The organism is Cytobacillus sp. MT66, from assembly GCF_058792595.1.
Genome location: NZ_JBXAFB010000006.1, coordinates 145,624 through 260,966, shown reverse-complemented (window position 1 = coordinate 260,966; position 115,343 = coordinate 145,624). Strand labels below are relative to the sequence as shown.

General features: G+C 41.3%; 108 protein-coding genes, 1 tRNA gene, 1 other RNA gene and 1 riboswitch (1 of these 111 running past the window's edge). Of the genes, 18 read left to right on the top strand and 92 right to left on the bottom strand.

The annotated features are described in order from the left end of the window. From AC1Q59_RS13260 to AC1Q59_RS13180, 17 genes are all read right to left on the bottom strand, one after another. Positions 1-810, bottom strand: partial view of an HD-GYP domain-containing protein gene (locus AC1Q59_RS13260; protein WP_492366312.1) — the 5' portion only. The gene continues 276 nt to the left of window position 1, outside the view; only the first 810 of its 1,086 coding nucleotides appear in the window; it begins with the start codon at positions 808-810; its stop codon lies off the left edge, out of view. Between the two features lie 237 nt (positions 811-1,047). Further along, positions 1,048-1,350 (bottom strand): YunC family protein, encoded by a 303-nt coding sequence (locus AC1Q59_RS13255; RefSeq protein WP_492366311.1) that lies wholly within the window; start codon positions 1,348-1,350, stop codon positions 1,048-1,050. Positions 1,351-1,559: 209 nt separating this feature from the next. Further along, on the bottom strand, positions 1,560-2,957 hold the full coding sequence (gene sufB, locus AC1Q59_RS13250) for a Fe-S cluster assembly protein SufB (protein WP_492366310.1): 1,398 nt from the start codon (positions 2,955-2,957) through the stop codon (positions 1,560-1,562). An 87-nt stretch (positions 2,958-3,044) separates the two neighbouring features. Further along, the gene (gene sufU / locus AC1Q59_RS13245) at positions 3,045-3,473 is read right to left on the bottom strand and encodes a Fe-S cluster assembly sulfur transfer protein SufU (RefSeq protein ID WP_492366309.1); all 429 of its coding nucleotides are present in this window, start codon (positions 3,471-3,473) and stop codon (positions 3,045-3,047) included. Next, positions 3,463-4,692, bottom strand: a complete 1,230-nt coding sequence (locus AC1Q59_RS13240; protein ID WP_492366308.1) for a cysteine desulfurase — start codon at positions 4,690-4,692, stop codon at positions 3,463-3,465. The genes sufU and AC1Q59_RS13240 overlap by 11 nt, the downstream gene beginning before the upstream one ends. Continuing rightward, entirely contained in the window at positions 4,692-6,002 is a 1,311-nt protein-coding gene (sufD, locus tag AC1Q59_RS13235) for a Fe-S cluster assembly protein SufD (RefSeq protein WP_492366307.1), read from the bottom strand. Before sufD ends, AC1Q59_RS13240 begins: the two co-directional genes overlap by 1 nt. A 17-nt stretch (positions 6,003-6,019) precedes the next feature. Continuing rightward, positions 6,020-6,805, bottom strand: a complete 786-nt coding sequence (sufC, locus tag AC1Q59_RS13230; protein WP_492366306.1) for a Fe-S cluster assembly ATPase SufC — start codon at positions 6,803-6,805, stop codon at positions 6,020-6,022. 338 nt (positions 6,806-7,143) lie between these two features. Next, positions 7,144-7,350, bottom strand: a complete 207-nt coding sequence (locus tag AC1Q59_RS13225; protein ID WP_492366305.1) for a YuzK family famiily protein — start codon at positions 7,348-7,350, stop codon at positions 7,144-7,146. A gap of 236 nt (positions 7,351-7,586) precedes the next feature. Then, a complete protein-coding gene (locus tag AC1Q59_RS13220; RefSeq protein ID WP_492366304.1) occupies positions 7,587-8,903 on the bottom strand; it encodes an O-acetylhomoserine aminocarboxypropyltransferase/cysteine synthase family protein in 1,317 nt (438 codons plus the stop codon). A 140-nt stretch (positions 8,904-9,043) separates the two neighbouring features. Further along, positions 9,044-9,146, bottom strand: a riboswitch (SAM riboswitch). An 86-nt stretch (positions 9,147-9,232) separates the two neighbouring features. Next, on the bottom strand, positions 9,233-9,574 hold the full coding sequence (locus AC1Q59_RS13215; RefSeq protein ID WP_492366303.1) for an SCP2 sterol-binding domain-containing protein: 342 nt from the start codon (positions 9,572-9,574) through the stop codon (positions 9,233-9,235). 268 nt (positions 9,575-9,842) lie between these two features. Beyond that, positions 9,843-10,151, bottom strand: coding sequence for a thioredoxin family protein (locus AC1Q59_RS13210; RefSeq protein ID WP_492366302.1), 309 nt, complete (start codon positions 10,149-10,151; stop codon positions 9,843-9,845). Between the two features lie 6 nt (positions 10,152-10,157). Beyond that, positions 10,158-10,514 carry a toprim domain-containing protein gene (locus AC1Q59_RS13205; protein WP_492366301.1) on the bottom strand — a complete coding sequence of 119 codons (357 nt, stop codon included), beginning with the start codon at positions 10,512-10,514 and terminating at the stop codon, positions 10,158-10,160. Between the two features lie 256 nt (positions 10,515-10,770). Next, entirely contained in the window at positions 10,771-11,154 is a 384-nt protein-coding gene (gcvH, locus tag AC1Q59_RS13200) for a glycine cleavage system protein GcvH (RefSeq protein WP_492366300.1), read from the bottom strand. 97 nt (positions 11,155-11,251) lie between these two features. Next, positions 11,252-11,608 carry an arsenate reductase family protein gene (locus AC1Q59_RS13195; protein WP_492366299.1) on the bottom strand — a complete coding sequence of 119 codons (357 nt, stop codon included), beginning with the start codon at positions 11,606-11,608 and terminating at the stop codon, positions 11,252-11,254. A gap of 180 nt (positions 11,609-11,788) precedes the next feature. Further along, the gene (locus AC1Q59_RS13190) at positions 11,789-13,573 is read right to left on the bottom strand and encodes an acyl-CoA dehydrogenase FadE (RefSeq protein WP_492366298.1); all 1,785 of its coding nucleotides are present in this window, start codon (positions 13,571-13,573) and stop codon (positions 11,789-11,791) included. Between the two features lie 29 nt (positions 13,574-13,602). Then, positions 13,603-14,778 carry an acetyl-CoA C-acetyltransferase gene (locus AC1Q59_RS13185; protein ID WP_492366297.1) on the bottom strand — a complete coding sequence of 392 codons (1,176 nt, stop codon included), beginning with the start codon at positions 14,776-14,778 and terminating at the stop codon, positions 13,603-13,605. Between the two features lie 212 nt (positions 14,779-14,990). Then, on the bottom strand, positions 14,991-17,372 hold the full coding sequence (locus AC1Q59_RS13180) for a 3-hydroxyacyl-CoA dehydrogenase/enoyl-CoA hydratase family protein (RefSeq protein WP_492366421.1): 2,382 nt from the start codon (positions 17,370-17,372) through the stop codon (positions 14,991-14,993). Between the two features lie 241 nt (positions 17,373-17,613). Between AC1Q59_RS13180 and AC1Q59_RS13175 the strand changes: the two genes are divergently transcribed. Then, on the top strand, positions 17,614-17,748 hold the full coding sequence (locus tag AC1Q59_RS13175; protein WP_492366296.1) for a YuzL family protein: 135 nt from the start codon (positions 17,614-17,616) through the stop codon (positions 17,746-17,748). Between the two features lie 313 nt (positions 17,749-18,061). Here AC1Q59_RS13175 and AC1Q59_RS13170 read toward each other — a convergent pair whose 3' ends face one another. The 5 genes from AC1Q59_RS13170 to AC1Q59_RS13150 are packed head-to-tail and all read right to left on the bottom strand — an operon-like array spanning position 18,062 to position 21,993. Then, on the bottom strand, positions 18,062-18,316 hold the full coding sequence (locus AC1Q59_RS13170; RefSeq protein WP_492366295.1) for a DUF2573 family protein: 255 nt from the start codon (positions 18,314-18,316) through the stop codon (positions 18,062-18,064). Between the two features lie 20 nt (positions 18,317-18,336). After that, positions 18,337-19,095, bottom strand: coding sequence for an IucA/IucC family C-terminal-domain containing protein (locus AC1Q59_RS13165; RefSeq protein WP_492366294.1), 759 nt, complete (start codon positions 19,093-19,095; stop codon positions 18,337-18,339). Beyond that, positions 19,088-19,915, bottom strand: a complete 828-nt coding sequence (locus tag AC1Q59_RS13160; protein WP_492366293.1) for an ABC transporter ATP-binding protein — start codon at positions 19,913-19,915, stop codon at positions 19,088-19,090. The genes AC1Q59_RS13165 and AC1Q59_RS13160 overlap by 8 nt, the downstream gene beginning before the upstream one ends. 21 nt (positions 19,916-19,936) lie before the next feature. Continuing rightward, positions 19,937-20,992: a FecCD family ABC transporter permease gene (locus AC1Q59_RS13155; protein WP_492366292.1), complete on the bottom strand. Its 1,056-nt coding sequence runs from the start codon at positions 20,990-20,992 to the stop codon at positions 19,937-19,939. Beyond that, entirely contained in the window at positions 20,992-21,993 is a 1,002-nt protein-coding gene (locus tag AC1Q59_RS13150; RefSeq protein WP_492366420.1) for a FecCD family ABC transporter permease, read from the bottom strand. Before AC1Q59_RS13150 ends, AC1Q59_RS13155 begins: the two co-directional genes overlap by 1 nt. A 174-nt stretch (positions 21,994-22,167) precedes the next feature. Here AC1Q59_RS13150 and AC1Q59_RS13145 point away from each other — a divergent pair, with 174 nt between their 5' ends. From AC1Q59_RS13145 to AC1Q59_RS13130, 4 genes are all read left to right on the top strand, one after another. Continuing rightward, positions 22,168-23,130 carry an ABC transporter substrate-binding protein gene (locus tag AC1Q59_RS13145; protein WP_492366291.1) on the top strand — a complete coding sequence of 321 codons (963 nt, stop codon included), beginning with the start codon at positions 22,168-22,170 and terminating at the stop codon, positions 23,128-23,130. A gap of 141 nt (positions 23,131-23,271) precedes the next feature. Beyond that, positions 23,272-24,765 (top strand): spore germination protein, encoded by a 1,494-nt coding sequence (locus AC1Q59_RS13140; protein WP_492366290.1) that lies wholly within the window; start codon positions 23,272-23,274, stop codon positions 24,763-24,765. Between the two features lie 14 nt (positions 24,766-24,779). Then, positions 24,780-25,868 (top strand): GerAB/ArcD/ProY family transporter, encoded by a 1,089-nt coding sequence (locus AC1Q59_RS13135; RefSeq protein WP_492366289.1) that lies wholly within the window; start codon positions 24,780-24,782, stop codon positions 25,866-25,868. Beyond that, positions 25,865-26,938 carry a Ger(x)C family spore germination protein gene (locus tag AC1Q59_RS13130; protein ID WP_492366288.1) on the top strand — a complete coding sequence of 358 codons (1,074 nt, stop codon included), beginning with the start codon at positions 25,865-25,867 and terminating at the stop codon, positions 26,936-26,938. The genes AC1Q59_RS13135 and AC1Q59_RS13130 overlap by 4 nt, the downstream gene beginning before the upstream one ends. Positions 26,939-26,971: 33 nt before the next feature. On the opposite strand, the gene AC1Q59_RS13125 is transcribed toward AC1Q59_RS13130, so the two are convergent. The 3 genes from AC1Q59_RS13125 to AC1Q59_RS13115 form a co-directional block, all read right to left on the bottom strand. Beyond that, complete coding sequence (locus AC1Q59_RS13125) at positions 26,972-28,147, bottom strand: FtsW/RodA/SpoVE family cell cycle protein (RefSeq protein ID WP_492366287.1); 1,176 nt, start codon at positions 28,145-28,147, stop codon at positions 26,972-26,974. 126 nt (positions 28,148-28,273) lie between these two features. Further along, on the bottom strand, positions 28,274-29,041 hold the full coding sequence (locus AC1Q59_RS13120; RefSeq protein WP_492366286.1) for a DUF4931 domain-containing protein: 768 nt from the start codon (positions 29,039-29,041) through the stop codon (positions 28,274-28,276). A 176-nt stretch (positions 29,042-29,217) separates the two neighbouring features. Further along, positions 29,218-29,964: a FixH family protein gene (locus AC1Q59_RS13115; protein WP_492366285.1), complete on the bottom strand. Its 747-nt coding sequence runs from the start codon at positions 29,962-29,964 to the stop codon at positions 29,218-29,220. A 532-nt stretch (positions 29,965-30,496) separates the two neighbouring features. Here AC1Q59_RS13115 and AC1Q59_RS13110 point away from each other — a divergent pair. Both AC1Q59_RS13110 and liaG read left to right on the top strand, forming a co-directional pair. After that, positions 30,497-30,622 (top strand): hypothetical protein, encoded by a 126-nt coding sequence (locus AC1Q59_RS13110; RefSeq protein WP_492366284.1) that lies wholly within the window; start codon positions 30,497-30,499, stop codon positions 30,620-30,622. A gap of 169 nt (positions 30,623-30,791) precedes the next feature. Beyond that, positions 30,792-31,649 (top strand): LiaG family protein, encoded by an 858-nt coding sequence (gene liaG, locus AC1Q59_RS13105; protein WP_492366283.1) that lies wholly within the window; start codon positions 30,792-30,794, stop codon positions 31,647-31,649. Between the two features lie 302 nt (positions 31,650-31,951). Here the strand turns inward: liaG and AC1Q59_RS13100 are convergent, their stop codons facing one another. The 12 genes from AC1Q59_RS13100 to AC1Q59_RS13045 form a co-directional block, all read right to left on the bottom strand. Further along, positions 31,952-35,080, bottom strand: coding sequence for an MMPL family transporter (locus AC1Q59_RS13100; protein WP_492366282.1), 3,129 nt, complete (start codon positions 35,078-35,080; stop codon positions 31,952-31,954). Positions 35,081-35,083: 3 nt separating this feature from the next. Next, positions 35,084-35,539: a MarR family winged helix-turn-helix transcriptional regulator gene (locus AC1Q59_RS13095; RefSeq protein WP_492366281.1), complete on the bottom strand. Its 456-nt coding sequence runs from the start codon at positions 35,537-35,539 to the stop codon at positions 35,084-35,086. A 195-nt stretch (positions 35,540-35,734) separates the two neighbouring features. Then, complete coding sequence (locus tag AC1Q59_RS13090; protein WP_492366280.1) at positions 35,735-35,896, bottom strand: hypothetical protein; 162 nt, start codon at positions 35,894-35,896, stop codon at positions 35,735-35,737. Positions 35,897-36,032: 136 nt separating this feature from the next. Next, positions 36,033-36,875 (bottom strand): PP2C family protein-serine/threonine phosphatase, encoded by an 843-nt coding sequence (locus tag AC1Q59_RS13085; RefSeq protein WP_492366279.1) that lies wholly within the window; start codon positions 36,873-36,875, stop codon positions 36,033-36,035. After that, positions 36,875-37,192 carry an STAS domain-containing protein gene (locus tag AC1Q59_RS13080; RefSeq protein WP_492366278.1) on the bottom strand — a complete coding sequence of 106 codons (318 nt, stop codon included), beginning with the start codon at positions 37,190-37,192 and terminating at the stop codon, positions 36,875-36,877. The genes AC1Q59_RS13085 and AC1Q59_RS13080 overlap by 1 nt, the downstream gene beginning before the upstream one ends. Before the next feature lie 9 nt (positions 37,193-37,201). Continuing rightward, complete coding sequence (locus AC1Q59_RS13075) at positions 37,202-38,824, bottom strand: methyl-accepting chemotaxis protein (protein WP_492366277.1); 1,623 nt, start codon at positions 38,822-38,824, stop codon at positions 37,202-37,204. Between the two features lie 51 nt (positions 38,825-38,875). Next, a complete protein-coding gene (locus AC1Q59_RS13070; protein ID WP_492366276.1) occupies positions 38,876-39,928 on the bottom strand; it encodes an ATP-binding protein in 1,053 nt (350 codons plus the stop codon). A 134-nt stretch (positions 39,929-40,062) separates the two neighbouring features. Further along, the gene (locus AC1Q59_RS13065) at positions 40,063-40,770 is read right to left on the bottom strand and encodes a LytR/AlgR family response regulator transcription factor (protein ID WP_492366275.1); all 708 of its coding nucleotides are present in this window, start codon (positions 40,768-40,770) and stop codon (positions 40,063-40,065) included. A gap of 40 nt (positions 40,771-40,810) precedes the next feature. Then, positions 40,811-41,140, bottom strand: a complete 330-nt coding sequence (locus AC1Q59_RS13060) for an STAS domain-containing protein (protein WP_492366274.1) — start codon at positions 41,138-41,140, stop codon at positions 40,811-40,813. 32 nt (positions 41,141-41,172) lie between these two features. Beyond that, complete coding sequence (locus AC1Q59_RS13055) at positions 41,173-43,257, bottom strand: flagellar assembly protein A (RefSeq protein ID WP_492366273.1); 2,085 nt, start codon at positions 43,255-43,257, stop codon at positions 41,173-41,175. A 34-nt stretch (positions 43,258-43,291) separates the two neighbouring features. Further along, the gene (locus AC1Q59_RS13050; RefSeq protein ID WP_492366272.1) at positions 43,292-44,065 is read right to left on the bottom strand and encodes an EAL domain-containing protein; all 774 of its coding nucleotides are present in this window, start codon (positions 44,063-44,065) and stop codon (positions 43,292-43,294) included. Positions 44,066-44,380: 315 nt separating this feature from the next. Beyond that, positions 44,381-46,759, bottom strand: a complete 2,379-nt coding sequence (locus tag AC1Q59_RS13045; protein WP_492366271.1) for an ATP-binding protein — start codon at positions 46,757-46,759, stop codon at positions 44,381-44,383. 257 nt (positions 46,760-47,016) lie between these two features. Here AC1Q59_RS13045 and AC1Q59_RS13040 point away from each other — a divergent pair, with 257 nt between their 5' ends. Next, the gene (locus AC1Q59_RS13040; protein WP_492366270.1) at positions 47,017-47,193 is read left to right on the top strand and encodes a Spo0E family sporulation regulatory protein-aspartic acid phosphatase; all 177 of its coding nucleotides are present in this window, start codon (positions 47,017-47,019) and stop codon (positions 47,191-47,193) included. A 5-nt stretch (positions 47,194-47,198) separates the two neighbouring features. Here AC1Q59_RS13040 and AC1Q59_RS13035 read toward each other — a convergent pair whose 3' ends face one another. Together AC1Q59_RS13035 and AC1Q59_RS13030 are read right to left on the bottom strand one after the other, a co-directional pair. Next, positions 47,199-47,942, bottom strand: coding sequence for a LytR/AlgR family response regulator transcription factor (locus AC1Q59_RS13035; RefSeq protein ID WP_492366269.1), 744 nt, complete (start codon positions 47,940-47,942; stop codon positions 47,199-47,201). Between the two features lie 70 nt (positions 47,943-48,012). After that, positions 48,013-49,614, bottom strand: a complete 1,602-nt coding sequence (locus tag AC1Q59_RS13030) for a PAS domain-containing sensor histidine kinase (protein ID WP_492366268.1) — start codon at positions 49,612-49,614, stop codon at positions 48,013-48,015. Between the two features lie 277 nt (positions 49,615-49,891). On the opposite strand from AC1Q59_RS13030, the gene AC1Q59_RS13025 reads away from it, so the two are divergent. After that, a complete protein-coding gene (locus tag AC1Q59_RS13025; protein ID WP_492366267.1) occupies positions 49,892-50,836 on the top strand; it encodes a diguanylate cyclase domain-containing protein in 945 nt (314 codons plus the stop codon). A 28-nt stretch (positions 50,837-50,864) separates the two neighbouring features. Here the strand turns inward: AC1Q59_RS13025 and AC1Q59_RS13020 are convergent, their stop codons facing one another. The 4 genes from AC1Q59_RS13020 to AC1Q59_RS13005 all read right to left on the bottom strand — a co-directional run bounded on the left by AC1Q59_RS13020 (position 50,865) and on the right by AC1Q59_RS13005 (position 56,369). Beyond that, entirely contained in the window at positions 50,865-52,721 is a 1,857-nt protein-coding gene (locus AC1Q59_RS13020; protein WP_492366266.1) for an ABC transporter ATP-binding protein, read from the bottom strand. Beyond that, positions 52,718-54,442: an ABC transporter ATP-binding protein gene (locus tag AC1Q59_RS13015; protein ID WP_492366265.1), complete on the bottom strand. Its 1,725-nt coding sequence runs from the start codon at positions 54,440-54,442 to the stop codon at positions 52,718-52,720. The genes AC1Q59_RS13020 and AC1Q59_RS13015 overlap by 4 nt, the downstream gene beginning before the upstream one ends. Next, on the bottom strand, positions 54,408-54,911 hold the full coding sequence (locus AC1Q59_RS13010; protein ID WP_492366264.1) for a MarR family winged helix-turn-helix transcriptional regulator: 504 nt from the start codon (positions 54,909-54,911) through the stop codon (positions 54,408-54,410). The genes AC1Q59_RS13015 and AC1Q59_RS13010 overlap by 35 nt, the downstream gene beginning before the upstream one ends. A gap of 216 nt (positions 54,912-55,127) precedes the next feature. Beyond that, complete coding sequence (locus AC1Q59_RS13005) at positions 55,128-56,369, bottom strand: MFS transporter (RefSeq protein ID WP_492366263.1); 1,242 nt, start codon at positions 56,367-56,369, stop codon at positions 55,128-55,130. Positions 56,370-56,779: 410 nt separating this feature from the next. On the opposite strand from AC1Q59_RS13005, the gene AC1Q59_RS13000 reads away from it, so the two are divergent. From AC1Q59_RS13000 to AC1Q59_RS12985, 4 genes are all read left to right on the top strand, one after another. Further along, on the top strand, positions 56,780-57,697 hold the full coding sequence (locus AC1Q59_RS13000; protein WP_492366262.1) for a nuclease-related domain-containing protein: 918 nt from the start codon (positions 56,780-56,782) through the stop codon (positions 57,695-57,697). An 879-nt stretch (positions 57,698-58,576) separates the two neighbouring features. Beyond that, the gene (locus AC1Q59_RS12995) at positions 58,577-58,999 is read left to right on the top strand and encodes an SRPBCC family protein (protein WP_492366261.1); all 423 of its coding nucleotides are present in this window, start codon (positions 58,577-58,579) and stop codon (positions 58,997-58,999) included. Continuing rightward, positions 58,999-59,355, top strand: a complete 357-nt coding sequence (locus AC1Q59_RS12990; RefSeq protein WP_492366260.1) for an ArsR/SmtB family transcription factor — start codon at positions 58,999-59,001, stop codon at positions 59,353-59,355. The genes AC1Q59_RS12995 and AC1Q59_RS12990 overlap by 1 nt, the downstream gene beginning before the upstream one ends. 217 nt (positions 59,356-59,572) lie before the next feature. Further along, complete coding sequence (locus AC1Q59_RS12985) at positions 59,573-60,415, top strand: metallophosphoesterase family protein (protein ID WP_492366259.1); 843 nt, start codon at positions 59,573-59,575, stop codon at positions 60,413-60,415. 32 nt (positions 60,416-60,447) lie between these two features. On the opposite strand, the gene AC1Q59_RS12980 is transcribed toward AC1Q59_RS12985, so the two are convergent. The 13 genes from AC1Q59_RS12980 to AC1Q59_RS12920 form a co-directional block, all read right to left on the bottom strand. Beyond that, a complete protein-coding gene (locus AC1Q59_RS12980; RefSeq protein ID WP_492366258.1) occupies positions 60,448-63,138 on the bottom strand; it encodes a YfhO family protein in 2,691 nt (896 codons plus the stop codon). Further along, a complete protein-coding gene (locus tag AC1Q59_RS12975) occupies positions 63,135-63,512 on the bottom strand; it encodes a GtrA family protein (RefSeq protein WP_492366257.1) in 378 nt (125 codons plus the stop codon). Before AC1Q59_RS12975 ends, AC1Q59_RS12980 begins: the two co-directional genes overlap by 4 nt. Further along, positions 63,499-64,467: a glycosyltransferase family 2 protein gene (locus AC1Q59_RS12970; protein WP_492366256.1), complete on the bottom strand. Its 969-nt coding sequence runs from the start codon at positions 64,465-64,467 to the stop codon at positions 63,499-63,501. Before AC1Q59_RS12970 ends, AC1Q59_RS12975 begins: the two co-directional genes overlap by 14 nt. 90 nt (positions 64,468-64,557) lie before the next feature. Beyond that, complete coding sequence (locus AC1Q59_RS12965) at positions 64,558-65,382, bottom strand: carbohydrate ABC transporter permease (protein WP_492366255.1); 825 nt, start codon at positions 65,380-65,382, stop codon at positions 64,558-64,560. 14 nt (positions 65,383-65,396) lie between these two features. After that, positions 65,397-66,266 (bottom strand): carbohydrate ABC transporter permease, encoded by an 870-nt coding sequence (locus AC1Q59_RS12960; RefSeq protein WP_492366254.1) that lies wholly within the window; start codon positions 66,264-66,266, stop codon positions 65,397-65,399. A 1-nt stretch (position 66,267) separates the two neighbouring features. Continuing rightward, positions 66,268-67,347 carry an ABC transporter ATP-binding protein gene (locus AC1Q59_RS12955; protein ID WP_492366253.1) on the bottom strand — a complete coding sequence of 360 codons (1,080 nt, stop codon included), beginning with the start codon at positions 67,345-67,347 and terminating at the stop codon, positions 66,268-66,270. 27 nt (positions 67,348-67,374) lie between these two features. Further along, entirely contained in the window at positions 67,375-68,223 is an 849-nt protein-coding gene (locus AC1Q59_RS12950; RefSeq protein WP_492366252.1) for an HAD family hydrolase, read from the bottom strand. 267 nt (positions 68,224-68,490) lie between these two features. Continuing rightward, the gene (locus AC1Q59_RS12945) at positions 68,491-69,795 is read right to left on the bottom strand and encodes an ABC transporter substrate-binding protein (protein WP_492366251.1); all 1,305 of its coding nucleotides are present in this window, start codon (positions 69,793-69,795) and stop codon (positions 68,491-68,493) included. 264 nt (positions 69,796-70,059) lie between these two features. After that, positions 70,060-70,683: a glycerol-3-phosphate responsive antiterminator gene (locus tag AC1Q59_RS12940; RefSeq protein ID WP_492366250.1), complete on the bottom strand. Its 624-nt coding sequence runs from the start codon at positions 70,681-70,683 to the stop codon at positions 70,060-70,062. A 178-nt stretch (positions 70,684-70,861) separates the two neighbouring features. Next, entirely contained in the window at positions 70,862-71,626 is a 765-nt protein-coding gene (locus AC1Q59_RS12935; RefSeq protein WP_492366419.1) for a MerR family transcriptional regulator, read from the bottom strand. 416 nt (positions 71,627-72,042) lie between these two features. Next, positions 72,043-72,702, bottom strand: a complete 660-nt coding sequence (locus tag AC1Q59_RS12930; protein ID WP_492366249.1) for a TetR/AcrR family transcriptional regulator — start codon at positions 72,700-72,702, stop codon at positions 72,043-72,045. A gap of 7 nt (positions 72,703-72,709) precedes the next feature. Further along, positions 72,710-73,507: a DUF2705 family protein gene (locus tag AC1Q59_RS12925; protein ID WP_492366248.1), complete on the bottom strand. Its 798-nt coding sequence runs from the start codon at positions 73,505-73,507 to the stop codon at positions 72,710-72,712. A gap of 13 nt (positions 73,508-73,520) precedes the next feature. After that, positions 73,521-74,393 carry an ABC transporter ATP-binding protein gene (locus tag AC1Q59_RS12920; protein ID WP_492366247.1) on the bottom strand — a complete coding sequence of 291 codons (873 nt, stop codon included), beginning with the start codon at positions 74,391-74,393 and terminating at the stop codon, positions 73,521-73,523. Positions 74,394-74,651: 258 nt separating this feature from the next. Between AC1Q59_RS12920 and AC1Q59_RS12915 the strand changes: the two genes are divergently transcribed. From AC1Q59_RS12915 to AC1Q59_RS12905, 3 genes are all read left to right on the top strand, one after another. Beyond that, positions 74,652-76,346 carry a methyl-accepting chemotaxis protein gene (locus AC1Q59_RS12915; protein ID WP_492366246.1) on the top strand — a complete coding sequence of 565 codons (1,695 nt, stop codon included), beginning with the start codon at positions 74,652-74,654 and terminating at the stop codon, positions 76,344-76,346. A 262-nt stretch (positions 76,347-76,608) separates the two neighbouring features. Next, the gene (locus tag AC1Q59_RS12910; RefSeq protein WP_492366245.1) at positions 76,609-78,324 is read left to right on the top strand and encodes a putative bifunctional diguanylate cyclase/phosphodiesterase; all 1,716 of its coding nucleotides are present in this window, start codon (positions 76,609-76,611) and stop codon (positions 78,322-78,324) included. 96 nt (positions 78,325-78,420) lie between these two features. Beyond that, positions 78,421-79,095 (top strand): GGDEF domain-containing protein, encoded by a 675-nt coding sequence (locus AC1Q59_RS12905; RefSeq protein ID WP_492366244.1) that lies wholly within the window; start codon positions 78,421-78,423, stop codon positions 79,093-79,095. Between the two features lie 79 nt (positions 79,096-79,174). Here AC1Q59_RS12905 and AC1Q59_RS12900 read toward each other — a convergent pair whose 3' ends face one another. Further along, positions 79,175-80,224, bottom strand: coding sequence for a YeiH family protein (locus tag AC1Q59_RS12900; RefSeq protein ID WP_492366243.1), 1,050 nt, complete (start codon positions 80,222-80,224; stop codon positions 79,175-79,177). 112 nt (positions 80,225-80,336) lie between these two features. On the opposite strand from AC1Q59_RS12900, the gene AC1Q59_RS12895 reads away from it, so the two are divergent. Continuing rightward, positions 80,337-81,218, top strand: a complete 882-nt coding sequence (locus tag AC1Q59_RS12895) for a LysR family transcriptional regulator (protein WP_492366242.1) — start codon at positions 80,337-80,339, stop codon at positions 81,216-81,218. Between the two features lie 29 nt (positions 81,219-81,247). On the opposite strand, the gene AC1Q59_RS12890 is transcribed toward AC1Q59_RS12895, so the two are convergent. From AC1Q59_RS12890 to AC1Q59_RS12815, 16 genes are all read right to left on the bottom strand, one after another. Next, positions 81,248-81,556 carry a hypothetical protein gene (locus AC1Q59_RS12890; RefSeq protein WP_492366241.1) on the bottom strand — a complete coding sequence of 103 codons (309 nt, stop codon included), beginning with the start codon at positions 81,554-81,556 and terminating at the stop codon, positions 81,248-81,250. A gap of 100 nt (positions 81,557-81,656) precedes the next feature. Continuing rightward, positions 81,657-82,658: a cation diffusion facilitator family transporter gene (locus tag AC1Q59_RS12885; RefSeq protein WP_492366240.1), complete on the bottom strand. Its 1,002-nt coding sequence runs from the start codon at positions 82,656-82,658 to the stop codon at positions 81,657-81,659. A 474-nt stretch (positions 82,659-83,132) separates the two neighbouring features. Continuing rightward, positions 83,133-83,469, bottom strand: a transfer-messenger RNA (tmRNA) gene (gene ssrA, locus AC1Q59_RS12880). Between the two features lie 182 nt (positions 83,470-83,651). Continuing rightward, positions 83,652-84,119 (bottom strand): SsrA-binding protein SmpB, encoded by a 468-nt coding sequence (smpB, locus tag AC1Q59_RS12875; RefSeq protein ID WP_492366239.1) that lies wholly within the window; start codon positions 84,117-84,119, stop codon positions 83,652-83,654. 177 nt (positions 84,120-84,296) lie between these two features. Next, positions 84,297-86,633 carry a ribonuclease R gene (gene rnr / locus AC1Q59_RS12870; protein WP_492366238.1) on the bottom strand — a complete coding sequence of 779 codons (2,337 nt, stop codon included), beginning with the start codon at positions 86,631-86,633 and terminating at the stop codon, positions 84,297-84,299. A 30-nt stretch (positions 86,634-86,663) separates the two neighbouring features. Continuing rightward, positions 86,664-87,410, bottom strand: coding sequence for an alpha/beta hydrolase (locus AC1Q59_RS12865; protein ID WP_492366237.1), 747 nt, complete (start codon positions 87,408-87,410; stop codon positions 86,664-86,666). 207 nt (positions 87,411-87,617) lie between these two features. Next, entirely contained in the window at positions 87,618-87,851 is a 234-nt protein-coding gene (secG, locus tag AC1Q59_RS12860) for a preprotein translocase subunit SecG (RefSeq protein ID WP_492366236.1), read from the bottom strand. Positions 87,852-88,024: 173 nt separating this feature from the next. Further along, positions 88,025-89,320 carry a phosphopyruvate hydratase gene (gene eno, locus AC1Q59_RS12855; protein WP_492366235.1) on the bottom strand — a complete coding sequence of 432 codons (1,296 nt, stop codon included), beginning with the start codon at positions 89,318-89,320 and terminating at the stop codon, positions 88,025-88,027. Between the two features lie 41 nt (positions 89,321-89,361). Then, positions 89,362-90,894 carry a 2,3-bisphosphoglycerate-independent phosphoglycerate mutase gene (gpmI, locus tag AC1Q59_RS12850; RefSeq protein WP_492366234.1) on the bottom strand — a complete coding sequence of 511 codons (1,533 nt, stop codon included), beginning with the start codon at positions 90,892-90,894 and terminating at the stop codon, positions 89,362-89,364. After that, positions 90,887-91,636: a triose-phosphate isomerase gene (tpiA, locus tag AC1Q59_RS12845; protein WP_492366233.1), complete on the bottom strand. Its 750-nt coding sequence runs from the start codon at positions 91,634-91,636 to the stop codon at positions 90,887-90,889. Before tpiA ends, gpmI begins: the two co-directional genes overlap by 8 nt. A 28-nt stretch (positions 91,637-91,664) precedes the next feature. Then, entirely contained in the window at positions 91,665-92,849 is a 1,185-nt protein-coding gene (locus AC1Q59_RS12840) for a phosphoglycerate kinase (protein ID WP_492366232.1), read from the bottom strand. 313 nt (positions 92,850-93,162) lie between these two features. Continuing rightward, positions 93,163-94,170 carry a type I glyceraldehyde-3-phosphate dehydrogenase gene (gene gap / locus AC1Q59_RS12835; RefSeq protein ID WP_492366231.1) on the bottom strand — a complete coding sequence of 336 codons (1,008 nt, stop codon included), beginning with the start codon at positions 94,168-94,170 and terminating at the stop codon, positions 93,163-93,165. Positions 94,171-94,221: 51 nt separating this feature from the next. Further along, a complete protein-coding gene (locus AC1Q59_RS12830; RefSeq protein WP_492366230.1) occupies positions 94,222-95,244 on the bottom strand; it encodes a sugar-binding transcriptional regulator in 1,023 nt (340 codons plus the stop codon). A gap of 126 nt (positions 95,245-95,370) precedes the next feature. Then, positions 95,371-95,628 (bottom strand): glutaredoxin family protein, encoded by a 258-nt coding sequence (locus tag AC1Q59_RS12825; RefSeq protein WP_492366229.1) that lies wholly within the window; start codon positions 95,626-95,628, stop codon positions 95,371-95,373. A 12-nt stretch (positions 95,629-95,640) separates the two neighbouring features. Further along, a complete protein-coding gene (rpoN, locus tag AC1Q59_RS12820) occupies positions 95,641-96,972 on the bottom strand; it encodes an RNA polymerase factor sigma-54 (RefSeq protein ID WP_492366228.1) in 1,332 nt (443 codons plus the stop codon). Positions 96,973-97,301: 329 nt separating this feature from the next. Beyond that, positions 97,302-97,373: transfer RNA gene (locus AC1Q59_RS12815), tRNA-Arg, on the bottom strand. Positions 97,374-97,634: 261 nt separating this feature from the next. Here AC1Q59_RS12815 and clpP point away from each other — a divergent pair. Further along, complete coding sequence (gene clpP, locus AC1Q59_RS12810; protein ID WP_492366227.1) at positions 97,635-98,237, top strand: ATP-dependent Clp endopeptidase proteolytic subunit ClpP; 603 nt, start codon at positions 97,635-97,637, stop codon at positions 98,235-98,237. Between the two features lie 95 nt (positions 98,238-98,332). Here the strand turns inward: clpP and AC1Q59_RS12805 are convergent, their stop codons facing one another. The 19 genes from AC1Q59_RS12805 to lgt all read right to left on the bottom strand — a co-directional run bounded on the left by AC1Q59_RS12805 (position 98,333) and on the right by lgt (position 115,044). After that, positions 98,333-98,587 carry an HPr family phosphocarrier protein gene (locus AC1Q59_RS12805; protein WP_492366226.1) on the bottom strand — a complete coding sequence of 85 codons (255 nt, stop codon included), beginning with the start codon at positions 98,585-98,587 and terminating at the stop codon, positions 98,333-98,335. A gap of 26 nt (positions 98,588-98,613) precedes the next feature. After that, on the bottom strand, positions 98,614-99,555 hold the full coding sequence (gene whiA, locus AC1Q59_RS12800; protein ID WP_492366225.1) for a DNA-binding protein WhiA: 942 nt from the start codon (positions 99,553-99,555) through the stop codon (positions 98,614-98,616). A 45-nt stretch (positions 99,556-99,600) separates the two neighbouring features. Beyond that, positions 99,601-100,566 (bottom strand): gluconeogenesis factor YvcK family protein, encoded by a 966-nt coding sequence (locus AC1Q59_RS12795; RefSeq protein ID WP_492366224.1) that lies wholly within the window; start codon positions 100,564-100,566, stop codon positions 99,601-99,603. Next, on the bottom strand, positions 100,563-101,456 hold the full coding sequence (rapZ, locus tag AC1Q59_RS12790; protein ID WP_492366223.1) for an RNase adapter RapZ: 894 nt from the start codon (positions 101,454-101,456) through the stop codon (positions 100,563-100,565). Before rapZ ends, AC1Q59_RS12795 begins: the two co-directional genes overlap by 4 nt. Before the next feature lie 67 nt (positions 101,457-101,523). Then, on the bottom strand, positions 101,524-101,982 hold the full coding sequence (locus AC1Q59_RS12785; protein ID WP_492366222.1) for an 8-oxo-dGTP diphosphatase: 459 nt from the start codon (positions 101,980-101,982) through the stop codon (positions 101,524-101,526). 395 nt (positions 101,983-102,377) lie between these two features. Beyond that, positions 102,378-103,328 carry a thioredoxin-disulfide reductase gene (gene trxB, locus AC1Q59_RS12780; protein ID WP_492366221.1) on the bottom strand — a complete coding sequence of 317 codons (951 nt, stop codon included), beginning with the start codon at positions 103,326-103,328 and terminating at the stop codon, positions 102,378-102,380. A 148-nt stretch (positions 103,329-103,476) separates the two neighbouring features. Next, complete coding sequence (locus AC1Q59_RS12775; protein ID WP_492366220.1) at positions 103,477-104,973, bottom strand: tetratricopeptide repeat protein; 1,497 nt, start codon at positions 104,971-104,973, stop codon at positions 103,477-103,479. Positions 104,974-105,085: 112 nt separating this feature from the next. Beyond that, entirely contained in the window at positions 105,086-105,727 is a 642-nt protein-coding gene (gene hisIE / locus AC1Q59_RS12770; protein ID WP_492366219.1) for a bifunctional phosphoribosyl-AMP cyclohydrolase/phosphoribosyl-ATP diphosphatase HisIE, read from the bottom strand. Beyond that, positions 105,724-106,482 carry an imidazole glycerol phosphate synthase subunit HisF gene (gene hisF / locus AC1Q59_RS12765; protein WP_492366218.1) on the bottom strand — a complete coding sequence of 253 codons (759 nt, stop codon included), beginning with the start codon at positions 106,480-106,482 and terminating at the stop codon, positions 105,724-105,726. Before hisF ends, hisIE begins: the two co-directional genes overlap by 4 nt. A 3-nt stretch (positions 106,483-106,485) precedes the next feature. Beyond that, positions 106,486-107,214 carry a 1-(5-phosphoribosyl)-5-[(5-phosphoribosylamino)methylideneamino]imidazole-4-carboxamide isomerase gene (gene hisA / locus AC1Q59_RS12760; protein ID WP_492366217.1) on the bottom strand — a complete coding sequence of 243 codons (729 nt, stop codon included), beginning with the start codon at positions 107,212-107,214 and terminating at the stop codon, positions 106,486-106,488. Then, on the bottom strand, positions 107,214-107,849 hold the full coding sequence (gene hisH / locus AC1Q59_RS12755) for an imidazole glycerol phosphate synthase subunit HisH (RefSeq protein ID WP_492366216.1): 636 nt from the start codon (positions 107,847-107,849) through the stop codon (positions 107,214-107,216). Before hisH ends, hisA begins: the two co-directional genes overlap by 1 nt. Further along, entirely contained in the window at positions 107,850-108,437 is a 588-nt protein-coding gene (hisB, locus tag AC1Q59_RS12750) for an imidazoleglycerol-phosphate dehydratase HisB (protein WP_492366215.1), read from the bottom strand. It abuts the gene before it with no gap. A gap of 16 nt (positions 108,438-108,453) precedes the next feature. Then, the gene (hisD, locus tag AC1Q59_RS12745) at positions 108,454-109,728 is read right to left on the bottom strand and encodes a histidinol dehydrogenase (RefSeq protein WP_492366214.1); all 1,275 of its coding nucleotides are present in this window, start codon (positions 109,726-109,728) and stop codon (positions 108,454-108,456) included. A gap of 14 nt (positions 109,729-109,742) precedes the next feature. Then, positions 109,743-110,390 (bottom strand): ATP phosphoribosyltransferase, encoded by a 648-nt coding sequence (hisG, locus tag AC1Q59_RS12740; RefSeq protein WP_492366213.1) that lies wholly within the window; start codon positions 110,388-110,390, stop codon positions 109,743-109,745. After that, positions 110,387-111,571, bottom strand: coding sequence for an ATP phosphoribosyltransferase regulatory subunit (locus tag AC1Q59_RS12735; RefSeq protein ID WP_492366212.1), 1,185 nt, complete (start codon positions 111,569-111,571; stop codon positions 110,387-110,389). The genes hisG and AC1Q59_RS12735 overlap by 4 nt, the downstream gene beginning before the upstream one ends. Positions 111,572-111,982: 411 nt before the next feature. Next, positions 111,983-112,519 (bottom strand): acyltransferase, encoded by a 537-nt coding sequence (locus AC1Q59_RS12730; protein ID WP_492366211.1) that lies wholly within the window; start codon positions 112,517-112,519, stop codon positions 111,983-111,985. Next, the gene (gene ppaX / locus AC1Q59_RS12725) at positions 112,506-113,168 is read right to left on the bottom strand and encodes a pyrophosphatase PpaX (protein ID WP_492366210.1); all 663 of its coding nucleotides are present in this window, start codon (positions 113,166-113,168) and stop codon (positions 112,506-112,508) included. The genes AC1Q59_RS12730 and ppaX overlap by 14 nt, the downstream gene beginning before the upstream one ends. Then, positions 113,152-114,105 (bottom strand): nucleoside recognition domain-containing protein, encoded by a 954-nt coding sequence (locus tag AC1Q59_RS12720; RefSeq protein ID WP_492366209.1) that lies wholly within the window; start codon positions 114,103-114,105, stop codon positions 113,152-113,154. The genes ppaX and AC1Q59_RS12720 overlap by 17 nt, the downstream gene beginning before the upstream one ends. Before the next feature lie 120 nt (positions 114,106-114,225). Then, positions 114,226-115,044: a prolipoprotein diacylglyceryl transferase gene (gene lgt / locus AC1Q59_RS12715; protein WP_492366208.1), complete on the bottom strand. Its 819-nt coding sequence runs from the start codon at positions 115,042-115,044 to the stop codon at positions 114,226-114,228. Between the last annotated feature and the right edge of the window lie 299 nt (positions 115,045-115,343).

Genomic DNA, 115,343 nt, shown 5'->3' with positions numbered 1-115,343 from the left:
AGGAAGCATGGCCCTGCGGTACACACGGTTGGAGGTGACAGCATCAAATACATCTGCCACTGCTAATATTTTCCCGAAATAATGAATTTCATCCCCGACAATCCCTCTTGGATAGCCTGAACCATTAAGCCTTTCATGATGCTGAAAAGCACAATGGGCAACAAGCAGCGGAATGGTTGGAACTTTTCTTAATAACTGAAATCCTTCTTCGGCATGTGTTTTAATCGCTTCATATTCCTCTTGTGTTAATTTTCCCGGCTTTAACAGCACTTCCTTTGGCACCTTAATCTTGCCAATATCATGAAAAATCGCCCCAAGACCAAGTGTCTCAAGGTCTCTTTGCGGCAAATTTAGCTTTATTCCAATCGCCAAAGCATACAGCGTTACATTTAAAGAGTGTGAGAAAATATAATTATCGTATATAAAAGCATCAGAGAGTAATGTTAATAGTTCCTTTTGATCCTTTATTTCTGTCATTAAACAACGGATAAGCTCCGAGAACTTTTTCGATGCTTTCTCCACAACCAGTGAACCGTGCAGAGAAGTATCTTTCTGAATTTCCTTAAATGTGGAATTGATCGTTTGAATGGTTTCTTTCCTTAAAGAATCGGAGATGGTGCCATTGTATTGAATATCTTCGTTTTCTCGATCCTTTATAAATATGTAACTGATTCCTAATGTATTAAGTCTATGGATGATAGCCTTTTTTAATTCCACACCCTCATTTAACAAAACTTGTCCATTTTCATTATAAATTGCTTTGGCAAGAATCGTTCCTGATTCTACAGAGGAAGTTGTAACTAATCTCATGAGTACACCTATTTCATTAAGGAGTTTTTGCGTTATTTAAGCCTATGAAAAAATACATATTTTTCTTCTTTTTGCGACATTTTTCCTATTATTTCTACATTAACCTTTTTTAAGCAATAATTTCAACCCTACTTTTGTCCTTATTTTTTAAATGCCCTAAATTTCCACTTTAGGCGCTTTGTGCGCAGCTTAAGGCTGGCTCATGTCAAGAAAATAGACAGCCATGTTCAGGCTGTCTTAAACCATCTTTAGGAGCGCGTCCCTTCCAATCATACCTTTATGAATACCGATTGCCTCAGCTTCGTAGGTGACGGATTCTAGCGGCGCGTCAATGAGCTGTTCAATGGTTTTTACACCTACTGCCCGGCCAGCAATTACTTTCCGGTCCTTCAGCTTTTCATTGAGCAAGCCTACATCAAGGGCACCACACATAATATAACCCTTATCATTCGTTACGACTAATAGGTTAGTTTTTGGAAGCACTACCGAAACAGTTAGAAATGTATGACCTTGTATGTCAATAGGTTTTAATTCAATCAAAGATATAACACTCCTTTCCTTCCCACTACACCCTATGCAGAATTTAGGAAAAGCGTGTGTGCTGACGTAATGCCTTTTAATGGAATAATTCTGCTGAATTTATCCGCGTTGATTTCCTATTCATTCAACTAAGCAGTTAGCTCCATAGTAAATAGCATAGAAAAAAAAACTCCGCTCTCTTTTTGGGAGAACGGAGTTTTTCGCATATATTAACCGATTGAACCTTCCATTTCAAACTTAATTAGGCGGTTCATTTCAACGGCGTATTCCATTGGAAGTTCTTTTGTAAATGGCTCAATAAAGCCCATTACGATCATTTCTGTTGCTTCTTGCTCAGAAATTCCGCGGCTCATTAAGTAGAATAATTGTTCTTCAGAAACCTTGGAAACCTTTGCTTCATGCTCTAATGAGATGTTATCGTTCAGGATCTCATTGTAAGGAATCGTATCTGAAGTAGACTGATTATCCATGATTAATGTGTCACATTCAATATTGGAACGGGCACCATCCGCTTTGCGTCCAAAATGAACGATTCCGCGATAGGTTACCTTTCCTCCATGTTTGGAGATTGATTTGGATACGATTGAAGAAGTTGTGTTTGGTGCAAGGTGAAGCATTTTTGCCCCCGCATCCTGATGCTGGCCTTTACCTGCAATAGCAATGGAAAGTGTCAGACCGCGTGCGCCTTCTCCTTTTAAAATAACAGCTGGATATTTCATCGTTAGCTTAGAGCCAATATTTCCGTCAATCCATTCCATTGTAGCGCGCTCTTCACAAACAGCACGTTTGGTTACGAGGTTGTAAACGTTGTTCGCCCAGTTTTGGATGGTCGTATAACGGCAATAAGCATCCTTTTTAATAATAATCTCAACAACCGCACTGTGAAGTGAATTGGTTGTATATACTGGAGCAGTACAACCTTCAACGTAATGGACAGATGCATCCTCATCAACAATGATTAGTGTACGCTCAAATTGTCCCATATTTTCAGAGTTAATACGGAAGTATGCTTGCAGCGGCGTATCAACTTTAATCCCTTTAGGAACATAAATAAATGAACCGCCGGACCAAACAGCAGAGTTCAGCGCAGCAAATTTATTATCCGTAGGCGGGATAACAGTTGCCCAGTGCTCACGGAAGATATCTTCATTCTCGCGTAAAGCAGAATCTGTATCCTTAAAGATGATCCCTTGAGCCTCAAGGTCTTGCTGCATGTTGTGGTATACAACCTCTGATTCATATTGAGCAGAAACCCCAGCTAAGTACTTCTGTTCTGCTTCAGGAATTCCAAGCTTGTCGAATGTCTGTTTAATTTCCTCTGGAACTTCATCCCAAGAACGTTCTGTTTTTTCAGATGGTTTTACATAGTACGTAATCTCATCAAAATTCAATGATGCTAAATCTCCGCCCCACTGCGGCATTGGCCTGCTGTAGAAATGTTCAAGTGACTTCAAACGGAAATCAAGCATCCATTGAGGTTCACCCTTCATTTTTGAAATCTCTTCAACAATTTCTTTTGTCAATCCGCGTTTTGATCGGAAAATGGAAACGTCTTTGTCGGCAAAACCATATTTGTAATCGCCGATTTCAGGCATTTTTTTTGCCATCGTCGTATTCCTCCATTCAATGGGCAATCGGTGTCAAGCGATACCGATTACCAGTTTTTTTATATCCGTGCCTAAAAAGGGTATCAACTATTTTTCATCAAAGCCTTTTTCCATCGCTTTCCACGCTAGTGTGGCGCATTTAATTCTTGCAGGAAATTTAGAAACACCTTGAAGCGCCTCGATATCACCAAGATCTAAATCTTCATCATATTCTTTTCCCTGCATCATTAGAGAGAAAGTCTCAGAAAGCTTTAAGGCCTCATCAATCGTTTTTCCTTTTATCGCTTGAGTCATCATTGAAGCCGAAGACATTGAGATAGAACAGCCTTCTCCTTCAAATCTCGCGTCGATAACTTTCCCGTCTTCAATTTTCAACATTAACTGAATTCGGTCCCCGCATGTCGGGTTATTCATATTAATGGTTAAGCTATCATCCTCTAAAACCCCTCTGTTCCGGGGTTTTTTATAATGATCCATAATAACTTGTCTGTAAAGTGAATCTAAATTAGAAGACATCGCTGAAATACTCCTTTGTTTTGACAAGCCCTTTGACAAGTTTGTCAATATCTTCTTCTGTATTGTACAGATAGAAGCTTGCTCGAGCGGTCGCCGATTGCTTAAGCCATTTCATTAAGACCTGTGCACAATGGTGGCCCGCACGTACGGCAATTCCTTCAGCATCCAATACAGTCGCTACGTCATGAGGATGGACATCACTAAGATTAAAAGTAACCAAACCAGTCCGTTTAGAAGGATCCATTGGACCAAATATCGTGATGCCCTCAATTTCAGACATTTTATCTAAAGCATAAGCAGCTAGCTTATGTTCATGCTCTTGAATGTTTTCCAGCCCAATTTCTTCTAGGAAATCTATGGCTGCTGCTAATCCAATTGCTCCAGCAATGATTGGGGTTCCCCCCTCAAACTTCCAAGGGAGCTCCTTCCATGTTGAATCATACAGTTCAACAAAATCAATCATTTCTCCGCCAAATTCAATTGGTTCCATGTTTTCAAGAAGCTCTCTCTTGCCATACAGCACACCAATTCCTGTAGGCCCGCACATCTTATGGCCAGAAAAAGCGAAGAAATCACAATCCAGATCCTGAACATCAATTTTTAAATGAGGAGCACTTTGCGCACCATCAACGACCATCACTGCTCCGTTTTCATGAGCAATTTTGGCGATTTCTTTGATCGGATTTATTACTCCAAGTACATTGGATGCCTGTGCAACAGCAACAATCTTTGTATTGCTTGTAACTGTTTGACGCACATCGTCAAGAGAAATGGTTCCGTCCTCCTGAAGCGGCAAATACTTTAAGGTTGCCCCCTTGGCTTTGCAAGCCTGCTGCCACGGAATCAAGTTGCTATGATGCTCCATATAGGAGATGACAATTTCATCTCCTTCTTTAATATTCGCCCTTGCATAGCTTGATGCCACTAAATTTAGGGATGCAGTTGTTCCTCTAGTAAAAATAACTTCTTCTGTAGATTTTGCATTGATAAATTTTCGTACCTTTTCCCTTGCACCTTCAAAGCCATCCGTCGCCCTCGTGCCCAATGTGTGAACACCGCGATGGACGTTGGAATTGTACTCACGGTAATATTTTTCAATAGCTTCAATAACCTTTACAGGTTTTTGAGACGTTGCAGCACTATCAAGGTATACAAGTGGATGCCCATTGACTTCCTGATGTAAGATTGGAAATTGCCCGCGAATATCCTGGATATTCATTATCTTACTTTCCTTTCAATGACCTTGACTAATTGCTTCTTAACTCCTTCTATATGAAGAGCATTAACAACAGGTGTAAGGAAGCCATGAATAATTAACCGTTCTGCTTCCACTTTTGGAATACCGCGGCTCATTAAATAATACAGCTGAACAGGATCTACACGGCCAACAGATGCAGCGTGTCCTGCAATAACATCATCTTCGTCGATTAAAAGAATTGGGTTCGCATCACCGCGTGCCTTTTCATTAAGCATAAGAACACGTGATTCTTGTCCGGCATTAGACTTAGATGCCCCATGCTCAATTTTGCCAATTCCATTGAATATAGAAGTTGCCGAATCCTTCATGACGGCATGCGTTAGAATATGGCCCTCAGAATTTTTCCCAAAGTGAACAATGCTAGTTGTAAAGTTTTGCTTTTGTTCTCCTTTGCCGATTACGACAGTTTTAGCATCCCCAGAGGAACCGTCGCCTACTAAGTTTGTTACGTTTTCATAAATGGTATCACTGTCATTCATTAATCCCAGTGCCCACTCAATGCGAGCATCTCTTTCCGCTTTGCCGCGGCGGTTAACATAGCCAGTCAATCCTTTGGCAAGGGTATCAACAGCACCGAATCGAACCTTAGCATTTGCTTTGGCAACGACCTCTGCCACAATATTGAAGATTCCTTCTGCCTCATCCATCGTTGAAAAATAGTTCTCAACATAAGTGACAGAGCTATTATCTTCCGCAACAACAATCACATGGTTGAATAGGGCAGATTCTGGATTATCATGAATAAAGACCGCCTGAATAGGCTCAGCGATTTCAACGTTTTTTGGAACATAAAGGAATGTTCCCCCATTAACAAAAGCAGCATGCAGAGCAGTTAAACGATGCTCATCCGCTTTAACAGCTTCTGTCATGAAATACTTTTGAAGGAGATCGCCATGCTCGCGAGCTGCCGTATAGATATCAGTGAAGATTACACCTTTATCCTGAAGCTCTTTGCCTAAAGTTAAATAAGCTGGTCTGTTGTTTCGCTGAATATATAAATTCTGTTCGGCATTTTCTGTCTTAACCAACTCCTGAACTTCCTCTGGAAGCTCAGCAAGAGAAGTATAATCCTGACTGCCGACAATATGATTTTTAAATTGTGTTAAATTCCAATTCTGGATTTTTGTTTTATCTGGTTTTGGCATTGGCAAGTTTTCTGAATTGGCAAGTGCGTTCAAACGAAATTCAGTCAGCCATGCCGGTTCGCCCATTTCTTTTGAAAAGGAGTTCACATATTCCTTATCAAACGGTAATCTTGTTTCTGTTGACATATTGATCCTCCTAACAATTACGCTTCTTGGCCAACTGTTTCGTCTTCAATGCCTAATTCTTTCTTAATCCAATCATAACCTTCAGCTTCTAAGCGCTGTGCAAGCTCTGGACCGCCTGATTTCACGACGCGTCCTTGCATCATTACGTGCACCTGATCAGGAGTGATGTAGTTAAGAAGGCGCTGATAGTGAGTGATAATTAAGCACCCGAAATCTTCTCCGCGCATTTCATTAATGCCTTTAGAAACAACCTTTAACGCATCAATGTCTAGACCAGAGTCAATTTCATCAAGAATAGCAATCTTAGGTTCAATCATCATTAACTGAAGAATTTCATTGCGTTTTTTCTCTCCGCCTGAAAAACCTTCATTCAAATAGCGCTGTGCCATGTCTGGATCCATTTCAAGGAATTCCATTTTGCTGTCCATTTGGCGGATAAATTTCATTAATGAAATTTCGTCGCCTTCTTCACGGCGGCTATTGATGGCTGAACGAAGGAAGTCAGCATTTGTCACACCGGCAATTTCACTTGGATATTGCATAGCTAAGAAAAGGCCAGCTTGTGCACGTTCATCAACTTCCATTTCTAGAACGTTTTTGCCGTCTAATGTAATACTTCCTTGTGTAACCTCATATTTTGGATGGCCCATAATAGCAGAAGAAAGTGTAGATTTACCCGTTCCGTTTGGACCCATGATTGCGTGGATTTCTCCACCCTTTATTTCAAGGTTTACACCCTTTAAGATTTCCTTACCTTCAATCTCAACATGAAGATCTTTGATTGATAATGTTGATCCTGCCATAAATTATACCTCCATAATGAAAGAAGATTTATTCATGCGGAAATGAACCGCAACCCTCTATTCTCATTTTATTCTCATTACAATCTTATAACAAATGAAAACTGTTAGCAACTCTTTCGAAGGATTCCCCGGTTAATTTGAAAAATCCTTACTTTTGCATATGTATCATAGAAAGACCGCTAAAAAAACAACCGATATTTATTTTATCCCTCTGGATAATTTTCATGTATAATCAGATAGTTAAATGAGAATACACTATAAAATTATACTCCTTTAAAATAGAAAAAGGGAACAGTTTGTTTAGAAAACTGTTCCCTTTTCTTTCTTCTTAAAAAACTTTAAGAATGAATCTTTCTTTCTATATCTGCTACGATCCGCTGGCTTTTTACATAATCTGCTTCGCGTCTTTTTTCAACTTTCATTCTGATTTCATGTTTTCTGCAATAAAGCTCATATCCAACCCTGTGTGCTCCATGCATTGCTTTTTCCATGTCACTTGTGTAATTTAAATGCAGCTGGTTAATAAAAACCAATCCTTTCATCATTGCGATTTAATTTCACGTTTTACATTCTAGCACGTGAATTCTATCTTCACAATGACGAAATTAACTGATTTTAATGGCAAATTAGTGAACATTTATCTTTAAAACGCTTTCATCCCCGCCGTTCTTATCATTTTACCGATATCCTCTAAATCCCTGTTTTGTACACAAAATTCGCCAAATTCTTTGCTGCCGCTAAAAAAGGAGTGCCCTATACAGAGCACTCCTTAATCATTATATTAAGCTTGAGTTTTTAGGGATGAAATACCTGTGGCAGCTTCAATAGCCTGCTCCAGATCATCAATAAGATCCTCAACGTTCTCAATTCCGATTGATAGACGCACAAGATCTTCTGGAACACCCGCAGCTTTAAGACCTTCTTCGTCTAGTTGCTGATGAGTTGTGCTTGCTGGGTGGATAACAAGGCTCTTCGCATCGCCTACGTTAGCCACATGTGCCCATAGCTCCAGTCCGTTGATAAATTTAGCACCAGCTTCTCTGCCGCCTTCAATGCCAAAAACTACAACCGAACCAGCACCTTTTGGCAAATACTTATCAGCCAATGCCTTATCAGGGTGGTTTTCACTTCCTGGGTACAATACCCAATTAACTGCTGGATGTGCATCTAGATATTCTACCACTTTCTTAGTATTAGCAATATGCTCCTTCATTCTTACGTGAAGAGTTTCTAAACCAAGGGTAAATTGGAACGCACTCTGCGGGCTTAATGATGGCCCCATATCTCTTAGAAGCTGTACTCGTGCTTTAATGATATACGCTACAGCTCCAAGAGCTTCGCTGTAAACAAGGTCATGGTAACTTGAATCAGGCTCTGTGAATCCAGGGAATTTTGGTGAATTCCAGTCAAATTTTCCGCCGTCTACAATGATCCCGCCCATAGTAGTACCGTTTCCTAAAAGCCATTTTGTTGCAGAATGCACAACAATATCTGCACCGTGTTCGATTGGTCGGCAAAGGTATGGAGTGGCAAATGTGTTGTCAACGATTAGCGGTATACCATTTTCATGGGCAATCTCCGCCACCTTTTCAATATCTAAGATTCGTAAACTTGGGTTGCCGATTGTTTCAGCAAATATAGCTTTTGTTTTATCAGTTATTGCTTCGCGGAAGTTTTCTGGGCTTTCAGGGTCAACGAGCTTAACGTTAATGCCATACTTTGGCAATGTTACAGCAAATAGATTGTAGGTTCCGCCATATAGGTTCGATGCTGCTACGATCTCATCACCAGCTTGAGCAATGTTTAAAATAGCAAGGGTGATAGCTGACATTCCACTGGCCGTAGCCAATGCGCCAACACCGCCTTCAAGAAGAGCAACTCTTTCTTCAAATACTGTAGTGGTCGGGTTATGAATACGTGTATATATGTACCCAGGTTCTGCTAGTGCAAATAGGTTTGCTGCATGCTCTGTATTTTTAAATTGATAGGCATTATTTTGATAAATAGGAACTGCTCTTGCTCCTGTAACCGGATCAGGCTGAAGTCCTCCGTGTACACCCAGTGTTTCAAATCGATAGTTTTTTTGTTTTTCTGACATGACAATCTCCCCTTTTCTTTTATGAAAGTAATTGGCTGAACTTCATTCATGATGCGGATTTCATGGTGCCGTTGTACTATTGCTATAAAAAGAAGAGGCAAAAAACCCTCTTCGCATAAGAAGAGGGTTAGTATGATCTCTTCTTATCTACCAGAGCAAAAATACTCTGCTGGAATTAGCACCGTGTAAAAAACCGGTTGCCGGGCTTCATAGGGCCAGTCCCTCCGCCTCTCTCGATAAGAATATTTAATTTTTATAATAATTGTATTCCTATAGGTTATAGTACCAAAAGAGTAAATATTCAGTCAAGCGAAATATTAAAATATTTCCTAAATATGTTTGCGGGGCTTTGACAGATAAAAAAGTGATTCTAAAAACAGCAGCTTTCGAAAAGTCGATGTTACCGTTACATCGTTCCAACGCATTGCATCTCTTAATTTCTCTTTTCCCGTTAGGATGGCTTGGATGCTATCCCTTGGTCCTGAAATAATAGCATCATAGATTTCATCATTGTTATTGTAATCCATTACAATTTCCCCATTGCGGACACTCAAAGGAATCCGTTCATTCTCTGCCTTAAGACATATAGAAAAAACTAAATCCTTTAACAGCTGATTTAAATGCGTTTTTGATTTTACCTCATCAATAAATGCTGCAGCAGCGTCTCTCATTTTCCCACCTCGATGTTTACATTCAACACAAGGCTTCTCTGTCCTGCCATATTCGTTCGACAAAACCGCAGAATAACCAGACCAAACTCGACACCTAATAGCAATGTTTGCCCATTTCCCAAGAAATATGTCAAAACCTAGTACTGGCTGCCGCACGCACTTTAACACTTTAAACCATCGGGGGTCAGGCCCCCGGCGCGTTAATGCGTTAAACTAACGGGGGTCTGACCCCCAGTGCGTTAATACACTAAAGGGCAGGCACGCTTGCTTATGTGAGAGCTTTTAGTTTTTCTAAGAGGAAGGGAACTGAATGAAAGGCATAAATTTTTTCGCGGATCTGCTTGTTATGAAATATGATGAGGCATGGAACGCTTTCTACTTCCCATTGTTCGGCCAAATCAGGGATATAGTTTAGATCCGTTTTGCCAATAGCAAGGTTTGGCAGCAGCTCTGCTGTGACTGAGAGCATCTTTCCTGCCACCTGACAAGTTCCGCATAATGGGGTGAAAAGATATAAGACCGTATTCTGATTATGGTTTATTTGTTCTTGAAACGTTTCCCGCGTCCATTCCTGCAATGTCAATCATCCTCTATCTAAAAACTGTGTAAATACATCAATATTGGCTCCTATTAAAACTGAAGCCAGATGGTGTTCCGGCGCCGTTGCGACCTCACGATACATCCGGTCAATATAAAGATGCTCCGCCTCCGGAAGTTCCCTTTTAAACTGCTTTCGCAGCTTTTCACCGGCTGCATCAGCATCAACCAATATATATACATCTTTATTGTAAAGCATATCGACTAACTCATCCATTTTTGTAATACCAATCGTACCGTTTGTACAAATGATTTCAACTGGTTCACTGACTATTGCCTGTACTTTTCTTTTATCCGATGTTCCTTCAACAATTATTACTTTTTCTGGTAATTCCTCGTTCATCGTCATCACCTGAGCTAAAGTTGTCGTTTTCTTACCATACCATATTCATGATTCGAGACAAAGGTGTTGAACTCCTGCCAATTTGAATAGCGTGTCCATTATTATACTGCTCATCTGGCAAATTATCCTATATGTCAATTGGCAGTTAAGTTAGGATATTGGGGTCATCTTATTTATATTTACCAAGGGAATAGTCTTCATCTTTCAAACACGAAAAAAGCCCCCTGCAATTGCGGGAGCTCCGTTCATTCGATAATTAGTCTTCTTTAATCATTTCTTCATATTGTTCAAAAGACATTAAGTTCTCCAATTCGCTTGCATCAGATGGCTCAACAAGGATCATCCATGCTTTTTCATATGGAGATTCATTCACGTATTCAGGGCTGTCGCTTAGGTCCTCGTTAACTGCAACTACCTTTCCGCTAACAGGAGCATAAAGCTCAGATACTGTTTTTACAGATTCAACGCTTCCGAAAGGCTCGTCAGCAGTTACTTCATCGCCAACCTCAGGAAGTTCTACGAATACGATATCACCAAGTTCAGACTGTGCGAAATCTGTGATGCCAATTCTAACTTGTTCGCCTTCTGTTTTTACCCACTCATGTTCTTCTGAATAACGCAATTCTTTTGGTGTGTTCATTATAACCCCTCCATTTTTCATTTTTAAATGATGATCGCGATTTTCGATCTCTTTATACATCATGGCAAAAAGAATCATTTAATTCAATTATTCTTATCTAAAGCCATGTTTTTTCATAATCCTCTTCTTTAAAGCCGACTGTTACCTTCTGGCCATCCGTTAAAATTGGGCGTTTGATCAGCATCCCATCCGTTGCCAGTATATCAAGCAGTTCCTCATCCGCAGATGTCTTGACCTTATCCTTTAGACCAAGCTCTCTATATTTCATCCCGCTTGTATTAAAGAACTTTTTTATGTCCAAACCGCTCTTTTTATATAGGTTTTCTAGCTCGCTTCGCGAAGGCGGATTATCAACGATATGTACCTCTTCATAGCCTATTTGGTGTTCCTCGAGCCACTTTTTAGCTTTACGGCATGTGCCGCATTTTGGATACCAATAGAAAGTAAGAGCCATTTCTTCACCACCAAGGTTATCATGTCCAACTTTTTTGAGAAACTTACCTTAGGACAAGTAAATCTTACCATAGAATCAGTAAAAATCATAATACTCTGTATCATTATTCTACAATGTTTTTATTTTTCCTTCTTCAGAAAAAAATTAAGAAGGCTCCCCAAAATAGGGAGCCAATCTATCTTACACTGTGAATTTTTCTGCTTCAATTAACTTTTTAGAAGCCTCACGCTTTTTAGCAATTACGTTAATCGGCGTGTGGCGGGTAAACTTGCGAAGCGCTGAAAGCATCATGCGAAGTGTATCGCCTTTTTCTACAGCAATTAGCGTTTCTTTTGCATCTTGTTCGATTTTATTAAATGCTTCCTGACAGAAAATTTGCGTATAAAGAAGTTTTTGCTGAGCTTTTTCAGCTCCATTCTTCGCCAATGCCTTTTCCGTGCGGAGAACTGCCGATTCCATCGCATAAAGATTAGCAACGATGTCTGCTATATTTACTAAAATCTCTTGTTCACTCTCTAGTTTTGGACCAAATTTTTGTGCGGCCAATCCTGCTGCAAGCAGGGCGATTTTCTTCGCGTTTTTCACTAAGTGTTTTTCTTGTGCTAGTGGCTCATCGCCTGGTTCTTCAGGCATTAACATCATTAATTCTTCCTGTAGCTGCTGGGCTTTCTCCAGTAAAGGAAGCTCCCCCTTCATAGCCTTACGGAGGAATGTTCCAGGCACTAATAGGCGGTTGATTTCGTTTGTCCCTTCAAAAATCCGGTTAATACGTGAATCACGGTAGGCTCTTGCAATTTCATATTCCTCCATAAAACCGTAGCCGCCATGCAATTGCACGCCTTCATCTACTACATAATCCAGAACTTCTGTGTTAAAAAACTTTCCAAGGGAGCACTCAATCGCATACTCTGCAATTGAAGCCGCAATCGCCTTGCCTGTCTTTGCTTCTTCATCAGATAGCTTGCTCATCCGGTCTTCAAACAAACCTACTGTACGATAGATCGCACTTTCAGCAGCATATGTTTTAGACGCCATAGTTGCCAGTTTTTCCTTTGTCAAATTGAAGGAAGAAATTGGTGTTTTAAACTGCTGACGCTGGTTTGTATATGGAATCGTAATTTCCATAGCACGCTTTGTCGCACCTAGAGCACCTACTCCTAATTTGTAGCGGCCAATGTTCAAAATATTAAATGCAATGACATGTCCGCGGCCCGCTTCGCCAAGTAGATTCTCAACAGGCACCTGCGCATCCTGAAAGATTAAGGTACGTGTGGAAGAACTTTTGATTCCCATCTTATCTTCTTCAGCACCAGTTGAAACCCCTGGGAATTCTCTTTCAACAATAAATGCTGAAAATTTGTCACCATCAATTTTTGCATAAACAACGAATACATCAGCAAATCCTGCATTGGTAATCCATTGCTTTTCACCGTTAAGAACGTAGTGAGTTCCCGCTTCGTTTAATTTTGCGGTTGTTTTAGCTCCAAGAGCATCAGATCCTGAACTAGGTTCTGTCAATGCATAGGCAGCAATCTTTTCACCAGTAGCAAGGGCTGGCAGATATTTTGCCTTTTGCGCTTCATTTCCGAATAAGACGATTGGCAGTGAACCAATTCCAACATGCGCTCCATGGGTAATAGAGAAGCCGCCGGCAACCGACATTTCCTCCGCGATCAATGCTGAGCTGACTTTATCCAAGCCTAAGCCGCCGTATTCTTCTGGTACGTCAACACCTAATAATCCTAGCTCGCCAGCTTGCTTTAATAGTTTTATGGAACGGTCGAATTCATGCTTTTCCAGGTATGACACCTGCGGCAGCACTTCATTCTCCACGAATTCCTTTGTTGTTTTAGCAATCATTTTATGTTCATCAGAATAATCTTCTGGTGTAAATACCTGCACATATGTTACATCTTCTATTAAAAAGCTTCCGCCTTTAATGATTTTATCAGTTGTATTTGACATTTTGTTTTTCCTCCATTCTTTGGTTAAAGCTACAGCAGCTCAAATACGCCAGCAGCACCCATTCCTCCGCCAATACACATCGTGACAATACCAAATTGTTCGTTTCTGCGTCTCATTTCATGAATTAAGGATAATGTCAGCTTGGCACCTGTGCATCCCAGCGGGTGGCCTAGGGCAATCGCGCCCCCATTGACATTTACCTTATCTTCATCAAGGCCAAGCTCGCGGATGATTTGGATTGATTGCGATGCAAAGGCTTCATTCAGTTCGATTAACCCGATATCAGAAAGCTCTAATCCTGCAAGCTTAAGCGCCTTTGGAATAGCAACTGTTGGGCCTACTCCCATTATTTCTGGAGGTACACCGCCCACTGCGAAGGATCTGAACTTTGCCATCGGCTTCAGTCCTAGGCTGTCTGCTTTTTCACGGTCCATGACCATGACAGCTGCCGCTCCATCACTTGTCTGCGAAGAGTTTCCTGCAGTGACAGATCCTGTTACTGAGAAAGCCGGACGAAGCTTCGCTAATGTCTCAACCGAAGAATCAGGGCGAACCCCCTCATCCTGGCTAAACTGAATGGTTTTTTCGACTAATTTATTGTCCTTTCCGACAGACCTTAGAGTGACATCAACAGGAACGATTTCATCAGCAAATTTGCCTTCCTGAATGGCTTTTGCTGCACGCTGATGGCTTCTGACTGCAAACGCATCTTGATCTTCGCGGGAAATCCCGTATTTCTTGGCAACTTCCTCAGCTGTGTGGCCCATGCCCATATAATATTCCGGCGCAGTTTCCGCTAGTTTCGCATTCGGACGAACTACATGACCCATCATTGGCACTAGACTCATAGATTCGGCACCGCCAGCAATGATGGTGTCAGATGAGCCAATCATTATTCTTTCAGCACCATAGGCAATGGCCTGAAGTCCCGAAGAGCAGTACCGGTTAATAGTTATCGCCGGAACAGTATAAGGCAGTCCAGCAAGGGCTCCAATATTACGGGCCATGTTCAAGCCCTGTTCAGCTTCTGGCATTGCACAGCCGATGATCAAATCATCAATGTTTCCTTCGTAATTTCCTGCGCGCTTTAATGTTTCTTTAACAACCAGGGCTCCTAAATCATCCGGCCTTACTTGTGCTAACGTTCCTTTTTTCGCTTTGCCGACAGGAGTGCGGGCCCCCGCGACAATCACCGCTTCTCTCATTCTGTTCCCCCACTTTCCTAAAATCTTGACTATATCTTTATCACATTACCGTTTAATTTATCGGGTTCTGTCCCCCAGTGCTTTACCGCTTTAATCTAATGGGGGACTGGCCCCCAGCGCTTTACCGCTTTAACCTGATGGGGGACTGGCCCCCAGCGCTTTACCGCATTAATCTAATGGGGGTCTGGCCCCCGGTGCTTTAGTGCGCTGAATTAGTTGCGCAGCGGCTTTCCTTTTAGCAGCATGTGCTGCATGCGCTGCTGTGTTTTTGGTTCAGCTATCAGGCTGAGGAAGGCTTCTCTTTCTAGGTCGAGCAGGTATTGTTCGTCAACCTCTGTTCCGTACGGGACTTTTCCTCCGGACAGCACATAGGCAAGTTTTTTCGCAATCTTTAGATCATGTTCAGAGATATAGCCCGAATACAGCATTGCCTGTGCACCTAACAGCAAGGTTGCATAGCCGGTTTCCCCAACAACAGGGATCTTTTTGCGCACAGGCGGTCTGTAGCCTTGTTCGTGAAGATGCAGAACCGCTTGCTTGGCATCGTAAATCAAATGATCACTATTCACACTGATACCATCCGCCAGATTTAAGAAATTATGATTGCGTGCCTCGTCAGCAGAGGTTGACACCTTAGCCATTGCAATCAGTTCAAATACTTTATTGGCTACCTTTTGCAGGTCGTATTCAACCCCGTTTGCCATGGAGTTTAGAGTTTTAATATATAGCTCCTTGTTTCCGCCGCCTCCAGGAATCAGGCCGACACCCACCTCAACAAGGCCCATATAGGTTTCGCTTGAAGCTTGAATATGTGCAGCCGGGAGGCTAAGCTCCGTTCCTCCGCCAAGCGTCATCCCAAATGGAGCGACTACAATTGGCTTAGAGCTGTATTTAATTCTCATCGTAGCTTTCTGGAACTGGCGGACAAGCATATCCAGTTCAAAAATATTGTCATCCTGTGCTTCCATCAGCATCATTGCGAGGTTTGCGCCGACGCTGAAGTTTTTCCCCTGGTTTCCAATGACAAGACCTTTGTAATTCTTCTCAACTTCATCAATCGCGAAATTAGCCATTTGCAGAATATCCAGCCCAAGCGCATTGCTCTTTGAATGGAATTCAAGCAGGGCTACGCCATCGCCAAGATCAATAAAGCTTGCTCCGCTGTTCTTTTTAATCACACCATGCTTTGCTTTATATTTTTTAAGATTGATAACCTTTGGATTTTCAACAACTGGCTTGTATTCACCGTTATGGTAAAAATAAAGATCTCCGTTTTCTTCCTTGTAGAAAGATGTGAATCCTTTTTCAAGCATTTCTTTTACCCAGCCAGGAACAGACGCTCCATTTTCCTCCATTTTCTTAAGGGATTTCTCAACGCCGATCGCATCCCATGTTTCAAATGGACCAAGCTCCCATCCAAAGCCCCATTTCATAGCTTTATCAATCGCCGTAACATCATCAGCAATCTCGCTAAGCAATTCAGCGGAATAAATTAAGGTTGGGCTTAATACATTCCATAGTAACTGGCCAGCACGGTCATCTGCATAAACAAGCGCTTTCATTTTGTTCGCAGTGCCTTTTTGCTGTTTGCTCATTTCGGTTGCAGCAGTCTTAAGCTTTTTGCGCGGACCATACTCTAACGTCTCGGGATCAAGCTCAAGAATATCTTTCCCCTGCTTCAGGAAGAATCCCTGCCCGGATTTGCTGCCAAGCCAGCCTTTATTAAGCATTTCTTTCATGAAAGAAGGAACTTCAAATGTTTCTTTTTCTATGCCTTCAACTTGTTCGTAAACGTTGTTTGCTACATGAACAAATGTATCTAACCCTACTACATCAAGCGTCCTGAAGGTGGCACTTTTCGGTCTGCCGATCATTGGCCCTGTTACAGAGTCTACCTCGCCAACACTATACCCGCCTTTTTGCATCTCTTGAACGGTTACAAGAAGGCCGTATGTGCCAATGCGATTTGCGATAAAGTTTGGGGTATCCTTGGCTTCAACAACGCCTTTGCCTAGGACATCTTCTCCGAACGTTTTCATAAATGACAGAACATTTGGATCCGTATCTTTCGTCGGAATCACTTCAAGCAATTTCAAATACCGCGGCGGGTTAAAGAAATGCGTGCCAAGAAAATACTTTTTGAAATCTTCCGAGCGGCCTTCTGCCATAGCCTCAATGGAGATGCCTGAAGTATTTGAGCTTACAATGGTTCCGGGAGTGCGGTATTGGTCAACCTTTTCAAATACCTGTTGTTTAATGGCAAGATTTTCAACAACCACTTCAATGATCCAATCAACGTCCTTTAAACGTTCCATATCATCTTCGAAGTTGCCGGCTTCGATGAGAGCAAGATTCTTTTTAGAGGTTAGCGGTGCCGGTTTTTGTTTTAAAAGTTTTTGCTTGCCAGCTTCACTGATTCGATTGCGCACTGACTTATCTTCAAGGGTTAACCCTTTAGCTTTTTCTGCATCCGTTAATTCGCGAGGAACGATATCTAGCAATAAGGTTGGAATTCCAATGTTCGCTAAGTGAGCGGCAATTCCGGAACCCATTACTCCTGAGCCTAGAACTGCAGCCTTTTTAATTTGTTGGATCAATTTCTTTTCCCCCTTTTACTTCCTTGAATGAATACTCATTCATTTTACGCCCAAAAAAAATGTCTCACCTGAATGAGTCTTATTATTTATAATAATAAAATATTTTTAAAATTTCCGCAACAACTTTTTTTGGGCACTTTTGGCGAATTCTGCTGTAAGAGTTAGCAGGATATTTTAAAACAATAGGGTCAATATTTTAGGAGATAATGGACATTCTATTATTTGGAGGTGAACCACAGTGGCAAAAAGAAAAAAAGACCCTTCTAAAGCAGGAGTCAGCGCAGCAAGTGTTCAAGGTGATGCAGGTCCAACGGTAGAGGCTGATGGCGGCGGCAAAAGAAATAGCCAGAACAACCAATATAAAAAAAGATAAAGGGAGATTTGTTTCTTTTATCACCGGAGAAGTGGCCGTTAGATTCCTATCACGGACACTTCTTCGTTTTTTCATGCAGAGTTCGTCCATGAGAGACCTTCTCATGGACACTTCTTCTCTTTTTCATGCCGAGTTTGTCCATGAGACCCCTCCTCACGAACACTTCTTCTCTTTTTCACAGCCAGCTTGTCCATGAGAACCCTCCTCATGGACACTTCCCAGCCTCCCAATCGTGGATTTGTCCGTGAGCGCATTCATTACACTCACAGCAGCAGTTTTCCCGCTCAATTAAAAAGAACTAACCACGATTCGGTTAATCCTTTTTGTTTGCCGCTTTATTCTCTTCGTTAAGCTTCTTTATTTCAGCAATGATTTGTTTCATTTCTTCCTTCGCATCAGGATATGAGGCGTTCCAGTGCTGGACGAGCGGCGGCATGGATTTGGCGATAAAAGAGTACAGCGCCCAGGCCTGTACCTTCTTTTTCATCTCCTCATCGGTTTTTCCGATCAAAAGTTCTGAGTATTTTTCCAGCAGGCCGTCTATCTGGTCCATAAATTTTTCGCTCATTTTCTTTTCCCTCCTCCTGCTTACCTTCTACAATTATGCGGGCATGAGCTACAATGCTTCTGCCCTTTGGTCAAATAGGCCAAACAGCACGTATTTCGCGGTCTGATACTCTTTTGAGCATTTTGTAAAAAGACGCGTTCATTATAGTATTTTACTAATGGATTGTTATGATAATCTCCAAATAAAGAACCCGGTGCTTCAAAAATTAAATACTGAAAATCCTTGTTTGCACGTGCTTTCACTTCTTCTGATGTACCTTCTTTTATCAAAACAGTTTCATACAGCCAAAAAAGATAAATCGCAATATTTTCCCAAAGAATCAGCTTTGACACCTTGGCTGTCCTCGAAACATGATTGATCAGTGGAGAAAGATGATCCTGAAACAGCGCCGCCAAACACTTCCTTCTCCATTCATCTCGATCAGCACCCGTTTCCTCAGATTGAAAATCTTTAAAATAAAATTTAGGAAGCCATAACCCTTTTTGTTCATCTGATTCAATTGATATATTGCTAAATGAAATATCAAGCTTCCGATTCCAGGCTGACATGGCATAAAGAAAAATGACAGGCACAAAGGCATAGCGTTTGATAAAAATAGATGATGCTACCATGTGGTTGGCTGATTGCAGGTGCCCGCTAAGCTGCTTCAAATACGCCTTTAATTGATCCTCATCTAACAGGGAATTTACTTGCACAGAAAGTGGAGAGTTTGTTTTTTCCGTTGCAAGGCGAAGCTCTTTCAGTTCCTCCAGTTCTGCATCCAATAGCCTGCTAGACATTTTGAGGCACCCTCGTTTGTAAAATACGTCTTCCCTTTCCATACGGAATACACATGGGTGTTCCAAATAGCGGATCAATCGTTACCTCGCATTCCATCCCAAACACATGCTTAACCATCTGACAGTTCACGATATGCTCTGGCTTTCCCTGTGCATATATCTTTTGATCCTTGATTGCCACAACATTATGGGCATATCTGCAGGCAAGATTCAAATCATGCAGCACCATAACGATCGTCCGCTGTTCTGTTTCATTCAGCTCAAACAGCAAATCTAGTATTTCAATCTGATGGGTCATATCTAAATAAGTGGTTGGCTCATCTAAAAGAATAGTGTCCGTATCCTGTGCAAGCACCATCGCAATCCAGGCTCGCTGTCTTTGCCCGCCGGAAAGAGAATCTACTGCACGGTCCTTTAACTCCGTAAGATTGGTAGCTGCCAATGCAGCCATAACCTTCTCTTCATCTTCTTTTGACCACTGTTTAATCCATGTTTGATAGGGATAACGTCCTTGCTTGACAAGCTGTAGGACTGTTAAGCCTTCAGGTGCTGCAGGTGACTGAGGCAGAATCGCCATTTTTCTCGCAATATCTTTTGTCGGGAGCTTGGCAATATCCTCCCCTTCGAGTAAAATAGCCCCCGATTTTGGTTTAAGCAAACGGGCGATTGAACGCAGCAGGGTTGATTTTCCGCAGCCATTTCCGCCAATAAAAACTGTTACTTCACCCTTGGGGATGTGAAGCTCCAGCTCATCTATAATTTTTGTATTCCCATAAGATAAGGTTAAGGAATTGGTTTCAATTGCATGATTTCCAAGCATCTCCCCACTCCTTTCTATTTTCTAAGCATTTCTTGTTTTAAAAAGCAAATAAATAAAATAAGGGGCGCCAATACTGGCTGTAAACACACCAGCCGGGATTTCCAATGGAGCAAATAACGTCCGCCCGATTAAATCAGCAGCCATAACAAGGATGCCGCCGATTAAAGCAGAGGCCGGAAGCAATGCACCGTAAGAGGAACCGACAATCCTTCTCGCCATATGGGGTGCCATAAGGCCAACAAATCCAATTCCCCCGGCAAAAGCAACAGAACCGCCGATTAAAGCCGTGCTGACCATTAGGAGCAAGAACCGGTAACGCTGTACCCGGCTTCCAGCCCCTATGGCAATATCGTCGCCAAGCTCTAGAATATTCATATTTCTTGATAAAATGATAGCCGCAATACAAAAAATCAGGATCCATGGGACAAGAATGGCTACATGCCCCCAATTGGAACCATAAACGGTTCCTGTTATCCAAATATTAGCCTGGCTCGCCTGATAAATCGGGCCGAGAAGCATCATGAGTGTAGTTAATGCCTTCATTAAGCTATAAATCCCAATTCCAATCAGTACAAGACGAATCGGTGAAACACCATTTTTCCATGCTAAAAAATAGACAAGAAAAGCAACAATCGTCGCACCGGCAAAAGCAGCCACCGGCATCCAATGGATGCTTACTGTCAGCGCATTGCTCTCATCGCTGAAAAAGGCTAAAAATCCAACAACAGCTACAGATGCACCGCCTGTTATTCCTAAAATATCCGGAGATGCCAGCGGATTTCGAATAATCCCCTGCAAAATGGCTCCTGCTGCAGCCAGTCCAATCCCAACCATTAAGGAGACAATAATTCTTGGCAGCCGGAATGTCTGAATGACGAGGCGATCAGTATCCGTGCCTCCGCCAAAAAACACCGAAAGCACCTGTAGAGGACTAATTCTGATCTCGCCTGTCCCCGTGCTGAAAACGAAGGTTACAGCAGCTATTCCTAGCAGAATAAGTATAGTAAAAAGTGCCTTTTTATTGATTAAAATAGAAACTTTATCATTAAATAATCGATAGATATGATAGTTCTTCATTATTTATTGAACCCCTTTCTAGCAATGTAAATGAAAAAGGGAGTTCCAATAACGGCCGTCATTACCCCAACAGGGACCTCTTGCGGCATAATTATATACCTTGAAGCAATGTCTGCTAATAATAGCAGCATACCGCCCAAAAGCGCGGAATAGGGAATTACCCAGCGGTGATCAATCCCGACAATTGCTCTTGTAATATGCGGGATCACGATCCCAATAAATGCAATAGGTCCAGCTACGGCAACAGCACCGCCTGATAAAAGAACAATAACAACTCCTGATAATGCCTTGGTTACCCCAGTTTTCAGCCCTAAACCTTTTGCCACATCCTCTCCCATGGACAGGATATTTAATTTATTGGAAATAGCCAGGGCGATCAGCCAGCCAACAAACATATAGGGGATAACAGCAGCAAGTGTTTCGAGCTTTCTTCCGGCAACAGATCCAGCCAGCCAGAAAAGCACTTGTTCAAGTGCTGTTTCATTGATGACTAAAAATCCCTGGGTCATAGAAGCAAACATGGCGCTCATAGCCGCTCCTGCAAGGGTTAGCTTCATTGGAGTCAGCCCGTCTCTGCCGATTGAACCAATAGCGTACACACATACAAAAGCAACAGCCGCTCCTAAGAATGAAACCCATGTAAAAAGCTGAAGATTGCTTAATGAAAAGACAGTGACGGAAATAACAACAGCAAAGCCCGCACCTGCATTTATCCCAAAGATTTCAGGAGCAGCAAGCGGGTTTTTTGTCAGTGTCTGCAGCAAAACGCCCGCTACTGCCAGACTGGCACCGACTGCAGCTGCAATTAATGCCCGCGGCAGCCGAACGGTTGTAATAATCAGATGCTCATTAGAACCATCAAAAGCAGTAAAAGCATCGGCTGCCATTTTCCATGTTGTATTTGTATATCCGTAAACGATACTTGCACACATTAATAGTATTAATAAAATAAAAGCAAATAATAAACCGATAGATCTTTGCTGATTTGTTTTAAACAAAATAGACAAACCCTTCTTAATCTTTGCTGTAATTTCCCTTTTAGTCTACTTGGTGATGAACTTATCTGTCAATGAGTATGAAAATCAATTTCATTTATGATTGACACCGCTATTATTTCTTTATATGATAAATTCATAATTGAAAATGATTATCATTTATGTTGGAGGTTTAATTTTATGAAATCAGTCAAAAACATTCTAATCACTATGATGGCCCTCTTTCTTTTAGCAGCCTGCGGGAACAATAATAGCGATACCAGCACCGAAAAAACAGATGCGGATAAATCAGAATCTGCTGGCTACACTGTCGAGCATGCAATGGGATCAACAACGATAAAAGATACCCCAAAAAGAATTGTTATTTTAACAAATGAAGGAACGGAAGCACTGCTTGCTTTAGGAATAAAACCTGTCGGGGCCGTAAAATCTTGGACAGGCGATCCCTGGTATCCACACATTGCTGAAGATATGAAGGATGCTGAAGTCGTTGGAACTGAAAGTGAAGTAAATATGGAAGCAATCATTGCCTTAAAACCGGATTTAATAATCGGCAATAAAATGCGCCAGGAAAAAGTCTATGATCAGCTGAGCAAAATTGCGCCAACGGTCTTTGCTGAAACACTTCGCGGCAACTGGCAGGAAAATTTTCAGCTTTATGCAAAAGCTGTCAATAAAGAAAAAGAAGGGCAAATGGTGATAGCTGATTATGAACAAAGAATTACAGATATAAGTGAAAAGCTTGGCGACAAGGTCAACCAGGAGATTTCCATCGTCCGCTTTATGGCTGGGGATGTAAGAATCTATCATAAGGATACATTCTCTGGAGTGATTTTAGATCAAATTGGCTTTGCAAGACCAGAAAGTCAGAATGTAGATGACTTTGCTGAAAGAAACGCAACGAAAGAAAGAATCCCAGCTATGGATGGAGATGTGATTTTCTACTTCACCTATGAGACCGGTGATGGGGAAGCAAGTACTCTTGAAAAAGAATGGATTGAAGATCCGCTCTTTAAAAATCTAAGTGCAGTTAAAGCAGGCAAGGTTTATAAGGTTGACGATGTCATCTGGAATACAGCCGGCGGAGTTGTTGCTGCTAATTTAATGCTTGATGATATTGAAAAGTACTTTGAAATTCAATAACCCCCCATATTTAAAAACCCGTAAATTTTGCGGGTTTTTATTTTTTTCCTCCCTGCTAAAAATTTCTTATTTTTTGCTTATCATTCATAAACTTTCCAATTCCGGTAACAATAAACGTAATACTCGGGGTGATGTACATTTATGAAGAACTGGATTAAAAAGACAATAGGCAATAAAGACAGCAGCCAAAAAGACTGGGAGAAGGTGCTTGAAAAATCAAAGGATTTTTCAAGAGTCTATTACAATAACCAGAAAAACAATATGCGCTTTTGTATTACTTCTATCTCTACACTTGTTGATGAAAAAGTGATCCAGGAGGAAGCTCTTCCTAGGTTATTGGAAGATGAATGGAGTACTATCCAAGATATAAAAAAAGTCTTGCCGATTACCGATATGGAAATCAGTACAGACCCAGCTAAAATCGAGAAAAAGCTCCTTAACGGCTATTTCATGCTGACAATTGATCACCATGAAGAAACTTTTGCCTTTGTTTCCGCACAAAAGCAAGTTGGGCGCAGCGTATCACCGCCAGAAATCGAGTTCTCGGTTATCGGTCCAAAGGAAGCTTTTGTAGAATCGCTTAGCCAAAACATCAACTTGATTCGCAAAAGGCTGCCAATCAAGGAGCTGATTGTCGAAGAATTCACTTTAGGCAGTTTATCAAAGACACAGGTAGCAATGATTTATATTGACAATATTACGAATGAAGAAAATATCGAAACTGTTCGTCAGCGGTTAAGTCAGATCGAATTTGATGCCATTACAGACAGTTCCTATATTGTTCAGCTTATTTCCGATAATTCGAATTCACCATTCCCACAGCTATTAGATACAGAAAGGCCGGATCGAATAGCTGGAATTTTGGCTGAAGGAAAATTGGCAATTGTGGTCGATGGATCGCCGCATGTGCTTATTGGCCCGACAACCTTGATCGAATTTTTTAGTTCATTTGAGGATTATTTTCTAAACTATTTCCTTTCATCGTTTTTCCGATTAATTCGATTTTTTGCCGTTCTTTTCTCTTTTTTAATCACACCCATTTATGTTGCCGTACTGACTTATCATTACGAGCTGGTCCCTAGGGACCTAATAGGAACCTTGATTACTTCTAGAAGACCTGTTCCGCTCCCGCCTATTCTTGAAGCCTTATTTTTAGAATTAACCATTGAACTTTTGCGGGAGGCTGGAGCAAGACTTCCTACTAAGGTCGGCCAGACAATCGGTATCGTTGGCGGTATTGTTATTGGAACAGCTTCTGTTGAAGCTGGGCTGACAAGTAATGTACTGCTTATTTTTGTTGCGTTAGCAGCCCTTGCTTCCTTTACGACCCCTGTGTATAAAATGGGCAATACGATTCGCCTGCTGCGTTTTCCATTTTTATTCTTCGCACAATTATGGGGTTTGCTTGGGATTGTCATTTGTTTCTCTATACTATTCACCCATCTTTTGCGGCTTACTTCACTGGGAAGACCATTCTTGGCTCCTATCTATCCACCGAGGGTGAGAGATTTAAAGGATTCCTTTATCCGATTGCCGTTTCGTTTCCAGTCGCAAAGACCAGTTTTTTTGAATACGAAAAACCCAACTCGGTTTAGCAAAGAAAAGGCAAGTAAGAAAAAAGATATTGATGAATAAAAAGGAGGGCAACTATGCAGGAGGTTATACAAGAACGATTTAAGATATCGCCGTTTTTAGTAATCTATATGGTTCTCTCCATGCAAATAGGGATCGGCGTCCTCGGTTTCCAGCGGATTATCGCTGAAGATGCAGGGCATGATGCCTGGATATCCGTATTAGTTGCGGGTGCCTCCTTACATATCATTATGTGGATGATTTATAAAATCAACGAGTCTGTCAATGGGGATATCGTTACAGCTCATGAGTTTATAGCGGGAAAATGGGTTGGCAAAATCCTAAGTTCCATTTTTATTGCCTACTTTTTACTTTTAGCTTTAACCGTTGTCAGGACCTATGTTGAAGTCATTCAGGTCTGGATGTTCACCGATATTAATTTATGGTGGTTTTCCGTTTGCTTCTTTCTCATTTGTATTTATATCATATATGGGGGTTTCAGGACGGTGGTTGGAATCTCCTTTTTCAGCTTTGTTTTTCATATTTATTTGTATCCTATTTTCTTTTTCAATTTGCAATATGCCCAATGGAACCATCTTACGCCTATATTTGAAAACTCTATAAAAGACATCCTATTAGGCTCCTTTCATATGTCCTTAACCTTTATTGGATTTGAAGTCATCCTGTTCTTTTATCCGTTTATTAAGGAACCGCAAAAATCAAAGAAATGGGCCCATTTCGGCTTATTTTTAACGACCATCGGCAATACCATTTTAATGATTATTAGCATTGTTTATTTTTCAAAAGATCAATTGGCTAAATCAATCTGGCCCACTCTGACCATGTGGAAGATTGTCAAATTGCCCTTTGTTGAGCGTTTTGAATATATTGGAATCGGCACCTGGAGTTTAGTAATCCTTCCAAATGTCTGTATCACCATTTGGATTGCCTCAAGACTGCTAAAAAGGATTATAAATATAAAGCAAAAACATGGGGTCATTTACATTGTCATCGCAATGTCCATTGCCATTAACTTTATTGATACACGTGAAAAGGTTAGTCTGTTAAATGATTACACAGGTCTGGCCGGCTTTGGCGTTACTTTCATTTATATACCACTATTATTTATAATCCTGATGATTATGAAGAAGGTGAAGAAAAAGTGAAGAATATTTTTCTTGTTTTTTTGAGCCTTTTTTTATTAGCAGGATGTGTACAGGAACGGATCATTGATGAAATTAATATTGAAGTTGGCTCAGCCTTCGATGCAATAGATGAAGAAAACTTTACTGGGGCTTTCCTTATTCAAGACTATTTGCCGGATAAGTCCATAAAAGATATAGTTTACCAATCAACTGCCAGTCTTCGCAGGGATTTAATGATGAACATTCAGAAGCAGTCATCAAAAGAAATTTTTAATGGCGGCCTATTGATTACTATCTTTGGGAATAAGCTTGCAGATACAGGAATTATTGACTTTGTGGATACGTATCAGCGTGAGCCAAGTATTGGGGCAAGAAACTATTTGGCTACTTCTTCTGGAAGTGCAATAGATATCATTAGGGGGGAATATGGTCCACAAGGCACCTCCAACTATCTTTTCAATCTTATTGAGCACAACATCCAGCGACGGGATGTCCCTAGGACAAATTTGCATATCTTTTTGCGTGACTATTATAAAAAGGGGAAAGATCCTTACCTCCCAGAACTGACGAAAAAAGGAGAAAATGAGCTGGAAATCAGTGGCATTAGCGTCTTTAAGGAAGATAGAGAGGCCTATGTGATTCCGCAAAACAAGATGTTTTTCTTTAAGCTTATGGTTGACAAACATAGCCAGGGCAGCTTTAGAGTTCATATAGGAAAGAACAGGGATGCGGATGTTGAAAGCATTTCCTCCAAATACAAGCTAAAGCTTGTAGGCAAGTCTAAAGAAGGGGCTAATCACGTCAGCATTCATATAAAAATAAGAGGGATGATAAAGGAATTTACAGGAAAAAGACTGGACCAAAAAGAAGTAAACAAGATCGAAAAAAAGCTGCAGAAAATTGTTGAACGAGAATGCTTAAAGCTTTTAAAGACTTTTCAGGAAAAGGGAGTTGATCCTGTAGGCTTTGGCTACTTGCACCGATCAAAAATCCGCGGCTTTAATGTTGATAACTGGGAAAAGGATTATCCAAATTTAACCTTTGATGTGAAATGCAACGTCACTATCGTTGAAACAGGCGTGATTGAATAAGAGCGGGGCCCTTCTAATAGGGGCACCCGCTCTTTAATCATTAGCAGAAAACATGTATTTTTTGAAATGATAACGAATCGAAAAAATTAAGCTGACAGCAAGCATATTGCCCATGAGCGAGCTTCCCCCATAGCTAATAAATGGCAAGGGAATCCCTGTAATAGGCAGCAAGCCAATGGTCATGCCAATATTTTGAAAGACGTGAAAGGTAATCATGCTAATGACTCCTACACAAATATAAGAATAAAAGTTATTCTTCGTTTCCATGCCAACTTTTGTAATATGGTAGATCAGCAGGAAAAATAGGCTGACTAAAATACTTGATCCAATAAAGCCAAATTCCTCGCCAACAATACTGAAAATAAAGTCTGTATGGCTTTCGGGCAGATAGACTTCCCTTGTCCCATAGCCTTTTCCGGCAGTTTCTCCCGAACCGATGGCAAGCAAGGATCTTGTCAGCTGAAACCCAGTCGAGCTCTGGTAGTTGTAAGGATCAATCCAGGAGTAGATCCTTGCAAATTGGTACTCCTTCACCCCTAAGTATTTTTCCAATAATTCAGGATGCCAAAGGACGAAGTAAAAGATAGCGGAAGCAAGAGTAATGCCTGTGCCAAAAATGGGCACGAGAATTTTCCAAGTAACCCCAGAAATAAAAATCATCCCAAGCATAATCGCGATAAAGACCAGCCCAGTACCAAGGTCAGGCTGCTGCATCACAAGCAGTAAGGGAGCCATTGTCACTAAACCGATTTTTCCTAACAGCCAAAGGTCTGTCTGAATCGTCTTTATCATGTTCTTTTGATGATGCTCATCAATGACCCGTGCAAGAACAAGGATGATAAACACCTTCACAAGCTCCGAGGGCTGCAAAGAACCCATTCCAGGCACTCTGTACCATGCCTTGGCACCATTAATGACTGGCGCAATACCGCTCGGGGCGACAATCAGAAAGCCTAAGAGAAAAAGCCCAAAGCCGTAGGCATACCACGATATTTTCTTCAGCTGATCAGAGTCAAGGGTGATCACGCCTATGATGATCCCTGTTCCAACCGTATACCAGACAATTTGTTTTAAAAGGAAATTCTCCTTATACTGTCCAGTTGTCTGTGCACTGTAAATGGAAATACAGCTAATCAAAAATAATAACATTAAAATCAAAACTAAACTAAAATCCACCCTAGGAGGTGTTGTTGTCTTATTATGTGTCATAGCATACTCCTATTAGAAGTTGTCCCAACACTCTATTATATTTTCTTACCCGGCAAAGCACAACCACATGAAACATTTGGCAATGCTTTAAAGCAACGGGGGACAGGCCACCGTTGCGGTAATGCGTTAATGTGAAGAGAAGTATTTTTCTTTTATGTCGTTTTTCATCCATTCTATATTATTTGGAACTTGTGGAATAAAATACCCAATAAATATGGGGGTGGTTACTCCGCGCGGGACAATCTTTGCGTAGATCTCATTTTCATGGTGGTAGAAAAATAAGTTATAGCTGTTCATCTTAAATGGGAAGTTATTTAAAATATAATGGGTTGCTGTCTGAATATAATTAGCAAATGCGGAAATATCCATAATATCGCCAAGCTTCACATTAAATTCATAAAATCCGATTCTTGGCGCTGTTGATATAGAAAAAATGGTGCCATTTTGCTCATGAATCGTTAACCCCTCAAAATCACTCGCTTGAACCTTCTCATGGTAATCAATCTCTTTAAGCCCGACAATCTGCATATGCGGATGGGCAATTGACCCGCCAGAATAAGGTCCATGGTTCTTAAAGAAAATGACCGATTTGTATTCGCCAGATTCAATCATTTTCAGCCATTGGGTTAGACCAAAACGAATTAGTCTGTGCAAATGTTCCTTCGAATACACTGAAAGCTCACTATCACATTCATCTGTCTCAATGAGCACAGTTTGAAAGGTATTATCCAACACCGGAAACTTATTTTTCAAAAAGATAATCGGGCCATCAACCGCGATAATATCTGTCAGCCTCTCACGTGCACAAAAAGGACAAGCCTGCTCCTTATTTCTAATACTATTCGGCTTCTGTCTGCCAATCTCAGTATGAAAAAACAAATGTGTCTTTGACATGTATCATTCACCTGCTTAAGGAAAAACACGGGTTCTCCTATTTCTTTTTTACATAGCCATATTAATACGCTATTAATAAGATTTTCTCAAAAACTGGCACACTTAGGCAATAAAAATGTCTCAGTAATTTGATGCCAAAAGAAAAGCGCATCTGGAAAAGATGCGCTCCCTAATTATTATGGATGTACCTCAAGCTCTTGTTCAGTATGCTCATGCAGTCCTTCATCATTTTTCACATGAACAGTTACGGAATATTTACCGGCTGCCGGGAATTGATATTCGCCTGTGTATTCTCCCTTTGTGCCTTCAGGCATATCGACCCAGGCGAGAGTTTTCCCATCTTGAACAATTTCTAGTTGAACATCAGCCTCGCTTAGCGGCTGCTCTTCCTTTTGCAGTTGAGCCACAAGAGTTGCTGACTGGTTTGCCTGCAAATGTTCAGGCTCCTGTAACTGAATTGTTACATCGCTATGATGATGGCCTTCTTCTTCTGTGCCCTCATCATGAGGCTCGGCGGCAGCATTAGCATCGCCAATCTGAATCTTAACCTTTGGCATGGTATGCATATCCCTTGCTGTTACATGGGATTGAACCTCGTAAATTCCATCTTCGGTAAAGGTATGTTTCGCGGTATAGATCCCTTTTTCCGTATGAGCAGCTTCGGCCATAACACTTGCGTCTTTATTGCCTTCTTTCCAAATTTCGAACTTCACTTCACTTGCATCCTCAACAGCATCTTCGCCCTGGGTAACCGTAACAGCTAGATCAACAGCTTTACCTGCGTCAGCTTTTTCAGGAACATCCAGCTTAGCCTCAATAATTTCCGGCAGAGCATCGCCCTGGCCTGCATTATTATTCGAATCTGATGTTCCGCATCCAGCTAACAAAAGACAAATTCCTATGAAAAACATCCATTTTTTCAAAGCCTTTACCCCATTTCTTCATGACTTACCTATAATATAAATGATATTAATCATAGATGGTGAAACGTCGTTGACAATATCATGAACTTTTCGGCACCTTTTCACCTCACCATTATAAACGAAAGGTGATGCTAGAATACAAATTTTAAGGGAAAATTTATCTGTCATTGATTAAAAAGGAAAAAGGGTGACTATAATAATACTACATAGTGTATTTCCCCCTTTATTCGCTTCCGTTTGGGAGCATTTTTTTTTGCTTTTTTTATAAAAGTCTTTTTAAAGCTTAATGTTGATTTTAACCGTTTAGTTGATCTTCGCTGCAGGCGCGTAGACTCCTGGGGGCTCAGCGTTGAAGCGAGACGTGAGCAGGAGCACGAGCGACGAGGAGGCTCGCAAAACGCCCCCCGGAAAGCGAAGTGCCTCTCGCTGCAATCAACGGCTCAATTTTACAAAACCTTATAAAAAAGCTCTCATGAATAAAAAGATGAAATTGATGGAAAATAGGAAGGATCATATATGAAGGGGTGCAGAAATGACGAAAAAATATAATAAAGGCAGCAGAAACCAGAACTCGCCTGCAGGTAGCCAAGACAGCGTCAGCGGTGATAACAGCAAAGGCAATAAAAGAAATAAAGACCAGAGAACAAATTCTGAATAACCATGCCGGCATTGGAATAATGCCGGTTTTTTTTATGCACTAAAAACCTTCATGTGTCCTGCCCCTCATAAGCCCCAAGTCTTAGAAAATTTTAATGCCTCAGATCAATTCTTTTCCAAAATAAATCAGCTACAATAAATGTAAGATCAATGAGAAAGCAGGGATATTTTTGAAAAGGATTTTAATTATTTTCCTAGTCCTGATAGGATGTTATCTTTTACTGACCTCTAATATAATGAATCTTTTCCTTTTTGGGAAAAACAACTCAGAAATTCAGCTTACGAAAAGGATTGATACCATTGAGGTAGATGTCTCCTCCGCCCAGGTAAATATGATTCCTGAAGACCGCGACAATATTAGAGCAGAGCTCAGCGGCAAAGGGAAGGTTAGCATGGATAAAGATGGTGATACCATCAAAATTGATTACAAACGCGGATTTTTCAACGGGTTGCAATTTTTCAATCAAACCCCGAAATTGAATATTTATATTCCATCTGATTACAGCAAAAGCTTAGAATTAAAGATAGGATCTGGCTACTTAGCTTTTGAAGGACCATCAGACGACGAGCCTATTTCACTTGATAGTTTGTCAATCGATATGAGTTCAGGAAAAGTGGATTTGAAAAATATTAAGGCGAAGGAATTTGAACATGAAGGATCTTCAGGGCTGGCAGACATTGATACGCTGACGGCAGAATCAGCCTCCGTCCGCATGAGCTCTGGAAAAGCAAAAATAAAAGACCTAAAAGGCAAGCTTGATGCCAAGATATCTTCTGGATTACTGGATATCCAGCTCAGCGAACTGACTGACCCAGTTGAACTCCAGGCAAGCTCTGGTCAGATTAAGCTTGATCTGCCAGATGATGCGGATTTTATGTTAAACGGGAAATCGTCAAGCGGATTTATTGAGTGTGACCTGCCGCTGAGGGATAAGATTTCTGAAAAGGGTAAAGTTAAAGGAAAATTTGGCACCGGGAAACACCCAATTGATGTGCAGGTGTCTAGCGGACATGTGAAGATCTATTAAAAGCTAAGGCAAGGGGTTGAACCCCTTGTCTTTTTTGATTTCATTCCATTTCATAACGGACAGTTAGGTCTTTTTATATTAAGGTTTTGTCCATGAGAACTTTTTTCATGGACATTTTTCTCTTTTTTTAGGCTGATGATGTCCATTAGGTGCCCGCTCATGCAATACTTCTCTTTTCTACTAGGATCTTGTCCATGAGAACCTCCCTCATGGACACCACTCTCCATTTCTACTAGAATCTTGTCCATGAGAACCTCTAAAAAAACAAAGCAGCCCCGCAAAGGACTGCTTCATTTTGAATATTAATTTGTACTCCGTTTAAATGGCCACCAATTGGCTTCACCGAAGTTTTTCACCATGACCGGTATGAATAGCGGCAGCATGATGATTGCGTATAGGAATAAGCCAACGATGACAATGGATGCAATCTGCAGCAATGACAGCATTCCAGATGGCATCATAGCTGCAAAGGTACCGCCTAGAATCACAGCTGCCGAGATGATGACCGTCCCCATTTTTTTCATGGACATGAGCATCGCTTCCGGCACGGATAAATCCTTGTATTCATTGAAGCGGTCCATAAGGAAGATACTGTAGTCAACCCCCAGAGCGACAAGGATAACAAAGCCGAAAAACGGAACAGCCCAGCTGATTCCTGTATATCCTAAAAGATTGACATAAATCGCTTCATTAATTGCCATTGAGGTAAAAAAGGTCAAGATCAAAGACCCAATCAAGTAGACTGGCATAATGATAGACCGGAATAAAAAGACAAGAATAATAGAAATTCCGACAAGCATTAAGACCACCGTACGAGAGTAATCTTGATCAGACATTGTGCTTAAATCGGCATTTGTGCTTGTCACACCGCCAACAGCTACCACTGCGTTTTCAAGCTTTGTATCCTTCGTTGCCCGCGTGACAGCCTCTTTAATATCATCCACCTGAGCGATTGCTTCATTTGAGTATGGATTCGCATCCAAAATAACATCAAACGTCATCACTTTGCGGTTTTCAGACATGTAAACATCAAAGACCTGCGCAAACTCTTCATCTTCAAGAACTTCTTCCGGCAAATAGAAACCATCCATAGTTTCAGTGCTTGATAGGCCAGCCAAATAATCCTGGGCGGAGCCAAGGCCATCTGAAACCTGGTTTAACCCGTCTGCACTCTGATTAAGCCCATTTGTCAGCTCACCGATTTGGCCGCCTAAATCGCCAAAGCCGGCAAGGAGCTGCTTTTGACCATCATTTATGCTGCCGAGGCCGTTTGTAAGCTTCGGCACATTGCTGACAATTTGTCCTTGGCCATTAGCCAATTGGTTTAATCCGTCCTGCTGGGCTTCGATTCCGGCAATTAATTGCTCAAGGCCTTTTGCCAGCTCACCTTGACCGGCAACGGCTTTTTCAAATCCAGCATTGGCACCGGACATTCCGCTATTAATCTGTGAAAGACCGGCATTTAATTCTTTTACATTCGCTGACAGACCCTGCAGCTGCTGCTGCAGACCGAGCACGGTCCCCTTCAACGTTTGATATTGCTGATCACCAGCCAAATCTGCATACTTATTTTCTAAATATCCGTACATAGCTCCATTAGCCTGTGCCAAGCCATCAGATAAGCCTGCCAGCCCATCGCCGACTTTTTGATAGTTTTCTGTCAGTGTATTTAAGTTCCCTTGTAAATCTTTATAGCCGCCAAGCAGCTGCTGATAGGATGTAAGCAGTTCCTCTGCCCCGGCTTTTGATTTTTCCAGCCCAGCTTTAATTTGGTCAGACCCGGCAGAGCCTTGGCGAATGCCATTTTCAATTTTCGCCAGGTTGGTTTGAATTTCTTTTAAACCCGACTGAAGTTCATTTGTTCCGGCAACAAGCCCGCCAATTCCATTGGCTGCATCCTTTAACTTTGGTTCAGACTTTGATAATTCGCTGCCGGCTTCCTGAAGCCCCGAGCTGATCTTATCCAGCCCTTCTCTTCCTTCGCCTAAGCCATCTTCAAGAGATTCTGCTTGTTTGGCAATGAAGAAATCCTCGATTGGCTCGCCAGTAGGTCTTGTTACAGAACGAACGGTATCAACTAAATCTACTTTTTCTAATTCCTTGCTGATCTTTTCAGCCAGACCAATGTATTCGGTTGAATCCATTTCCTCATCGTTTTTCAAAACGACTTGTGTCGGCATGGATTCCCCTGGACCAAAGCTATCGGCAATAATATTAAATGCTTTAATCGAATGGACATCCCCGCTAATCTCTTCCAAAGAGTTATAGGATAATTCCCCGTCATAGACTGCGAGAAATGGTACACATATAGCAGCGACAATAATTAAAGCAAGGAATGGGCGTGCCAATGAGAATTTTCCAACGGCGCCCCAAAGCTTGCTTTCCCCATGCTCGGCCTTGCTCTTTGACGGCCAGAACAGCTTTGTTCCTAAAACAGCCATAAAGAATGGAACAATCGTAAATAAAGCAAGGAGGAGAACTGCTACCCCAATCGCCACAGCCGCAGCTGATTGATAAAGAATAAATTGTGAGAACCCGATAGCTGCAAAACCAATCATGACAGCCACACCGCTGAAAAATACCGTTCTTCCGGCATTTCGGTATGTCTCAACAATCGCTTCTGCCACCGTTTCTCTTTGCGCCAGCTCTTCCTTATAGCGGCTGAGCAGCAAGATACAATAGTCTGTTCCGATTCCAAACAGAACAGCAACTAAGAAGATCTGAGTATAGTTTGATAAAGGAAAATCCGCCTTATCTACTAAAAATGCAACGATGGATTGTGAAGCGAGATATGAAAATCCCACAGTAATTAATGGAATTACAGGCGAAATAACAGAACGGAAAACAAGCAGCAAGACAACAAGAATAAAGACAACGGTAATTCCCTCTGTCTTTTTCAGTCCCTCCTGTGAGCTGAGGATTAAATCCTCGCCGATTTGCCACTCACTTGTATAGAAGTGCTCCACTTTAATATCCTCAAGTGCTTTATATAGGGCATCATTTACCTCCTTCGGTTCACGGTCATTCCAGCTTACCGAAATCGATGCCAGCACCGACTTTCCATCCTTTGAAACCAGCTGATCCTTTAAACTTTCTTCATTGAAATGGGTCAAGACTTCTGTAATCCCAAGTTCATCCTTTTGTTCCTCAAGAATGCGGATAGCCCTCTCTGCCTCTTTTATGTCTTCACTTGTCAGCTTTTTATCATTGTGAAAGACAAGGGCAACCTGCGCCTCATCCCCGCCGCCTTCCTCTTTCCGCACATCATCCATAATTTTCCCGGCCAATGTGGAAGAGTATTCGTCGGGTACAGAGATCTGGCCCTTTTCCCGGACAAGATCAGCCATGTTCGGTGCCGATAATAACAGACCTGCGACAATGGCAATCCAGGCAATTAAGACGAACCATTTATTTTTGATAATCACATTCACGGCTTATTCCCCCACTTTATCTTTACTTTCTATTAAAACTTGATTGAGCTTTTCATAGGTTTGAATAAATTGCTGGATTTCCTTTTGATCAAATTGTTTAATAAACGATTCCACCAGCTTTTGAATCCGCTCCTCTGTTTTGGAAAAAAGCTCCTTTCCCTTTTCAGTTAAAGTCAAATAGACCACACGGCGATCTTTTTCGTCACGGGTCCGCTGTATCAGTCCCTTTTCCCAGAGCCGGTTGATAATGGCGGTTATCGCACTTTTTTGCACCTCAAAGGCATCTGCTAATTCTGAGGATGTGCAGGACCCCGCTTTGCTGATATACCTAAGCGTATATTGCTGGTCATTTGTCAGATCGTTGCCAATTTGCTCCTTTATCAGGGCCTCCCCTTTTCTATGGACAGAGAAAGATAAATGGATATATTTATCAATTAAACCTGTAATCGTATAGGACACTTAAAAAACCACCTCACAAAGTTCTATGCTTTAATAGTTCAACGGTTTAACTATTTACGTGTTTAAATATAATGGAAGCATGGCTGAACTGTCAATTCATTTCATCCAAGTTCGGCACAAAAAAAAACAACGGACAATTATTAAAATATGTCCGTTGTTTTTTAATATGTATTTAGTATGGAACTGCTATTTTTATCATGCAATAATTGGCTGTTTGACCCTTGAAACGTGACTGATGCAGCCAAACTCTTTTGCTACCATCCATTTTATCAATTGTATTTCATCAAAAGACAGCTCACGCTTTAGTTCTTTTTGAACATCAAGAATCAATTCAATATACCGATCAGCCAATTTCATCCTCATCCCTCCATTAATATGAGATTCTTCTCCGATTATAATCCCATAATTAATTCAACAAGGACTGCAGCTTTTCCTTTTTTAGGGATAGGAAATTATCAAATTTTTCTAAAAAACCAACCACTTTTATATGGATTCAAATAATCGGGGCATTTAAACTTGTAATATCAGCCTGATCTTTCTTAATTTTTAGCACCACCATTGTGATATCATCTCTCTGCGGCACCCCTTTTGTAAATTTATCAATGGAGGTCATAATATAATGTTCGATTTCTGCTACATTTTTTTCTCTAGTTTGCAGAAGTGTATTTATGAGCCTCTTTATCGAATATAGTTCCCCGGCTTTATTTTGCGCTTCAATAATTCCATCTGTATAAAAAAAGACAATATCCTGTTTTTCTAAATGAATAGTTTCTTCTTTATATTCTTGGTTAGGCAGGCCGCCAATCATAATCCCTCTCACTTTCGGAAGCTCTTCAATCAATGGGTCTTTCCCTTTAATATATAAGGGGAGATTGTGGCCGGCATTCGCATAGGTTAATAACCCTGTTGACGGGTCCCAATCTGCACAAAAAAGAGTAACAAATGACTTCAATGTTCGTAAATCCTCATATAATGCCTGATTCATAGCAGTTAAGGTTTTCCCTGGGCTCTGCGTGCTTTCAGCTGCGCTTCGAAAAGCTCCTCTAGTTAAGATCATCAGCATTGCTGCAGGAATTCCCTTTCCCATTACATCCCCGATTACAATGCGGATTTTCCCGTTAAGAAGCGGATAAAAGTCGTAATAATCTCCGCCTATCAGCCTGGCAGGCATGGTAGAACCGTATACCTCCCCGCCCTCTATTTCTGGTGCCTTGCCATTTAATAAGACAGACTGGATATTCTTGGCCAAGTTTATTTCTCTTTGCAGGGTTTTGTCATGCTGAATATTTCCGGCAGATTCTTGCTCTGAGTCATAGGTGTATTTATTCCTATACATTAAACAGCCTCCTCTTGAAAGGCTTTTAGCAATTCATACAATCCCACCGTTTCAAACACCTGATCAGTCAATTCATTAACACCCTGGAGCTTTATCATGAAATTTTTTTCTCTTGCGAAATAAATCGTTTCGATGATTGAACCAATCCCAGTTGAGTCAATAAAATCAAGTTCTTGAAGATCAAAAATTAAAAGGTCAATATCGCCAATCTTTTCAAACTGTGCGGTTATCATATTCGTTGTCGAGATATCGAGTATTCCCTTTAATGATAGAATTATTTTCCTGCCTTGGATTTCTTTTTTTACAACAAGCTCCATTTTTCTCCCTCATTTTTCGGAGATCTTAAAGATCTTTATTTGGTTCTTTAACTCTTTTGAAACATTGTCTAATTGAGAAATCATATTATTTAACTGGTCGATGGCATCATATGAAGAAAGGCTCATCTCGGTTATTTGCCTAACATGTGATTTTAACAGCCCGTTTAACGCTGAAATTTCCCTGCTTGATTCGATAATGAAATTAGAAAAACTAATAAGTTCATCTTTATTAAATTCCTCTTTATTCTCCATCCCTTTTAAAAGATTTACATAATTATTTTGTATATCACTGACGCGCAAATCAATTTCATAGAACAGTTCTCGTGATTCATGCGTCATGGAAGACGATATTTCGTCCATGGTTTTAAAATAGGATTGAACAGTGTTATTTAATAGAGATGAAACAATCGTGACAGAATCAATCTTTTTCTTTGTTTCAGATATTAATAGACTGATATCATCTGTCATTTTATTTAAATGAAGCGATATTTCTGCCCATTCATTTTCTTTAAATATCTTTATTTTATTCGTTAAATCCCCTGAAGCTATTCGATTAATATGTTTATTGATTGTGCTTAATGGCTTTAAGTATTTTCTTGTCACCAATTGAAGGACAATATAAATAACGATAAAAGCAATTACAAAGGAAGAAATAAACAATACCATTAGCCTGTTCAAGAGTGCTTCTTGCTTGCTTAAGTCGGCAACAACAACCATGACTCTATCATTTGAAATAGGAATATAAAACTTCCTATGCTTCACACCATCTTGGTCAAAATCCAAGCTGGCTGCTTTATCACTCTTTAAGGCCTTTTGATAATATTCCAAATCCTTTTTAAGATGAAACGTATTTTCGCCATATAGGACGGGAAGGTCCTCCTCCGGTTCAATGATTTCCCTGCCGCGGGCTTCTGTCAGCGCATTAACATTAATGACAGCAATCTCTTCCAAATCTTTATTCATGTTAATTCGATTGATCAATAACTGCGGACCAGAATTCTCGAGCATTCCATAGATATACTCATCCTGGACGAAAGGGTTAATCATATACTCAGCTGTTCCATCATAATAATAGGCAAACTTAAAATATTTATCCTCTACCTCAGACTTTGAGATCGGCCCTGACCAAAAATGGTTACGATAATAGCCTTTTCCAACCGTAACTTCTTTCCCCGACATTAACTGATCAAACCCTGTGTACCAATAACCCCAATCCTTTGTACTGAGTCCCGCCTCATCTGGATTTGATGACTTGGCAATAACAATATCATTATTCTTTCTTATTAATAATGAAATGTCATAAAGTCCAAGTTCATTACTGATAGACTTTAGCTCCTCCTGGGTGATTTCTTCAATGTTCTTATCTCTTAGTTTTCTTGCAATTTCGATGGAGGCGATATATAGTTTATCGTCAATTAACCGCTCAATTGTTTGTTTGGAGCTGACACTTGACTCTAAAGCACTTTTCACAATTGTTGCCGTGTGAAGGGCATTTTGGTTCAAATGCTGTTCAATATCCCTGCTTATTATTTTCGGAAAAACAAGGACAATCAGCAGACAAATGACAAGAAAGATCAATCCGATTGAGGTTAATGTTTTTCTAATTACGGTTTTTTTATTACTGTGTTCCACTTCGTCCACCCCAAAATAGGCAAATCTGCTGCCTGCCTAAATTCTTTCGTTCTATAAAGCTATTGCCTTTTCATCTAATTGCAATTCCAAAATCACGGTTGTCCCCTCTTTACTTGTAAACAGAGAAACCTGGTCCATCATTTTCAGCATCAGCCCAAAGCCTTGCCCCATTGATTTTTTCGTGGAATATCCATTAAATAAAGCAGATTTAGGGATAGAATGCAGTTGAATGCCATCTCCATGGTCTTCGACAATAACAGTGAAACGATTTCCCTTAATAAAAACCTTCATCTCTCCTCCCCTTGCATGTTTTAATACATTCGTTACAGCTTCAGATACAGAAAGAAGCAGATTAAACTTTTTCCTCTCCGTTAATGATATTTCAGCCAGAAGACCGCCAACTTCATTCCTGCATATGGCCACGTCTTCTCTTTTATTAATGGCTGTAACTAAAAGAGGAGGTTCCTCAAGATAATCCGCAAGCTCATCCATTTCTAATAGAAAAAGCTTGCCTTGCGTAACAGAATGGATCACTTCCCGATAGATTTTACGAATCTTTGCATCCTGTTCTCTTTCAAATTCAAGCAGATAGCTTACATCAAAAATAATGAGGTAAATTCTCCCGCCAACTTTAATCCAGTGAATGTTAAAGGTTTTTCCCGTAGTTGTTTCCTCAATAAATTCATGCTGGGCGTCATTAGTATCCAGATTTCTCCTAATTAAATGGATCACTTGATCTTTACACGGAATGATCGTTTCCTCGCCCTCCATATTATAGAATTGACCATATTGATAGTAGACAACTTTTCCAGCGCGAAATTCCTTTAGAAGCTCTGAATCATTGACATTCTTTCCATTAACATGTGCACTCTCTGATGTATGACTTTCAACTGCATTCATGGAGCTCGGAGGGGAATCACTATTTAAGCTTATATTTTTCAATTCTATAATCTGTCTATTTCTTTTTCTTATTATTAAAAGCAGAGTCATGATGACGGCTGATTCAATCAAGAAATGCACAAGATTATGAGAAAAATAGATGCCTATAAAAATTATTAAGAATATCATCATTGGTAAAAATAAGCGTTTCGTTATCTGGGACACAGGATTTCTCACCTTTACTATGAAAAATAAAGCTGCAATCTGTTCACTTTTTATCTAAACAGATCTGCAGCTTCGCAAAGATTTTTTAAACAAGCGCTTACCAAGCATAATCAAGTAAATTTGATTGAATACAGCTATGAACTCATTAAAGCATGAACCTCATTAATTTTTAATTTTGAAATATGAGCAACCTTTTCTGACCCTTGAAAAAAAGCTAGATAAGTTTCGCCAAACGATTCAATCCTTACCACCTTTTTTAAATTAACCAGGAAGGAACGATGGGTTTTATGGAAGTAATTCGGCAATCGGTATTCAAGATCCTGAAGTGAGTCGGTCGTTTCAAAACTTTCATTTGCTGTCTGGAGGATTGACTTTCTTCCCTCCTTTTCAATATAGAGCAGATCATCAATCGATAAATACAAGTAGGTATTATTGGATTTGATGTTAAGCTTGTTTGTAACTTGCTTTTGCATTTGCAGAGATTTTTTGGCCTTTTCTAAAGCCATAAATAATCGGGCCCTCTCAATTGGTTTCACAATATAATCAGTGGCCGACATGTTAAAGGCTTCAACAGCAAATTCATCATAACCCGTTATAAATATTACCTGTAATGAAGGCAATACCTCCTTGCAGGTTTTGACCGCTTCTACTCCATTCAGACCTGGCATATTAATATCCACTAAAACGATGTCAGGTCTCTCTTTCATGACAAGTTCAATTAATTCTTTTCCGCTTGATGCTTCCGAAACAATACTATATTCAGGAAGCAGCTGTATAAAGTGTTTTAATATCGTTCTAGAAGGCTGATCATCATCAGCAATAATGATCTTCATGGAATTCATGATTTTGACACCCCTCTCCTCTATACAGCCAACAAGTTTGCTACCCCAATTGCGAAAGCAGCTGTACTCGATCTCCTAAGATTTCCTGCAGCTGAAGCATTTCAAAAACCTCATTCACCAATGGCTGAACATGTTTGATTTGAATTTGAACATCCTCACGGTTCTTTTTTAACGTTTCAACCAAATTTATTAATAGCCCGATTCCAGTGGAATCAACAAATGGGACTCCGCTAAAATTAAACTCAAGATTTTCGAAGGACAAAAGTCTTGGAATCAATTCTTCAATGATTTCCGAAACGTCAATATCCAGGTCACCATTAAGTTGTACTTTAGCGTTTCCTTCTCTATTATCTACCTTGTATGAAAACATACACACAATCTCCTTCTCCCAAAGAAGTGAAGTTAAAAAATGATTCTTCCCTCATTATTCAATTTTGCTATAATTCCTTTCTTTTCGTTATGAAAGGTATACTTAACTTTGCCTATTTGTATGACTGTACCTTCCTTAGCACAATCTATCTGAATCATGCCATTACCTGGAACAATAATTTTGCTTGCTACTCCAGCCGAGGAACCGGATTCTTTTATCCTTGCCCCTAATCTTGCATATATTTCTCCTCCGCGGAAGATGCCATTGACTGTAACTAGCCCGCCTGAATGAATTTTGGAGTTATAGCATCCCTGTCCCTTCACTGTCACATTTCCGCTTGAATATATCGTGCTATTTAGCGCGTATTGAAAATCAACAAAACATGCTCCCTCATTAACTCCTTGATGTTTTTCAATGATATCTGCTATTTCCTTTTGCAGACCTTTTAGCGCATTAACAGTATGATATTCATTAGGGTTACTGGAAAGAAAGCAATGCTTAAGACGCTCTGCGATCGTTAGCCAGTCCCTATCTATTAATTGATGTCCATTTTCACAAAGCTGAATATATTGCTTGATCAATCTAAAAAGGTCCTGATATTTCTTATTTAATAGAAGCCTTATAATTGGAAATAATCCATTCTTGCTTAAATCCGTCGTTTTAAAAGCCGGAAGGTCCATAATTTGCCCAATGGATACATTCATTTTTTGTGTTTTTTCTCGAATGTTATTCAAGAGAATAACCATTTCTGAAGTGAAAATATTTTGATTCCCTGCTGAAATGGAGCTTTTAATCGCATTTCCCTTTATGGCTACCCCAGAGTTTGAAGATATAGAGGCTGAATAGACGTTCTTAAATACAGTAATATGCCCGCCACCCTCTACAACCATTCCTTCCTCCACATTTCCTTGTATATCAATATCCCCCTTAAAGCGGATATTTCCTGACATCATACTGACATCCATAGAATGAACTAGCTTTGGGATAATTGATACTTTTACGAATAAACCATTTTGTTCAATGACTGGACGCCCTGTTTCTGCAGCGACAATTTTTGTATCGTTTTCAATTAATTCAATGCCTTTGCCTGATTGAATAATTAGAGGGAATGTTTGTTTTGGGGGAAGTGGCTCATTGGTTACAGTGGTGCCCGGGATACCAGGTTTTGGCGGATGGACCATAGCAATAACCTGACCCTTCTGGACGATTGGAATGGTCACCTTTTCACGGTAGTCAATCGTTCCATCTGTCCTTTCCCGCGGTCCTTCTATTTTATCGGTATTCACTAGAATTTCAAGTTTGCCATTTTCTCCGGCTTTTGCTTTAACCCCGCTCGCTATTGTAAACATGCCAGCACTTTCCGTGTTCACTGCCTTCATAATCTCACTATGATTAAATCCGTGAACAACCTTTAAATCCTCTAGCCTTTTTAAAATGTCTTTGTACTTAATCTCGTTGCTAACCTCAAGTCTTTCTTCCGTCTCAATATGAACGTTTGAAGCGGGCTCAACATCTTTTATTTTATAGGACCTTTTTATACCAGGTTCAACGAATAAATGAACATGCAGCCTGTCTGCATCCATTTCTACTTTCCACTTTGCCTCTGTGGTCTCTTTTTCCGTTTGCAGAGAAAATTGGTCGTCTTTTGCAGCAACCGCTGTTCCGGTTACATGCTTCCCATTTTTAAATAATCTAACGCCCTTGCCAAAAGAAATCGTCGGGTAATGGGTGTCTGAGGGCTGACAAAATATTTGTCCGTCTTTTACCCAGGCCTTTCCAGCGAGGACATCTTCTAAGTTTACCTCAGCACTCTCATTATTAAGAAGGTTTGTTTCAGTCGCCCTTTTTGTTTGATTATTGGATTTCTCTAAGTGATCAAGCATGGTCTCGATCATGGCCATATCTGGTTCGGGAGGGTGGATCTTACTCTGATTTTGCGGCTTTTTGTTCCTTGTTAATTTGACAACAGCCTGTCTTGCTCCGATTTTCAAGAATCCCTTCGTTTCCTGCCGAATCACTTCAATAGATACTTCATCCCTATCTGTACCTAATAAGCTCAAACCAGTTTCAATTGCTTCTATGATACTTCTTCCTTTAGATAGAATGGTTTGGCCCATAACTGTCAGCCTCCTTATAAGTTTGCAGGGAATTTCACGCTAATAAATGGGTTAATTTCCTTCTTATTTCACCAAATAAATTCTTTTCAGTTACTTTTTGCGGCCTCCCTAATAAATAGCCTTGAACAACTGGAACACTTAAAAACTTCGCCTGTGCTAAGTCAATTTCTTTTTCGATGCCTTCTAATATCAAGCCCATTTTACCCTTTGAGTATTGAACTAACAGAGAGATCATATCCTGCTTTGCTTTTGATCGACAGAGATCTTGTGAAAAGTATCGGTCAAGCTTGATATAATCCGGACTATATTCAATTATCTTTTTCAGCGCTGCCCCACCTTTGCCAATATCATCGAGGGCCACCAGACAGCCATATTCCTTTACCAAATCAATTCTTCTTTTTAATTCGGGATTCTCCCAAATCGATTCCTCTTCTTTGGATTCATTGATCTCAAACACAATTCTTCCTTTAGCTTTCGGATATTTGCGGAATAATTGACTAATAAATCGTTCAAATCGGTGATTAATTAATGTTGAAGGGAAGATATTTAGAAACAGCAGCTCATCTTCCATAAGATGTATCGGAAAGCAGCTTACTGCCTTTTCGACTGATAATGTATCCAATTCAAATAAGGACCCTTCTATCATGGCTACTTCAAAAGCTCTTTCGATATTTTCACTGTAGCACCCATCAGAAAATCTTAGAAGCGCCTCATAACCAAAAATTTTCCATTCCTTTAGATTCCACATTGGCTGAAAGAAATGCTCAATTTTTTGATCTTGAATACGAGTCAGCATATCAGTTCTCAAAATCATCCCCTCATTTCAATTTTCTATTTGTTTACCTTTAATGTAACTTTTTCCCTGTCTTTCGTCTATGATAGTTACCACATGATAGACAGTAAAAGAGACATATGAATATAGCTAAGGGACTGTTTGCAACCTAAAAACGACATTTGACGACATTTTTTTCAATAACTTGAAATTTACTAGTCTAAAAGTACCTCTTCATAATTGACTTCGCCGTTGATTTCTGCTTCTTGCGCTTCGCTCCAATCAACTAGTGTTAAATGAAAATTATCATTTACACAATTAAAAAAAGCTGCCCCAATAGCAGCTCCTGTTCTACATATATTTCGCAATCGTTTTTAAGAAAAGCGGGATATCAATCGGCTTTGTGAGATATTCCTTAAATCCTGTATTTAATGCCTGGCTGATATAATCTGGCATAGCATTTGCGCTCAAGGCAATAACCGGAATTTCAGCTGTCGAGCGGTCCCCTATCAGTCTCTCCAGCACTTCAAAACCCGTCATATCTGGGAGCTGCATATCTAACAGAATTAAATCTGTCTGTTCATTTGCTGCCAATTGAAGTCCCTGGCTTCCAGTTTCTGCAAAAATCAGCTTTGTCTCCGTCCCTGCCAAAATCTCCGCCACTAGCTCTCTATTTGAACAGTGATCTTCTATATACAAAATGACGTTACTCTTCTCAGTTAAAACATGTACGTTATGATTAATAGAACGTTTACCTTCAAGGGCTCTGCCTTGTCCAATTGGGATTGTAAACCAGAAATCACTGCCCACACCGATTTTGCTTGTAACACCTGCTTTTCCTCCCATTAATGCAGTAAGCTGCTGAACAAGTGAGAGGCCAATGCCTGCTCCAATCTCATTAGAATGGCCAATTCGATAAAATGGAGCAAAGATCCGCTCTAGCTCATCTTTTTCAATCCCAATCCCTGTGTCTAGCACATGAACAAGTAAATCACTTTCATCCCATTCACATGTAAGAAGGATGTCGCCGCGATCCTTATTATATTTAATGGCATTATCTAATAGATTCAAGATAACCTGTCTTACTCTGACCTGGTCAATATGCACAAATTTATTTGTACACCCAGAAAGCTGTTTTCTAATCTGGATGCCTTTATTTTTTGCCGCAACTTCCAGCATATCGGCACATTCATTAATAACCTCATATATATCCACAGTTTTGGCGTTAATTTGTAATCTCCCAGTCTCAATTCTTGATAGATCTAAAATTTCATTTATCAGATCCAGTAAGTGTCTGCCTCCTTTGAGGATTTCCTCAACAAATTTTTTCTGCTGCTCCGTAAGCGTCTGATCCAGCTCCAAAATCTGCGAGAAGCCAAGGATGGCGTTAAGAGGAGTTCGGAGCTCATGGCTCATTTTTGAGAGAAACTCTGATTTAGCAAGGTTGGCCTTAACTGCGTCTTCTTTTGCCATGATAAGGCTTCGTTCAATCGATTTCCGTTCAGTAATATCCTCAAACGTCCATAAATGGCCTTTCAGTTCTCCGTCGACTACGAAAGGGAAGTAATTCCTTTCTAATATCCGGTTATCTTTTGTTTCTAATTCCTCCACCACAGGCTTTTTACCTGCAATAATCTCCATTATCCGCCGTTCTTCCTTTTCCATATCCTTATAAACATTTGGACGAAACCCCGCACTGTTTTTCCCTATTACTTCACGGATTGGTTCATTTATTTTGAAAATCTCCATAGCCGTATAGTTGATAGATACAAGGTTGAAATCATTGTCAGTTACGAGAAGGCCAATTGGCAAGCTATCAATAATCGTTCTTCTTAGAGCATAGGATTCTTTTAAATTCATTTCCTGTTCTTTTATCTGAGTAATATCCGACATGGTAAATAAAACCTGAGGAGTTTCATCAGGCTTGATCGGATCTAGGAGCTTGGAGTTGACAGAAAGCCACGTTGTCTTATCCTTACATTTGACCCCAATTACCTTACCAGATACGGTCTTTTCTGTCGTCAAAGTTGTATAAATCGGATAATTTTCAGTAACCAGCGGGGTGCCATCTTCATGAATAAAAGGGATATTATTTTTAAGGATTGTTGCCTCTTTGAACTCTTCTTTCGTTACGCCAAACATTTCATAAACCATATCATTCAAGACGATTTTCCTATCATCAGCCCCATAGACCATGACACCTTCGGACATCACGCTCAAGATGGTTTTATACCACTTTTCATTCGCTTCTAATACCTTCTCAGCTCTTTTTCGCTCTGTAATATCTACGCCAGATCCGATGACTTCAATGACTTTTCCATCTTTAAATATCGGATTTAAAGTCATAAAATAATCAATCCCATTTAAATTGGCATCATAGTTTGTTTCTTCACCATCCCAGGCTTTAATATAGTATTTAAGCTTATTTTCAGCACATTCTTTTGGGAGGAAATCTCTTAAATCCCTTCCAATTATTTTATCTGGAGTAATCCCTAATTTATAAAGAAGCTGACCGTCGCATAAGGTATGGATATACCGGTCTCCTGCTTTAATAAACTTGAGCGTTAGCCCTTGCTGCCAATGAATGGTGTGCAGTAATTCCCTTTGGGCCTTTCTAATTCTTTCTCTATTATCTGCTGCTTCCTTTTCCGCTTTATTTTTATCCGCATATATGAGCGCTATCATAACGCTGACCATCACTATAATGAATCCAATTGCTAAAGATATCATGTCTGCCACACCCTTTTTTAGTTCGAAACAATCATATAAAAATACAATTGGATAAACAAATGTTTTTTTCTCCCAAAAGTTGATTAAGAGAATGTATAACAAATTACACGCATCCTAGGCCTGGTTTTTGACATTTTAGGTACAATTACCCCTATAACTAACAAATTAGTGAAAAAAATGTAAATGATTTGATATAATATAAATATATTACAGAACTTAAGTTGCGTGATTATCGATCTAGAAGAGGACGGGTGCATATGACAAATTTATTAATGCTGATTGATAGCAGCAGGCGTAAAATGATTGAATTAGCTGATAAATATGGATATACATCAAAACTAACCGTTGAATGCAGCCAGCAGCTAGATAGGCTGTTAAACCAATTTATGATGGAAGAGCAGAAAAAAAGATCAGCAATCCGGGCTGATCTCTAATATATCTATTCTTTTAGTTTTGAAATTCTTTCTTTTACCTCACCAATTTTCAGCTTAGAAATACTTGCTTGCTTATCATAATCCTTAAAATAGACGATATAAGATTCGCTTTGCGGCTTTATATGAGAAACCCTTGATAAGTTAATAATAAAAGATCGATGTGCCGGAAAAAAAGATTGATCAAGGCGGGATAAGATCTTTCCTATCGTTTCATTCGTATCATAAATACCTTCTTTGGTATAGACCATGCACTTTTTACCCTCTTTTTCGACAAAGTAAATCTCAGATAGGGGAATGTACCTGATGCTATTCTGATCTTTTATCGGCAATTTTTTAATCTTCTTATCATAGGGTATGATAGTCTGTTTTTCCTTTTCATAAAAAAGAAGATTCTTTGCTTTTTCCAGTGCTTTATACAGTCGGGTTTTTTCAATCGGTTTTACAATATAATCTATCGCTGAAAGCCGGAATGCCTCTACAGCATATTCGCTATAACCAGTGACAAAAATGAACTTTAAGCTAGGACGAAATAATAAACATTCTTTGATTGCCTGTATCCCATTCGTCTTGGGCATATTAATATCTGCAAGAACAAGATCTGGTTTTTTCAGCATGACTTCTTCAATTAACTGTTCCCCATTTTCGCATGTTCCTATGATTTGAAAGTCAGGAATATCACGAGTAAAGTATTCCATGATTTCTAGTGAGTCCTCGTGATCATCTGCTAACAACAATTTAAGGGGTGCCATCGCAAAACTCCTTTCCCTCATTTTTCAAGCTGGATCATGTTGCGTTAAACAGGCTGTCAATGTGCTTTTTTCAGCTTTCCATATTATCAATTACCATTGGCAATGTAAACCAAAAGCTGCTTCCCTGACCAGGAGTGCTTTCCAGACCAACAGTACCATGCATTTGTTCAAGAAATTGCTTAACCAATGTTAGGCCAATCCCAGTTCCCTCGATATTCAGTTCTTTATCAAATATCCGATAAAAGGGATCGAATACCTTTTTTTGTTCTTCCAACGGAATGCCAATACCATTATCGGAAATAATGACTTTTAAATGGCTCTGCACCCTTTCACATGTCAAAACCACTCTGTCATTTTTATGGGTATACTTAACCGCATTTGATAAAAGATTAAGAAGTATCTGTACTAATCTCACCGGATCGGCTTTTACGTACATCCCTGCGTTGGGACCCAATTTGTTGTGAATGGTAATCCCTTTGTCCGCCGCGATCGGACGAATGATTTTTAAACTATCAGTTACAACTGAGCAAATTTGAACATGTTCAAAAATGATGTTATGTGCTCCAGACCCCATTTTGCCAATTTCTAAAAGATCATTTATCAATTTTAATAAATGATGACTAGACTTTAGTATTTTTTCCACCCTGCTTTTTTGTTTAAGGGTTAATGGCTCACTTTGGTCTTCTTGCAGGATTTGTGCAAATCCTAAAATGGAGTTCATTGGGGTACGCAGCTCATGGCTCATCATCGATAGGAACTCGGACTTTGCAGCGTATGCTTTTTCTGCCTCTTCCTTCTTCCTTCTAAGCTCCGAAATCAAGCAGATTCGATCTAATGTGGCCGAAAGCTGGTTACAAATGGTATGAATGAGGTCTATTTCTTCTTCTGTAAAATTAGAGCGGGTGCTTGATCCAAATGATAGTGTCCCGATTAGTTTTCCATAAGACATTAAAGGGTGACAGGCATAGGCTTTGATGCCTAATCCGTTTATAAGCTGCACACGAACATCATCAGATGTATCAATATTTTCCGCAATAATTCTCATTCGGTCTTTTGCCACACAGCCACATACGGCTTCGCCCATCTTAAGCCATTCAATTTCTTTCGCAACTGCATCAGAAATACCTGCATAGTTCATTAAATGCAGTTTGTTTGTTTTCTTATCATACATGTAATTAAAATACACATCTAAATCTAAATACTCAGCAAGCTCTTTAAAAAGAGAATCGAAAATTTCCTCAGGTTCATTTTTTGAAAATAGATGACTAGATGCCTCACTTAGCAGGGCAAGTTTCTTATGTTTATCTTCTATGGCTGCTTCTACTTTTTTATTTACAGAAATATCTCTAAGCAAAATGGTTATTCCATCTGCTGCAGGATACAGATGGACGGACAGCCATCTTGACTGGAAGGCTGTCATGTTTATTTCAAAATGTATATCTGTTTGTTTATCAAATGACTGCTGCAGCTTCTCATTAAAATCCCCGCCAATTACTCCATGTAATAGCTCAGCAAGCTTAGCTCCAATACAATCTTCTGTACGAAGATGAAATAACTCCTCTGCGGCCTTATTCATAAACGTGATTTCACAATCCTGATTAATGCTAAATATCGCGTCAGAAATCCGCTGCAAGACCGATATTTCAGTTAAAGAACGATGCTCTTGTTTCAATTAATCACCTAATTACTGTAAAATATTTGTGTTAACTAAATCATAACATAGTTTTCACCACGAATAACTTGTAAAAGTATAGAAACGGATTAAACTTTAACAAGCATTGGAATACTTTTATTTCATTGGAATGGTTTTCATATAATACCAGATTTGCCCCTGTTATATCCTATTACAGGACACTTTACTCACTAATTTCTCCATTTTGCGTCACAACTATTGTAGACAGTATAAAAGATAACTATGATATATCTACTAAACTATGGTGGAGGATTGCATGATAAATACATTTATGGATGATAGTGAAAAGTACCGGATTATCGCAGAAAACTCGTCAGACCTGATACGGCTGATTGATACGGATGGTATCATTCAATACGCCTCACCATCACACGAAACGTTATTAGGGTATGATCATGAGAAATTAATCGGAAATTATTTTTACCGAAATATTCATCCTGAAGACTGTACTGGGATCATTGAAAAGTTTGAAGAAATGGTCAAAGATCCTAAAGCAACAAAAATGGAATATCGCAAGCGACATAGTGACGGACACTATATTTATATTGAAGCGATCTGTTCCCCTGTTTGTGATGAGGAAAACCGTCTGCGTCATTTTATTTCTGTGGCACGAGATATCTCTGAAAGGATTGCCTATGAGAAAAAGCTGAAAGAGCTTGCTTATATCGATCCTCTAACAGGCGCAGGAAACCGCAGGGTTTTACAAAAGCTATTAATAAATGCGATTGAAGATGCCAAGGAAAATGGGCATATGTTTGCCGTGTTTATGATGGATTTTGACCGATTTAAATGGGTGAACGATACAATGGGGCATGATGCAGGCGATGAGCTTTTAAAACAGTTCGTAAATAGAGCGAAAGCAGAACTTCGCCCTTCAGATCAACTTTGCCGTATGGGCGGGGACGAATTTGCCATAATTCTAACACCTGTCTATAAAATAGAAGATACCACTCATACTGCGGAACGGCTTTTACATCAGCTCCGCACACCATGGTGCATAGATGGCTTTCGCTTTATCACAACAAGCTCAATAGGCATCAGCATATTCCCAAATGATGGCGAAGACGGGCATACACTTCTTAAACATGCTGATCATGCTTTATATCGGGCAAAAAGAAAGGGCCGGAATATATACAAGTTTTACACTCCAAAAAAGAACAAAAAAATGAAAAAACTGCTTCTTTTAGAAAATCAGGCCTAGTCTCCAAAAGGAAACTAGGCCTGATTGATCACCCTGCTGCTTTTTTCATAAATTGACTGTTATAAAGGTCAGCGTAAAAACCATTAGCTTCTAGTAATTCCTGATGGGTTCCCTGTTCGATCACCTTTCCTTGATCCATGACTAGGATTAAATCTGCATCCCTGATGGTTGAAAGACGATGGGCAATGACAAAGCTCGTTCTTCCCTCCATCAGCCTGTTCATTGCTTGCTGGATCAGCGCCTCTGTCCTTGTGTCCACGCTTGAGGTTGCTTCGTCTAAAATCATGATGGGCGGGTTAGCAAGGACGGCTCTGGCAATGGTTAGAAGCTGTTTTTGCCCCTGTGAAATATTAGAGGCTTCCTCATTTAGGACGGTGTCATATCCGTCCGGCAAGGTGCGGATAAAATGATCAGCATATGCTGCTTGGGCTGCCTGGATAATTTCCTCTTCTGTTGCATCGCTTTTTCCATAGGCAAGATTGTCTCTAATTGTTCCATTAAAGAGCCATGTATCCTGCAGCACCATGCCAAAGGTTTTTCGCAGGTCACCTCGCTGCATATCTCGAGTATCTATTCCGTCAATCGTAATTGTCCCGCCATTAAGTTCATAAAACCGCATTAATAAATTGATGAGCGTTGTTTTTCCCGCACCAGTTGGCCCAACAATAGCCACCGTTTGACCAGGTGATACGCTAATATTCATATCTTTAATTAGTTGTTTATCCCCATAGCCAAAATCCACATGCTCAAAAGTGACAGCACCTTTCGCATTCTTGAGGCGGTGAATGTTATTTTCAGGTATTTCCTCTTCTTCGTCCAAAAGTTCAAAAACACGTTCCGCTGCAGCTATTGTCGCCTGGATGATATTTGCGATATTAGCTGTTTGGGCAATCGGCTGAGTAAATTGGCGGGAATACGTAATAAATGCCTGAATATCCCCAATTGAAATGGCACGTTTTGTTACCAAAATTCCTCCGGCGATACAAATGAATACATAGCTGAGGTTTCCGATAAAAGCCATCATCGGCATAATAATCCCCGAAATAAACTGCGCTCTTCTTCCCGCTTCATATAGCTGCTCATTCACCACATCAAATTCAGCAATTGCCTTTTTTTCATGTCCAAAAGCTTTTACCACCTGATGGCCTGTATACATTTCTTCAATATGGCCGTTCAATTGGCCAAGTGTTTTTTGCTGGTTGGCAAAGTGTTTTTGCGATTTTTTCAAAAATGGCCTAATAACAAATACTGATAGCGGCAGGCTGATCATCGCAATTAAGGTTAGAAGCGGACTAATGGTCAGCATCATAATGATGATCCCAATAATCGTGACAAACGATGTGATAAATTGAGTTACACTTTGCTGCAAGGTGCTTCCGATTGTATCGATGTCATTCGTTACTCGGCTTAATGTTTCCCCATTTGGCCGGCCATCATAATATTTCAGCGGCAGCTTTTCCAGCTTTTCATTAACATCTTCTCGTAACCGATAGACCGTTTTTTGCGCAACACTCGCCATCATATATTGCTGAATATAGCCAAAAAGACTGCTGACCAAATATAACCCGCCCAGCAAAAGAAGCATATGGGCAATAGCCTCGAAATCTACTGCAGCACCTGGAACACCCTTCATCTTTGCGTAAATGCCTTCAAATAATTCAGTAATGGCATTTCCCATGATTTTCGGGCCAACAATCATAAATACCGTACTCAAAATGGCCGCACAAAAAATGGCGATTAATTGAGGACGAAAGGGCTGCAGATAAGCAAGCAAACGTCTTAATGTACCTTTAAAATCCTTCGCTTTCTGCCCTGCCATCATCATCATGCCAGGCCCCATTGGCCCTCCACCGCCGTGATGATGCCCGCTTTTTTCTTTACTCATGCGATTTCCTCCTCCGAAAGCTGAGAATGGACAATTTCACGATACACGTCATTTTCAGCTAGCAGTTCCCCATGTGTGCCCATTCCGGCAATCTTCCCTTTATCAAGGACAATAATCCGATCAGCATCCATTACAGTGCTGACACGCTGGGCAACAATAACAACGGTTGCGTCTTTTGTTTCATCCTTTAAAGCGGCACGCAATTTAGCGTCCGTTTTGTAGTCCAGCGCGGAGAAGCTGTCATCAAAAATATAAATATCCGGTTTCCGCACTAAGGCTCTCGCAATCGAAATCCGCTGTTTTTGTCCGCCTGACACGTTTGTGCCGCCTTGCGAAATCAAAGATTCATAACCATTTTCCATTTTGTTTATAAAATCTTCAGCCTGGGCAATTCGGGCAGCATGCTCGATGTCTGCCAATGTGGCATCCTCTTTTCCAAAGCGGATATTTTCCGCAATGGTACCTGTAAAAAGCAAAGCCTTTTGCGGAACAAAGCCAATTTTCGAACGGATTTCTTCCTGTGAAGCTTCCCGAATATCAACCCCGTTAATCGAAATAGACCCGCTTGACGCCTCATAAAACCGCGGGATAAGATTTACGAGCGTTGATTTTCCCGAACCTGTGCCGCCTATAATGGCTGTAACCTCACCAGCCTTGGCCTTGAAGGTAATATCTGAAAGAGCAGGCTCTTCTGCACCCGGATAGGAAAACGTGACATCGTTAAATTCAAGAGTCCCGTGATTTTTATCTGCCTTCTTTGTTCCCTCGTCGAAGAAGGTCGGCTTTAATTCAAGAACTTCATTAATCCGGTTAGCCGATACGGAGGCACGCGGGATCATGACAAACATCATCGAGGCCATGACAAGGGAAAACATAATTTGCATGACATATTGGATAAAAGCCATTAAATCACCAATCTGCATTCCGCCGTTGTCGATGCGGATACCGCCAAACCAAATAACAGCGACAACGGTTAAATTCATAACTAGCATCATAATTGGCATCATAAAGGCAATTAATTTGTTAACCTTTATAGAAACATCGGTAAGATCCTTATTTGCTTTTTGCAAACGCTCCTTTTCAAGTGTTTCCCGATTAAACGCTCGAATGACACGAATGCCTGTTAAGTTTTCACGAAGCACAAGGTTCAATCGGTCCAAACGCTGCTGAACCATTTTAAAAAGCGGAATGGCCTTTTTCATCACCAATAAAATTGAGCCGATAAGAATTGGAATAATAGCAACGATGATTAATGATAGTTTGGCATCCTTCGAGACCGCCATGATCACCCCGCCAACGAACATGATCGGTGCGCTGACAACCATTCGAAGCATCATCATGACAACCTGCTGAATTTGCGTGATGTCATTTGTTGTTCTTGTGATCAATGAAGCTGTGCCAACCTGGTCAAATTCCTGAAGAGAGAAACCCTCCACATGGGTAAAAACCTTGCGGCGTAAATCCCGGCCCATCCCCATCGCCGCTTTCGATGAATAATAGCTTGCCGCAATAGAGGCAAACATACCAACCGCTGCAATGAATAGCATAAAGCCGCCAATACTCCAAATATAAGCTTTGTCGCCTGCAACAACCCCCTTATCGATAATATCCGCCATCAAAGTCGGCAAATACAGATCGGCCATTGATTGAATAAAAATAAGGGCAAATACAGATAGAATAGTCCATTTATAGGCTGCCAGGTTTTTCAGTATTTTTATCATATTGAATTTCCCCTTCATCCGCTTTTTCTAAATAAATAGAAATCTGCAAAATGGCTTCCAGCAAATCATCATATTGTTTATCTGATAAGGTTTGAATGGCTGATTCAAAGGAATGGGTAATACTTCCTTCCTGCTCCATCATGGAATCATACAGCACTTTTCCCTGTTCACTTAGAATGAGCTGCATTTCTCTGCGATTATCCTCAACCGGATGCCTCACTAACAACCCAGCCTGAACAAGCCCATCCACTGATTGGCTTAAGGTGCTTTTCGGAAACTGCAAAACCTTGCCAAGCTCTTTCTGCGTCATCTCCTTACGCGGTGCAATGGCCATAAGCAAAGCATACTGCGGAACCGTAAGCCCGTTATCAGCTGCTGTCTTCTGAACAATCCTTCTTACACTCTGATTCATTCGCCAAAACGTCCGAAAAAACTCCATTGACCGCTTAATCGGCTGATTGCTATTCACAGCACTCCACTCTCCGTTCACATATGAATAGTTCCATTATGAACAGTCCTAAAAAAACTGTCAAGAAAAGGATACGGCGCCTTATTGGACACGGGGACAGGCACCTTGTCCTTTTCGCTGGACACGGGGACAGGCACCTTGTCCGGGCCATCGGCAAAGCCTCACATTTGTATACAAAAAAGCAGACGCTTTACATGCAGCGTCTGCCTTTTATTCTTATTCTTTTGCTAGTACAGCCTCTCCCTGTTTCGGCGCTTTCATATTGTAGATCGGCAAAATAGCGATAAGCCCAATGACAAATAGAATAGCAGCTAACTCGAACATGACAACGATGGAGAACATTCCTTTTAAAATACCGGCGATACTCATCGTTAAGACCATCGATCCCGTAAATAGCGGACTAAGCGTACCGTTTACCCTCCCAATAAATTCAGCCTGTGTATTCTGCAGGATCATGGTATTAATACCAATTTGAATACATGGGAAAAACAATCCATTAAAAAATTCGGCCCCTAATGTAAGCGGCAGGTTAGTTGAAAATCCAACAACACTCATGCCGATGGCGTTTGCGAACATGCCAATGACAAGCAATCTTTGCGGTGGAATGGATTTCGCGAACATAACCGAAACCGCTCCACCTACAATCATCCCGATTCCATTGGCCATCAGCAGCCATTGTAAGTTTTCCTTCGCCAGTGCAAGCCTCTCGGTGACTAGAAAAATATTTAGCGGCTGGATTAATCCAATTGCCAGTCCTGCCGCCATAAAGCTTAAACCAAGCAGCTTTAGCTCTCTTTTTGAAAGAACATAGGCAATCCCGCTTTTCATTTCCTCCAGAACAGTGGTTGCCGCTTTTTCACTTTCGGTTTCATCCTTGTGGTCAGCAGGAATAAACGCTAGCATAACTGCGGAAAGAACAAATGCAACGCCCGTGATGGCAATTGAAATAAGGATGCCAAATTGCTGGAAAATAAATGTCCCAAGAACAGGTCCAAACACCATGAATACCGCAAAAATCGTTTGGTAAATGGACATGGCCTGCTGGATTAATTCCTCGCCTAAATGCATTTTAAAAAGCTTCATGCCTGATGGCTGGGAGAACTGTGACAGGATGGCTGAAATTAACATAACAAAGAAGATAATTTGCCATGAGCCAATGGAAAGGGCGATTAATACGCCGAAAATAGAAACAGCGCTTAATAGATCACACCAAATCATCGTTTTCTTCGGCCGCCAGCGATCAGCAAAGGTCCCGCCGATGAAAGAAAAGATGAAAATAGGAGCAAACTCAGCAACGGAAATCATCGATACCGCAAAGGCATCCCCGCCTGTTTTTTCCATGACAAATAGCAGAACCGCAAAATTCCGCACCCAGATTCCGACTTGGAGAAACAATGCCGAAGCGAAAATAGCCTGAACAAAGCGGTTTTTAAATAGTTGTTTCATAATATTCCTCATTCCTTTTTAGACTGTGTTAACTCCTTGCCTTCATTTGTAGCCAACAAAGCCCCTGAATAACATGGAGGCAACAAAAAAACCCCCACCATCATGTTTGGATAGGAGTCGTCTAAAGACCATAGAAAAAGACAATAGCACACCAAGGTTGTGCTACTTATTTTTTTCTAAAAAAATGCAGACTAATCCCATTCAAATATGACTCGTTTTTATACGAATACATTGAAAGCAGGATTAGTAGATCATTTTCCTATGGTCACCCTTTCGTGTTAGATGTAAATATTTTACACTAATGAATACCCGCATTCAAGAACATTTTTTTCGTTAAATAATGACAGATTTCGCTGCTGAGATTACAATCAAAGAAGGGACTCCCGACTCCCTAAAAATATTTTTAATGAAAGGAAATGATTATGTTTTTTAAACTCCGAACTGAATCCTCTGAACTCCGGATCCTTCGCAGCTTGAATACAAGAATGGCGCTGGAGCCCGATGTTAAGCAGCATTTTTTTAACCTTGCTAAGGGTTTTGAAGGTGAAGTTGCCTTCGACGAATGGACCTTGCCCCTCACTGACAAATACCTTATCCTAAATGACCTCCTCTTAGAATCCAACAGCACCACCTTCCAGATTGATTCTCTATTAATTTCTCAAAAAATGATTTATCTGTTTGAAGTGAAAAACTTTGAGGGAGATTATTATGTGGAAGGGGAGAAATGGTTTAGCATGTCCGGTTCAGAAATTAACAGCCCGCTATTTCAGATGAAGCGCTGCGAAACCCTGCTGAAGAGTTATCTTCATCGCTTGAAAATCAATGTACCTATTAAGTCCTATTTAGTTTTTATCAACCCCGAATTCGCCTTATACGAAGCTCCGCGAAATGAACCCATTATCTTTTTATCCCAGATGAAGCGATTGATTGAAAAATTTCATAGGCAATCTGATTATTTAGGCAACCGCCACAACGCTTTGGCTAATCAATTAGTGAATGATCATTTGAAGAGTAATCGGTTTTCGAAAATACCAATGTATGATTTTAGTCTACTGGAAAAAGGGATTCTATGTAGCAGCTGTCAGGGTTCGCTGATGAAAGCTTTTAACGGAAGAAACCTGATTTGCCCCGGGTGCGGATGTATGGAAAAAACAGAATCTGCGGTGCTGCGCGCTGTTCAGGAGTACAAGCTTCTTTTTCCTGATCGGCAGGTAACCACTCAGGCCATTCAGGAATGGTGCGGGGTGGTGGAATCGCGGAAGACGATAAGGGAAATACTAAATAGACACTTTACTAGAATTGGCCGAACCCAACAAACACACTATATTGAGAAGGACTAGTAAGTTATTATCCAAAACTAGGAGGCAGCCTTTTTTCCGGCACTAGTTGCCTCTACTAGTTACCTTTTTAGCGGGGGGCAGCCTTTTTTCCGGCACTAGTTGTCTCTACTAGTTACCTTTTTAGCGGGGGCAGCCTTTTTTCCGGCACTAGTTGCTTCAACTAGTTACCTTTTTAACGGAGGCAGCCTTTTTTCCGGCACTAGCTGCCTCTACTAGTTACCTTTTTAGCGGGGGTGACCATTTTTCCGGCACTAGCTGTCTCTACTAGTTACCTTTTTAGCGGGGGCAACTATCTTTCCAGCACTAGTTGCTTCAACTAGTTACCTTTTTAGCGGGGGCAACTATCTTTCCAGCACTAGTTGCTTCAACTAGTTACCTTTTTAGCGGAGGCAGCCTTTTTTCCGGCACTAGTTGCCTCTACTAGTTACCTTTTTAGCGGGGACAGCCTTTTTTCCGGCACTAGTTGTCTCTACTAGTTACCTTTTTAACGGAGGCAGCCTTTTTTCCGGCACTAGTTGCCTCTACTAGTTACCTTTTTAGCGGGGGCAGCCTTTTTTCCGGCACTAGTTGTCTCTACTAGTTACCTTTTTAGCGGGGACAGCCTTTTTTCCGGCACTAGTTGTCTCTACTAGTTACCTTTTTAGCGGGGGCAGCCTTTTTTCCGGCACTAGTTGCCTCTACTAGTTACCTTTTTAACGGAGGCAGCCTTTTTTTCCGGCACTAACATCCCAAGTTGGTTACTGTTTTCAAGCGATCCGCCATTTTTCCTGCACAAACATCCACCCACACCACTTGACACAAAACCAATTGGTTCTATATAATCAATAAAGTAAAACCAATTGGTTTCATATTAACCAAAGAAAGAAGGAATATAAAAACATGGCACAAAATGTACAAGATATAGAAAAAACAGTTACTCTAAATGCACCGATCCAAAAGGTTTGGGAGACGGTGTCTACTGCAGAGGGGATTTCTGCATGGTTTATGCCAAACGATTTTAAAGCTGAAGAAGGGCATGAGTTCCATATTCAATCACCATTTGGGCCGTCTCCATGCAAGGTGCTAGAGGTTGAGGCACCGAATCGTTTGTCTTTTGCCTGGGACACAGATGGCTGGGTAGTTACCTTTATTTTAAAAGAAGTTGGCGATCAGACAGAATTCACGCTCATCCACGGCGGCTGGAATCAAGATGACGCTACAGTACCTAAAGCCGGCAGAAGTGCTGCTGAGGTTCGCGAGACTATGAACGGCGGCTGGGAAGGCATCGTGAAAAAGAAACTTCCTGAGGTTGTTGAAGGATAATGTCTGCACTCAAAAAGCATGATATTTTTCAAGCAATTGCTGACCCGACCCGCAGAGAGGTGCTTAAGCTTCTGGCGGAAAAGGAGCGTCCGATTTCCGAAATTACCGCTCATTTCGATATGAGCCGGACGGCAATTGCCAAGCATCTTCATGTGCTTTCAGACGCTGATTTAGTTGTTGGAAAAAAAGTCGGCCGTGAAAAGCGCTACAGTCTGCAGCCAGAGCCATTACAAGAATTAAAGCAATGGCTTTCCTACTTTGATCGCTACTGGGACAATAAGCTTTCAAGGCTGAAGCATGTTGTAGAACATAATAATGAAGAAAACAGACTAAAAGTGATTGAAAAAGAAAAATAGAGTCGTCCTCTATTAAAAACAGCTGGCCATGATGAGCCAGCTGTTTTTTGTCCATCCATCCCTCAAAGATTGTTAATCCACCGAAACACAACCTTTACAAACCCTTTAAACAATCAAAACCTGAAATTAACAATTATTCGTTACAGTTGAAATAGAGGAAATAGTTTGTTAGCCATGCTATTTTTCTCCAAAAATTATTTTGAGAGGAGAAATGGATATGAAACTTGTTTTAATGGGGGATTTACATTATCCAGCAATCGATGAGACAATTAATGGTTTATTTGAAGCACGAGCTAACTTCTATGATGTATTTATTGAAAAGTTTTTAGAAATGGAAGCAGACTTACATATCTCTCTTGGAGATTTAACTAACTTTGGCCGTAAATCTGAGCTTCAGGGTATTTTCAATGTATTAAAGCGAAAAGAGAGAAACTTTATCCATGTGTTAGGCAACCACGATTTATATGCGCAGACAAGAGAAGATGTATTGAAAATGACCGGCCAAAAGCGCTATCATTCGATCACAACAGACGAAGCCGTATTTGCTTTTTTAGATACTGCAAAGGAACAGGATTTTGAAGACTGGGGAGGCTGGGTAGACGAAGAGCAGCTGCAATGGTTTGAAAATGTCGTTAAAGAATCCGGCTCTAAACCGCTTCTTGTATTTGCCCACCACCCTGTTTACAATACAACCAAACGTTCAGATATTGATAAAGGCTCTATCCATCCTAGCGTTGATATGTGGAGGATTTTGGAACAAAAGGACGGGGTTGGTGTGTATTTCAACGGACACACCCATGTAGATTCAGTCGTCAGCCAACAGAACTGGACTTTTGTACAAACTTCCGCTTGTTTAGATCAGCAGGCATTCCGCCACGTTGAAATTACCGAAGAAGAAATCATTATTAGAGCGATTGATATAGAGAATCAAGATCTGGCTGAAAACGCTGCGATGATTTACGATAACATCAAACATTTTACCCATAGTCCGAATGCAAGAGGGACAGACGAAGAACGCGGATGCCGCATCCCGCTCCTGCCTGTCGGAAGCAGAAACTGACTTTTTTTAAAAGCAAAAGGGCGATTACCCGCTTATGGGTGAATCGCCCTCTTTTTTCTCAGAAAGAATAGAACCATACATAATGATACTAACGAACACACAAGCCATAAGAAAAAGTATGGCGGATAATAAACCAGCCTTACCTCGTTTATCCCCTGATCAAGCTTAAAGCCGATAAACGCATAATTGGCCTTCAGCACCTTTTGCTTTTCCCCATTCACCTTCACACTCCAGCCTTTTTCATAGGGAACAGGCAGTACAGCAAACTGATCATTCTCTTTGTTATCCACTGTAAAATCAATCGAATTCCCGCTCCAGTTCACAATAGGAGCCTGCTTTTGATCATACTCATGCTTTGCCGCTTCGAGTGCGCCATAGTTCTCCCCATAAAGCTCGAAATCTCTTAATTCAAATGAGCCTTTAGGAACCCTTATCGAAATGCGTTCATTCGCTGCAATCCTAACCGTTATTTTATTGACATTGGTCTTATAAATAGACTCGATTTCTTTCCTTGACGTCTGATATTCATTTACTTGGAGAGTGAATTCCTCCGTGTTAATATTCGGTTTAACATTTTTCTTCCCCTTTATATAAAAAGAAATATAGAGATCCTTCACAGATGGATCCAATTGATCCAAAACAAGATCGACTCCTCCCTCTTTGCCTGTTACCTTTAGTACACTGTCACTATACTCAGCATCAACGGCTTCGAGTCGGGCCTGCTTCATAAGATTCATACTTCCAAGCTCCACACCCGAGAAGCTCTCTCCTTTTCCTTCTAAAATAACCCCTCGCAGCATCGATTGTTCCTTCACAACTGGGGATTTCTCTGAAAAATCCTCCTCCGAAAAAACAGTGCTTGTCGTTCTTACAAACGGAAGCATATGCTGATTTTGATAGGCAATATAGTTTCCAGCCTCAGCAAACTTTGCAAATCCATAAGGCACTGCATCATCACCGCGTTCAGCAATGTAATACTTCCCCATGAACATACTGTACAAATTGGCCCGATCGCCTAAAGAGCCATATCTGCTGACACTTTCACGGCCCATATCAATTTCTAAATCATTTAAATAAAAATACAGTAAATGTTCATTCAAAATACTCGAATACACACTAAATCCCTTAAATCCCTGAACAATCGGCGTATTGTTTCTTGTATCAATCATCCAGTCAATCCGGGCAAGCGGGTCCGCTTCCTCCTGTTGAATTAGGCGAATGAGCTCCTGCTGATCCTTTCCATTATATAGATCACTCTGCATGTAGTCCTGAGAAACCCGATACTCTGTACCTGTCTTTGTAAGCCTTCCTTCTTGGAAAAAATTCGCTATCGCCACACATAAGATGATCAGCAAAACACCAAAACCCTTCCATACTGAATTGCTTTTTTTAAAAGCATATCCATAAATAGCGATCAAGATGAAACCGGCTGCGATCGCAAAATAAGCTAGCTTTAAAGAATCAAACGTCAATTTAGGATCATTCACGTAAAAAAGCACATACAGCACAAACACAATTGCGCTTGATGTCATCAGCTCCTGCTTCTTTACAGCCTTCAGCTGCTGAAGCCCCGCTGCTGTGAGTCCTCCAGCTGCCAGTGATAAAAAGTATTCCCAGCGATATTGCGGCGCGGAAAAACCATTAAAAACACTGCCGATAAAAGGACTATAATGCATGAACATCAGCACGATGACTAATATGGCAAAGAAGCGAAAGAGATAGTTGCGATAAAAGGAAAACAGGAATAAACATATGAGAACAAAGGCAGGCATGTACACAATGCGGCCATTCAACAAAATATTATCCACAAAATCAAACATCGGCACAGAATCCTCATAGGGCGGCCGATGATTGTTCAAATATCCGTAGACAGCCGGAAAAAATGACACCGCACTGATGCCAAAGCCGCCAAGACCGCTTAGAGCAAACAGCTTTATTTGCGTCAGTTTATTTGTTTCTTCATCATCGAGCTGAACCAGCCACCGAAATAGAATATAAATGCCTGCCAGCAGAAAATTAACATAGGAAAAATAAAAATTATCAAACAGGCTAATCGAAACTCCCAGTAAAAATAGACCTGCTTTGCCTTCCCGGATAATTTTTTCTGCCCCAATGAGCAAGATCGGCAGCCATACCATCGCATCAGCGAAAAACTCCCAATAGGTCACATGACGAAAATAAATAATGCTTGTTCCATAAACGACAGCTCCGGCAAATGCAGGCATCTTAGCAAATTGCAAATATCGGAAGTAAACCGTCGTTAACATGATAATGATCGTCAAGCGGATTACGCTAATAACCAGAATCAGGTCAGCCCAATAATGTATATCAGGTGTATCGATGACACGGGCGCTCTCAAGCAAAAAAGTGACAAATACTGTCACCATGAAAAAAACCGACATAGAAAAATAGTATCCAAGCTGCGTGTATGTACTCCCGCCCAAGCCAAAATCAGGCGAGTAAAAAAATTCACCGCTTTTGTACTGATTGTACAGAAGCTGTTTAAATGGCAGCATTTGCGAAAGCCCGTCATTTAGACCTGTCATATACCGGCCATCAAACCATTCCATGATAAAAAAGACATGACTCAATAAAGCTGTGATTAAACTTAATAAAAAAAGACCATATAGTCTTTTCTTTTTAAGGAAATGCTGAGTCAGACGCGATCCTATGAAACTGTTGTTTTGGAGCGGTGCAGCTATTCCGTGATTGACATGTCTCATGATGTTTTTAAGATTCTCCCTGTTAGAATAAAAGTCATTGGTATGGTAAAAATAACGGCCGCAATTGGCGCAAAACTGCTGCTGAGATGGAACAGCTCCACAAAAATATACAGAAGAGCGGACGTTGCCAAAGTGTTAAAAACTTGCGTTAAGGGAAAACGGAGGAATCTCGACCACGTTGGCTTGACCTTATACGTATAAAGCGTACTTAAAAAGAAGGAGCCTATTAAACTAAGCAAAAATCCGATCATATGCGAGAGAAAATAATGAAACCCAAGGATATGCAGGCAAGCCATATAAATCGCGTAATAATGAAGAGTGTTCACTCCACCGACAAGGACAAATCTGAAGAACTCTTTTTTACTGAATGGCATGCTTTTCTCCCTTCTCTGCGGCTGTTTCAATATTTGTTTTTCCGACTATATAATGCGGCCGTTTTTTTGTTTCATAATAAATGCGCCCGATGTACTCGCCAATAATCCCCAGACAGACAAGCTGAATCCCGCCTAAAAATAGGACAGCTGAAATCGTTGTAAAATAGCCTGGAACAGCAATGCCATTCTGCAGGATTTGCACAAAAGTAACCATAATATAGACGAGGGACAATAGTAATACAAACGCCCCTAAATAGAAGCAAGCACGCAATGGTTTGTGGTTAAATGAAACCACGCCATCAATCCCATAGTTTAATAGTTTGGCAAATGACCACTTTGTATCTCCCTTTTCTCTTGCCACATTGTCATAGGGTATCACCTTTTTCTCTAGGCCAATCCACGAATACAACCCCTTGGAAAACCGATTTCCTTCACTAAGCCTTAAAAGCGCATTGACCGCTTTACGGCTAAGAAGCCGGAAATCGCCTTCCCCATCTGACAGCTCCACATCAACCGCCTTATTAAAAAACCGGTAAAATCCTGAAGACAGTGCGGATCTGACGAAAGAATCGCCTTTCCGATTCCGCTTAGCAATGACCTGATCATATCCATCCTCATATCCTTTTAAAAGCTTAGGAATCATGGACACAGGATGCTGCAAATCAGCATCCATCATAATCACTGCATCTCCCTGTGCATGGTGAAGACCTGCTAAAAGGGCAGCCTCTTTTCCAAAATTCCGGGAAAAAGATACATATTTTGCCTCGGGATGACTGAAAGCCAAACCCTGAATAGCCTCGACTGTTCGATCCTTGCTGCCATCATCAATGAACACGACTTCAAATTCATAATAATACTGACGCAGCATTTCACATTTAATCGCTTCAAAGACGTTCCGAACATTTTCTGCCTCATTATACGCAGGGATAATATAAGAGATCATTAGGCGCCCCATGAATCCACTTCACCTTCCGTTTATTTTTAGGTTCAACTTCGAGAAATGTCTTAGCTTTTGGCGCCGATAATCGGGCGCCTTACGCTTTTCTTATTTAACGCCTGTATAAACAAAAGCCCGGATAATTTGACGCTGAGCAAAAAAGAAAACAATTAAGATTGGAATGACTAAAATCATATTGCCGGCCATAAGAACGTTCCAGGCAATGCCTCCGTCTACCTCTCTTAGCTTCGAAATCCCGAGTGGAAGTGTTCGTGCTGAATCACTTGTTGTCATAACCAGCGGCCAAAAATAATCATTCCAATGGCTAATAAAGCTAAACAACGCAAAGGTGATCAACACTGGTTTTGCAATGGGAATCATGATTTTCAAAATAATTTTCCACTCCGGCGCTTCATCCAATCTTGCTGCTTCCAATAGTTCTTCAGGAATCTGCATAAAGGACTGGCGCAGCATGAAAATACCGAACACACTTGAAGCAAACGGCAAAATGAGGGCCCAAAGCGTATCAAGCAAGCCCCATGAACTCATCTGCAAATAGACTGGCAAGAAGATCAGCTGGCCGGGAATCATTAAGGTAATCATGGTCAAGGCAAAGAAAAGTGAGCTCCCAGCAAATTTGTATCTGGCAAAGGCATAGGCTGCGGGAATAATCGTTAAAAATTGCAGTATCAAAATGCCGACTGACACAATTAAACTATTTAAAAAGTATTTGAAAAAGGGCCCTGAATTCCAAGCCTTAGCGAAGTTCTCCCAAATAAACTGTTCGGGAATCCACTTTGGCGGAAAAGTGAGCGTTTCTCCCAAGGTTTTAAAGGACGTGGATATCATCCACACAAAGGGAAATACAAAGATACATACAATAAAAAATAGTCCAATTCCGTTGATAAGCTTTCCTAAATAGGATGTCTTCATATGAATCTCCACCTTTAGCGATAATGAACACGTTTGGCAAGCAGCTTAAAGTATAAGATTGTCAGCAAACCAACAATGAACAGCAGCAGCACGCCAGCTGCGGATGAATAGCCGATTTTAAAATAGCGAAAACCGTATTCGTAAATGTAGTAAACAAACGTATTCGTTGAATTGATCGGGCCGCCCTGTGTCATAATGGATATGGTCTCAAACACCTGAAAGGAGTTAATCATGCCGATGATCGTTAAGAAAAACAAGGTTGGCGACAGCATCGGCAATGTGAGCTTCCAAAACGTGCGTGCCTTGCTTGATTCATCTAATTGCGCCGCTTCATACATGTCACGAGGGATGCTTTGCAGACCCGCAATGAAGATAAGCGTATTAAAGCCAATTCCCTTCCAAACAGCTACTATCACAAGCGAAAATAGTGATGTGCTTGGATCAGTCAGCCACGAAACATTTGCTAGGCCAAATAGATTTAAAAACCAGTTTAATAGGCCATAGTCTGTATCCATCAGCCACATCCAGAGCATGGAAACAGAAACCAGTGAGATAATATGCGGGCTAAAAACAGCCCCTTGAACAAGACTATAAACAGATCCATTATTATTAAGCCAAAGGGCTAATAGGAGCGAGATCACAATCGTGAGTGAAACAGTCAGTGCAGTGTAGATAAATGTGTTTTGCATGACTTCAATAAATTCACGCTCCCCGAACAGACCCGCGAAGTTTTGCATTCCGACAAATTGTTTGTCCGGGCTCACGAAGTTCCATTCGTGAAAACTTAAATAAATCATGTAGCCAATCGGGTAAATAAAAAATAAACAAAAGATTACAATGGCAGGAGCAATCATGGCATACGGTCTCAGTTTGTGCCAGGCCACATTATCTTCCTCCTTTTACCAAAACAGGCTCAATCCTCTTAATGGTTACTGAACGGTTCCGTTCACCTTGATTATTAAAGAAATATAGTTTTTCATACGGGATTTGCAGCCGAACATGCCTCACACTGTCCAACGGCTCAATAAAACTTTTACAATGAATGACTCCTGCATTCGTTTTTACCGTGTAAATCGTTTCAGATCCAAGCGTTTCTCTTGTTACCACTTCACCAAACAGATGAACAGAGTGCGGATCTGTATTTTCTGTTCTGGATATAAGAATATTCTCAGGTCTGAAACCTACATATTTCACATCTCCATTCAGGGCTGGCAAATCATCTTTCATCAGCCTGTAATCGATGATATTCATAGCTGGAGTACCGATAAAACTAGCTGTGAAAATATTATTAGGATCATGATAAACTGTCATAGGGTTCGCTTTTTGCTGAATTTCTCCTTTATTTAAAATCACGATCTCATCCCCCATTGACATGGCTTCGACCTGATCATGGGTCACATAGACAAATGTTGTTCCTAAGCGTTTATGCAGCTGGATTAATTCCGTTCTCATCTGACCGCGCAGCTTAGCATCGAGATTGGATAGAGGCTCATCGAGAATGAAAACCTTTGGCTTTTTAACCATTGCTCGTGCAAGGGCGACACGCTGTCTCTGTCCGCCGGAAAGCTGCTGAGGCTTCTTATTTAGATAGTCAGTCAAGCCGACAATTTCAGAGATTTCTCTAATCAATTCCTCGCGCTCATGTCTAGGCACTTTTTTATTAATTAGGCCAAACTCAATATTCCCTTTGACCGTCATAGTTGGATATAAAGCATAATTTTGAAACACCATGGCAATGTTTCGCTTGCCTGGAGGGGTGTCATTTACAAGCTGATCCCCTATCCAAATTTCACCGGAGGATTGCTTTTCAAGCCCGGCAATCATCCGAAGAGTGGTTGATTTACCGCAGCCAGATGGACCAACGAGGACTGTAAAAGAGCCATCATGAATCTTCAGGTTTAAATCCTTTATTACTTCTTCATTATTAAACACCTTTGAAACATTTTTCAGAATAATCTCTGCCATAAGAAGCTCCTCCTCATCAAAGATTCCTTAGTGGATTGCATTTATTAGATCCGCTCTCAACGGCTGAAAACTGTTTAATCGATAAAGAAAATCTGTCAGTTCTTCAATTTTCTGAACTTCAGCATCCCATTGGGTCGAATCCGCGTGAGCATATCTCGAAATGAGACAGGTTTTGCCTCCGTAGTTTTTTACAGGGTACAAATCATTAAATGGGTTATCGCCAATTGACAAGATTTCATCAGGCCGGTAGCCCTCTCCCATCAATTTTTCAATCATCTGCAGCATACCTTTAGGTTTTTTGGCGTCAAAAACGTATTCATCAAAATGCTCCTTAATCCCTAAATACTCAACAAATTCTAAAGCAGATGGTCCAGGCGTATTGGTCATAAAGACTTTTTTCATCAGCTTTAAATCTGAAATCGCCTCAAATAAGGCTTGGTGACGATAAATTTTATATGGCTCACAAAGCATTTCTTTACGCACCTGATCAAACGCCTTCATTCTTATGGCACCGTCCACGTTAAACTTTTCAGCGTACAATCCAGCAATTCCCCATGGATCTCCTATGTAGAAGAGACAATTTTTCTCTGCCGCTGTCTGCATATGCACTTGGCCATCCCATGAATAGCATGCTGTCGGTTTAAGAGATTCCTGAGCGTACACCTTTTGGTTTTCATAGGAATAGTAGTAGCCAATCCGGATTGGATGATTGCCTTCTAAAATCGCATAGGCTTCTTGAATAACCTCTTCTAGTTCCTGAGGAGTTAATTGCTCCTTAAGCATGTGTTGGATATATCGCCCTAAAAATGTGTAATCCTGATAGAGCGTCCCGTCTAAATCAAAAATCACTGCTTTAATGTGTTTCATCCAGTCCATTTTTCTGTTCCTCCTTTATGTAGCAAGGAAGAAAAGTACCCCTTTTGCACTTTTCTTCCGGATCTATCAAGAATTTCACTGATTTTCATACTTTCTGGGACCGTTGATTGCAGCGAGAGGCGCTTCGCTTTCCGGGGGGCGTTTCGCGAGCCACCTCGTCACTTGCGCTCCTGTGGGGTCTCGCTTCAACGATGATCCCCCAGGAGTCTTCGCGCCTGTAGCGAAGATCAACTAAGTGGTTAAGACAATTTTGAGATTTAACACAGCCTATTTTTTTAGCAATTGATTCGATTTTTCAGCCGCAGCATCAAGGGCATCTTTAGGCGCTAAATCTTTTTCCAATAAAGTTCTTGTAATTTCATCTGCTATGACCGTTGAAATCTCTGGATATTCTTGAGCCATTGGACGCGGATGTCCATACTGCAATTGATCAACTGCCACTTTAAATTGCGGCGTTTCTTTATATAAAGCCTGCATTTCTTCGGATTCAACCGCAGATAGACGGCTTGGCAAATACCCAGTGAATTTGCTTGCATAAATGGTTTGTTCTTTCGCTGTCATGAACTTAATAAATTCCCATGCAGCATCTTGCTTGTCTTTTTCTAAACCAGCTGTCATCACAAGGTTCGCTCCGCCTGTCGGCACGGCATTCTGTTTATCAGAAGGAATAAAGGCTGTATTTAATTCAAAGCCTTTCTCTTTTGCAACAGACAAATTGTAGGAAAGATCGGCCGTCGAAGAAAAAATCATTGCCGCACGGCTATTTGCGAAATCCTGCTTGGCTACATCTGCTGCTGTTTCTCCGCCTGGAACCTTAATAACTCCTTCTTGAGCAAGCTTTTTCCAAAATTCAAGGGCTTTCACGCCAGCTTTCTCATTGAATAAAACCTTTGAGTCATCATCTGCTACCATTTGGCCGCCTGCTGAAGCAATAAAGGCCTCATAAATCCAAATGTTTACCGGCATCGTCATTCCAACTGTTTTGCCTTCTTCTGTAAGAGCTCTTAAATACTCTTCAAATTCATCCCAAGTTTTTGGACCCGCTGGATCAAGCCCTGCCTCTTTTAGCATGGTTGTATTCATATAAAGGATCGGCGTGCTGCGCAGGTACGGAAGGCCATATAGCTTTCCATCGACATAGGAATTACCCATTAAGCCTGGATTAAAATCATCCATGTTGATATCGTCTCTTTCAATGAACGGTGTTAAATCCTGTGTCATGCCTGACTTGGCAAAGACGCCAATAGAAGAAATTTCATTCTGTGTCACTTCTGGCGCATTTCCTGCAGCAAAGGCCGCTTGTGTTTTTGCATGAAGGTCGACATATGTCCCTTGATATTCTGCTTTTACATGAATTTTGTCTTGCGACTCATTGAACATCTTCACAAGATTTTCGTTGTTTTCGCCAATTTTGTCTCCCCAGGCATACCAATAGGTAATTTCAATCTTTTCCCCGCCTTTTTCATCAGTCTTGCTATCACTCCCGCCTGATGTTCCTGAAACTTTATCTGATTGACAGGCTGTAAGAAAAATCATTAATAGAGCTAGCATGAAAGCAAAATACTTTTTCAAGGTAAATCCTCCTTTTATGTATCAAGTTTATTTAAAAGCTTTACACGTCGAATATTCCTTTTGTTTCACTCATTCCTTCCTTTACATCACCTCCAAAAAATAAGACCTCAAATAAAAAACGAAAATTCGTTTGTATTTGAGGTCTCTCTAATTAGAACCAGCTTTTCTATTTACTTTTCAATTTTGATTATAAAGATGAATTGTTATAACAGTTTTATTATTTTGTAAATAAATATTAAGATATCATAAACAAAATCTATCGATTCATTTTAGCAAGGCTTCTTTTGCGGCACCCGAAAGATCCTCTTTCCATATATCAATGTTAGAGGTCGTTATTGCAACGGCCCCACATTCAAGCACTTCCAAGGCGTGTTCTTTTTCTGAAAGCAGTCCGCCGGTAATCAGCGGGAGCTTTAATTGCTTGCTTAAGTCCTTGATGACATGCGGAAGCCTTGACGGCATGATTTCAATAATATCTGGAATGGTTTGGTCCAATGAATGCAATACATGATCAAATACTTCTGTATCGATCATAAAAACTCGCTGTACCACGAGGAGCTTCTTCCTTTTTGCTTTTGCAGCTATATTTGGTTTGGTTGAAATGATTCCTAATGGCTGTACATAATTCGCAATAAAATCAAGTCCTTCATCATTTATGCTTAAACCGCCTATTTTTTCAATATGAACAAAAACTGGCAGGCCTTCTTCTTTGAAAAGATCCACGTAGTTTTTTATGGACATGATATTTCCAGTAAGCAAAAAAACAGCACTAATTCGGTCCTTCCATTTAATTGCTTTTTCAATCCCTTTCGGGCTCTTCACCGCAGCAATTTTTTTGTATTGATAGAGACGTTTAAAGAATTCCTTTTCTTCATTCGTTCGGTACACTTGGATCACTCCCGATTTTTGTAAATTCGCTTCCTTTTATTCCAGTATAAGGAATGATTGTTAATGGATTGTAAAGGGAACTTTAAGTTTGCAATCTTGGAGAATTGTAGTAACGAGTATTTAATGAACAAAGTAGTTTTGAACAAAAAAAGGACAGCGTTGGGGCTGCCCTTAATCCTTATGACTTCATTCCTGTATAAATCTGTATAGCATCTCTCAAGAACTCCGCGGTTCCCGGCTGATCCTTGTCATAATAAGCAGTGAATCTTTCATCGTCCACATACATTTGCGCTAAGCCAGCATGAGCCTCTTTGCTGTATTCCTTCCAATAAAAGCACAGCCACTTCTTGTGCAACTCAGCCGCTTTTTGTGCGAGTTCTCCAGCAGGGTCACCTGTGGCAAAAGCTTTTGCCAATGTCTCCTGAACTTCATGAGCAAGCTTTGTTACTTCCTCATGTTCGTCTTGAGTCATGTTCATAACCTTTGCGTTAGATTGATCAACAGCCTCATCACCGTACTTTTCACGGATTTCCTTTCCATACTTTTTCTCGTTTTCTTCGACCATCTTTTTCTTAAATCCCGCAAATTTTTCTTTATCAGTCATATGAAATCTCCCTTCTGTTAAGGCGATTGTTTTATCCACGTTAGCGATCAGCACATCCAATTGCTGTCTTTTTTCAAGGAGTTTTTCGCGATGCTCCCTTAGCGCTGCCGCTCCGTTAAAGGAAGGGGAGGTGACAATATTCTTAATGCTGTCTAAGCTGACACCTAATTCTCTGTAAAAGAGAATCTGCTGCAGCCTGTTTACCTCTGCCTGCCCGTAAATCCGATATCCGGATGAATTGATTCTAGCCGGCTTTAGAATACCAATCTCATCATAATATCTTAACGTTCGGGTGCTGACTCCTGCTAAGTTCGCAAGTCTTTGCACAGTATATTCCAGGTGCTTTCCTCCTTTCACAACTAACAATACACCTTAACGCAGCGTCAAGGTCAATAGGTACTTTTCATATTTCCTTTACCGCTTTAATCAGATGGGGGCCTGTCCCCCAATGCTTTAATGCGGTAAACTAGCGGAGGCTTACCCCCAGCGCTTTAATGCGGTAATCCAGCGGGGGACTGTCCCCCGGCGCTTTAATGCGGTAATCCAGCGGGGGACTGTCCCCCAGCGCTTTAAACTGCTGAAGGGGTTCCGAAGGGTTCGGAGGGGGTTCGGAGCCCTAAATGGGGGGAATTTGGGATTAATCAAACGTTTGATTAATAAATTTAGGCTATTTTTTCTTAATCAAACGTTTGATTAAGATGATTTTTTCCTATTCCCCTCTCCAAAAAACCCCGAAGGCTTTTATTCCTTCAGGGTCATCGGTAAACACCATACTCTATAATCTGCAGATAATCTTCCAGCTCCTGGACGAGCGGATCGGGCTCGCTAAAAAAATCATATTGTTTATTTTTATACAGGGTTTGATATTTATTCCCAAGCTGCTCACAGATAAACATGGTCATTTTAATAACCTTGTCAGCAGTGATCCCTTCCCTCAGCCGGTCGGTTTTGATGAGTTCCCGCAAATAAATATGTTCCAGCATAAAATCTTCCTGGTATTTCGAATAATACGTATTGGCGACTTCCTCCATTTCCTTTTGGACAGCCGCCGGGGGACTTAAAATGGCATCTGATATCAGCTGGGTTTCCTTAATATATGGCCCGGTAATCTTATGCTTTAGCAAATAGATTTCTTTTACCCGTGCAAAGAAATCCGGTGATGAAACTCCCTTAAGAGCTTCCATTGTTTTTTCGATAATGAGTTTCAGCGCATAAGTGACCACATAAAGGTAAAGATTCTTCTTGCTTTTAAAATAATGAAAAAGAATACCCTTTGAGATGCCTGCCCTGCTAGTAATGATATCCGTAGAAGCTTTGTCATATCCATTCTTAACAAATTCCTCTATCGCCACATTGATAATTAATTCCTTTTTTTCCTGCGGCTGTTTTTCAAAAGCAGAATACAACGTTGACACCTTCTTACTAGACAGCAATGTCTTTCTTTTTATAGATTAAAAATGCTGCTGCGATACTGCCAGCAATGAGGATTCCCATAATCACGATGAAAATTGGCTCAATCCTGTTGTCACTTATAATATTTGCAGAATCAACATATTTAAATGGGCTAAAATATTTCAGTATCTCAAGATCCTCAGATAATCCGGAAATCACATTTAAAAAATAGGTTACAATCACGACAGCTAACGAGATCGATAGAGTGTTTCTAGTTTTTCTCATAATTGAAGAAAACAAGAAAGATATCGAAGCAAATGTTAAGTGCAGCAGCAAAGCGGCAATGCTTAATAATACAAATGTTTTTCCTGGAATGTCCTCATCTTTAGCAAATTGAAACCCAATTAAACTAGAAACAGCAGATACCGCATTCAGTATGATTATATTTACAAAAACAGCAAGGGCTTTTTGTGAAACAATCCGGCTTCGTGAAATCGGCTTGGAAAGCAAAAACTCAATGGTCTTCTCCCCTTCTTCTTTTGCCAATATATTGGACGCCAATAGAGCTGCATAAATACTTCCAAGTAGGGTTACCATCATATAAACTTCAAGACCATAAAAACCGATTAAACTGCCAAGGTTTAGCTGATTCATGCCAAACATTTGTCTGATGGATTCCGGATAGGATTCCATCAGGGCCTCCATGGATGCTTGACTCTTGGCGAATGATGGAAAAATACTTAATAACCAAATAATAAGACCAGCAAGCACAAGGCTCCATATAATTAGCGATTTTCGGCTGCGCTTTAATTCTCTTTGAAAAATCATCTTGGCACCTCCCCTATTTTTCATAGTAATGCATGAATACTTCTTCTAAAGAGGGTTCCTCAATGAGCATATCCTGAATCGGCAAGCCATTCAGGCCTTGAAGAAGCTCTTTCATCTCTCCGCTGTAAAGCAAGGAAACTTCATTGCCTTTTTTCTCCTTAATGACGGCACCTGGGATAATCAGCTCCAAATCTGGCTGCTCAAGAATCACTGTAATATTTTTCACCCGATTTTTTGTCAGATGCTCAATTGATTCCACTTGGATAAGCTTGCCTTCCTTAATTATGGCAACCCTGTCACACATTTTTTGCACCTCGCTCAAAATATGGGAGGAGAAAAAGATTGTTGCCCCATTTTCCCGCTCCTCTAAAAGCAAGTCGAAAAAGTGACTCTGTATTAAAGGGTCGAGCCCGCTCGTTGGTTCATCAAGGATAATAAGCTTTGGCTCGTGCAGGAGCGCCTGAACAATGCCAACCTTCTTCCTGTTCCCAAACGACAGATCCTCAATTTTCCGATGCAAATCAAGGTCCAGTCTGGAAGCCAGCTCATTCATTCTATTTTCTTTAAAATTTTTATGAAAACGAGCGGAGTACTTAAGCAAATCGATTACTTTCATATCATCATAATAATGAACTTCCGAGGGCAGATAACCGACATTTTGGCGAATTTCCGTTGAATCCTTCACAATGTCCTTGCCAAAAATCGCAGCACTCCCGCTCGTGGGAAAAATAATATTCAATAAAGTTCGGATGGTTGTGCTTTTCCCAGCTCCATTCGGCCCAATAAAGCCGAAGATTTCCCCCTCTTCAATGGAAAATGAAACATCCACAATGCCTCTGTTCTTTTTGTACGTTTTCGTTAGATTCCTGACATCAACAACGGCCATACAAAATACCTCCTGCGGGGACTATATTGACTAATGAGTCAATCAAATTATAAATCCACATTGACTCTTTAGTCAATCACTAATTTTCCACACTTTTTTCACAAACACCCGGCTTTCCCTTCCATTCTCGTGATATATCTCATGGGTAAAAAAGTCCTATTTTCTTAGAATAAGTATACTGGTTAATTATTCTAAATCCGCCCTATAATATCCCAGTCTATAAATACGGCAAATATAAATTCACGCAAGGAGAAATACATGATGAAACTAACAATTGGAAAAAAGATGTTTTTTGGTTTTTTATCAGTCTTAGTAATCTTGGCAGCAACGGTGGTCATTAGTTATTCACAGATTACGTCTGTCGACCATGCCTATGACAATTTAATTGAGGATAAAGCTCAAAAGTTAATTATGATAGAAAAATTGGAGGCTATAGCAAGAACAGAGCAAGTGGGTCTTCGCGGATACATACTAATTGGTGATGACACTGCTTTAAAAGACTTCAATCAATCACACGAAAAGTACACAGAAATGAATGAACAACTAGAGAAGATTATTAACCAATCGGAAGCAAAGTTACTGATCAAAGATCTTAAGCAAATTGAAAACGAGTATTATCAGTTTGGTAAAAAGGAGATCCTTTTAGTTCAGGAAGGAAAAACTGAAGAAGCCATAAAATTAATTGCCGATCAAGGGAGAGAAATTTTAAAGGAATTTAACAATAAAATCGGGGAGCTAACAGCCTTTCAGGAAGAATTATTAGATACTGGGAACCGTGAAACTTCAGCAAAAGTTGCTGAGGTGAAAAATTGGGTTTTAGTCTTAGGTGTGCTCGCTATTCTGCTCGGTCTATTTATCGCTTTATTTATTGGCCGCATCATTTCAAAGCCTGTTGCCGAAATGGCAATAACTGCACAAAGAATTGCATCTGGCGACTTAACTGTTAACGAAATAAAAGTGAAAAATAGAGATGAAATTGGAGAATTAGCAAGTTCCTTTAATCAAATGACACATAATCTCAGAACATTAATCCAACAAGTTCGTTTAAATGTTGAGCAAGTGGCAGCCTCCGCAGAAGAGTTGACGGCAAGTGCAGAACAAAACAATCATGCAACAGAGCAAATTGCAGAAACAATGCAAATGGTTGCTGCTGGGGTGGATAAACAAGTACAAAGCGTCGAGGAAACATCCGAAACGATCAATGAATTAGCCATTGGTGTACAACAAATTGCAAAAAACGCACAAAAGGCCTCCTGTTCCTCTATTGATGCTTCTGAAAAAGCATTAGAAGGAGATCAATCAATAAATACGGCAGTCACACAGATGAATTCAATCAACGAAACAGTTGAGAAATTATCGGTGATAATCAGGGGCTTAGGCGCCCGCTCCAAAGAAATTGAAAAGATTATTGAAGTCATTACCAATATTGCAGATCAAACCAATCTCTTAGCATTAAATGCAGCTATAGAAGCAGCAAGAGCGGGCGATCAGGGTCGCGGATTTGCGGTGGTTGCAGGTGAAGTACGTAAATTAGCCGAGCAATCTTCGCAATCGGCTTTGCAGATATCTCAGCTCATTTCCTCCATTAAGGAAGAAACCAATAATGCAGTCGAATCTATGGAAGTGACTGCAGAAGAAGTCATTTCCGGCATTAAATTTGTTAACACGGCAGGTCACTCATTTAGACAAATACAAGGTTCCATTAATGAGGCAGTGACAGAAATCCAAGAAGTATCAGCCGCTGTTCAGCAAATGGCTGCAGGATCTGAACAAATTGTAGCGTCTATGAAGTTAATTAACGAAGTGGCGGAATCCTCAGCATCCGGAACACAAGAAGTATCAGCTGCAACAGAGGAACAGCTAGCTTCAATGCAGGAAATAACCGTATCAGCTGATTCCCTAGCGAAAATGGCTGAAGAACTCCAATTATTAATAGGTAAGTTTCATGTTTAGGCTGTGTTAAAGCTTAATGCTGATTTTAAGCGCTTAGCTATTGGAGTGGAAATCAACGGTCAAATTAACATATTGAAGCCCTGTATGAATTCTATTCTGCAAGGCTTCTTGTTTCACAATTTGTTCATTGTAATAACTATGCATATATCATAAGATTAAATAGGTAAATTTTACTATAAACACTATTAAAATACTATATTTATCCAATTGTATGATTTTCTTCCAAAATTTAAAAATAAAAGCTTCTTAAGGGAGGAGCCTTATGATATTTCCTTTGCAGCCGCAAAAATCACAGCCTGAAAAAAATGCAGATTTATTCGATAAATTAAAGGAGCTAGAGGATATAAAGCTCGCGTTAGATCAGTCCTCCATTGTTGCCATCACAGATCAAAAGGGAACTATTACTTATGCGAATGATAAGTTTTGTGAAATCTCAAAGTACGCAAGAGACGAATTGATTGGCAGAAATCATAATATTATTAATTCTGGACATCATTCAAAAGAATTTTTCACAGAAATGTGGAAAACCATTGGCGCAGGACATGTGTGGAAGGGACAAATTAAAAACCGTGCAAAAGACGGCAGCTATTATTGGGTCAGAACAGTGATTGTTCCTTTTTTAAATGAAAATGGCAAGCCTTATAAATATATTTCCATCAGACAGGATATTACAGAGCTGAAAACCATTGAAGAGCAATTATACCAAAAGGCATATTTTGATGACTTAACTGGCCTGCGAAACCGCGATTGCTTTTACCAAAATATGAAAGCATGGTTAAAAGGAAATCCAAACAAACAAATGGGCCTGCTATTTTTAGATTTAAATCGTTTCAATTATATCAATGATACGCTTGGGCACAGCGCAGGAGATCAAATTCTCAAGGCTTTTTCCAAGCGGCTATCCAGCCATCTCTGTGAACATGCAGACCTATATCGATTTGGCGGCGATGAATTCCTCATCGTTTTAAAAGAAAAGCAGCAAGAGGAAATAAAACAGTATGTAAATGAAATCTCCGAAATCGTGGAAGTTCCTTTTTCTCTTAAAAAGGAGAAGCTGTATTTAAGTGCGAATATCGGGATTAGTTTTTTTCCAGAGGATGGAAAAGATATTGATACTCTTGTAAAAAAGGCAGATAGCGCCGTGTACGCTGCAAAACGCAGAGGCAGCAATGCGATTGTATTTTATTCCAATGAAACATACGAAATTATGATGAAAACAATGAAATTGGAAACGGCGTTAAGACAGGCTGTTGAAGAAAAGAGCTTTATCCTGCACTATCAGCCCCAGGTTAACATTCAGTCAAATAAAGTCATTGGAGCCGAAGCTTTAATTCGCTGGAACCACCCTGATTTAGGTATGATACCACCCTCGGAGTTTATCCCCTTGGCGGAGGAAACGGGCTTAATTGCTCCTATAACAGAATGGGTGCTAGAAACCGCGTGCAGACAAAATAAAAAGTGGCGGGACTCTGGAACAGCACAATTAAGAATTGGCGTTAACATATCCCCGATGTTATTTAAGGATGATAGTTTGATTGACATGGTTGAAAGGGTATTATCCGAAACAGGCCTTGATCCAGGCAGCTTAGAACTTGAAATAACTGAAAGCAGCATGCAGGACCCTGAACATAATATCCCTATTTTAAAGAAGCTAAAAGCTCTCGGGGTTCGGCTATCGATTGATGACTTCGGAACAGGCTATTCGTCATTAGCCTATTTAAGGCACTTCCCAATTGATAGTTTGAAAATCGACCGCTCCTTTATTAATGAGATCGAAAAGGATCATGGAGTCATTGTTAAGACCATTATTGACATGGCTTCTCATCTGAAGCTCAGCGTTGTTGCTGAAGGGATTGAGCAAAACGAACAGATGCATTTTCTTAAACAGCTTAATTGTTTAGAAGGCCAAGGTTACCTTTTTAGCCGGCCCGTCCCCGCGAATGAAATATCCGACATTCTTCCAACATTTTTTAAATGAACGAAGGTATGTGAATGGGATGCAGCCATTCATATTCACGAATGTGGAAAATATCAATATCCCAACTTGAATGAACAAGGATAAAGGAGAAAAGAAGTGGGACTGAACGCTGAAAAAACATATTCCTATAAAGGCAGAGTTATAACTGTTCTATTCGTCGCAAGCATTTTATTTTTCATCAGAAGTATGGTGAAAATACAAATGGGACAAGTACCTCATCATATACCGCTTTTGGGAATATTCCCGGTAACAATCGCTTGGTTTTTGGGAAGGGAATATGATAAATACGTCTATTTATCTACAAAAGACCCTTTAACAGGACTATTTAACAGACGCTATGTATCAGAAAAATCCCTTAAGATCATTAAGTTTGCTCAAAGAAAAGAATTAAATATTGGCATCCTTTTAATTGATGTCAACGATTTTAAAAATATCAATGATAAGTATGGCCATGATTATGGTGATCAAATTTTAGAAAAAACTGCTGGCCTTTTGGTTCAATCCTTTGACGAAAAAGATATTATTTCTAGATGGGGCGGAGATGAATTCTTAATTATTTCAAAGTATTCTAATGAAAATACTATTTTTAAGAAAATAAACGAATTAGAAACAAGGCTGAACAAAACTGAATGGCAGCACAAAGAAGGGTTATCGATTTCAATAGGAACATCCTCTTTTCCTAAAGATGGGCAAAATCTTAAAGTATTAGTGGAGCTTGCAGACTGTAAGATGTATAAACGTAAAGTGTATTATAAAAAGAGAACTAATTAGCTGGCTCCGTGAAGGCCAGCTTTTTTTCTAATGCAAAAAAACAGCCACTCTTATAGGATTGGCTGTTTTTACATGTTTGCTAAACAATGAAATAGGCAATGACAGACAGACAAATAGAGGTAATTCCCATAGCGATCAGCGGCTTCAATGCTTTCGTACGCAGATCGCGCAGACTGACGTTCAATCCAAGGCCAACCATGGCTGCAGTTAAGCACCATGTGGTGACGTTAGCCACGCCATTCATAAACCCTTCAGAAACTGGAACCACCGGTCCAAGGACAAAGCTGCCAATGACACTCATAATAATGAAGCCCAGTAGAAACCATGGGAACTCTATCTTTGCACTTCCGCTTTCCTCTGTGTTCTTCTTTTTCATCATGTACATTAAAATAAAGCATAATGGAATGAGAAGAAATACCCGGCCAAGCTTCGCCAGTAAACCGAATGCCAGAGCATCCTCCCCGCCGGGTGCCGCCGCAAGAGCCACATGGGCAATTTCATGCAGGCTGATGCCTGACCAGATTCCGTATTCTGCCCCGGTCAACGGTAAAATGGGACGCAATATCGTATAAACAATCGCAAAAATAGTCCCAACAAGCGCGATAATGCCTACCCCTATGGCCGTTTCTTCATCCTTTGATTTAATGATTGGCGCAACTGCCGCAATAGCTGCTGCACCGCAGACCCCTGTTCCTACCCCGACAAGCAAAGAAATATTTTTATCCGCCTTGATCAATTTTGCCAGCCATACAGTCAGCAGGATCGCAAAAATGATCACACCTGCATCTCTAACAAGCAATCCAAGCCCATCTGATAAAATTGTGCCAATATTTAGCTTCAAACCATAAAGAATGATAGCGAAACGCAGCAGCTTTTTCGATGAAAAATTTATTCCTGCTCTTAAAAGCTCTGGGTAGCCGATCAGATTCCGATACAAAATAGCTATCACGATCGCTGAGGCCAGCTGGCCAACATGATCAAAGCCCGGGGTTTTTGCTAAGATAAATCCTAGAAATGCAATAACAAATGTAAATCCGATCCCGCCAATCCATTTGCCAAAAGAGGCAGATTTTTTTTCAGGCTGGATAGGTCCCTGTTCTGCCGTATAAGCTCTTGCTTCTGCACCCATTTTATCACCGCCATTTTTTTGTATATTTAGCATAATATTTTCTATACAATAAGAAAAATAATTATTTATAATAGTGATAATAAGTAAATCTATATAATAGTGGGTGATTTTATTGGATCAGCAGCTGGCCGTTTTCGTCACAGTTGCCCAAAAGCAAAGTTTTTCACGGGCCGCAGAGGAATTGCACATGACACAGCCTGCAGTCAGCCAATACATACAAGCATTAGAACGGACCTTTGGTACACCATTAATGGAGCGGACCAATAAATATGTCCGTTTGAATAAAGCAGGAGAAATCGTCTATCACCATGCAAAGGAAATCCTTGGACTTTATAGTAAAATGAATTTTTTAATTGATGATTTGACTAATAAGCCGAGCGGAACCCTTTCGATTGGTGCCAGCTATTCGTTCGGGGAATATGTGTTGCCGCATTTGATTGCCAAGATGCAAAAAATGTTTCCACTAATTCATCCTTCAATCACAATTGGGAATACAAAGGAAATTTGTGAATTAGTTCTTGGCCACCAGCTAGATATCGGAATTATTGAGGGGCGTTATGAGGATAAAAATCTTTCTGTCGAGCCATTTGCCATTGATACAATGAGTATCATTGCAGCACCCGACCATCCGCTAGCTTCCAGTTCGAATAAGGTATCCATAGAGGAATTAGAAAACACGGCATGGATCGTCCGCGAAAAAGGATCAGGAACACGCGAGGCCGCGGATCTTATGTTTAACAGATACAAGATTTCTCCGAAGAAACTGCTTGAATTCGGCAGCACGCAGCTTATTAAAGAATCTGTTGAAGCCGGACTAGGAATCAGCATGCTGTCTGATTGGGTGATTAGAAAAGAAATAGAGAACGGGAACCTGTCCATTATAAAAATAAAGGACTTTTCCATGACCCGTGACTTTTCAACGGTGCTGCGGTCCCCTTTTCGAACAAAGGCGCTTTCGGTGTTTTTGGAGATTCTAAAAGACAAAGGCCGGTAGTTAAGATCCCGGCTTGATCTTTTTGGGAACTAATTATTAAGATTAGTTCCCGTTTTTTTGGTCCATGCATTTTTTCCGGCACTAACATGCGATGTTTGTTCCCGTTTTTTGATCCACGCGATGTTTCCGGCACTAACATGCGATGTTTGTTCCCGTTTTTTGGTCCACGCTATTTTTCCGGCACTAACATGCGATGTTTGTTCCCATTTTTTGAGCCAGGCGATTTTTCCGGCACTAACTTGCGATGTTTGTTCCCGTTTTTTTGTCCACGCTATTTTTCCGGCACTAACATGCCAAGTTAGTGCCCCTTTTTTTGGTCCACGCGATTTTTCCGGCACTAATTAGAGGAACTCTCCATTTTCCCTACACCTATAATACAATGCACAAAAAATGCCCCTAGCGAAAACTAGAGGCAGATGTCTGTTGGCTGAATGACCATTAGGTTACTCCACCCAATCTATTTGGTGACCAATGCATAACATCGTCATATTCTATAATCCCAAGGGTTACATCGGAAATATCCGGATCGGTAAGGAGCATGTCCTGAATCCTAAACTTGATATCATCCGCAATGGAAAGCGGAAGCCCCTTTCTTAACTCAATGAGCCCCTCGACATGATAATACCGTCCTTCTTGTAAAACTCGGAGCTTTCTAATATCAGCAACTTCCTGATCACTAAAAATAATTTGCTCTACTCGGTTAATGATTTCCTGAGGTGCAGCTACACCGATAAGACCAACCATATTATCATATCCAACTCTAAAGGCAACCCCAACCATTAGAAATCCTATAATAATCGTCGCAATTCCATCAAATGCACTAAGGTTTGTAAAGGTAGTAATAAGAATAGCCAGTAAAGCAAGAAATGCACCTGAAACGGCAACAATATCTTCGTAAAAGACCAAGCGAGTAGGAGGTGCGGCTCTGCCTACATATTTAAAAGCTCCTGGCACGATGCCAAATCCTTTAATGTTCTCAACTCGGGCTTCTCTTAATATTTCCTTCATCGCTTTTATTAGTATAGTCCCATCAATTGCAAGGTTTATTAACAGAACTATAATGCTGAGCCAAAATCCCCCAGTTGCCGCAACCGGATGATTGAGTAAATGCCAGCCTTCTTTAATGGTTTCATAAGCCATAACCGTAACAACAATAACTGCGATCATGCAGAAAATATTGATCACCCTGCCAAAGCCCGTTGGGAACCTTGGGGAAGGCTTTTTTTCAGACAGCACACTGCCGACAAAAACAAACCCCTGATTAACTGCATCCGCAAGCGAATGCATAGAAGAGGCAAACATCGCCCCGTTTCCGCTTAGGGCATAGGCAATCGTCTTGGCAGCCGCAATGACGGCATTCCCTATGGCAGCTACGGCGGATGATTTATTTCCTTTTTTTATTAGAGATACCAGATTATCTTGTTTTGCTGCATCTTCCACTTTATCGCCTCCAAGAACATGGATTACTTTATATTGTTCTTTAATAAAGCGGGCAATATTCAAAGTCGAAATTGGAGAATATTGTGAGGAGGTTTTTTAGCAGTTGCTAGTGGAGAAATAATTAATATTTTTCAAAATCTAAAAAAAGACAAATAAAAAACCACCAAATTATGTATTTGGTGGAGACGGTGGGACGTGCTCTTCCATGCTTTCGTCATGGCACTGACTATATCTTGAACCTGTGTAGTTTCAGGTCCTTCGGCGTATTATGCGAATTGTAGATTTACCTGTATCCAGGCAGGAACACGCATCCTAGTACTGCCATGCAGGCAGCCTATAAGTCGATACACAGCTGTTGGATTGCTCCACATACTGCTCGGTATTGCCTTGCCGTCTCAATGTTGAGAGCGGGTTAGGTTTCACCGATCAAGCCGAATTTTCACTTGTGTGTTACCACACAAGGCGACTAATTACTAATCGAACCCACGTCCAGAAATATCGGCACTTAAGCTTCTACGAGTGTAGTCGACATATTCGCATTTCGCTGAGCCTTATGCCTATCGACAGGCGTCCGGTCAGCTAGTCTGGTTGTTCTCTTCCTTCTCCCTCAGACGGTGAGATCCGGCGTAGTCCACTAAGAGTGAGTCCGCTACCCTACCACATGGACGATGGAGGGGCGAACCGCTAAAGTGCTATTAGGCAGCTAAAGCGAAGTTGTTTTGTTGTTTGCCAGTTATAGGCTTTGACGTTTTAACGAGGCCGATCCCCTCGACTCGCAACCTAAGCTCGAACTATCCCTGTCGAATCCGTAGCGTCCCCATTATAAAAGGTCTGCATCGAATCTTATTCAGACATGCTGACTACTAACGGATGCTCATTGAAAGCTTGAGCTAAGTTGTGTTTGTCACCCTCGTGACACTTATTATTATAACATACCTGCCTGCAATATCAATTGTAAGTTTTTGTAAAACGGATACAAGAACTGTCCCCGCGTTACATTTTCTGTCTTTCACGGAAGGCGCGTTCAATATCACGCTTGGCCTCTTTCTTTTTCAAGTCCTCACGCTTATCATATTTCTTTTTCCCGCGGGCAAGGCCAATGAGAAGCTTAGCATAGCCATTCTTCAGATAAAGCTTGAGCGGAACCACAGAGTAGCCGATTTCCCTAGAGGAACCTGTCAGCTCATTAAGTTCTTTGCGGTGCAGAAGTAGCTTTCGTTCCCGCAGTGGATCGTGATTATAGCGGTTGCCCTGTTCATACGGGCTGACATGCATGCCGATGACATAAGCTTCGCCTTTATCAATTCTAACATATGATTCTTTTAAGTTCACTCTGCCGCCGCGGATCGCTTTAATTTCCGTTCCTTGAAGGACAATCCCAGCTTCATACGTTTCTTCTATAAAAAAATCATGATAAGCCTTTTTATTTTGAGCAATTAATTTCCCAGTACCTTTTGGCATCTTAACTTCCCCTAACTATCTTTCTGCGAAAGGTGCAGATCGAATTTTTCAAGAGCACTTTAACTTCATTATATTGTAGCAAAATTTGCCGGTACTCTCAATCTAAAGGGATGGCCCAGCGAAAAGGACAGAGGAACCGTCCCTGTGTCCCAGGGAGGAAGGTTCCCCGCGTGTTTCCTATCTCTTCTTATTTTTCCGCTTTGCCTTTGGGGCGTTTTCGAAGAACTTTTTCTTCTTTCTTGGCTTGCGGTCACTGCTGTTGTTTTTGCCTTGGCCTTGGCCTCGGTCATCTGACTTGCCTTTACGCGGTTTCTTTTCACTGCTTCGTGTGCGGATAATCTTCGGCATTTCATTTGTTTCCCGTCTGCGGGTGCCCTTCATGCCGACGATTTCGAAGTCTATTGAACGTTCATCTTTATTAACATTAATGACACGAACCGTTATTTCGTCTCCAATCCGAAAGACATTGCCGGTACGTTCGCCAATCATAGCTAATTGCCGTTCATCGTAGCGATAGTAATCATCGGTCATATAGCTGACATGAATCAGCCCCTCAATCGTGTTTGGCAGCTCGACGAACATGCCAAAATTCGTAACGGAGCTAATGATACCATCATATTCCTGACCGATTTTATCTTCCATATACTCAGCTTTTTTTAGCTCATCCGTTTCACGTTCCGCATCGACCGCTCTACGTTCCATACTAGATGTGTGCTGGGCGAGATCCGGCAATTCGGCATTCCATTTCTCTCTTGTTGCCTGATCCAGTTTCCCTTCGATTAAATAGGTACGGATCAGCCGGTGAACAATTAAGTCAGGGTATCGGCGAATCGGTGAAGTAAAATGGGTATAAAACTGGGTTGATAATCCAAAGTGCCCTAAGCTTTCAGGATAATATTTAGCCTGCTGCATAGACCGAAGCATGACGGTTGATATCACCATTTCCTCCGGCTTGCCCTGTACTGCCTCAATGATTTCCTGCAGGGCACGCGGATGAACGGAATTAGCCGTACCTCTTACAAGATAGCCAAAATTCGTGATAAACTCGAAAAATCTCCTTAGCTTATCTTCTTTCGGGTCCTCATGTATTCGATAGATAAACGGTACATCGAGCCAATGGAAATGTTCAGCCACGGTTTCGTTTGCCGCCAGCATAAATTCCTCAATCAGCCTTTCTGCCGTCGAGCGCTCGCGAAGAACCACATCTTTTGGCTTGCCATTCTCATCCACGAGTACTTTTGCCTCTTTAAAATCAAAGTCAATTGCACCGCGTTTCATCCGCTTGTTCCGCAGAATTTGTGCTAGCTCGCCCATAAGCTCAAACATCGGAACGATTGGCTCATATCTTTTGATTAGTTCTTCATCTTTTTCCTCAAGGATTTTGTTGACGTCCGAATACGTCATCCGTTCCGTTGTTTTAATTACACTCTGGAAAATCTCATGAGAGACAGCCTCTCCATCTTGGTTGATTTCCATTTCACAGGATAAAGTCAGCCGGTCAACCTTTGGATTCAGCGAGCAAATGCCGTTTGAAAGACGATGCGGGATCATCGGGATGACCCGGTCTACTAAATAGACGCTCGTCCCGCGGTCCTCTGCCTCGCGGTCAATCGGTGAATCTTCCGTAACATAATAGGAAACATCCGCAATATGTACGCCAAGCTTGTAATTGCCATTTTCCAATTTCGTTACAGTCACCGCGTCATCTAGATCCTTTGCATCTGCACCGTCAATCGTGACAATCGTTTCATTTCTTAAATCACGGCGGTTTTTCAGTTCACTCTCATCAATCGTTTCCGGTGTTTGGTTGGCCTGTTCCAGCACTTCATCCGGAAACGCCATTGGCAGACTGTGCTTATGTATGATGGAAAGAATATCAACTCCCGGGTCATTTTTATGCCCAAGAATTTGCACTACTTCCCCTTCTGCACTTTTTCTGCCCTCAGGATAAGTTGTAAGTTTTACAACAACCTTATGCCCTTCCACTGCTCCTAAGGAAGCATTCTTCGGGATAAAAATATCACTGGCAAACTTTTTATCATCCGGAATTACGAATCCAAAATTTTTGCTTTCTGTGTAAGTTCCAACAATCTGCTGAATACCGCGTTCAAGAATGCGGACAATAGTTCCTTCTCTTCTTTGTCCAGAGCTCTCTGAACTTACGCGAGCAAGAACAATATCTCCATGCATCGCATTATTCGTTTCATTTGGCGGGATAAAAATATCATCCATTCCCGGCTCTTCTGGGATAACAAAGGCAAATCCCTTTGCATGTCCAGTCAGTTTCCCTCTGATTAGATTCATTTTTTCAGGAAGACCGTAGCGATTGCTTCTAGTCCGGACAACTAGTCCCTTTTCTTCCATTTGAACAAGCGCCTTAACGAAATCCTTAAACTCGGATGAATCTTCTATGCCAAAGGCCTTCTCTAGTTCTTGCACCGTCAGCGGTTTATAGGCTTCTTCCTTCATATAGCCCAGAAGCCGGTCAATAATTGGCTGAATGCTATTTTCCATGTACTAATCCCTCCCTTTCATTAATCTTTTTTAATTTTCCCAATCAAGTTCTTCTAAAAACTCGTATACATCCTGATGCAGCTGATCCCGTTCTTTATCAAGCGTAATGACATGACCAGATTCCTCATACCATTTAATTTTTTTCAGATCATTTTCTACCTCATTGTAAATGATATTAGCACTGTCGGTATTAATCATATGATCATGGCGTGCCTGAACAACAAACGTCGGCGAATAAATCATATCGACATGGTCGCGGACATCGGCAATCAAGTCCTGAAGAGCCTTTAGTGTTCTCATCGGTGTTTTTTGGAACTCGTCCATTTCTTGCTGGATTTGCTCTTCACTTTTTCCTTCCAGCTTTTTATATTCCCTGGCGTATTGCAGAATTCCTTCATACATTACTTCTTCACTTTTAATATGCATAGGTGCGCACATTGTAATTATTCCCTTAATAGGTACAGTGTAACCTAATTTCAGTGAAAATACGCCGCCAAGCGACAGGCCGGCAACTGCTATCTCTTCATGGCCGCTGCTTTTTAAAAGTTCATACCCATCGGTGACACTTTTCCACCAATCCTCTGGACCCGTGTGCACAAGATTCTCCGGCGGAACTCCGTGGCCTTCATAAAGCGGAGCATGGCAGGTATAGCCTTTGCCTTCAAGAAACCTTCCAAGCATCCTGACATCAGCCGTATTTCCTGTAAACCCGTGCAGCAAGAGGACAGCTCGTTTCCCATCACCAAAAGTAAATGGCTTCGGCGGTACAAATTTCATCTATAAGAACCCCTTTTATGTTAAAAATTCTATTAATCAAACGTTTGATTAATAGAATGAATTGCTAATCAAACGTTTGATTAAACCCCTATTATTACTATTTTTAGCAGACAGTGTGCATACAATCCACTGAAAAGACTTTTACGGATTGCTATAGTGCTTTTTTAGCAAAAGAAAAGCCTGACCTTCCACAGGCCAGGCAATTTTTTATATTGCAAAATAAGAAACTAACACAGTTAAGACAAAGAAGAGTACGGACAACACAACGGTTACACGGTGCAAGATAAGATCCAAACCGCGTGCTTTTTGCTTGCCAAAAAGCTGCTCCGCTCCACCGGAAATGGCTCCAGAAAGCCCTGCGCTTTTACCGGATTGAAGAATAACAACAAGAATTAGTCCGACAGAAACAATTGCCAATAAGATTACAAATAATGTATGCAAGATGCCACCTCCTGAAAAAACGCACATATACGTAAATTAACTGTACCATATTTTTCGTCAATAAACAATAGATGTTGGAATTTTACAGAAAAAGAGGACTATTGATTTTACCCATATATTCGCCATCCAATAAAAAAACAAGGACTGCCAAATAAGCAGTCCCCGCTAATAGATTATTTTTTCAAGTTATAGAAAGACTTTAATCCGCCATATACAGCTAAATCATCAAGCTCGTCTTCGATGCGAAGAAGCTGGTTGTATTTAGCGATACGGTCAGTTCTTGACATAGAACCTGTTTTGATCTGGCCTGCATTTGTTGCAACAGCGATATCTGCAATCGTTGCGTCTTCTGTTTCACCAGAACGGTGGGAAACAACAGCTGTGTAGCCTGCACGCTTAGCCATTTCAATGGCTTCAAATGTTTCAGTCAGCGTGCCGATTTGGTTAACCTTGATAAGGATCGAGTTTCCAACACCCTGCTCAATGCCTTGTGCCAGCTTTTTCGTATTCGTTACGAAAAGGTCATCGCCCACTAGCTGAAGCTTGCTGCCAAGTCTTTCAGTCAGCTGCTTATGTCCTTCCCAGTCATTCTCATCTAAACCGTCTTCGATTGAGATAATTGGGAATTGGTTTACTAGTTCTTCGTAGAAATTCACCATATCTTCAGAAGATAAGCCTGTGCGGCCTTCGCCTGCAAGGTCATACTTGCCTGTTTCTTTATTAAAGAACTCAGAAGAAGCAACGTCCATTGCAAGGTAAACATCTTTGCCAGGCTCATATCCAGCATTGCGGATTGCTTCCATAATCACTTCTAAAGCTTCACGATTAGATCCAAGGTTTGGCGCAAAACCGCCCTCATCACCAACAGCGGTATTTAGACCCTTGTCATGAAGAACTTTTTTCAATGAATGGAATACTTCCGCACCCATGCGGATGGCTTCTTTAAATGTTGGTGCGCCCACAGGCATAATCATGAACTCCTGGAAGTCCACATTGTTGTCTGCATGAGATCCGCCATTGATGATGTTCATCATTGGTGTTGGAAGCTGCTTTGCGTTAAATCCGCCAAGATAGCGGTATAAAGGAAGACCCACGGAATCGGCTGCCGCGTGTGCTGCTGCGATAGAAACACCAAGAATGGCATTAGCACCAAGCTTGCCTTTGTTTTCAGTTCCATCAAGTTCGATCATTGTGCGGTCGATGCCAACCTGATCCGTTACATCCATGCCGATGATCGCATCAGCAATAATGTTATTTACATTATCTACTGCTTTTTGAACACCCTTGCCTAAGTAACGGGATTTGTCTCCGTCACGAAGCTCCACTGCTTCGTATTCACCAGTAGATGCGCCAGAAGGAACAATGCCGCGGCCAAAGAAGCCGGACTCTGTTAAAATTTCAACTTCAACTGTAGGGTTACCGCGGGAATCTAGTACTTCACGTGCGTAAACATGTTGGATAAATGGCATATTTATTCTCTCCTCAAAAAAATAAATTTTTTATAAAACGTTTACTTTATCAAGCTTTTCCCTGTCATTTCCTCAGGCTTTTGCAATCCTAATAAATCAAGCATCGTTGGCGCTAAATCACCAAGGATTCCATCCTCTCTCAGCGCAGCTCCCTGTTTGGTAACAATCACCGGCACAGGATTTGTAGTATGGGCTGTCATTGGGCTGCCCTCAAGCGTTACTACTTCATCTGCATTTCCGTGGTCAGCCGTAATAATAGCCTGTCCGCCTTTTTCCAATAAGGCATCAACGATTTTGCCAAGGCACTCATCAACTGTCTCAACGGCCTTAATCGTTGGCTCAAGCATGCCGGAATGTCCAACCATATCCGGGTTGGCAAAGTTTAAGATAATCGCATCAAACTTATCTGCTGCAATTTCCTTTAATAAAGCATCTGTGACTTCATAGGCACTCATTTCTGGCTTCAAGTCGTATGTAGCAACCTTCGGCGAATTGATGAGAATCCGCTCTTCACCCGGAAATTCTGCTTCACGGCCGCCGCTCATAAAAAAGGTAACATGAGGGTATTTTTCTGTTTCGGCAATGCGCAGCTGTTTTAAATTGTTTTGCGACAAAACCTCGCCAAGAGTATTGTCCAAATTCGTTGGTTCAAAAGCAACAAATCCATCAACCGACTCGCTAAAAAGAGTCAAACAAACAAAGAACAGCTCTGACGGGTGTTTTGGACCGCGGTCAAACGAGCGGAAGTCTTTATTTGTGAAGGTATTCGAGATTTGAATCGCCCGGTCAGGCCTGAAATTATAGAAAATGACTGCATCATTTTCCTGAACCGTGGCAACGGGTTCTCCGTTTTCCTTTGTAATCACAGAAGGAATAACAAACTCATCATAAATGCCATGGCTGTAGTTGTCTTCAACAAGGTCAATAGCATTTTTATAGGCTGGGCCCTCGCCATAGACCATGGAACGATAGGACTTTTCAACGCGCTCCCAGCGTTTATCTCTGTCCATGGAATAGTACCGGCCAGAAATGGTTGCAAATTGGCCAACGCCGTATTCTTTCATTTTTTCCTCTGCAGCTTTAATATATCCTTCAGCTGTTTGCGGACCAACATCCCGTCCGTCAAGGAATCCATGAACATATACATTTTCCACGCCTTCTTCCGCAGCTAAATGCAAAAGCGCGTAGAGATGCTCAATATGGCTGTGTACCCCGCCATCGGAAAGCAATCCCATAATATGAAGATTCGTTCCGTTCTTTTTCACATGGTCCATCGCTTTTAAAAAGGTTTCATTTTTTTCAAATTGCCCTTCACGAATGGCTAAGTTCACTCTTGTCAGACTTTGATAGACAATTCTGCCTGCACCGATATTTAAGTGGCCAACCTCAGAGTTGCCCATTTGACCTACTGGAAGACCGACCGCTTCCCCGCTGGCAGTTAAGGTTGCATGGGGGTAGGTATTCCAGAATCGTTCGTAATTAGGCTTGTTTGCCTGTGAAACAGCATTTCCTTTTGTTTCGCCTCTTAGGCCAAACCCATCAAGAATAATTAAGGCAACGGGTGACTTACTCATTTTTCACAGCCTCCAATAATTGAAGGAAGGATTGCGGCTCTAAACTAGCACCGCCAACCAATGCTCCATCAATATCAGGCTGGGCCATATATTCTTTAATATTACCCGGCTTTACACTGCCGCCATATTGAATCCGAATCGCATCAGCAGCAGCTGGTGAAAATTGCTTGCTGACAACCGCGCGGATATGGGCGCAAACTTCATTGGCATCTTCTGCTGAAGAAGATTTTCCTGTTCCAATGGCCCAAATTGGTTCATAGGCGATAACTGTCTGTTTGACTTGATCTTCAGATAAGCCTGCCAGTCCTTTTTCCACCTGCGAGCCGACAAATGCGCTAGTTTCGCCATTTTCCCGCTGCTCCAGCGTTTCTCCTACACATACAATTGGCGTTAGCCCATGCTTGAACGCGGCATGTGTCTTCTTATTAACCGCTTCATCTGTTTCATTAAACATTTCGCGGCGTTCAGAATGGCCGAGAATCACGTATTTTACACCGATATCCTCAAGTGCCGCTGGGCTGATTTCCCCTGTAAAAGCACCGCTTTCTTCAAAGTGCATATTTTGCGCGCCGATTCCAATACCATAGCCCGCAAGCTGCTCTAAAAATAAAGCTGGAGAACAAACAACCGTTTCTACTTTATTTTCATCAGGAATGGAATCTTTAATTTCGTCCATAAATGCTTTTGCCTCTGAAAGGGTTTTATGCATTTTCCAGTTTCCTGCAATAATTGGTTTACGCATGATGGCACATCCTTTTATGCATGAAATTTTATTTATCGTTTAAAGCTACAACTCCCGGAAGCGCTTTTCCTTCCATAAACTCAAGGGAAGCTCCTCCGCCTGTTGAAATATGGCTCATTCTGTCCGCTAGATGGAATTTTTCAACCGCAGCTGCTGAGTCACCGCCGCCAATGACTGAATATGTATCATTTGATTCGGCTAATGTCTCTGCTACAGCTCTTGTTCCGCTGGCGAATTTCTGCCATTCAAATACACCCATTGGTCCGTTCCAGATAACAAGCTTGGAATTGTAGATAACATCGCTGTACAATTCAGCTGTTTCAGGGCCAATATCCAATGCTTGCCAATCAGCTGGGATCTCACTGATGTCGACTGTTTTCACTTCAGCATCTTCAGAGAATCTGTCAGCAATAATAGCATCGACAGGCATATAGAATTTCACGCCTTTTTCTTCTGCTTTTTTTATAAATGATTGAGCAAGTTCAATTTTATCTTCTTCTAACAGAGACTGGCCAATTTCATAGCCTTTGGCCTTAATAAAAGTATAGGCTAAGCCGCCCCCAATAATTAGGTTATCAACTTTTTCAAGAAGGTTATCAATGACACCGATTTTGTCCTTAACCTTCGCGCCGCCGATGATTGCCGTAAATGGACGGTCAGGGTTAGATAGAGCTTTTCCGAGCACATCGAGTTCTTTCTCCATTAAGAGACCAGATACCGCTGGAAGATGATGTGCAATGCCTTCTGTTGATGCATGCGCACGGTGTGCAGCACCAAAGGCGTCGTTCACATAAAGATCAGCTAATTGTGCAAAAGATTTAGCAAGCTCAGGATCATTCTTTTCTTCGCCCGGATAGAAGCGGACGTTCTCAAGAAGGATGATATCGCCTTCATTCATGGCGCCAATCATCTCCATTACGTTTGCCCCAAAAGCCTCATCAGCCTTTTTTACATCTTTTCCAATCAATTCACCTAAGCGAGCTGCAACAGGTGTCAGACGAAGATCCTCAACAACCTGTCCTTTCGGGCGGCCAAGATGGCTAGCTAGAATGACCTTTGCCCCATGATCTGTTAAGTATTTGATCGTTGGAATTGCCGCACGAATGCGAGTGTCATCAGCTACCTGACCATCCTGCATCGGCACATTAAAATCTACACGGCAGAACACGCGCTTGCCCTTTAAATCAACATCTTTGATACTCTTCTTATTCATAGAATAAATGGCCCTCCTGAAAAATTCCTGTCATTATCACCAAAGGGGAACACGCCCCCATTCTGATTCACACAAAAGGGAGTGAGAATCTATCCCCGCTCCCTTTTTTATCCTCTATCATTATAGACGTTCCTACATACAATTTCCAATAGGAATAGAACTTTCCAGTTTAAAAAATTCCGCTGACCTGACGCTTCACCGCTTTACACTGCTGGGGGCCTGACCCCCATCGTGGTAAAGCGTTAACGCAGTGGGGTTTCCCCGCGGTGGAGTTTCCCCGCGGCGGGGGTCAGGCCCCCGGTGCTTTAGTGTGTTAAATTCCTTTTTGTGCGATGTAGTTAATGAGGTCGACGACGCGGTTTGAGTAGCCGCTTTCGTTGTCATACCAGGAGATGACTTTGACCATGTTGCCTTCCATAACCATTGTTGAAAGGGCGTCGATGGTAGATGAGCTTGGGTTTCCGTTGTAGTCACTTGATACAAGCGGTTCTTCACTGTAGCTAAGGATTCCCTTTAGCTCTCCTTCTGCAGCTGTTTTAAGGGCTGCGTTCACTTCTTCAACAGTGACTTCCTTTTCTAATTCTGCCACTAAGTCTACCAGTGATACGTTTGGTGTTGGGACACGAACAGCCCCGCCATTTAATTTTCCTTTAAGCTCTGGCAATACAAGTGATACTGCTTTTGCTGCCCCTGTTGTTGTCGGAATAATATTTTCCGCTGCTGCACGGGCACGGCGATAATCTTTATGAGGCAAATCAAGAATTTGCTGGTCATTAGTGTATGAATGAATAGTTGTCATCATACCGCGTTTGAAGCCAAATGTATCATTAAGCACCTTTGCAAATGGCGCTAAGCAGTTTGTTGTACAAGACGCATTGGAGATGACATGATGGCTGGCAGGATCATACTTATCATGGTTAACGCCCATCACAATAGTAATGTCCTCATCCTTGGCAGGCGCCGAAATAATCACCTTTTTTGCTCCAGCTTCTAAGTGTTTAGCTGCATCTTCACGTTTTGTGAAACGTCCAGTTGATTCAACAACTGCCTCAACGCCAAGATCTCCCCAGCCAAGCTGCGCTGGGTCGCGCTCAGCAAGAACCTTTACTTTATGTGACCCAACAACAAGGTATTCTCCGTCTACCTTGACATCTTCATTCAATGTTCCATGAACGGTATCGTATTTTAAAAGATGTGCAAGCATATTTGCATCTGTTAAGTCGTTAACTGCTACAACCTCAATATTCGGATTATTAAGTGCTGCTCTGAAAACATTACGGCCAATTCTTCCAAACCCGTTAATACCAACTTTTACTCCCATGATTATTGCCTCCTAAAGGTTTTTTATAAAAAAAATCTAATATTCTATGTCTTATGATTGAAGCAGCTGTTTAGCCGCTCCCTCATCCGTAACAAGGATTGTCGATGAAGGTGCCCGATTCATATAAGCTGCAATCGCCTTTGCCTTTGAAGCCCCGCCAGCAACAGCAATCACGCTAGAAGCATTTGCTAGATCTTCAAGCTGCAGCCCGATTGTCTGGACCTTATGGACAACTTCACCAGCCTCGTTAAAATAATAGCCAAAGGCTTCCCCAATGGCATTCCCATTTTGCAGGGTAGCGATATCTTGGTCACTGCTATTCCTGCGTTTTGCCATTTTTATGGCATCGCCAATTCCATGGATAACCATCGTTGCTGATTTAATGAGATTTAAAACTTCATTAATTTCAGGCATATTTATAATTGATTTATACATTTCCCGGCTAACCTGATCTGGTACATACAAGACTCTGTGCCTTGATGATGTCTGTTCAGCCATCTTTGAACAAATCGTATTCGCCTGATTTTTCACGTCTTCGCCGATTCCGCCGCGGGCCGGAACAAAGAGGACATCCCCGCTGATCAACTCTGGCGTTAGGACCTCTGCGATGGCCGCAATCGTGGAACCGCCTGTAACTGCAATAATATTTTCCCCTTTAAGGTTTGATTTCATGCAAACAGCCGCGGCTCTGCCTAACTCGCTCTTTACCCATGGCGATTCTTCGCTGTCGCCAGAAACAACAATCACCTTATGAATGCCCAGCCGGCGCTTTAAGCTTTTCTCCATCTCATCCACGCCTGATATCTCCCGCATCATCCCGCTTAAGCCCTCAAGCAGCTCTTTGCCGTCTGCTGTCAAGCTCATGCCAGATGTTGCCGTAACAATGAGATTCTGTCCTTTCAGAAACTCAACCTCAGCTCTAAGAACGCGTTCGGTAATACCCAGGCTAACCGAAAGGCTCCGGCGGCCAACAGGCTCCATCATACCAATATAGTGAAGGATTTGATAACGCTTCTGCATTATGGGTAAAATATCTGGCAACAATCTTTTTTGAATATCTAATAGTGAGTGCATGCATCAAGCTCCTTTATCCCCTTGGGACATTATATGTCCCGCATAGACTTATTGTGTCCCACTTGAGATAAAAAAAATCACTCCGATTTCAAAATCAATTCTAGCAGGAGTGATCAGTAATTTCAACTATTTGGTTTTACCTTTTGTCATCAATGCTTCGCTAATAGTAAACGAATCGATATGCCCGAACTGAACCTCTTCACCATCAATTTCAACTACTGGGATCATAATCCCGTATTTCTCGGTGAGCTCATCGCTTTGGTCAATATCCACTTCCATATAGGAAAAATCAAATTCGTTTTTTAAAAGCTGGATCGACTCCCTTGCAAGCTCACATAAATGGCATTTATTTCGCATATAGAGAACAAGCGTACTTTTTTCCACAGTCATTCTCCTTTATTCATACCTTTTGCGTTTAGAGGAAGATGGGATGCCAAGCTGATCCCTGTATTTGGCTATCGTTCTTCTTGAAACAACCATCCCTTCCTCATCTTTTAAAAGGGTTACAATTTCTTGATCAGAAAGCGGTCTTTGCTTATTTTCTTCTTTTATCAGCTTTTCTATTATGGCTTTAACCTGCTTAGAAGACGTATTTTCATCGGACGTCGTTTTAATCGTACTTGAAAAAAATGAGCGCAGTTCAAACAGCCCAAAAGGAGTTTGTGCATATTTTTCCCTAACAGCACGGCTAACAGTGGATTCATGAATCCCTAATTCATCCGCCACTTCTTTCATGGTCATTGGCTTCAAAAAGGAAGGCCCCTTTTTGAAAAATTCCTGCTGCTTTTCTACTATTTTAAGAGAAACATTGGTCATAGTTTCTTTTCTTTGCTCAATACTTCTAACAAGCCAATGATAGTCCTGATAATTTTCCTGTAAGAATTTGCTGACCTGCTTGTCTTTAGAAGCAGAAAACTTTTTATAATAACCGCTGTTAAAACTAATTTTTGGCAGAACCTCATCGAAAATGCTTACCGAAAAGGACTCTCCATCCCATTTGATGACTACATCAGGAACGATATAGGCGGGATGATCATGCTGAAAAGATGATGCTGGACGCGGATTCAGCTTTTGAATAAAGTCAAATACCTCCTGGATGTCAGTCAGCTTAACACCAAGCAGCTTCGAGATTTCCTTCCACTTTTTTTCAGCAAAAGCTTCAAAGTGTTGTTCAATAATTTGTTCCGCAAGAAGATTTCTCTTAATCTCTCTTTTTAACTGCAGCAGCAGACACTCCTGCAGATTGCGCGCTCCAATTCCAGCAGGTTCTAATCCCTGAAGAAGCTCCAAGGTTCTATGTACCTTTTCTTCTCCAAAGCCAAACCTGACAGCAACCTCGTCCAAATTGATCCGAAGGTAACCGTTTTCATCAATGCTTTTAATTAAGTAGTCTAATATTTTTTCTTCATCTGGCTGAATATTTTTTGGATTAAGCTGCGATTTTAAAAATTCCCCAAGATTCAGCTCTACTTTTCCGATCTGTTCAATCCAATTTTGTTTATCTTTCTCAACCTTTGTCTTCTTTGGTTTAGCCTTATCATAGCGGGGATCCATTACCTGCACATTTTCTGCTTCAACCTGGAGCAATGGGTTTTCGAGGGCTTTACTTTCCAGGAATGCTGAAAGCTCCTGGGCATTATACTGCAACAAAGCAATCGCCTGGGTCAATTCTTGTGTCATCGTCAGCTTTAATGTTTGCTGCTGCCATAAACCAGCCTGTAACCTCATAGTACTCCCCCCCTCTCTTCATTTTACATGAAGGGCGAACAATCTTGAATAGAAATTAATTGGTATTACCGTAACCGTTGTCAATTAAAGTAAGACTGTGTTGAAGGTTAATTTTGATTTAGTAACCTAGTTGATCGGAACGGAAGGCGCGAAGACTCCTGCGGGAGAAGCGTTTTCAGGGGAGACCCCGCAGGAGCGAAGCGACGAGGAGGCTCCCCAACCGCCCTAAGGTCCGCGTAGCGCCTGGAGTGGAAATCAACGACTAAATTTAGTAAATAAAAAAATACCGCAAACCAATTAAATATAGGCTTACGGTATTCTTACAGGTACGCCCTCGTCAGGACTCGAACCCGAATTTCAAGAACCGGAATCTTGCGTGCTATCCGTTGCACCACGAGGGCAAAAAAGAAATCATTAAAACGTGTTACGATTACATATTATATGATAGTTTTTTAAACTTTGCAAGCTATCTTCTGTTTAAAATTCACAACAACGGGTAAGATGGAAAAGGAAATGATTATGTCGAACAATTATATTCACTTATCGAAGCGATTCGTTTGACCTTTATTGACCATTCGTGTATCATGAAATTACATAAAGCAAGATTAGCAATTGGTGTCAACAGATGAAAATTTTACCTTGACCTAAGGAGGAATTTAAAGATGAATTTAATCCCTACAGTTATTGAGCAGACAAACCGCGGGGAGCGGGCATATGACATTTACTCCCGTCTTTTAAAAGACCGCATTATCATGCTTGGAAGTGCGATTGACGATAATGTAGCAAACTCCATTGTTGCTCAGTTATTATTCTTAGAAGCTGAAAACCCTGAAAAGGATATTACTTTGTACATTAACAGCCCGGGCGGAAGCATTACTGCCGGAATGGCGATTTACGATACGATGCAATATATCAAGGCAGATGTATCAACTGTATGTATCGGTATGGCTGCTTCCATGGGTGCATTCCTGCTTGCAGCAGGTGAAAAAGGCAAACGTTTCTGCCTTCCGAACGGTGAAGTAATGATCCACCAGCCACTGGGCGGAGCTCAAGGTCAAGCAACGGAAATTGAAATTGCAGCTAAGCGCATTCTCTTCCTTCGCGATAAACTAAACAATATTCTTTCTGAACGTACTGGCCAGCCACTAGAAGTCATTGCACGCGACACTGATCGCGATAACTTCATGACAGCTGAAAAGGCTTTAGAATATGGCCTTATTGACAAAATTGTTCAACGCAATCCTGCAGAAGAGAATAAAAAGTAATTAGGCAAAAAAGCTGTTGATAGTCAAAATCAACAGCTTTTTTTCTCTTACAAACACAAAAACAACTCGCATCTTCATGAATGCGAGTTGTTTTTTTAATCCTGCTGAATGTATTTTGCTAGATCTTCGATTGCCTGTTCTTCATCATGGCCATCAACAATCAAAGTGATGACTGAACCGGCTGTAACTGCCAAGCTCATAAGCCCCATAATGCTTTTTGCATTAACCTTTTTTCCGTCCTTTTCCAAAAAAACATCTGACGAAAATCTATTGGCTTCTTGAACAAATAAGGCAGCCGGTCTTGCCTGCAAACCTGTTTTCAATTTCACCTCAACCTGTTTCTCCAACATATCCTGCTTTCCTCCCTATATATATATTAAATAGTTTTCCCAGCCCGAAGCTTTTCAGCAATCTCATCAATTTTTCTCAGTCGATGATTAATTCCCGATTTGCTGATAGTTCCTCCGGAAACCATCTCCCCTAATTCCTTAAGCGTAACATCCTGATGCTCTACCCGCAATTGCGCAATCTCCCTTAATTTATCCGGTAAAATCTGCAGACCGACGGTTTCATCAATGTAATGAATATTTTCCACTTGGCGCAAGGCAGCGCCGATGGTTTTATTCAAGTTCGCTGTTTCACAATTAACGAGGCGATTCACCGAGTTTCTCATATCCCGGACGATCCGGATGTCCTCATATCTTAGCAGTGCGGAATGGGCCCCAATGATGCCCAAGAACTCTGCAATTTTCTCAGCTTCCTTTAAGTATGTGATAAAACCTTTTTTCCGTTCAAGCGTTTTACTGTTTAAATCAAAGGTATTCATCAGTTCACACAGCGAATCATTATGTTCCTTATAAAGCGAAGCAATCTCTAAATGGTACGATGACGTTTCAGGGTTGTTGACAGATCCCCCTGCAAGAAAAGCCCCGCGCAGATAAGAGCGTTTGCAGCATTTCTTTTTGATAAGCTCTTCAGAGATATTATTAGTAAATATAAATCCTTCGCCTAAAATTTTCAAATCCTTGAGTATCTCATTTGCTTGTTCGGACAGCCTAACAATGTACACGTTATTCTTTTTTAATCTCATTTTTTTCCGGACAAGAAGCTCGACCGGAACTGAATAGCTCCTTTTAATCAGGACATAAATTCTTCTTGCGATTGCAGCATTCTCTGTCTGAATATCAACAACCAGTTTTTTATTGGAAAAGGAAAGTGAACCATTCATCCGGATAAGAGCTGACAATTCAGCCTTAGCGCAGCAATCCTTAATATCAAGATTTGTCAGTTCCTTCTTTGTTTCCGAAGCAAAAGACATGTGCTTCACCCCCCTTTGATTGACAAGACTAAAGCCTATATATAATTATTGAAGATCAGCTAGCAGCGAATAAAGAATTTGAGCGACTTCTTTAGTATCATGGCGGATTTTTCCGTCTTTCAGTGTAACAATCTGTCCTGAAATAACCTCTAATCCTAAATCATATAACTGAGCAATGTCAAAGATGACGGGCTGTGATTTCTCCTCATTGTACCGCTCCTGGACCTCTTTCGGAATATCCTCGTTATTAACAAGAATTGTATCCAAAAAGGCAGTATTCATATGATCATAGATGGCTTTAACATGATCACTGGCTGTATAGTTAAAGGTTTCACCCGCCTGTGTCATGATATTGCATATATAAACCTTTTTAGCCTTAGCACGGACAACCTCCGCCCCAAGCCTTGGAACCAATAAGTTGGGCAGAATACTTGTGTACAAACTTCCTGGTCCTATAATAATCAAATCAGCTTTCCTAATAGCGGTAATCGTTTCAGGAAGCGGGTTGATCTGCTTTGGGGTTAAGAACACCCTTTTTATTTTTTTCCCGGAGAACGGTATTTTGGATTCTCCCGAAACCACGGTGCCATCCTCCATCTCAGCGTGCAGAACCACACTTTGATTGGCTGCTGGAAGAACCTTGCCATGAACATTTAGAACCTTGCTCATTTCCTGAATGGCATGAACGAAATTACCGGTAATGGATGTCATGGCAGCAAGGATTAAGTTTCCAAGCGAATGGCCAGAAAGCTCATTTGATGTTGTGAAGCGGTGCTGAAACATTTCCTCAATCAGCGGTTCAACATCTGATAATGCTGCAAGCACATTCCGGATATCACCTGGCGGGGGGATATGCAAGTCATTTCTAAGTCTGCCTGAACTCCCTCCATCATCTGCGACCGTTACAATCGCAGTAATGTCAACGGGAAATTGCTTAAGTCCCCGCAAAAGGACAGGCAGCCCTGTGCCTCCGCCAATGATGACGATTCTAGGCTGTCTATTCGGCCTCATCTCTTTTGGTCCTTTCTATCCGCAATATCGCGGTGTGTGATGCTGACTGGGTAATCATCTTTAAAGCTGTTGCCAATATACTCAGCCAAAGCGACAGAACGATGCTGGCCGCCCGTACACCCAATAGCGATGACAAGCTGGGATTTACCCTCCCTTTTGTAATGAGGGAGCATAAAGCTAAGCAGATCTGTTACCTTTTCAAGAAACTTATGCGTTTCAGTCCATTTGAGTACATAGCCTGAAACCTCATCATCCAGTCCTGTCTTTGGCCGCATGTGTTCAATATAATGCGGGTTTGGCAAAAAACGGACATCAAAGACAAGATCCGCATCAATCGGAATTCCATGCTTAAACCCAAAAGACATCACATGGACATTGAAAATTGCCTTTTTGTTTAAGGAAAATTCGGTTAGAATTTTCTCGCGAAGCTCTCTTGGCTTTAACTTGCTCGTATTATAAATAATCTGTGCCCGTCCCTTTAGCTCCTCTAAAAGGTCGCGTTCCAGCTTGATTCCTTCAAGCGGAAGTCCATTAGGCGCAAGCGGATGCATTCTTCTCGTTTCTTTGTATCTTCGAACAAGTGTCGAATCATCTGCGTCTAGAAATAAAATTTGCGGGGTGACCCATGGAATCTCGGTAAGCTCATCAAGCGCTTTAAACAGATGATCAAAAAATTCGCGGCCGCGAAGATCCATGACAATGGCTGCTTTATTCATTTTATTCCCAGATTCCTTCATGAGTTCTAAGAATTTCGGCAGAAGGGTTGGCGGGAGATTATCTACACAGAAGAAACCAAGATCCTCGAAGCTTTGGATAGCAACTGTCTTTCCGGCGCCGGACATGCCAGTGATTATAACGATTTGCGAATCATTCACTGCATCAGTGCTCATGTATTTCTTCCCCCTGGGTCAATTTTAAAATTTATGCTGCATGAAAAACTGACATGCTGCTGTAAAACTAGCTTGGATCTAATCGGTAGCTGATTAGTTCAAAGTCAGACGTATATGTGAAGGTTCCGTATATAATCCCGTTTCCATGGATCATATATTCAAGGATATGGTAATCACCAGGCGCCATAGGAAGGTTTTTGATTTCTTCAAACGGATGCCAGAAAATTTTACCCTCTTCAGACTCATCTAAGTTTAATCCATCCGCAGCCGTTGCGAGAAAGGTAAACATCATCCATTCAGAAACGACCTGGTCTCCTTCTTTTATAATAAAGGTGAATATCCCCTTAATATTTGGGTTCCGCAAGTAAATGCCTGTTTCCTCTCTGAACTCGCGGATACAGGAGTCCCTAACTGACTCTCCCGGTTCCATCTTGCCCCCTGGCGCTACCCACCAGCCGCGTCTCGGCTTTTGTAACAGTAAAACCTTATCATCTTGTAAAAGGACACAATTAGTGACTCGCTGCATCTTTCTTCACCTCATCGATCTAAATCACGTTCATTGATATAAACGGTGTTTATTCATTTTATTATACTATTTTTGTTATACAGTCACAACGAATTGAAAGCGTAAAACATATGGAAATAAGGGGCGGGGGTTAGCCATGCATCGATCAGGCACCCCGCTTCAATATCTAAAGTACCAGCCTCATGCATAGCAGATCAAAAAAAATAGCACAGATTTATCATCTGTGCTTTACAAAGGATTATATCTTTAAAAGGGGGTCAATTTCTATTTCTATGATACCCAATTATTATTTCATGACTGTTACAGGAAGGTTAAAACGCAATGACGTTTTGTAAATATTTCCTGAACATAGGAACCTCTCTCAGATCTTACCAGAAAAAGCATGCTTTTCGGTCCTACGCTTTAGCTTTCAAGCCCTCTTTAAGCTCCTCAACAAAAACTTGAGCGCTTTGGGCAGCGATACTGCCGTCGCCAGTTGCTGTAACGATCTGGCGAAGCATTTTGTCACGGATGTCTCCAGCAGCGAAAATGCCTGGGACCTTTGTTTCCATTTTCTCATTGGTTACAATATAGCCGTTTTCATTTGTAATGCCAAGGCTTTCAAACGGCTTTGATAATGGATCCATTCCGACATAGACAAAAACACCATCTGTCTTAAATTCCTTTTCTTCACCCGTTTGTGTGTTTACAAGTGTCACACTGCCGGTTTTGCCATTTTCCTCATTAATCTGCTTAACAGTATGATTCCAGATGAAATCAACTTTTTCATTATCGAACGCACGCTGCTGTAAAATGGCTTGTGCGCGCAGCTGATCACGGCGATGCACAATCGTAACCTTAGAAGCAAAGCGGGTAAGGTATACCCCTTCTTCAACAGCAGAATCTCCGCCGCCGATAACAACTAGTTCTTTTCCTTTAAAGAATGCGCCATCACAGACAGCACAATAAGAAACACCGCGTCCGCCAAGTTCTTTTTCGCCAGGAACACCAAGCTTTTTGTACTCAGCACCAGTGCTGATGATGACAGATCTAGCTTTATACTGCTTGGAACCAGCAACAACAGTCTTGTATTCTTCACCGTCAATGACTTCTTTAATATCACCGTAGGCATATTCTGCACCGAATTTTTTTGCATGGTCGAACATTTTTGTAGACAAATCTGGTCCTAATATATGGTCAAATCCTGGATAGTTCTCAACTTCTTCTGTATTTGCCATTTGCCCGCCCGGCACGCCGCGCTCAATCATTAATGTAGCCAGGTTAGCTCGGGAAGTGTAGACTGCTGCAGTCATTCCTGCAGGTCCTGCACCAGCGATAATGACATCATAAATTTTTTCTTCCGTCATGGTCATTCACTCCTTCAAATTCGTGGCCATTATAAAATGGAAGCCTTCTTATTAATGAAATTTTTATAATAGCATTTGAACGTCTAATAATAGTATGCCTTTATACCTTCATCCTATAAAATTAAAGGCCTCGCGTCCAAATATCTGCTCACGAAAGAAGGTTATTCACCAATTTGATATATTTGCCTAACGTTGATGCTGAGACACCGTATTTCCCGGCCATTTCCTTTTGGGAGCTTCTCACCCCGCGCAGTTTCGTCCAAACATATTCAACAGCAGCTGCCCAAGCCCTGTTATTCTTAATGGATTGATTATGATTGGCTGCCTCAACAAAAACGGTGAACCACATTAAAAACAGACCTGCTTCAACCGTCCCGATCGGATGATGGCTTTCATATAGAAGTGCCGCTGTATCATGAATCGGCATTTGGTTTTCCATCTGGCCTCCTTGGCGGACAAAAGACAAATATTCCCGTTCAAGATGGGAAAACCTTTGATTCTTTGTCACCTCTTTAGATGCCAAGATTTCATCTTTCTCATGTGATACAGTGATTAAAAAGAGAGCAAAAAGCCGTTCCTCGATATAATCGCTGTTCAGCTTTTTTAAAATAGATGTCGTGTGGTTTTCAAAGCCATTTTTTCCAGCACGATCGTCATTCCAGGGCTCAAAGCCAATTTTTTCCGGATTAATCTCAATAACCCGTTCCCATGCTGATTGAGAAATTTTCTCCCGGCCAGTAAAGTAGGCTGCATAGGCAAGCCAGTAGTAAAAAGAGCCGTCCCCTTCAAAACCCTGCTTTTGCAGGCGCATTAGCCAAGCATAAGCAACATCATATTCGCCAATTAATGCAAAAGTTGCCCCAAGCTTAAACTGGTGCTCAATGGAAAGCGGACTAATCTTTTTAAGGATATCCTTCAGCTTTTTTACCTCTTGGACATCACGCTGATAATAAGCAAACACGAGCTTATTGCACATCGCATGCAGGTTTCCTGGATTTTCAGAAAATACCTTTTCCAACAGGTCTGATGCCTTCTGATTTTCTCCAAGGTAAAAATAGGCTAGGGCAAGATTATTATAGGCAGACCAATATTCTGGGTAATCCTCAATGACGGTATGAAGAATTTCCACCGCTTTTGGAAAATGGCCAGATTCAAGAAGTTCTCGTGCTTGTTCCTGCTTCTTAATCAGGTCGTCCTGCCCATATAGTTCATCTTCTGTTTCATCTGCTTCCAATGTTAAAAGCTCAATAAGGTCAATCGTATCATCAGCAAATTCGCCGTCCTCATCAAATTCCAGATATAAATTCGCATGATGATAAGCATCCTTAAAAAAGCCTAAATGGGCATAGTTATTAGCAAGAAAATAATGGCATTCAATCATTTCCGGATCCAATTCTTCAAGAATTCGATGCAGCAGACGATTGGCCTGCTGATATTCGCCTAGTTCCGAACATATCACCGCTAATTGGCAGGCAATCATCGGTTCGTCTGGCTCCAGTTGCAGTGCCCGCTGAAAGCATTTTTTCGCTTTATGAAGATCCCGTTTGTGGTAAGCCTTTAGTCCTTTTGAGAAATAATACTCACCAGTCGGGTTAAATGTAAGTAATTTTCCTTTTGGTTGTCTTGCTTTAGAGTCTTTACTCATGAAATCCTCCACCATTCTTATTAACCTAGTAAGTATATCACATATACAAGCCGATGGAGAAGGGTGTGAGGGCTGTAAGATTTGGAGACTTTATGGAAAAAAAACCGGCCGATTATTTGGCCGGTTTTTCTTCACGTCGCTTATTTAATACATTAAGAACTTCTTTTAACGGCAATTCTTGTTCGCGCAATAGAACTAATAAGTGATAAATCAAATCGGCTGCTTCCCACTTTAATTCTTCATGGCTGCGGTTTTTAGCTGCGATAATCACTTCAGATGCTTCTTCACCGACTTTTTTCAAAATCTTATCGACGCCTTTTTCGAACAGGTATGTAGTATAAGCACCTTCAGGACGCTGTTCTTCGCGTTCTTTGATCAATTTTTCAAGATACGCAAGGATTTCAAAATCTTCAAGGCTTGCGCCAGACTCTCCAGTCTGATAAAAGCTCTCGGTAAAACAGCTAGTAGTCCCGTTATGGCAAGCAGGTCCAGCAGGTTCAACTAGAACCACAATCGCATCCTGGTCACAATCAAATTTCATTTCAGCAATTTTTTGGGTATTGCCGCTTGTTTCGCCCTTATGCCACAGCTCGTTTCTTGAACGGCTGAAAAACCAAGTCTCGCCTGACTCTATAGACTTTTCTAAGGATTCACGGTTCATATAGGCAAGGGTTAAAACTTCTTTCGTTGCTGCATCCTGAACAATTGCTGGGATTAAGCCCTTTTCATCAAATTTCAAGCCTTCGATATTCATCTTACAAGCACTCCTTTTTCCTTCAGATATGTCTTCACTTCTGCCACTGATGTCTCTTTGTAGTGAAAAATAGAGGCTGCTAACGCGGCATCGGCTTTTCCCTCTGTAAAAGCTTCCGCAAAATGCTCAGGCCGCCCTGCACCGCCTGATGCAATAACCGGGATTGATACGGCTTCACTTACTGCTTTTGTCAACGCAAGATCAAATCCCTTTTTCTCGCCGTCAGAATCCATGCTTGTCAATAAAATTTCACCGGCACCAAGCTCAGCTGCTTTTTGCGCCCAGTCAATGACCTTCCAATCTGTCGGGGTGCGTCCGCCATGTGTATACACACGCCATGTGCCAATTTCGGGATCATATTTGGCATCAATAGCTACCACAATGCATTGCGAGCCAAAAAAGTCGGCCCCTTCTTTGATTACATCCGGGTTCTTCACAGCTGCAGTGTTTAAAGAAACCTTATCTGCACCAGCACGCAACATCCGTTTCATATCCTCTAATTCATTGATTCCACCGCCAACGGTAAACGGAATCGCTAATTCAGAAGCAACCGATTTAACAACCTCTGTCATCGTTTTCCGTCCTTCAACCGATGCAGAGATATCCAGGAACACAAGCTCATCTGCACCTTGCTCGTCATAAAACCTTGCCAGTTCCACAGGATCTCCTGCGTCACGCAGCTGAACGAATTGAACGCCCTTTACGACGCGGCCATCTTTTACATCCAGGCAGGGAATAATTCTTTTTGTCAGCATGGTTCATTCCCCTTCCTTTAGGGCCTCTTTCACAGAAAAACGGCCTTCATAAATAGCTTTGCCGACGATCGCTCCAGCAACGCCTTCTTTATAAAACTCTCTTAAACTAGCCAAATCAGCCAGGCTGCTGACACCGCCAGAAGCAATCACGTCTTTGCCCGTTTCCTTAGCAAGCAAGCGCACCGCTTCGACATTCGGCCCGGAAAGCATCCCATCTGTGGCGATATCGGTAAAGATAAACGTTTGCGCCCCTGCATCAGCAAAGCGTTTGCCAAGGTCAACCGCTTTTACCTCAGAGGTATTCAGCCAGCCATGTGTTGCCACATAGCCATCTTTCGCATCAAGGCCAACAGCGATTTTTTCACCATATTTGTGAATCATTTCAATCGCAAACTCAGGATTAGAAACAGCAATGCTGCCAATGATTACGCGGGAAACGCCGTTATCAAGATAATGAACAATATCTTCTTCCGTACGGATGCCTCCGCCAATTTGCACCTTCGCCTTTAATTCATTGGCTGCCTGAATGACAAAGGAATCATTGACCCTTTTTCCATCCTTAGCACCATCCAGGTCCACCATATGAATCCACTCGGCACCTTCATCTGCAAACTTTTTTGCCATATCAAAAGGAGAATCCCCGTATACGGTCTCCTGGTTATAATCGCCCTGCAAAAGACGGACGCATTTTCCGCCGCGCATATCAATTGCTGGATATATAGTAAAGCTCATTAGCCGGCCTTCCCTTCCACTAAGATATTTGTAAAATTACTTAATAGCTCCATGCCAACCTGGCTGCTTTTTTCCGGATGAAATTGCATGCCGAATATATTTTCTTTCCCGACAACCGCAGGAACCTCTACATCATAGGAAGCTTTTGCAATGACAACCTCGCTGTCAGCTGTTTCAACATAATAGGAGTGAACAAAATAGGCGTGTCCCTCACTGACGCATTCCAAAATTGGAGATGAATGAACAAATTGCAATTGGTTCCAGCCCATATGCGGAACCTTGTAGCGCTCACCAGCTGAGGTGACCCCAGGGAATCGCTTAACATGACCTGGCAAAAGGTTTAGGCCCTTGGTTTTTCCGTTCTCATCGCTTTCTGTAAATAAAAGCTGCATGCCTAGGCAAATGCCAAGCAGTGGCTTGCCAGACTGAACATATTCCTTGATCATTTCTGTTAGCCCTGTCTCATTGAGAAGCCCCATTGCATCCTTAAAGGAGCCGACTCCTGGCAAAATAAGCCCGTCTGCCTTTATAAGCTCCTCTTTATTTTCTGAAACAAAATAGGGCACATCCAATCTTTCCAGCGCCTTGCTGACACTAAAAAGATTCCCCATACCATAGTCAATAATGCCGATCATTTACAACAGACCTTTCGTAGATGGAATCCCCTTTATATTCGGGTCAATCGTCGTTGCCTCATTCAAAGCTCGTCCAAGCGCTTTAAAAATAGCCTCAATGATATGGTGTGTATTGTGACCATAGTGAACAATGACATGCAGGTTCATTCTTGCTTCTAGAGCAAGCTTCCATAAGAACTCATGGACTAGCTCAGTATCAAAGGTTCCGACCTTCTGGCTTGGGAACTCTGCTCTCATTTCAAGATGCGGGCGATTACTTAAATCAATAACAACTTGAGCCAGCGCCTCATCCATTGGCACAAAAGCATTTCCGTAGCGTTTGATGCCCCTTTTGTCGCCAAGAGCATCTTTTAAAACTTGTCCAAGGCAGATTCCGATATCTTCGGTTGTATGATGATCATCGACTTCGATATCACCTCGTGCATTTACTTTTAAATCAAATTGTCCATGCTTTGCGAAAAGATCAAGCATATGGGTTAAGAACGGAACATTTGTATCAAGCTCGCTTTCTCCCTGTCCATCAATATTAAAAGCTAAGAAAATGTCCGTTTCATTCGTCTTTCTCTTAATTTCAGATCTTCTGGCCATGTTGTCTCCTCCAGGGTTATTTATTCTTTAAGCGGATTTCAATCGCACGGGCATGGGCTTCGAGTCCTTCTAGACGGGCGAATGCTGCGATTTTTGCTCCATTATCGTCTAAAGCCTTCTTGCTATAATAAACAATGCTTGATTTCTTTTGGAAATCCTCCACATTTAACGGGCTGGAAAAACGCGCCGTTCCATTTGTTGGCAGCACGTGATTAGGGCCGGCAAAATAATCACCGACAGGTTCTGGACTAAAGCGTCCAAGGAAAATAGCCCCCGCATGTCTAATCTTCCCTAAAAGATCCATAGGGCTTTCTGTCACAATTTCCAAATGCTCCGGTGCCAGACGATTCACAGTCTCGATCGCTTCATCAAGGGTTTCCGTTACATAAATGGCCCCGAAATTTTCAACTGATTTACCGGCAATCTCTTTTCGCGGAAGCTCAGCCAGCTGTTTTTCAACTTCGGTGTTGACTGCCTGTGCCAGCGTTTCTGACGGAGTAACCAAGATGCTGCAGGCAAATGCATCATGTTCTGCCTGTGACAATAAATCTGCTGCCACTTCATCTGCTTTTGCGCTTTCATCAGCAATAATCGCAATTTCACTAGGACCGGCAATCATATCTATATCGACATCACCGAAAACCTCTCGTTTGGCTAGAGCCACGTAAATGTTTCCAGGACCTGTAATTTTATCAACCGGCTGGATGGTTTCTGTTCCATAAGCTAAGGCTGCAATTGCCTGTGCGCCGCCGACTTTATAAATTTCTTCTGCTCCCGCTTCTTGGGCAGCCACTAGAACAGCTGGCGGCAGTTTGCCTGTCTTTTTATCAGGAGGAGAAGTGATAACTATTCGTTTTACCCCGGCAACCTTCGCAGGCAGCACATTCATGAGCACGGATGATGGATAAGCAGCAGTTCCGCCTGGCACATATAGTCCAACCGAATCAAGCGGAGTCACCTTTTGCCCAAGCATTGTGCCATTTTCATCTGTTGTCATCCAGGATGTGCGCAGCTGCTTTTCATGAAAGGATTTGATATTTGTAGCTGCTTCTTTAATAACCTCAAGGAGTTCAGCGTCAAGGTTTTCATAGGCTTCAGCCTTTTCTTCTGCAGTAACTGCGAACTGCTCTAACAGAATTCCATCAAAGGTTTCTGTAAAGTTTCTGACAGCCTCATCACCATTTTCACGGACCGCTTCGATAATTTTTTTCACAGCAGCCCGCTGTTCCTCGGTACCGCTGTCTACTGATCTTTTTATCGAGATATCATCATTTATTTTTAAAATCTTCATTCTAGCTTCTCTCCTTAGAGAGCGTTGCAGCTCTGTAATCTTTTTACTTCACTTAGACGCTCAACAATCTCGCTGATCCGTTCGTCCTTCAGACGGAAGCTGACAGGATTGACGATGAGTCTTGATGTAATGTCTACAATCCGTTCATATTCCACTAATCCGTTTTCCTTCAGAGTGCGTCCTGTCGAAACAATATCAACAATCCGGTCGGCTAGGCCAATCATTGGCGCTAATTCAATCGAACCGTTAAGCTTTATAATCTCCACTTGCTCCCCTTGCTCTCTGAAATAAGCAGCCGCCACATGCGGATATTTAGTTGCCACTTTTGGCGCAACATCATTCATTTTCGTATTTGGCAAACCAGCCACCGCCAGGTAGCAGGCACTAATATTTAAATCGAGCAGCTCATAGACATCTCTTTCCTCTTCAAGCATTACATCTTTGCCAGCAATCCCAAGATCGGCAACCCCATGCTCGACATAGGTAGGAACATCCATAGGCTTTGCTAAAATAAAACGAAAATTTTCTTCCGGAACATCAATAATTAATTTTCTTGAATCATCGAATTCAGGCGGCAGCTGAAAGCCGGCTTGGCGAAGCAATTCAGCAGCTTCTTCAAAAATACGGCCTTTTGGCATGGCAATCGTTAAAAAGTTGTTCATACTTCCGCCTCCTTTCCAGCTTTTCCTACTAAAAAGACGATATCATCAAAATAGTTTGTGCAGATATCAATATCCTTCACACCGTTAATATCCTGCAGAATAATATGTTTCCCTGATTCCCGCTGTTCTTTCGCATATTGATACGCTTCTTTGCGTCTTTCTGGACTGAAAAGCACACAAGTGACTGGATCCTTTTCACTTTGATCACCTAGAGCTTCAAGCAAACGGTCAATGCGAATAGCAAAACCTGTAGCACCAGTCGCTTTACCGAATTTTTCAAGAAGCATATCATAGCGGCCGCCATTACCGATCGGGAAGCCAACATTACCGGCATACACTTCAAACAAAATGCCTGTGTAATAGCTCATATGGCTGACAAGGGTTAAATCGAATTTAACTTTTTCCTCAAGATTGTAATCAGTCATGATTTTCCAAAGCTGTTCAAGCTCCACAACCGCTTCTCTGCCTTGATCATTTTCAAGCAGGCTGTAGGCAAGATCGAAAATTTCTGACTGGCCGCGAAGCTTTAAGAAATCTATTAAACGCTGCTTGTCGATAGATGAAAGCGCCAATCCTTTTACATGCTCGCGATAGCCGACATAATTCTTTTCGTAAAGGAATCTTGTTAGGGCTTCAACCCTTTCCTCAGTACCTAAGATCTGCAGGAAGAAGGTGTGAACAAAGCCGACATGGCCGATAGAGATTTGGAAATTTTCAAGACCAGACTCCTTTAATGAGGAAACCATTAACGCGATTCCTTCTCCATCTGCTGAAATGGTATAATCTCCGATACATTCCACGCCAATTTGCTCAAATTCTGCCGGACGCCCGCCTTCTCTTTGCTGAGCGCGAAATACATTCGCATCATAGGCCAGACGGATTGGCAAATTATTTTTTAACAGCCTTGATGCAGCCACGCGGGCAATCGGTGTTGTCATTTCCGGTCTTAGCACAAGCGTATGCCCCTGCTGGTCAAGAAGCTTAAACAGCTGCTGATCAAGGATGGCTGAGTTTGTTCCAATGGTTTCATAGTATTCAAGCGTAGGGGTTTCAAGAAATTGATAGCCCCATCTTTTCATTTCATCTTCAATCGCCGTTCTGATTTTCTGCTTTCTGCTATATAAATCTGGCAGGGTATCTCTCATACCAAGAGGCTTTTCAAACATAAACAAGCGGCTCAAATCCATTCACCTCGTTATCATTTCTAAAACGCGTTTTTATAATCGATTTTGCAGAAACGCTTTAGTTCGCTAATGTGGTAGTAAAATAAAGTTAACTGTATTGTAACGCTACTCCCTATATCCGTCAACAAATAATTCAGAAAACATCAGTGAAAAAAACAGCCCTGTCACAAAAGACAGAGCTATACTCGGGCGCGGCCCCAGCAGTTTAAAGCGTTAACGCGATGGGGGTCAGGCCCCCGTTGGTTTAATGCGTTAACGCGGTGGGGGTCAGGCCCCCATTGGTTTAATACGTTAACGCGGTGGGGGTCAGGCCCCCGTTGGTTTAATGCGTTAACGTGGTGGGGGTCAGGCCCCCGGCAGTTTAATGCGTTAACGTGGTGGGGGTCAGGCCCCCGGCAGTTTAAAGTGTTAAAGTGATTTTTCCCCGTAGATGGGGTCGTCGGCCCAGCGGTGGGCCATTTGTTCTTTTGTGTAGATGACGCGCATGGGGTTTCCGCCGACGAAGGAGCCGGGCGGCACGTCTTTATGTACAAGGGTTCCCGCGGAGACAATGGCTCCATCGCCAATGGTGACCCCGGGGAGAATCGTGGAGTTGGCACCAATCATGACTTCACTGCCAATCACCACTTCGCCTAGCCGATATTCCCTAATCAAATATTCATGGGCCAAAATCGTCGTATTATATCCAATCACTGTATTCCTGCCCACACTTATTCTTTCAGGAAACATCACATCCAGCATAACCATCAGTGCAAAGGATGTCTGTTCGCCAACCTTCATTCGCAAAAAGGTCCGGTACAGCCAATTTTTCATCCCCAGAAAAGGCGTATACCTCGCAAGCTGGATGACAACAAAATTTTTCACAACCTTCCAGAAAGGAACGGTCTTGTAAACATGCCAAAGAGAGTTTGCCCCTTCAACAGGATAACGCTTAGTTTTCCTCATTTCTTTCAACCTTTAGAATGTCTAATAGGTCAGCCATATTCTCTAGCATATAATCCGGCTCAAACCCCATTAAAAATTCTCTCCCTTTTATACTCCAGGCAACACCGGCCGTTTTTGTGCCCGCATTTTTCCCTCCTAGAATATCATGTGAGTTATCGCCGACCATCATCGCCTCTTCCGGTTTCGATCCCAGAAGTTCAAGCGCTTTAAAAATCGGCTCGGGATCTGGTTTTGCTTTTTCCACATCATCTAAGGTGACAACCACATCAAAAAACTGATCAAGCTTGGTCAGCTTCAGCCCTTTTTCAACAGTATTAAGAACCTTTGTTGTTACAATACCGATCTTAAAACCCGCTTCCTTAAGAGTGCGAATTGTTTCAAACACTCCAGGGAATTCGGTAACTAATTCATCATGCTTGCTGATATTAAAATCACGATAATGCTGCATCATTTCCTCGGCCCGCTCCATATCAATGGACGTAAACGTCTCCGTTAAAGTAGGTCCCATAAACGGCAAAACATCTTCACGCTTATACTTATCCGGATAATACGTTCCGAGCGTATGCATAAACGATGCGATAATTAATTCATTAGTATCAATCAATGTACCATCTAAATCAAACAATACGGTATTAATTTGTGTGTTCATAAACGGTTTCCTTTCTTTTATCCAAATCCATTCGGTTCCATATAAACCCGACAATAAGTGTCAAAACAACAGCAGCACATAATCGGATAAGAAGAAGCGGCAAAACGGGTATCCCAAGCGGCATAAACATTAAGGTATCTTCAACAACAGCATGGCAGGCAACCAGAAAAATAAACGCTAATGTAACATCCCTTTTACTGACGCCATCCTCCTCAACAGCCTGAATCATCACACCTGCTCCAAAAGCCAAGCCAATGAATAAACCGGCTGCGAGAGTCATAGAAGTGTTTTCCTTCATACCTAGCGCCCTTGTTACCGGCGCCATCCATCTTGAAAAAACAGCCAGCCAATTCAAATCCTTTAAAAACTGAATCACAATCATTAACGGAACAACAATAATAGCTAACTGCAGAACACCCAGCCCTGCTTTTTCAACAGCGTCAAGCAAGATAGAACCCCAGCCTGAAAGCTCCTTATTCTGCGGCGGAATAAATCCATACTGGGCGATTTCCGATCCGCCTTTCCAAACAAGATTGATAATAATTGCTGAAACAACAGCCAATCCAACCCTTACTGCGATAATAATCCACAGCTTGACACCCACTTTGAGGGCAACTCCAGATTCAATCAGTAAATTATGCGAAAAAGAGATCATAACAGCAAGAATGAATACCTCTTTTACCGTTAGTTCTAATGTTAATATGGCCCCAATTCCCGCATATAAATTCACAAAATTCCCTAAAACTATCGGTATGGCAGCATCCCCCGATAAGCCAATGAGATTCATCAGCGGCGTAATCATCCTGATCACCCATGGAAGCACCGGGGTATGCTGCAGGATTGAAACAATAATCGTAACGGGAAAAATAATTTTCCCCAGCGTCCATACGGTTCTTAACCCGACGGCCAATCCCCTTTTCACAGAACCAACCATCATATCTCCTTCTCCTTTAAAACGTTCATCCACGCGGACACAAGTCACCTAGTCCCAAAGTAAATAGAACAGGTCCCTTGTCCCGAATTAAATGGGACAGGGGGACAGGCACCTTGTCCGGAATTAAACGCTCTTATCTAAATAGCGCACATCTGCTTGGCCCTTCATTCTTCTTACGATAATTAGCACAACAGCAACTATGACAAGAACAATAGAAATCATCTGGGCTGCACGCAAATATTCTGTCAGCATTAAGCTGTCCGTTCTCATCCCCTCAACAAAGAACCGGCCGATAGAGTACCAGATCACATATGAAAGAAAGAGCTCCCCACGGCGCAAATTCACCTTTCTTAATGAAAGAAGCAGGATAAACCCAGCTAAGTTCCAAAGGGATTCATATAAAAAGGTTGGATGATAATAAGTTCCATTAATATACATTTGGTTAATGATGAACTCAGGAAGATGAAGGTTTTCTAAAAATGCTCTCGTTACCTCTCCGCCATGAGCCTCCTGATTCATAAAGTTACCCCATCTGCCAATCGCCTGACCTAAAATAATGCTTGGTGCAGCAATATCAGCAATTTTCCAAAAGGATACGTTTCTTTTTCTAGCAAAAACAACAGCGGTAATGACCGATCCAATTAAAGCACCATGAATCGCAATGCCGCCTTCCCAAATTTTTATAATGTCCCCAGGATTTTGGGAATAGTAATCCCATTCAAAAACAACATAATAGATTCGTGCAGATATAATAGCGATTGGTATAGCCCAAAGCAGCAAGTCAGCAAATAAATCCTTTGGAAGACCTCTTCTATCTCCTTCCCTCATCGCAAGCATCAGGGCTAGAGCGATCCCGACGCCGATAATGATTCCATACCAGCGGATCTCAATGGGACCTAGCGCAATCGCAACAGGATTCAGCGGTTGAATAGTTGATTCCATAAACATTGCTCCTTTCTTTAGTTCGTTTTGAGTTTGTTGTGTTGATACGGTGATGACTTTTTTTGTTGTTAGTTACCGAAAGTCTAGGTGCTCACTTCTCTTGGGCACTCATCTGGTATGTTTGTTACCGAAATTTTGCTTCTGCGCTTCGTTTGGGCACTAATCAGCTAGGTTGGTGCCCGAAATTTTAGCTAAGCACTTCGTTCAGGAACTAATTGCCCCAACTGCTTACCCAAAAACCCGCTCACCCTTCAAAAAGGTAACTAGTTCCCACATCTAGTGACGCTAATCTATGATAC

Coding starts and splice junctions, on each gene's coding strand:
- AC1Q59_RS12985 (WP_492366259.1), top strand. CDS start 59,573: ATGAAACTTGTTTTAATGGGGGATTTACATTATCCAGCAATCGATGAG.
- AC1Q59_RS13215 (WP_492366303.1), bottom strand. CDS start 9,574: ATGAGAGACGCTGCTGCAGCATTTATTGATGAGGTAAAATCAAAAACG.
- hisH (WP_492366216.1), bottom strand. CDS start 107,849: ATGATCGGCATTATTGACTATGGTATGGGGAATCTTTTTAGTGTCAGC.
- rnr (WP_492366238.1), bottom strand. CDS start 86,633: ATGGAAAATAGCATTCAGCCAATTATTGACCGGCTTCTGGGCTATATG.
- AC1Q59_RS12785 (WP_492366222.1), bottom strand. CDS start 101,982: ATGCAGCGAGTCACTAATTGTGTCCTTTTACAAGATGATAAGGTTTTA.
- AC1Q59_RS12970 (WP_492366256.1), bottom strand. CDS start 64,467: ATGGGGCGCCTAATGATCTCTTATATTATCCCTGCGTATAATGAGGCA.
- AC1Q59_RS13065 (WP_492366275.1), bottom strand. CDS start 40,770: ATGAATTCCATGAAGATCATTATTGCTGATGATGATCAGCCTTCTAGA.
- AC1Q59_RS12920 (WP_492366247.1), bottom strand. CDS start 74,393: ATGGCCGTTGTTGATGTCAGGAATCTAACGAAAACGTACAAAAAGAAC.
- tpiA (WP_492366233.1), bottom strand. CDS start 91,636: ATGCGTAAACCAATTATTGCAGGAAACTGGAAAATGCATAAAACCCTT.
- AC1Q59_RS13055 (WP_492366273.1), bottom strand. CDS start 43,257: ATGGGCCAAACCATTCTATCTAAAGGAAGAAGTATCATAGAAGCAATT.
- AC1Q59_RS12910 (WP_492366245.1), top strand. CDS start 76,609: ATGATATTTCCTTTGCAGCCGCAAAAATCACAGCCTGAAAAAAATGCA.
- AC1Q59_RS13140 (WP_492366290.1), top strand. CDS start 23,272: ATGAAGAACTGGATTAAAAAGACAATAGGCAATAAAGACAGCAGCCAA.
- gap (WP_492366231.1), bottom strand. CDS start 94,170: ATGGGAGTAAAAGTTGGTATTAACGGGTTTGGAAGAATTGGCCGTAAT.
- AC1Q59_RS13145 (WP_492366291.1), top strand. CDS start 22,168: ATGAAATCAGTCAAAAACATTCTAATCACTATGATGGCCCTCTTTCTT.
- AC1Q59_RS12840 (WP_492366232.1), bottom strand. CDS start 92,849: ATGAATAAGAAGAGTATCAAAGATGTTGATTTAAAGGGCAAGCGCGTG.
- AC1Q59_RS12975 (WP_492366257.1), bottom strand. CDS start 63,512: ATGCCATTCAGTAAAAAAGAGTTCTTCAGATTTGTCCTTGTCGGTGGA.
- AC1Q59_RS12805 (WP_492366226.1), bottom strand. CDS start 98,587: ATGTTGGAGAAACAGGTTGAGGTGAAATTGAAAACAGGTTTGCAGGCA.
- sufC (WP_492366306.1), bottom strand. CDS start 6,805: ATGGCAGGATCAACATTATCAATCAAAGATCTTCATGTTGAGATTGAA.
- AC1Q59_RS12955 (WP_492366253.1), bottom strand. CDS start 67,347: ATGGCAGAGATTATTCTGAAAAATGTTTCAAAGGTGTTTAATAATGAA.
- clpP (WP_492366227.1), top strand. CDS start 97,635: ATGAATTTAATCCCTACAGTTATTGAGCAGACAAACCGCGGGGAGCGG.
- AC1Q59_RS13220 (WP_492366304.1), bottom strand. CDS start 8,903: ATGTCAGAAAAACAAAAAAACTATCGATTTGAAACACTGGGTGTACAC.
- hisA (WP_492366217.1), bottom strand. CDS start 107,214: ATGAGCTTTACTATATATCCAGCAATTGATATGCGCGGCGGAAAATGC.
- trxB (WP_492366221.1), bottom strand. CDS start 103,328: ATGACGGAAGAAAAAATTTATGATGTCATTATCGCTGGTGCAGGACCT.
- eno (WP_492366235.1), bottom strand. CDS start 89,320: ATGCCATTTATCCAACATGTTTACGCACGTGAAGTACTAGATTCCCGC.
- AC1Q59_RS12775 (WP_492366220.1), bottom strand. CDS start 104,973: ATGAGTAAAGACTCTAAAGCAAGACAACCAAAAGGAAAATTACTTACA.
- AC1Q59_RS13015 (WP_492366265.1), bottom strand. CDS start 54,442: ATGATAAAAATACTGAAAAACCTGGCAGCCTATAAATGGACTATTCTA.
- AC1Q59_RS13195 (WP_492366299.1), bottom strand. CDS start 11,608: ATGGCTCTTACTTTCTATTGGTATCCAAAATGCGGCACATGCCGTAAA.
- AC1Q59_RS13155 (WP_492366292.1), bottom strand. CDS start 20,992: ATGAAGAACTATCATATCTATCGATTATTTAATGATAAAGTTTCTATT.
- AC1Q59_RS13005 (WP_492366263.1), bottom strand. CDS start 56,369: ATGAGGAATATTATGAAACAACTATTTAAAAACCGCTTTGTTCAGGCT.
- hisF (WP_492366218.1), bottom strand. CDS start 106,482: ATGCTGACAAAAAGAATTATTCCCTGCCTGGATGTAAAAGATGGCCGC.
- AC1Q59_RS13225 (WP_492366305.1), bottom strand. CDS start 7,350: ATGATGAAAGGATTGGTTTTTATTAACCAGCTGCATTTAAATTACACA.
- AC1Q59_RS12965 (WP_492366255.1), bottom strand. CDS start 65,382: ATGAAGACATCCTATTTAGGAAAGCTTATCAACGGAATTGGACTATTT.
- AC1Q59_RS13035 (WP_492366269.1), bottom strand. CDS start 47,942: ATGGCACCCCTTAAATTGTTGTTAGCAGATGATCACGAGGACTCACTA.
- AC1Q59_RS12995 (WP_492366261.1), top strand. CDS start 58,577: ATGGCACAAAATGTACAAGATATAGAAAAAACAGTTACTCTAAATGCA.
- AC1Q59_RS13110 (WP_492366284.1), top strand. CDS start 30,497: ATGACGAAAAAATATAATAAAGGCAGCAGAAACCAGAACTCGCCTGCA.
- AC1Q59_RS12925 (WP_492366248.1), bottom strand. CDS start 73,507: ATGATTTTTCAAAGAGAATTAAAGCGCAGCCGAAAATCGCTAATTATA.
- AC1Q59_RS12915 (WP_492366246.1), top strand. CDS start 74,652: ATGATGAAACTAACAATTGGAAAAAAGATGTTTTTTGGTTTTTTATCA.
- AC1Q59_RS13185 (WP_492366297.1), bottom strand. CDS start 14,778: ATGAGAGAAGCGGTGATTGTCGCGGGGGCCCGCACTCCTGTCGGCAAA.
- hisIE (WP_492366219.1), bottom strand. CDS start 105,727: ATGAATATCGAAGGCTTGAAATTTGATGAAAAGGGCTTAATCCCAGCA.
- sufB (WP_492366310.1), bottom strand. CDS start 2,957: ATGGCAAAAAAAATGCCTGAAATCGGCGATTACAAATATGGTTTTGCC.
- AC1Q59_RS12830 (WP_492366230.1), bottom strand. CDS start 95,244: ATGCACTCACTATTAGATATTCAAAAAAGATTGTTGCCAGATATTTTA.
- AC1Q59_RS12950 (WP_492366252.1), bottom strand. CDS start 68,223: ATGGACTGGATGAAACACATTAAAGCAGTGATTTTTGATTTAGACGGG.
- AC1Q59_RS13135 (WP_492366289.1), top strand. CDS start 24,780: ATGCAGGAGGTTATACAAGAACGATTTAAGATATCGCCGTTTTTAGTA.
- AC1Q59_RS13025 (WP_492366267.1), top strand. CDS start 49,892: ATGATAAATACATTTATGGATGATAGTGAAAAGTACCGGATTATCGCA.
- AC1Q59_RS13205 (WP_492366301.1), bottom strand. CDS start 10,514: ATGAACGAGGAATTACCAGAAAAAGTAATAATTGTTGAAGGAACATCG.
- ppaX (WP_492366210.1), bottom strand. CDS start 113,168: ATGAACACACAAATTAATACCGTATTGTTTGATTTAGATGGTACATTG.
- gpmI (WP_492366234.1), bottom strand. CDS start 90,894: ATGAGTAAGTCACCCGTTGCCTTAATTATTCTTGATGGGTTTGGCCTA.
- gcvH (WP_492366300.1), bottom strand. CDS start 11,154: ATGAACACACCAAAAGAATTGCGTTATTCAGAAGAACATGAGTGGGTA.
- AC1Q59_RS12795 (WP_492366224.1), bottom strand. CDS start 100,566: ATGAGGCCGAATAGACAGCCTAGAATCGTCATCATTGGCGGAGGCACA.
- AC1Q59_RS13080 (WP_492366278.1), bottom strand. CDS start 37,192: ATGGAGCTTGTTGTAAAAAAAGAAATCCAAGGCAGGAAAATAATTCTA.
- smpB (WP_492366239.1), bottom strand. CDS start 84,119: ATGCCAAAAGGTACTGGGAAATTAATTGCTCAAAATAAAAAGGCTTAT.
- whiA (WP_492366225.1), bottom strand. CDS start 99,555: ATGTCTTTTGCTTCGGAAACAAAGAAGGAACTGACAAATCTTGATATT.
- AC1Q59_RS13240 (WP_492366308.1), bottom strand. CDS start 4,692: ATGAATATCCAGGATATTCGCGGGCAATTTCCAATCTTACATCAGGAA.
- AC1Q59_RS13085 (WP_492366279.1), bottom strand. CDS start 36,875: ATGTATAGGAATAAATACACCTATGACTCAGAGCAAGAATCTGCCGGA.
- AC1Q59_RS12720 (WP_492366209.1), bottom strand. CDS start 114,105: ATGATGGTTGGTTCTGTGAAAAGGGGATTGGCCGTCGGGTTAAGAACC.
- AC1Q59_RS13120 (WP_492366286.1), bottom strand. CDS start 29,041: ATGTCAAAGACACATTTGTTTTTTCATACTGAGATTGGCAGACAGAAG.
- AC1Q59_RS12980 (WP_492366258.1), bottom strand. CDS start 63,138: ATGAGACATGTCAATCACGGAATAGCTGCACCGCTCCAAAACAACAGT.
- rapZ (WP_492366223.1), bottom strand. CDS start 101,456: ATGAGCACTGATGCAGTGAATGATTCGCAAATCGTTATAATCACTGGC.
- AC1Q59_RS13125 (WP_492366287.1), bottom strand. CDS start 28,147: ATGACACATAATAAGACAACAACACCTCCTAGGGTGGATTTTAGTTTA.
- AC1Q59_RS12990 (WP_492366260.1), top strand. CDS start 58,999: ATGTCTGCACTCAAAAAGCATGATATTTTTCAAGCAATTGCTGACCCG.
- AC1Q59_RS13170 (WP_492366295.1), bottom strand. CDS start 18,316: ATGAGCGAAAAATTTATGGACCAGATAGACGGCCTGCTGGAAAAATAC.
- AC1Q59_RS13160 (WP_492366293.1), bottom strand. CDS start 19,915: ATGCTTGGAAATCATGCAATTGAAACCAATTCCTTAACCTTATCTTAT.
- hisD (WP_492366214.1), bottom strand. CDS start 109,728: ATGAAGATTTTAAAAATAAATGATGATATCTCGATAAAAAGATCAGTA.
- AC1Q59_RS13090 (WP_492366280.1), bottom strand. CDS start 35,896: ATGAAATTGGCTGATCGGTATATTGAATTGATTCTTGATGTTCAAAAA.
- AC1Q59_RS12900 (WP_492366243.1), bottom strand. CDS start 80,224: ATGGGTGCAGAAGCAAGAGCTTATACGGCAGAACAGGGACCTATCCAG.
- lgt (WP_492366208.1), bottom strand. CDS start 115,044: ATGGAATCAACTATTCAACCGCTGAATCCTGTTGCGATTGCGCTAGGT.
- AC1Q59_RS13060 (WP_492366274.1), bottom strand. CDS start 41,140: ATGTTTTCATACAAGGTAGATAATAGAGAAGGAAACGCTAAAGTACAA.
- AC1Q59_RS13165 (WP_492366294.1), bottom strand. CDS start 19,095: ATGTCTAGCAGGCTATTGGATGCAGAACTGGAGGAACTGAAAGAGCTT.
- AC1Q59_RS13040 (WP_492366270.1), top strand. CDS start 47,017: ATGACAAATTTATTAATGCTGATTGATAGCAGCAGGCGTAAAATGATT.
- rpoN (WP_492366228.1), bottom strand. CDS start 96,972: ATGAGGTTACAGGCTGGTTTATGGCAGCAGCAAACATTAAAGCTGACG.
- AC1Q59_RS12730 (WP_492366211.1), bottom strand. CDS start 112,519: ATGAGGAAAACTAAGCGTTATCCTGTTGAAGGGGCAAACTCTCTTTGG.
- AC1Q59_RS12865 (WP_492366237.1), bottom strand. CDS start 87,410: ATGAAATTTGTACCGCCGAAGCCATTTACTTTTGGTGATGGGAAACGA.
- AC1Q59_RS13020 (WP_492366266.1), bottom strand. CDS start 52,721: ATGAGTAAAGAAAAAAGCGGGCATCATCACGGCGGTGGAGGGCCAATG.
- hisG (WP_492366213.1), bottom strand. CDS start 110,390: ATGAACAACTTTTTAACGATTGCCATGCCAAAAGGCCGTATTTTTGAA.
- AC1Q59_RS13000 (WP_492366262.1), top strand. CDS start 56,780: ATGTTTTTTAAACTCCGAACTGAATCCTCTGAACTCCGGATCCTTCGC.
- sufU (WP_492366309.1), bottom strand. CDS start 3,473: ATGTCTTCTAATTTAGATTCACTTTACAGACAAGTTATTATGGATCAT.
- AC1Q59_RS13190 (WP_492366298.1), bottom strand. CDS start 13,573: ATGTCAAATACAACTGATAAAATCATTAAAGGCGGAAGCTTTTTAATA.
- AC1Q59_RS13045 (WP_492366271.1), bottom strand. CDS start 46,759: ATGATATCTTTAGCAATTGGATTCATTATAGTGATGGTCAGCGTTATG.
- hisB (WP_492366215.1), bottom strand. CDS start 108,437: ATGGCCAGAAGATCTGAAATTAAGAGAAAGACGAATGAAACGGACATT.
- sufD (WP_492366307.1), bottom strand. CDS start 6,002: ATGTCAACAGAAACAAGATTACCGTTTGATAAGGAATATGTGAACTCC.